The sequence below is a fragment of the Pseudomonas sp. DW-iso17 genome, from assembly GCF_058725345.1.
Genome location: NZ_JBZXEA010000046.1, coordinates 135,901 through 247,297, shown reverse-complemented (window position 1 = coordinate 247,297; position 111,397 = coordinate 135,901). Strand labels below are relative to the sequence as shown.

The window sequence follows — 111,397 nt, the reverse complement described above, 5'->3', positions numbered from 1 at the left end:
CGTGGCCTATGTGGGCAACTTGCTCGGTGAGCAGACGCGCACCGCTACCGTGCGGGTGACGGTCCCCAACCCTGACGACGCCTGGCGCCCGGGCTTGTTCGTGGCCGTGCAAGTGGCCACCGATACCTACCAGGCCAAGGTGACCGTGCCGCAAACCGCTATCCAGACCGTCGAGGACAAACCCTCGGTGTTTGTGCGCACGGCGGACGGCTTTATCACCCGCCATCTTGAACTGGGCGTCAGTGAAAACGGTTACGTCGAAGTGCGTAAAGGCCTGGAGGCCGGCGCGAAGGTGGCGACGGCTGGCAGCTTCATCCTCAAGTCCGAACTGGGCAAAGGCTCGGCCGAACACGCCCATTGATCCTGCGAGTGATTCCCCATGTTTGAGCGCCTTATCCAATTCGCCATCGAGCAGCGCATTATCGTGTTGCTGGCGGTGCTGTTGATGGCCGGTGTCGGCATCGCCAGCTATCAGAAACTGCCCATCGACGCGGTACCTGACATCACCAACGTACAGGTGCAGATCAACTCGGCGGCGGCCGGTTTTTCGCCGCTGGAAACCGAGCAGCGCATTACCTTTCCCATCGAGACGGCCATGGCCGGCCTGCCGGGCCTGCAGCAGACGCGTTCGCTGTCGCGTTCCGGTTTGTCCCAGGTCACGGTGATTTTCAAGGACGGCACCGACCTGTTCTTTGCCCGCCAACTGGTCAACGAGCGTCTGCAAGTGGCGCGCGAGCAATTGCCCGACGGCATCGAAACCGCGATGGGGCCGATTTCCACTGGCCTGGGGGAAATTTTCCTGTGGACCGTCGAAGCCGAGGACGGTGTGCGCAAAGAGGACGGTACGCCTTACACCCCCACCGACCTGCGGGTGATCCAGGATTGGATCATCAAACCGCAGCTGCGCAACGTGCCAGGCGTGGCCGAGATCAATACCATCGGCGGCTTCGCCAAGGAATACCAGATTGCGCCAGACCCCAAGCGCCTGGCCGCCTACAACCTGACGCTCAACGATCTGGTCACGGCGCTGGAGCGCAACAATGCCAACGTCGGCGCCGGTTACATCGAGCGCAGCGGCGAACAGTTGTTGATCCGCGCGCCGGGCCAGGTGGCGTCTATCGACGACATCGCCAACATTGTCATCACCACCTCGGACGGCACGCCGATCCGCGTGCGCAATGTGGCCCAGGTCGACATTGGCCGTGAGCTGCGTACCGGCGCCGCCACCGAAAACGGCCGTGAAGTGGTGCTGGGCACGGTGTTCATGTTGATCGGTGAGAACAGCCGCAGCGTGTCCCAGGCGGTGGCGAAAAAGCTGGAGGAGATCAACCGCTCGCTGCCCGAAGGTGTGGTGGCCGTCACCGTCTACGACCGCACCAACCTGGTGGAAAAAGCCATCGCCACGGTGAAGAAAAACCTCTTCGAAGGTGCGTTGCTGGTGGTGGCGGTGTTGTTCCTGTTCTTGGGTAATATCCGTGCAGCGCTGATCACGGCGATGGTGATTCCGCTGGCGATGCTGTTCACCTTCACCGGCATGTTCACCAACAAAGTTAGCGCCAACCTGATGAGCCTGGGCGCGCTGGACTTCGGCATTATCGTTGACGGTGCGGTGGTGATCGTCGAGAACGCCATCCGCCGTCTGGCTCATGCTCAACACCGTCATGGACGGTTGCTGACCCGCAGTGAACGCCTGCACGAAGTGTTCGCCGCGGCCAAGGAGGCGCGACGCGCGCTGATCTTCGGGCAGTTGATCATCATGGTGGTGTACCTGCCGATCTTCGCCCTCACGGGCGTGGCCGGGAAGATGTTCCACCCGATGGCCTTCACGGTGGTGATTGCCTTGCTCGGCGCGATGATTCTGTCGGTGACCTTCGTACCGGCGGCGATTGCGTTGTTTGTCACCGGCAAGGTCAAGGAAGAAGAAAACATTGTGATGCGCAGTGCACGCCGGGTGTATGACCCGGTGCTCAACTGGGTGATGGTGCGTCGGCCCTTGGTGTTCGGCCTGGCCGCACTCACCATCGTCGTCTCGGGTCTGGTTGCCAGCCGCATGGGCAGTGAATTTATCCCCAGCCTCAGCGAAGGCGACTTTGCCCAGCAGGCGCTGCGTGTGCCCGGCACCAGCCTGACCCAATCGGTGCAGATGCAGCAGCAACTGGAAAAAACCTTACTGGCCCAAGTGCCGGAAATCGAGCGGGTGTTTGCACGCACCGGTACGGCGGAAATCGCCTCCGACCCGATGCCGCCGAATATTTCCGACAGCTACGTGATGCTCAAACCCAAGGACCAATGGCCGAACCCGAAGAAGTCCCGCGAGGCAATTATCGCTGACATCCAACGGGCCAGCGCGATTGTGCCGGGCAGCGTGTATGAGCTGTCGCAGCCGATCCAGTTGCGTTTCAACGAGCTGATTTCCGGAGTGCGCAGCGATGTGGCGGTGAAGGTGTTTGGCGATGATATGGCGGTGCTCAACCAGACAGCTGGGGAAATCGCCGAGACCTTGCAGAAGCTCAACGGCGCCTCGGAAGTGAAGGTGGAACAGACCTCCGGCCTGCCGGTGCTGACCATCAATATCGACCGCGACAAGGCCGCTCGCTTTGGCCTGAATGTAGGTGATGTGCAGGACACCATCGCCGTCGCGGTCGGTGGGCGCCAGGCCGGTACGCTGTACGAGGGTGATCGGCGTTTTGATATGGTGGTGCGCTTGTCCGATACGTTGCGCACCGATATCGACGGCTTGTCACGCCTGCTGATCCCGGTGCCGGCGCTGGCGAGTAGTACCTCGGGGCAGTTGGGCTTTATCGCCTTGTCCCAGATTGCCAGCCTCGACCTGGTGCTGGGCCCCAACCAGATCAGCCGCGAGAACGGCAAGCGCCTGGTGATCGTCAGCGCCAACGTGCGCGGGCGCGATATCGGCTCGTTTGTCGAGGAGGCCGAAGCCGCCATCACCACCCAGGTGAAAGTCCCCGCCGGTTACTGGACCACCTGGGGCGGCCAGTTCGAACAGTTGAAGGAGGCTTCTGAACGCTTGCGCATCGTGGTGCCGGTGGCCTTGCTGTTGGTGTTCGGGTTGCTGTTCATGATGTTCAACAACCTCAAGGACGGCCTGCTGGTGTTTACCGGCATCCCATTCGCGCTCACCGGCGGGATCATGGCGCTGTGGCTGCGCGATATTCCGCTGTCGATTTCAGCGGGGGTGGGCTTTATCGCCTTGTCGGGCGTTGCGGTGCTTAATGGCCTGGTGATGATCGCCTTCATCCGAAACCTGCGCGAGGAAGGTCGCTCATTATCGGTGGCGATCCACGAAGGCGCGTTGACCCGTCTGCGCCCGGTGCTGATGACCGCGCTGGTGGCGTCCCTGGGGTTTATCCCCATGGCGCTCGCCACCGGCACCGGCGCCGAAGTGCAGCGCCCATTGGCGACAGTGGTGATTGGCGGGATTATTTCTTCGACCTTGCTGACCTTGCTGGTGCTGCCGGCGTTGTACCAATGGGCTCATCGCCGCGATGAAGAGACCGCCTGACAACCGTGAAAACGCCGCAACCCCCCTGGGGGAGCGGGCTTGCTCGCGAATGCGCCGGGTCAGTCGATACCTGTACTGACGGATACACCGCCTTCGCGGGCAAGCCCGCTCCCGCAGGGGGCCAACGGTGCTTCCAGAGCCTGGGGAAACACCAGGCTGAACCGCGTAAAACGCCCAGGCTGGCTGGTGACATGAGCATGCCCCTGATGCAAATGCATGATCGATTTCACGATGGCCAGCCCCAGCCCGGTGCCGCCCTCGGCACGGGTACGGCTGCTGTCGGCGCGGTAGAAACGTTCGAACAGGTGCGGCAGGTGGTGCGCTTCAATGCCTCGCCCCGGGTTGCCCACCGACAGCGATACGCTCTGCTCGTAGGTCTCCACCAACAGCAACACGGTAGAGGCCTCGGGTGTGTGGCGAATGGCATTGGAGAGCAAGTTGGAAATCGCCCGCTGGATCATCAGCCGATCGCCCGTCACCCAGGCATCGCCGCGCAGGCTCAGGGTGATGTGTTTGTCTTCGGCACTCAGGGCAAACAACTCCATCACCCGCTGGGCTTCCTGCGCCAGGGACACCTCGGTGAATGAGGCCCGGGCCGCGGGGTGGCTGACCTGCGCCAGAAACAGCATGTCGCTGACAATCCGCGCCAGGCGTTCGAGCTCTTCGGTGTTGGATTCCAGCACCGCCTTGTATTCCTGCGGCGGGCGCTGGCGCGACAGGGTCAACTGGGCCTTGCCCATCAGGTTGGTCAAGGGCGCGCGCAGTTCGTGGGCCAGGTCATCGGAGAATTGCGAGAGTTGCTGCACCCCGGCGTCCAGGCGGTCGAGCATCACGTTGATGCCGTGGGCCAGTTCACCCAGTTCGTGGGGCAGGTTGTCCACAGACAAGCGATGGGTGAGGTCTTGGGTGGTGACTTTCGCCGCCACCTGGCTGAACTGCTTCAACGGTGCCAGGCCCCGTTGCACCAGCCACCAGGCGCCCATGCCAATCAGTATCAGCAGTAGCGGCAGCGCAATCAGCGTGGCGCGCAGGTAGGCACTGAGCAATGCCTGGTCGTCCATGCGGTCCAGGGACAGCAGCACCCGCACGCGTTCACCGTTGGCCAGGCGCATCAAGCTGGAGGCACTGAGTATCTGGTTGCCGTAGCTGTCGACCCAATTGAGGTAGCCCAGGGTTTCCCGTGGCTTGAAGTCGGTGAGCAGTGGCTCCTGGGGCTTGCTGCCGACGTTCAGCAGCACGCTGTTATCGGGCGCGGTGCCGACGATGGTCAGGTGGAAATTGTCGTGGCCGATCACCAGGTCCATCAGCGAGTGCGGGCGGCCGCGAATGGCGTGGGCGTCCAGGCCCAGGGCCAGGCTGTGCTGGATCTGTTCCATTTTGCTTTCCAGGTTCTTGCGCGCGAGTTTTTCCAGCTCATGGGTGAGGGCCAGGTAGGCCAGGGTCGCTAGCAGCAAAACCAGGCCCGCGCCCATCAGGCTGACCGTCAGGCCCAGGCGCATCGACAGGCTGCCGGTCTTCATGGGCGCGCTTCCAGCACGTAGCCCACGCCGCGAATGGTGTGGATCAGCTTGACCTCGCTCTGGTCATCCACCTTGGCGCGCAGGCGGCTGATGGAGACTTCGACCACGTTGGTGTCGCAGTCGAAATTCATGTCCCAGACCAGGGAAATAATCTGTGTGCGGGTCAGCACTTCGCCGGCCTGGCGCATCAGCACTTGCAACAGGGCGAACTCCTTGGTGGTCAGGTCGATGCGCCGGGTGCCGCGATAAGCGCGGTGGCGGCGCGGGTCCAGTTCCAGGTCCGAGACGCGGAACACTTCCGGCTGTGGAATGTGCTCGCTGCGACGCATCAAGGTGCGCACGCGGGCCAGCAGTTCGGGAAACTCGAACGGCTTGACCAGGTAATCGTCGGCGCCCATGTCCAGGCCCTTGATCTTGTCAGCCAGCCGGCCACGGGCGGTGAGCATCATCACGCGCTGGGTGCCGTTGCGGCGCAATTCTTCCAGTACTTGCCAGCCATCCTTGCCCGGCAGGTTGACGTCCAGAATCACCAGTTCATAGGCGTGTTGCCCGGCCAGGTGCAGGCCGTCGACGCCATTGGCGGCGCAGTCGACCACGTAGCCACTTTCGTTCAAGCCCTGTTGCAGGTAGTCGGCGGTTTTCTGCTCGTCTTCAACCACAAGAATACGCATGGGGGTTACCTCTTGAATTAGGGGGAGAGAAGGCGCCCATGTCCCTATGGCGGCGGTTTCGGAAGTGGGAAAAGTCTGAAGGCTAAAGTAGCTTTAGGGTCAACTGCGACCGTCGGTCGCATGTGTCGCAGGCAAAAAAAACGCCCCAAGCGGGGCGTTAAAAATTCATCTCTTTCCAAAGGAGCTACACAAAAGCTTCAGAGATGAATGTGCTCGGGTGAATAAGTTGAAGCGAGTATAGAAAGTTCCACTTAACGAGAAGCTGAGGCCAATATTACAATTTTGATAACTGGCTATTTGTGAACAGATGTTAGTTAATCGCGAGCGAATGTAAGGGCTACAGCACGACCAATGGGTATTCGGCAATCAGACGAACTTCTTCCAGGTCTGACTCGAACGCACTGGAGCGCACGGTGGCCTGGCGCAAGCGCAGGGACAAATCTTTCAAACGCCCACTTTGCACCACGTACTTGGCCTCGATATCCCGTTCCCAGCGGCGTTGATCGGTCAAGGGGTTACCCGCTGCATCGCGGCGCATATACACGGCATTGGCGTTGCTATAGTCGGCGCCGGTGCCTTTGCCGTAGCGGGTCATGAACGACAGGCCGGGAATGCCGAACGCCTGCATGTCCAGGTCGTAGCGCAGCATCCATGAGCGCTCCTTGGGCGCATTGAAGTCGCTGTACTGGATGGAGTTGTTGAGGAAGATCGAGTCTGACTGGCGCAGGTAATCAAAATCATCGTCGCCGTTGTTGCGCTGGTGCGACACGGCCAGGCTGTGGGCACCGACCTTGACCCCGAGCCTGGCGCTCCAGATGTTGTTGTCGAACTCGCCGAGCCGTTTCTGGCCTTCGTCCACGGCCTTGTAGTAGTTGAAGTCGCCGAACAATGACACGTCGTCGGTCAATGCGTAATTGGCATTGCTGCCGAAGTAGTACTGATCCCAGGCGTCCTTCAAGCGGCTGCTGTACAGGCTAAAGCCCAGATGGCTGTTGAGCTGGTAGTCACCGCCGAAGTAGGCGATCCAGGGCGAGTCGACCTTGCCTGCATAGAAGGTGGCAAAGCCTTTGTTCATGCCGCTTTCACTGGGCTGGCTCATGCCGCTCAGGCGCCCGCCTTGCAGGCTCAAGCCTTCCAGGCTGGTGTTTTGCAGGGTGACGCCGCGAAAGCTCTCGGGCAACAGGCGAGAGTCGCCGTAGGCCACCACCGGGGTGAGTGGGAACACGTCGCCGGCCTTGATCACGGTGTCCAGCACGCGCAGTTTCGCCGCGCCGCCGATTTTGCTGTAGCTGTCTTCCGGCTGGTTGTCGCTGTTCACCGGCAGCACGCCGAACGAGCCTTTGCCGCCGCTGCGGCCGCTGCCCGAGTCAAGTGTGAGGCCGTACATGGCGAATGCGTCCAGGCCAAAACCCACGGTGCCCTGGGTAAAACCGGATTCGAATTTGCCGATAAAGCCCTGGGCCCAGGCTTCGGAGTAACCATTGCCAGTGGGGCTGGACTGGCCTTTGCGGTCATCGCGGTTGAAGTAGAAATTGCGTGCCAGCACGTTGATGCGACTGCCCTCGATAAAACCCTCGGGCTTGTCCTCCACCGCCATGGCGGCCATGGGCAGTGCAGCCATCAGTGAAAAGGGAAGGGTGTAATGACGAATGCTCATGATGCGCTCCTCGGTGATGGCAGTTATCGGCTTCTTATAGAGGCGGGCGTTTTTATTGATCTGGCCCTGGCTGATAGTTGCAAACGACGGATAACAGCTGCATGGCGCGAAGATTACAATTCTGGAAACTAACGGCCATCTAACAAATAAGTAATGTTCTGGTGAACCTGGCGTCAGGGTGGGTTGGTTAATCTCGACACTGAACTTTTCAGTCGAGGAAACCGCGATGAACTTTTATAAAGCAGGTTTGGCTGTATTAACGGCTGTGTTGTCATTCGGCGCACTGGCCGAAGGGGGTGGGGATCGCACCTTTGCCCTGATGATGGAGCGCAATGAGAAAGCCATGGCCGCCTACGCCATCAAAAAAGGCAAGCCGGTGCCCGAAGTCCAGGCGTACCGCTATGGCATGGACCTGGACATTGCCAAGGTCGTCAACGTGACGCCGCCGATCCGCTCGTGCAACGCCGTGCCGTCGCGCATGACCTATGAAGACTCCAGCGGCAAGCTCAATACCCTGGAATATCAGGTCATGGGCGTATGCCGTAACAATGGCGGTTGAAAATATAGTTCGGCCCAGGGCTCAAGCGCTCTTCAGAAAACCCCGGCAGCGCCGATGCAAGGGAGTACACCCACCTCACTTGCCTAACGGTGCCCCATGTTCAATACCCGCCTGAAGCAGGAGCTGACCGCTCTGCGCGAAGAATTGTCGAGCTTGCTTCAGGTGAAAGAGAGCCTGGAAAGCGAAATGCTCTGCCTGACGCTGGACCCTGAAGGCCGTGTGGAGTGGGCCAATGCCAACTTCCTGCAGGAGCTGGCTTACTCGCTGGGCGAGATTGTCGGGCGCGCGATCGAAGACTTGGTGCCGGCCCACGTGCGCCAGGACGAGTTCCAGCTGCGCTTCAAGCACGCGCTGGCCCGCGGCGAACACTTTGCCGGCGCCGTGCGCCTGATGCGCGGCAATGGCAAGGAAGCCTGGTTGCGCTCAATCGTGCAGCCGGTGCGCAGTTCTGAGGGGCGCATCAAGCAGTTTTCGATGTTCTCCAGCGACCTTACTCGCACCATCGAGAGTTCGCGTGAACATGAAAACCTGATCACCGCGCTGATGCGTTCTACCGCGTTGATCGAGTTCGATCTGGAGGGGCATGTACTCACCGCCAATGACCGCTTCCTCGGCGCCATGGGTTACAGTCTGGCGCAGATCGAAGGCAAACATCACCGTATGTTCTGTGAACCACAGGAATACAACAGTGCCGAATACCAACAGTTCTGGAAGCGCCTGAACGCCGGTGAGTTCGTCGCCGCGCGCTTCAAACGCGTGGACAGCCACGGCCGCCTGGTGTGGTTGGAGGCCACCTACAACCCGGTGCTGGACGCCAATGAGCGGTTGTACAAAGTGGTCAAGTTCGCCACGGTCATTACCGACCAGGTCAACCGCGAGCAGGCGGTGGCCGAGGCCGCCAATATTGCCTACAGCACCTCGTTGCAAACCGACGACAGCGCCCAGCGCGGTACCACTGTAGTCACCCAGGCCGTGGACGTGATGCGCGACCTGGCCCAGCACATGCAGCAGGCCGGCGAAGGTATCGAGGCGCTGAATGCCCAGTCCCAAGTGATCGGCAGCATCGTCAAGACCATCAGCGGCATTGCCGAGCAAACCAACCTTTTGGCGCTCAACGCCGCCATCGAAGCGGCGCGTGCCGGTGAACAGGGGCGGGGCTTTGCGGTGGTGGCCGATGAAGTGCGGCAATTGGCGTCACGCACCAGCAAAGCCACCGAGGAAATTGTCGGTGTGGTGCGCCAGAACCAGGACATGGCCCGCGACGCGGTGGCCTTGATGGCCGACGGTCGTGCGCAAGCCGAGCAGGGCCTGGCCCTGGCGGCGGAGGCGGGTACCGTGATCGTCGAGATTCAGGACGGTGCGCAAAAGGTGGTGAGTGCGGTCGGGCAGTTTGCCAATCAGCTGTCGAGCTGACCTGTCGGGCTTGTGCTTGAGGTATCGTAGGTCTTTTCTCGCTTGCAGAGCTGATCGACCATGAGCCCTACGTTCCGTCGCCCCGTACCACTGTCCAAGGCTTACCGTTTGCTCAACCACGGGCCGACCGTGTTGGTGAGTGCAGCCCACAACGGCCAGCGCAATATCATGGCCGCTGCCTGGGCCATGCCGCTGGATTTCGAACCACCGAAAGTCGCGGTGGTGCTCGACAAGGCCACCTGGACCCGCCAACTACTGGAAGGCGCCGGCACTTTTGTGCTGCAGGTGCCTTGTGTTGCGCAGGCTGATCTGGTGCAGACGGTGGGCAATACCCGCGGCGTTGAAACCGACAAATTCGCAGCCTATGGCCTGCACACTTTCAGCGGTGAGCACACCGAGGCGCCGATGCTGGAAGGCTGCGTGGCCTGGCTGGAATGCCGCTTGCTGCCCGAGCCGCATAATCAGCAGACCTATGACCTGTTCCTGGGCGAAGTGGTCGCGGCCTATGCTGATGAGCGGGTATTCAGCGAGGGCCGCTGGCATTTTGAGGGGCATGATGAACTGCGCACGTTGCACCATGTGGCGGGCGGAAACTTCCTGGCCATTGGTCAACCGGTTGTCGGGCGCCAGCTCTGACAGAGGCGCAAAGCCACGAAGATCAACTGTGGGAGCTGGCTTGCCTGCGATGGCATCATCTTGGTGTACCTGATGTACCGAGGTGTCTGCATCGCAGGCAAGCCAGCTCCCACATGGGGTTTATGGTGTCTTCAGGTTCGTGGCATGCACTCGAGGGTGCGGTTTACTACGGTCTTGGCCATCTCCAGCAAGTGCCATGCGGCATGGATTCGGGCGCGGTCGTGGGGTTGCAGGTGATCGCAACAGTCCCACACCGTGGCCGATGCGCTGTTGATCAGATGGGAAATATAGAGTTGAGCGTCTTCGAAGCTGAGTTCTTCATTGACGACTAGGCAATCCATGGGTGGATCGGGAAGTGCTTTGGTCATGGTGTAACTCCTGATTAAGGCAGAAGCCGGCCCAGTCGCGACTAAACGAAGGGTGGCGGCTGTACGCAGGTTAGTCGACCGGCTAATCAGGAAAATCCGGCGCACCCGAGGGTGCCCTGCGCACAGCCACCATAAACCTCATGGAGGACCATGCGCCTGATTAGAGTCCGGGCGACTAAACCCGATCACTGAAAAGGCAGTGACGGGCCGAAGACTAGCCATCGATTCCAACAGGCACAAGGCGGCAGGGATTGTCTCGGAAACGTCCTGCAATTTAAAGGGACGCAGCTTGCTGGCCCTTTACAAACCATGACCAAATGCCAGCAACGCCACCTCATCCAACTGTGGGAGCTGGCTTGCCTGCGATAGCGGTGTGCCTGATACACCTAGGTGTCTGCATCGCAGGCAAGCCAGCTCCCACAGTCCAACCCAGTACTCAGCGTCCGAGCATTTTCACCCAACGCGATGGCGGCATGCCGTAGGTGCTGCGAAATTGGCGGGTCATGTGGCTTTGGTCGGTAAAGCCCGCGGTCATCGCCGCATCCACCAACGATTGGCCCTGGGCCAACAAGTGGCGCACCAGGTCCAGTCGGCGCATGGTCAGGTAGCGGTAGGGGCTGGTGCCGAATAACAAACGAAAATCCCGCGATAACGCCCACCGGTCGCGGCCGGCGTGGTCGGCAATTTCATCCAGGGTGATGCTGCGGCCCAGGGCGCTGTGGATGAATTCACGGGCGCGTTCGGCCGCGATGTAGTCGAAGGATTTACGGCGGATGATGGCCCCTGACGCAGCGCTCAGCGCGTGGGCCAGGTCGAACATTGCGTCTTGCTCTTGCATCGGGTCTATCGGGCAATCCAGGCTCTGCAGCAACACTTCGCTGGCGCGGTGCAGCCGTGGGTCGGTGGACAAGCCGCCGGGGATAAACGGCAACGGCTGGCCACCGAGGATCTGCTGGATCAGCGCCGGCTCCACATAAATCATCCGATACTTGAAGCCTTCGTCGCTGCCGGCGCGACCGTCATGGGTTTCATCGGGGTGGATCACCATGGTGGTGCCAGGCAGGCTGTGGGTCGTGCCGCCGCGATAATGAAAACTCTGTACGCCGAACAACGTGCGCCCGATGGCGTAGGTGTCATGGCGATGAGGGTCGAAGGCAAAGCCGGCAAAGTACGCCTCGATACGGTCAAGGCCACTGGCGTGGGGCGCGCGGTGCAGCCAGTCGAGGGAGTGGATGGGGTTGCCCATGGTGACTTGTCACAAAAGGAGGTGGAAACACGTTAACTGAGTCTGCACCGGTTGTCTGCTGGGGTCTTGTACGATTGTGCAGGTATTGGGCAATGCACATCGGGTAGCGAATCGCTGACCACCCATGGTAAGAAGCCTTACTTTCAACAGTGAGGCCGGGTCATGAGCAAGGTGCGGGTAGGGATTATTTTTGGGGGGCGTTCGGCTGAGCATGAGGTCTCGCTGCAATCGGCGCGCAACATTGTCGATGCCCTTGATCGCTCACGCTTCGAGCCGGTTTTGATCGGTATCGACAAGGCCGGTCACTGGCACCTCAATGACACCTCGAACTTCCTGCTCAACCAGGAAAACCCGGCGCTCATCGCCCTCAACCAGTCCAACCGTGAATTGGCCGTGGTGCCCGGCAAGGCCAGCCAGCAAGTGGTAGAGACCTCTGGCCAGGGCGTGCTGGAACACATCGACGTGATCTTCCCGATTGTCCACGGCACCCTCGGTGAAGACGGTTGCCTGCAAGGCTTGCTGCGCATGGCGGACTTGCCCTTCGTCGGTTCCGACGTGCTCGGCTCGGCGGTGTGCATGGACAAAGACATCAGCAAGCGCTTGCTGCGCGACGTGGGCATTGCGGTCACGCCGTTCATCACCCTTACGCGAGCTAATGCGGCGCGCACCTCTTTTGAAACGGCCGCTGGCAAGCTCGGTGTGCCGATGTTCGTCAAGCCCGCCAACCAGGGTTCGTCGGTGGGGGTAAGCAAAGTCGGCAGCGAAGCCGAGTACCGCGCTGCCGTTGAACTGGCGTTGGGGTTTGATGAGAAGGTGCTGGTGGAGTCCGCCGTCCAGGGCCGTGAGATCGAATGCGCCGTGCTGGGCAATGACGAGCCCATCGCCAGCGGTTGTGGCGAGATCGTGGTGAGCAGTGGTTTCTATTCCTACGACAGCAAATACATCGATGGCCAGGCCGCCCAGGTGGTGGTGCCGGCGGCGATCAGTCATGACGCCAGCGAGCGGATCCGCAGCCTGGCCATTGAGGCGTTTGAAGTGTTGGGCTGCGCCGGGTTGGCGCGGGTGGATGTGTTCCTGACGCAGGACGGCGAAGTGCTGATCAACGAGATCAACTCACTGCCCGGTTTTACCCGCATCAGCATGTACCCCAAGCTGTGGCAGGCGGCAGGCATGAGCTACAGCGAGCTGGTGAGCCGGTTGATCGAGCTGGCGCTGGAGCGGCATGCGGGGCGCAAGGGCTTGAAGATCAACCGCCAGTGATTGGCCCGAAGCAGTAACGCGATCAGGCGTTACTGAGTACTTCGCGAAAAACGTCCGGCCTTATGGCCGCAATATGCAGTAGCGAACGTGCTGCTCCGGAAGGTGCGCGACGCCCTTGCTCCCATTCTTGAAGGGTTCTTACTGACACGCCCAGAAGCTCGGCAAATTTGGGTTGTGAGAGCCCTGTCTTGCTTCTTGCTTCGGCAGCCTGAGTGACCTCAACGTGCTGCACGGCACCGTAACGTCCCGCTTTGACATCCTGAATGGCTGTGAGTAGTTCTTCGCCTATATTGCGTTTGGCGTCACGTTCCTTCAGTTCTTTATCAGTGAGTGGCATGGTTCATTTCCTTTGCGATTTTGTACAGGATATGTGCCGGAATATTCTCCGTGGCGCTCTTGCCATAAATCAGTAGCGCGACGACTGCTCCGCACTCCAGTTGTGTGGTGTAGATGACCCGCACTGATCCACTTTTACCCCGGCCCTCCATGCTCCAGCGTATCTTTCGGCAACCTCCCGAGCGCGGAATGACATTTCCAGCATCAGGATGGCTGGCGAGAAACGCCATGAAGATACCTTTTTCATCTTCAGTCCAATAGTCAGGCCATTGCCTGCTGAAGAGAGGGGATTCTATGAGAGTGAACACGCGAAATTCTACGTCTTTGACGTAGCCTCTGGCAAGAAAGGGCGGGCCAGAAAATCGCAGGTGAGATGGGGCTGCTCAAGAAGGTTTTTATCGCAAAAGATGACATGGCACTTTGAGTTCTGGCGCTCCGCGTAGGATTTAAGGCGTAAGGGTGCAGGTCTTTTTTTATAAGCCTGTACGGATAGATCAACACCTTAATCACCCAACGCCTCACCTTCACGCCGAGGGTCCGCGCCACCACTGAGCGTCACCTTACCCTGGGCATCCCGTGTGCGCACGATGGCCTGCACGCCGCTGGTCATCTCGATCTCGCTCAGGGCGTGGCTCTTGTCCTTGAGCGCCTGTTTCAGCGCCGGACTGAACAGCCCAGCTTCCAACTCGGTAGCACCATTGCGACTGCCAAAGTTGGGCAGGCTGATGGCCGCCTGCGGGTCGAGCTTCCAGTCGAGCATGGCCACCAGGGATTTACTCACGTACTCGATGATCTGCGAGCCGCCGGGGGAGCCGACGGTAGCCAGCAGTTCGCCCGAGTTGCGGTCGAACACCAAGGTCGGCGCCATGGCCGAGCGTGGGCGTTTGCCCGGTTGTACGCGGTTGGCTACAGGCTGGCCGTTTTCTGCGGGGATGAACGAGAAGTCGGTCATCTGGTTGTTGAGCAAAAAGCCCTGGACCATCACATGAGAGCCGAATGCTGCTTCAACCGTGGTGGTCATCGACACGGCGCCGCCCTGGTCGTCCACTGCCACCACCTGTGAGGTGGAGATGCGCAGCGGCGAGCGGTCTGGCGCATACGCTACCTGAATACCGGCGGGTTGGCCGGGCTTGGCGATGCCCATGCTGCGTTCGCCGATCAGCGTGGCGCGCTGCGCCAGGTAACTCGGTGCGACGAGGCCGGCGACGGGTACGGGGGTGAAGTCTGCATCGGCCACGTACAGCGCGCGGTCAGCAAAGGCCAGGCGCCCGGCTTCGGCGAGCAGGTGCACGGCCTCGGGTGTCGGCTCAAGCCCGGCCGGCGAGGCACTCTTGACCGGTGTCATAGGGGCGATGGCCAGGCGCGGGGTGCGGGTTTCCAGCGCCTGCAGTGTCCCGAGGATCTGCGCCACGGCAATGCCGCCCGAGGACGGCGGTGGCATGCCGCAGACCTTCCATTGTTTGTAGTCGGTGCACAGCGGTGCGCGTTGCTTGGCGGTGTAGCTCTTGAGATCAGCCTGGGACAGGCTGCCGGCATTGCGATGGCCCTGCACCTTGCGTGCGATCTCATCGGCAATCGATCCTTGGTACAACGCATCCGGCCCTTCCTTGGCGATGCGCTTGAACACCGCGGCCAGAGCCGGGTTTTTCAACAGCGTGCCGGTGGCTTTTGGCGAGCCATCGGCATTCAGGAAGTACGCCGCCATGTCGGGCGATTGCGCGATAAAGCGGTCAGCCGCGATCAAACTGTGCAAGCGTGGGGAAATGGCGAAGCCTTGCTCCGACAGGCGAATCGCCGGTTCAAACAGCTTGGCCCATGGCAAGCGGCCGCTCTTTTGGTGCGCCATCTCCAGGGCGCGCAATACCCCTGGAGTGCCCACCGAGCGCCCGCCAATCTGCGCATCCGTGAACGCCATGGGCGTACCGTCGGCCTTCAGGAAAAGACGCTCCGTGGCCCCGGCCGGCGCAGTTTCGCGGCCGTCATAAGCCTGCACGTTGTGCCCATCCCACAGCATGATGAACGCACCGCCGCCGATGCCGGAAGACTGCGGTTCCACCAGGGTCAATACCGCTTGCATGGCAATCGCCGCATCAATGGCTGAACCGCCTTGACGCAGCATTTCACGCCCGGCTTCAGCGGCCAGCGGGTTGGCGGCGGCGGCCATATGGCGCTCGGCGTGGCGTGTGCTCAGGTCGGTGCGGTAGCCCGAGCCCAGCTCTGGCGCCGGAGGCTGTTCGTTGACGGGCGTGTGGCAGGCGGCGAGGGCCAGGGTTGCGGCGATGACTGTCAGACTGCGGCGGGAAATCAAAAACACGCGCTGAACTCCGTTCATGTTGAGAAGGTGCTGTGGTCCTTGGGCTACTGCGTTGTTTACAGGTAAATCGTGCCTTGCATGTACAGCACGGCCTTGCCGGAAATAATCACCCGGTCACCCAGCAGTTCACAGCGCAGCTGGCCCTTACGCTGGCCGCCTTGCTCGGCGCTCAATTGCGATTTGCCCAGGCGCTCGGCCCAGAAAGGTGCCAGCGACGTGTGCGCCGAGCCGGTAACCGGGTCTTCATTAACGCCCACATTCGGGCCGAACCAGCGCGAGACAAAATCAAACCGAGTGCTTTTAGCGGTCACCGCAACCCCGCGTTTAGGCAGGCCTTTGAGCCGCGCAAAGTCCGGTGTGAGAGCCGCCACCTGTGCTTCATCTTCCACCAGCACGATGTAGTCGTCGGTGCCAAACACCTCGGCGTTTTCAAGCCCCAGGGCGCTCAACATGCCGTGGGGCGGCTCGCAGCGTTCGGGTTTTTTGGCCGGAAAATCCATCGCCAGCTCATCGCCGTTGCGCGTTACCCGCAACTCGCCGCTACGGGTGGCAAAGCGCAGAACCTGCGGGGCGTCCGCCAACTTGTGGATCAATACCCACGCGGCTGCCAACGTGGCATGGCCGCACAGGTCCACCTCAACTTCCGGCGTGAGCCAACGCAACTCATAGAACTCGCCACGGGGTACAAAGAACGCGGTTTCCGAAAGATTATTCTCGGCTGCAATCTGCTGCAGTTGCTCGTCGGCCAGCCACTCAGTGAGTGGGCACACCGCTGCCGGGTTGCCGCCGAAGGGATGGTCGCTGAAAGCGTCGACTTGGTAGATGTCCAGTTGCATCGGGGCACTCCGTGTTTAGGGGAGGCAGGACACTAACAGTGGGGTTGGGGGGCGTCAAAATACAGTTGGGGAGTTTTTTTGCGCGCATAAAAAAACGGCCTACCTTCCGGTAAGCCGTTTTTAGTACTTGGTGGCTACACAGGGACTTGAACCCCGGACCCCAGCATTATGAATGCTATGCTCTAACCAACTGAGCTATGTAGCCAAGTGGCGCGCATTATTCGCTTGGAACGGCAATGCGTCAAGCGTTTTTGTTGAAAATTTTTCTACGCTTTCAACTGTTTAAGCCAAAGCGCTGATTTTGGCGACGGGCGGTGGCGAATGCACCGTGCATGAGGGGAGCGCAAGCGCTAAGCGTCTTCGAGGGTCTACTCACGGGCCCAGTCCGACAGTGTTGGGCAGATATCCCTGTCGCCCAACGCTTGACTGGCTAGTTCAACTTACTGATGCAGTGGGGTGTGGGTGACGCGCTTGAGCTGTTCGCGTGCCCGTGACAGGCGCGAGCGCACGGTGCCGATAGGAATGTCCAGTACGTCGGCGGTGTCCTGGTAACTGCCGTCGGTTTCCAGGGAGGCATACAGTGTTCTGCGCATCTCTGTGGGCAAGTGATCAATTGCGCTCAGGGTATTTTCCAGGCGTCGGTTGACCTCGAATTCCCAATCCAGGCTGTGGTTTTCTTCATGGCCATGCCACAGCGACTCGTCGAATTCGCAATGAGAGGGCTTGGCATACAGGCGCCGGAAGTGATTGCGGATCAGGTTCTGCGCGATACCGCACATCCAGGTGCTGAGCGTCGCGGTACCACTGAAGCGCTCGCGATTGCGCCAGGCCTCCAAGTAAGTCAGTTGCAATAGATCATCCGCGTCTTCCGGGTTGAGGACCCGTTTGTGAATGAAGCGCCGCAGTTTTTTCTGTTGATCGTCTGTCAGATGGAGCATGAATTGAGGCGAATTGCCACCAAGGTGAACTAAGGCTTCAATAGGGATATTCATGATTTTTTCCTTAAGGTAGACGCAGTCGAAAACGTATCGACAGGAACCCGATTGCACTGCGTGTGCCAAAGAGAAAAAATCGTTTAATAGCTTGATATACATAGATAAATATTTTGAATGGAGGTGTTTTTACGCAGACTTTTGCACGGGGGAACAGGTGCCTGTGCAAGTCTTTTCAAACCCGCCTCAGCCTCAAATTTCTATGGAACCGTATGGGTGGGCCTCGCCACACAGGGAAAACACTCTTCCTGAACTGGCCTGTCCATGAAAGTCGAATCTCGCAACGATGTGCAAACGGTCCAAAGCTCGGATCAACCTGTTATCAACACTGGCTCCGTGCCTGCACCTGCGAAGGGTGTCGACGAACTGGCCCATCTGTTCAATCAGGAAGTGGAGCTCAATAAGCTCCCGCTGGCCCATCGGCAAATGGGCGTGCGCGTGCCTGCGGCTGAAAAGCTGGTGGAGCTTTATGACCAGTTGGGTCACCCGGCCCAGGCGAGCATGGCTTCGGTTTCGCGCCGAATCAGGATGCAGTTGCTGCAAAGCGCCAGTCTCGAAAAATTGCTCGACCTCGCCGGAGGCGACCCGGCGCGTGCTTTCGTGGTGCTCAAGCATGTGGTGAGCGAGGCGGACGCTGAAGTCCGTAAATCCGAAGCGGCCCTGGCACACGCAGCCATCGCCAAGCTGGAGGCGCGTTTCAAGGGCGAAATCCAGGCCGGCCTGAACATCGCCTTAACACTGCAAGCCGCCAGCGTGGACCCCGAGGAGCGCCAGGCCCTACGTGCGCTCTACTACGCCAGCGTGGTCACGCGCCAATCCCTGGCAACAATGATGCAAGCCCTGCTGGGTGTATACGGCGGTGATGGGTTTCAAGAAGGGCTTAACGTGATGCGTAAAGCCCTGGCAGACGATATTGCCGCCTTGGTGTCCTCGGTGCCTACACCATTGCTGCGCTCCTTGCTGGTGGGGCTGCGAAGCTGCGGGCAGTTGAGCGCAGTGCTGGCCAGTTGCGTGACGTGCAAGCAGCGCCTGGAGATGGAGGATGAGGCCGTTACGCTGCTGCAGCGCCTGCTCGGATATGCCAGCAGCGGCATAGGCGCCGATGAAATTCTGCGGTTGGGGAATGAGATGGGGAGTGGTTCGCCTACCAGGCAATTGACAGCTCTCAACGCGCTTTACCCTCTGATCCGGCAGTTACCTTTGGCCTTGTGGCCTGACACCAGAGTCCGTGAGGAAACCTTGTTCAAGTTTGTAGCGGTGATGGACGAACTGAACCGGATCGATGGCGGAACCCAGCGTTCTCCTGAGCTGGCCGAGGCTATGACGTGACTCTGCTGTCGACCATCAATGGCTTACTGCTCAAAGTGGCACAGCGAGCTGAAGTGCTGGGCGCTGTGGTGGTCATGGCCATTATCTTTATCTTTATCGTTCCACTGCCGACCTGGCTGGTAGATATTCTGATTGCTCTCAATATCTGCATATCTTGCCTGTTGATCGTACTGGCGCTTTATCTACCGGGCCCTTTGGCGTTCTCGTCGTTCCCGTCGATCCTGTTGTTGACCACTATGTTTCGATTGGCGCTGTCGATCGCGACCACGCGCCTGATCTTGTTGGAACAGGACGCCGGTGACATCGTTGAGGCGTTCGGTAATTTTGTGGTGGGGGGAAACCTGGCGGTGGGGATGGTGATCTTCCTGATCCTGACCCTGGTCAACTTCCTGGTGATCACCAAGGGTTCGGAGCGGGTTGCCGAGGTCGCGGCGCGATTTAGCCTGGATGCAATGCCGGGTAAGCAGATGTCTATCGACAGCGATTTGCGTGCCGGGTTGATTGACGGTGTGCAGGCGCGCGACAAACGCGATCAGCTGTCGCGTGAAAGCCAGCTGTTTGGGGCCATGGATGGCGCCATGAAGTTCGTCAAAGGCGACGCCATCGCCGGTTTGATCATCGTCGTAGTCAACCTGTTGGGCGGCTTCTCCACGGGCATGTTCCAGCACGGGTTGAGCGCTGCCGATTCCATTTCGTTGTATTCGGTGCTGACGATTGGCGATGGCCTGATAGCACAGATTCCAGCGCTGCTGATCTCTCTGACTGCGGGCATGATCATCACCCGCGTGGCGCCGGATGGACGCAAAGGCGTCAGTAACATGGGCGTCGAAATTGCTCGGCAAATGACCAGCGAGCCCAAGAGCTGGGTGATTGCCTCGGTGGGAATGCTTGCGTTTGCCCTAGTGCCGGGCATGCCTACCCTGGTGTTTATTCTTATCGCGCTGATCACCGGCTGTGTGGGTTACTACCTGGTACGCCAGCGTCAACGACAGGCAGAGCCCGCCAACGAAGCCGCCGAGGTCGTTCGACCTGAAGAGAACGGTAAAGAGGACTTGCGCGGATTTGATCCGTCGCGCCCCTACCTGTTGCAGTTTTCCCCCGTGCTGCGCGGAACGCCTGAGGTGACGGACCTGATTCATGGGATTCGCCAGGCGCGAAACTCGCTGGTCGCCAATATCGGCCTGACATTGCCGCCGTTCGAAGTTGAACTCGATGATTCCCTGGCCGCCGATGAAATGCGCTTTTGCGTGCATGAGGTGCCCATGGTCAGGGCGTCAGTGGTCAACCATGTGGCTGTTGAGCGCAAGGCGCTGACGGTTGAGCCTGAGCACGCCATACCGGGGCTGGCTGAGCGGGATGAACAGGATTGGCTCTGGTTGCCTCCTGATGACCCGCTGCTGGAGGACCCAGAGCTGGAGCGCTTCACGGCTACGCACCTGATCCTGGAACGCATGAGGCAGGCAATGATGCTTAGCGGGCCGCAGTTCCTGGGGATTCAGGAGAGCAAGTCGATCTTGAGTTGGCTTGAGCATAACCAGCCGGAACTGGTGCAGGAACTGCAGCGCATCATGCCGCTCTCGCGTTTTTCGGCGGTGTTGCAACGCCTGGCCAGTGAAGGCGTACCGCTGCGAGCAGTGCGGCTGATTGTCGAGTCGCTGATCGAGTACGGGCAGCATGAGCGTGAGCCGGAAGCCCTGGCCGACTATGCGCGCATTGCCCTCAAGGCACAGATCTACCACCAGTACAGCGAGGCCGATGGCCTGCATGCCTGGCTGTTATCTCCGCAGAGCGAAAACATCCTGCGCGAGGCGCTGCGCCAGACCCAGACCGGCGTGTTTTTCGCGCTGGACGAGAACCACAGCGCGGCCTTTATCAGTTTGCTCAACCAAGCCTTTGTTCTAAGGGCCAAGAGCAAAAGTGTGATGTTGGTGGCGCAAGACTTGCGCAGCCCATTGCGGACCTTGCTGCTGGAAGAGTTCAACCATGTACCGGTGCTGTCTTTCGCTGAGTTGGGAAGCACATCCAAGGTCAAGGTCCTGGGGCGCATAGACCTGGGCCAGGAAGCCTTGATGCGGGGGGCGGCGGCATGAGCCTGCGGCCATGGTTAATACGAAGGAGGGCTCGATAATGTATGAGCTAAGGGTGCTTGATGGCCAGCGCCAGGGCGCTGCGTTGCCGTTGTTTGGCGAACAATGGAGCATTGGCGCCCAGGCAGATGCTGACTTGGTGCTGAACGATCCAGGGGTTGCCGAGCAGCATGCGTTGCTGCGCTTTTTTGAGGCTAACTGGTCGGTGCAGGCCCAGGCGGAACTGTTGTACGGGGCTGCTGGGCAAGCCATGGCGCAGATCCCGAATCTGGCATTGAACGTGCCCTTTCTGGTGGGCAGCGTAAGGTTGTGCGTCACCCTGGCGGATCAACCGTGGCCCGAGCCTGTGGCGCCGGCGGCCGCAGCGGTGCCATCGCCGGATGAACCCGCGCAGGCACTGATGTTGTCCGCCATTGCGCCCTCGCAGCAAAAGCGCTTGATCAGCCTGGTGCTGGTGATGGCGATCATCATCGCCGTAGTGGGCATGGTCTCGACAGGGGAGCATGAGGCCCAGGCTTCGCTGATGCCTGCGGTGGCTGGAAAACAGGAACTGGCCTCGCCGATTGATGTGCGCCAACAGTTGGTGAAGATGCTTGGCGAGCGTGAGTTGAACCCGCGCATCGGCTTGCAGGTGATCAACGGCCAAGTCGTGCTGAGCGGGGATGTTTCCCAGGAGGATGTGGAGTTGGTGTCGCGGATGCTCAGCCGTTTTGGTGAGCAATTCGACAGTGCGGTGCCGGTGATCAGTCGTGTCCGTGTGCGCGATGAGGCCTTGCCGTTCAGGATTGTGCAGATAGTGGGCGGACCGAACGGCCACGTGGTTCTGGAAGAGGGCAGCCGGCTTTTTCTGGGGGATCAGATAGACGGCCTGCGCCTGGTGCTGATCGACAACAGCAAGGTGGTTTTCGACGGTGCGCAGCGTTATGAGGTGCTTTGGTGAGTACGCAATTGCAAGCGCGTCTCGACGCCTGGCAACAGCGCCAGGCCCAGGCGCTGAGCAGCTTTGCGCCAGTGGCGATGCGTGGTCGCATCCAGCGCGTCAATGGCATGTTGCTGCAATGCCGATTGCCTCAGGCGCGCATCGGCGATTTGTGCCAAGTGGAAAAAGGGCCGGGCGATTTCATGCTCGCCGAAATCATCGGCTTTGATCAGCAGGATGCAGTACTCAGTGCCCTGGGTAATCTGGAAGGCGTACGAGTGGGCGCTGGCGTTGAGCGCCTGGGCGTTTCGCATCGTGTGCAGGTCAGCGAGGCGCTGTTGGGCCAAGTACTGGATGGTTTCGGGCGACCGATTACGGGGCAGGGCGCCAGTGCGTTTGTCGAAGCTGAACTGCCCGATACCAGTGCGGTGCTGTGTGAAGCGCCGTTACCCACCGAGCGCCCGCGGATCAACCGTGCCCTGGCCACTGGGGTGCGTTCCATTGATGGCTTGATGACGCTGGGTGAAGGCCAGCGCGTCGGTCTGTTCGCCGGGGCCGGTTGCGGCAAGACGACCTTGTTGGCCGAGATCGCCCGTAACGTCGAATGCGACGTCATCGTGTTCGGCCTGATCGGCGAGCGAGGCCGCGAGTTGCGTGAGTTTCTCGACCATGAGCTGGATGAGCAACTGCGCTCCAAAGCGGTACTGGTGTGTGCTACGTCTGATCGCTCCAGCATGGAGCGCGCTCGCGCTGCATTCACCGCCACGGCGTTGGCTGAAGGTTTCCGGCGCAAGGGTCAACGGGTGTTGTTGCTGATTGATTCCCTGACTCGTTTCGCCAGGGCCCAGCGCGAAATTGGCCTGGCTGCCGGTGAGCCCCTGGGACGCGGTGGTCTGCCGCCTTCGGTGTACAGCTTGCTGCCGCGTCTGGTGGAACGCGCCGGGTTGACCCGTGACGGTGTGATCACAGCGATCTACACGGTGCTGATCGAGCAGGACTCCATGAACGACCCGGTGGCCGACGAAGTGCGTTCGTTGCTTGACGGTCATATCGTGTTGTCGCGCAAATTGGCCGAGCGTGGGCACTATCCGGCGGTGGATGTGCTGGCGAGCCTTTCACGAATATTGAGCAACGTCGCAGAACCTGCGGATATCCAGGCGGGCACGGCGTTGCGGCGTTTGCTATCGGCGTACCAGCAGATTGAGTTGATGCTCAAGCTGGGCGAGTACCAGCCTGGCAGCGATGCCCTGACGGACCTGGCGGTGAACAGTCGCCAAGCGGTGGATGGTTTCCTGCGCCAGGATTTGCGTGAGCCGACACCGATGGCTGTCACGCTGGAGCAACTCAAGGAGCTGACCGCCCATGTCCCATTCTGACGTACTGCTCGGTGAGGTGGAGACGCTGCGGCGCCTGCGCAGGCACCGGGCCGATCGGGCCGAGCGTGCCCTGCGTGAGGCCAAGCGTGCACAGCAGGCCCTGCTTGCGCACATCCAGCAGGCCCAGGAAGCACTTGAACAGACTCGGCAGGAGGAAGCCCGGCAAAGTGCGCAGTTGCTCAGTCAGCATCAGGGCCAGACCCTGACCTTGAAGGGGCTGAAATCCTGGCGCGCCCAGGAACACTCCTTATCCGCCAGCACCCAGCGAGAAGAGGGGCAGCTTGAGGCGTTGCGCAGCCAACGGCCAGTAAAAGAAAGCCACGTTGGCAAAGCCCAGAGGCAAGCCACCGAATGCTTGCGACAGGTTGAAAAGTTACAGGAGTTATCACTTTTACTGGCACGGGAGCCGGCATGACTAAGGTTGCTAATAAACCCCCTCAAAGACCGCCCCTGCGTGAGCCACGGGAAGAACGTGAGCCGGGAACAGCGGGCGTGGTGCCCTGGGAGCAAGGGCGACTGTTTGCGCGGCTGTTTGCTGATGAGCGTGAGGGCACAGGGACGGGAGCCTCCTTATCGGGAAAAAAATCAGCATCCGGTATCGCCATGATCGAGGCGCTCGCCGAACAGCTGGCGCCGCGTGTATTGGCCGGTTCGCAATGGCCGTTGCAGGCAGTGTTGTACTTGCCACGTCTGGGACGGATCAATGCCAGCGTGCGCCGAGAACAGAGCGCCTGGACCATTGAGCTGGAAGCAGAACAGGGCGCCACGGCACGCTGGCTCAGTGGCGTACGACAGCAGTGTGAGGAACGTTTTGCGCAAGCGCTGGGGCGGCCAGTCAGCGTACTTGTGCCAAGCGTCGGCAACCTATGATCGTACCGCTACTGACATTCCCGTCGATCAAGAGCGACTTGGTTGCCGCACGCAACCGACTGGGGCGCGGCCTGTACCTGCCGTTCCATGTCGCGGGTCAGGCCGGTGAGCTGCGGCTTGAGCCTGGACGTGCGCCAGTTGGCAGTGAAGCGGTGTGCTTTGACACGCAGTGCGGCGTGCTGGCGCTCGCTAAGGCAGGGCCGTTGCTCAGCCTGATGGGCGAGTGTCCGGTGACCCTCGCTGGGGCCGACAACGAACCAGACTCCTGGTTCTGGGCGTTGTTCCAGTATTACCTGAGCCCCGAAGTGCGGTCGTTGTTGGGTTATGTGAGATTGCTGCACACCGAGCGACCAAGGGGGTTTGGCTGCCGCCTCACCGTGACCCTGGGGGCATCCTGGGCTGAGGGTTATGCCTGGTTGAGGCCCGAAAGCTTTTTGGCCTTGCACGAGGCGAGTTCCTGGCGGGCCACGGCTGCGCCACTGCCGTTGTCGTTTCAATTGGCAATTGCCGTGACCCTTGGGCGGTTGCGGTTACCGATTGTACAGGCCAGTAGCCTGCGGACCGGCGATGTGCTGGTGCTTGAACAGACCTTTTTCCAGGCCCTGGGCAGCGGCTATGTGCAGGTTGGCAGAGAGCGCCTGCACGGGGGCATTGACGATGACAACGGGCGCTTACGTTTCATTCTTACTTCTATCGAGGACATGTCCGTGGACGAAGATTTAGCTGTACCTCATTACTCGGGGCATGAAAACGATGAACCTGTCATGGACGTATTCGGCCCCGAGCCGTTCGATGAGTTGAGCATGACGCTGAACGTACGCTGCGGAACACTGAACCTTACCCTGGGGGAGCTGCGTAACCTCGTGCCCGGCTCGGTATTGGGCATTGCCGGTTTCGCCCCGGGCACGGCGGGACTGTATTACGGTGATCGACCCATCGGCCAGGGACAGTTGGTGGAAGTTGACGGGCGTCTGGGGTTGCAGTTGTCCCGAGTGGTGTTCGGTCGATGATTCTTCAGGGGCTGGACCCGGTAGTTCTGGCGGTATTTCTGGGGGCGTTGTCGTTGATGCCCATGCTGTTGGTTGTCTGCACAGCCTTCTTGAAAATCGTGATTGTGCTGATGATTACCCGCAATGCCATCGGCGTACAACAGGTGCCTCCAAGCATGGCCATCAACGGAATCGCCCTGGCTGCCACCTTGTTCATCATGGCACCGGTGGGGTATGAGATCGCCGAGAACCTCAAGGCTTCGCCTCTGGACATGACCAACGTGCAAACGTTTCTGAGTACCGGCAATGAGGCCATCAACCCCTTGCGTGCCTTCATGCTGCGTAATGTGGACCCGGATGTGCTGACCCATCTATTGGAAAATACCGCACGTCTGTGGCCAGCGAAAATGGCGCAGGAGGTGCAGCGTGAGGATCTTATCCTGCTGATTCCGGCCTTTGTGCTTTCGCAATTGCAGGCGGGGTTCGAGATCGGGTTCCTGATATATATCCCCTTCATCGTGATCGACCTTATTGTTTCCAACCTGCTGCTGGCGCTGGGTATGCAGATGGTCTCGCCGATGACCATTTCCCTGCCGCTCAAGCTGCTGCTGTTCGTGCTGGTGTCTGGCTGGTCGCGGTTGCTCGACAGCCTGTTCCTTTCTTATCTCTGAGTGGCGTATGGAACCTATCGTGCTGTTCAAGCAGGGCATGTTGCTGGTGGTTGTACTGTCGGCGCCGCCGCTGATCGTGGCGGTGGTGGTGGGGGTACTGACTTCCCTGGTACAAGCACTGATGCAGATCCAGGACCAGACATTACCCTTTGGTATCAAGCTAGTGGCGGTGGGTGTCACATTGATCCTGACGGGCCGCTGGATTGGCGTTGAGTTGATCCAGCTGATCAACCTGACGTTTGAAATGATCGGCCGTTCGGCCCTGAACTGAGGCGTTGCCTGTGCTGCTTTATCTTGACTACCTGCCCAGCCTGGTGATTGGCATGGCGCGTATTTACCCCTGTGGCATTTTGGTGGCGGCGTTTTGTTTTCAGCACGTGCGAGGCCTGCCTCGGCACACCATCGTGATGGTCCTGGCGCTGCTGCCCGCGCCGGGTATTCACGCAGCTTTGGCAGGGCAGGACCCTTCAGCAATCATGCTCGGTGCGCTGATGATCAAGGAAGTGGTCCTGGGGTTGCTGCTCGGGGTGTTGCTGGCGATGCCGTTCTGGATGTTCGAGTCGGTCGGGGCGCTGCTGGACAACCAGCGTGGAGCCTTGGCAGGTGGCCAACTTAACCCGTCACTGGGGCCGGACGCGACACCGATCGGGCACATGTTCAAGCAACTGGCGATTTACCTGTTGATGGCCGTTCTGGGGTTGGGCACGCTGACCCAGGTGATCTGGGACAGTTATCTGATCTGGCCACCCACCGTGTGGTTTCCGTTTCCAGCGGCTGATGGCATGAGCGTATTTGTCGGGATGCTGAGTGACACGTTCATGCACATGATGCTTTACGCTGCGCCCTTTATTGCCGTGTTGTTGCTGTTGGAGTTTGGCATCGCGTTGCTGGGCGTCTACAGCCAGCAATTGCAAGTGAGTACCTTGGAGCCACCGGTTAAATGCCTGGCGGGAATCGGTATTTTGTTGCTGTACTTTGCATTGTTGCAGGATCTTATTGTCGGGCGTATGAGCCAGCTGGGTGACCTTAAGCACTATCTGGGGCTTTTGTTCTCGGTCTCGGCACCGTGAGTGATTCGGGGGAAAAAAAGCACCCGGCGTCCGCCAAGAAACTGCGTGACCAACGCAAGAAAGGTCAGGTCGCGCAGAGCCAGGATGTGAGCAAGCTGTTGGCACTGACGGCTATCAGTGAAGTCGCCTTGTTCACTGCCGAGACCAGTTTGCAGCGCTTTCAGCAACTGATGGTGTTCCCGATGTCGCGCTTGAGCCAGCCGTTTGTGCGAGTGCTGGAAGAAGTACTGGTGGAGGGCCTGGTCATGTTTTTCTCGTTCTCTCTGCTGATGGCCGGGCTTGCAATTGCTGCGAAGCTGATTGGCAGCTGGATGCAGTTCGGCTTGTTGTTCGCCCCGCAAACGCTCAAGCTGGATTTCAATCGCCTCAACCCTATCAGCCAGATCAAGCAGATGTTTTCTGCCCAGTCTTTGATGAATCTGTTGATGAGCATAGCCAAGGCGTTCCTCCTGGGCCTGATTGTGTACGTGGTGGTTTGGCCCTCTTTGGGGGCGTTGATCAATCTTGCCAACAGCGATCTGCAGAGTTACCTACTGGCGCTGATCGCGTTGTTCCGTCACTTGCTGCATGCCTGCCTGGGGCTGTTGCTGGTGTTGGCGTTGATCGATCTGACGTTGCAGAAGCACTTCTTCGCCAAGCGTATGCGTATGACACAGGTTGAGGTCGTCAAAGAATACAAAGACATGGAAGGCGACCCTCATGTGAAGGGGCAGCGCCGTCAGTTGGCGCAGCAATTGGCCCAGGAGGAACCGAAGGTCAAACTGCCCAAGCTGGAAGAGGCAGACATGCTGGTAGTCAACCCGACGCACTTTGCGGTCGCCCTGTATTACCGTCCTGGCAAGACGCCTCTGCCCCTGCTGATCAGTAAAGGCACGGACGACGAGGCGCGAAAACTGATCGCGCGCGCGAAGGCCGCCGAGGTGCCCGTGATTCAGTGTGTGTGGTTGGCGCGTACGATCTACACCAAAAAGTTGGGAGCCAGCATTCCTCGCGAAACCCTGCAGGCCGTGGCGTTGATCTATCGCACCTTGCGCGAGCTGGACGATGACGCCAAACGCGAGACGCTGGAGCTCCCGGAGCTTGACCAGCGCTGATCAGCGAATGGATCGTGGGTCCAGGACACTGAGACCTGCCAGCGAGAGCATCCGGCTCAGCGTCCTGTCCAGATTGCCGGGCGGTGTTGGCAGCGCGTGCCAGATCACCATGGCGCCCTGGGCATCGAGGTAGACAAAGCACCCCTCGAAGACCAGGGCCTGCTCAAAGCGGCGCTGTAATATCCGTTGCAATTGCCCGGCTTGCAACGCTTCGCGAGCGACATGCAGAGCCAGCCCCGGGCGATTGCCGGCCTGCAACGTGCACACTTTGATACCGGGCGCGAGGGACTGGTGAGCGGCAGCGCCGCTCACCAGGTCGTTCAGCGCTACCTGGGGTTGGTTGCCGGGCATTTGCGTCGTGCTCATCGCTCCAGCGATACCGTCTGGTAGTCCGCGCGCTCCCCGGACGGTCCAGGCTGGACGCGCATGTGCGATGGCCACCAGATCACCATCTTCTGCGCGGTCGACTGCGGGCGTGAGCAGGAGTCGCCTTTGCATGTTGGGGTACAAGCGCTGACGAGCAGCGCCGCACCGATCAGGGTGACGCACAACAATTGATGCTTCATGGTCGGGCCTTTTTGACAGGAGTAATCAAGGTAGGGCGCGGTACGCTGAGGTGTTCATCCTTCTTCACCGGGCGCATGGCGATAAAGACTTCGGCTTCTTCTCCCGGCTTCAACCAGGCGCGTGGCCACACGGTGACGGCCAAAGTCTGCGAGTTACTGCATTCTTTTTCATCGATGCGCACATTGCGGTTGAACTGGTTGCGCATCACCACGACGGCGACGTTGTACTCGGGGCCTGCGTACCATTGGCTGCGCTCGGTGTTCAGCGCCAGCAAGTCGCGGGGGCTGCACAGCGTGTTCAATCCCAGGGGCATGGGCGCCAACTTGAAGGCCTTGGGCACTTCTCCCGTTACCAGATGCGCCAACGTGCTGATGATGTCGCTACGCTTGATCTCGGGCTGGTGAGGGGCGTTGCGCCTGGCCAGTGGTGCAAGGGCCGTCTGCAACTCGGCCTGGTCTGCCTGAGGCAAGTAGCGGGACGGATCGGCCTGGTCGCCGATGACGCGTGGGGTGATGATGAACAGGCGTTCACGCCGATTGTTCTGCCGTTCGCTTGAAGAGAACAACGCCTTGCCCAGCAGTGGGATATCGCCCAGCAGCGGCACCTTGTTGTGCTTGTCGGTGCTTTCCGTGACATGGAATCCGCCCACCACCATTGAGCGTTTTTCCGCCATGACCGCCTGGGTACTGACGTTACCGCGGCGCACATCCAAGTTATTGAGGTCACGATTGGGGTTGGACTCATCGAACGTACCGTCCTCGATATCCACCACCAAGTGAATCTGATGGCTGCCTCGGCTGGTGATGACGCGGGGCACGACCTGCACGCTGGTACCCACGGTGACCGGCAGGATGGTTGCGTTCTGACGACCGGGTGTCAGGTACTGAGTGCGGTTGAAGTCGATCACCGCCGGTTGGTTTTCCAGGGTGAGCACGGAGGGGTTGGACACCATGGTCGCCAGCCCCTTGGCTTCCAGGGCGCGTATGTCAGCATAGAAACGGTCGCGATTCTCGATCGACAACTGCTGCGATGTGCCGGGCGCCATATTTGCACCACCACGGAAACGGCTGTTCTGAAACCCCCAGTTCACGCCGAATTCACGCAATTGGGTGCGCTCGATATCCAGAATGATCGTATCGATTTCCACCAACTTGCGCGCCACATCGAGTTGAGCGATCAACTCGCGGTACATGGCCTGGCGCTCTGGCAGGTCATAAATGAGCACCGCGTTATTGCGCATATCGGCTTCGACGCGAATGCGACTGGTGGGTGCCGGCGCCCGCGGGGTGAGTGTGGCGCCAATATCCATTGGCATGGGAGTGCTGTTTGTAGCGAGCATCTGCCCCAGCAACGGGTTGCTCAAGCGGGGAACGTTGGGTACGAGAGGGGCGGGCTGTGAGGCGGGGCGCTGGGCTAACGCAGGGGGTGTCGCGTTGGAGCGTGGCTCCAGTAAGCCCCGCACAATGCTGGAAACACCGGCAATGGTGATCTTCTGGCCGCGATAATCCACGTGGCGATCCGCTGCATTGGCAAACTTCAGCGGGAAACTCAGCACGCTCTGTTTTTCGTCCACCGAGCGGCGTTGGCTGCTGAACTGTTTGACTTGCTCGATATAGCGCCGAGGCCCTGAGACCAACACGATGCCATCGTCGGGCAACTCACCCCAACCGAAGCGGCTGTCGAGCAGGCCGATATCAGTGAGGGCTTGCTTGAGGTCGGCAATGGTCTCGGAGGAGACCTCCAGGCGCGCTGACTCTTGCTGGTCCAGAGTACTGACGTAGAGCGTGTTGTTGTACAGGTACCATTGGAAGCGATGCTCTACCCCCAGGCGGTCGAGCAATGACTGCGGGGTGTTAGCGCGTATCTTGCCATTGACGATGCCTTCCAGCAGGCCCTCGATCTGCAGCTGTGTACCGAAGGTCTGGGCGAAATCTTCGAGTACCTCGCGCACCGGCTTATGCTCGGCTTCATAAGCGTAGGCGGTGTTTTTCCATTCCGAAGGGATGGCGGCCAGCGCGCTTTGTGCTGAAACCAGCAACCAGGAAAACAAAAACACATTCCGCCAGTGGGTTCTTTTGGCTGTAACGGCAGGCGAGCCAAGGTACGAGCGATTGCCCTTATGGGTCTTGTTAGACATAGACAGTTCTCTGATTAGTACGAACGTGAACTTAGCGGGGTGGGTTTGAGGTTTTGAACTGGGCGAGCAAGTCGTGCATTGATTGCGCGCCATGTGTCGCGTTGGTTGAGCAGGGCTTCAAGGCAGCCAAGCAGGCCGGCTTCTCCACGGTCGGCGCGCAGGCTGTTAATCACCCATAGCGCTCCCGTGTCGGCTTTTTGAGCCAATGCACCTTGAAAATGATTCAAGCTGGCCGCGCCCAGGCGCAGCCAGCCTTGCAAGGCTGAGTTATCGGGTAGAGAAGAGGTCAGTTGAGCCCCCAATAAAACGGTGTCTCCCTGACGTTGCAGGGTGACTTCGTCGTCGCCCTCAAATAGAGCGATTTTTTCCTTTCCGCTGCTCAACCAGTCACTCACGAGCGCCTTCATCTACTGGAAGCTTTCAATAGTTGTTTTAAGCATTTGGTTGACGGTTTTACCGTGCTCGTTATAAAGCGCAAAGGTGACCTCTCTACGCGTTACCAAGTTGTGAAAGAGTTCGCTGTCTTCGGCGGCCAGGCTTTCTTCGAAGCCGGCTTTGAACTCCTTGTATGTCGATGTTTTATTTCGGGCAATCGAATGAGTCAGTTCTTTGAAAAAAATCCATGATTTTTCCTCGGTTTTCTATTGTCGATGGATGAATTTAAACAGTCAGCTCTGAGTGATTAACATAAAGAAAGTCTCTATGTTCGTAGGATTAAATCTCGATCAAGTACTCTTTATCCTGCTTGAAAAAAGTGTCGAGCATGGCGTTCCAGCTGATACGGAAGTCGCCCTCATCTGTTTTCAGTACGAGGGTCTGAAGATGAACTGTGTCGTCGGCGCTTAACTTCCAGGCGTTGCTCTTGTGGCGTGCAAGGCTCTGCCTTATTTCCTCAAGATCAAGGGGATGACAGAGCAGCGTCGCGCTGACTTCCTGAACTTGGCTCTCCAGCAAGTGCTTTAACAGTGCTGCGAGCCTTTGCGGGGCAGTCGTCTCGCCGAGCAAGCAGCGAATGGCCTGGTTGGTTATGGAGGTCGCATAGTGTTCAAGGTTGTCGCGCATCGTTTGACGGTCGCGTTCCCATTGCTTGAGTTGTGCATCTGCGCGTTGCCAGATTTCCAATGAGGCTTGTTCAAGCATGGCCTCGCATTTTTTCTCGGCCATACTTATCAATTCGTCGGCCTGGGCCTTGGCGTGGCTCAAGAGGTGGTTGGCGTGTTCCCAATGGGCAAGCTCTTCGCGCTTGATAAGGCTTCCTCGTGCGCCGGATGCGTCATTGCGTAACTCAATAGTATGTCGGCATAACATTACTGTTTTCCTCACCTGTGCGAGACAGGGGCGTGTTGCCGCTCGCCATGGTCGTGACGCGCCAGACGACGGCCTGCCAGAGAGTGTTCAATCGGCCGCTTGCATGTTCGAGTGGGGCGTTTGCTATTTCAGCCTCGCTCACACGTGTACGGGGAAAGCGCAATCGAAGACGCTGCCAGATAGCCGGTTCAACCCAGCTATGAAGCAGTCGCAGTGGATCGGAATGTGGGGGCAGCATGGAGGGGTGCAGCGCCATGGAGAGGCGCATGCACCACTGGTGATGACTTTCACTCAATGGTGATGGCGCTTCGGGATTGAATATGTGCGTGACCAATGCCAGCCCCAGGTTCAGTTGATCCGTCGTGGCCAGGGCCAACCGAAGCACGGTAGCGTGAGGCGCAGCAGGCAAGCAGGCTTTAAAACCCGTCAGGTTGTCGGGCACTGACCGGCCGTTGTAAAAAAGCCTTTCAATCGCACGATACTCCTCACCTCGCCAGTCTTCGTGGGCCTGCTTCCAGGGAAAAGCCCACCACTGAGCCCAGGCCAGTTGTTCACGCATGAGGGGGTCGGGTCTAGGTGCCATGCGTTGACCCCGCTGAGTCGCCTTTAATGGCCGGCTCCTGGGAGTGACGCTTGCGCCGCGCTTGGAGGAAGATCATGGCGGCCACGGCCGAAACCAGAGCGAGCAGCACAATCATTATGCTGGTTCGCCAGAAGCCGAGATCGTCGCCAGGCACCAGGAAGGGGCCGAAATACACCAGGCGTTGCTGTTCCTGATAAGTGGAGGCAGGTACAAACACCACAGTGAGTTTTTGCGGGTTATCCACCGCTGTGGTCATCCCGGGAATACTGCTTGCCACCATTCTGCGGACCCGCGCACGGATGTTGTCGGGATCCAGGCGTGGATCATGCTTGATAAACACGGAGGCAGATGCAGGTTGGACCGGCTCTCCTGGCGCAATGCGCTCGGGCAACACTACATGCACGCGTGCGACAATAACGCCATCGATCTTGGACAAGGTGGTTTCAAGCTCTTGGGATAAGGCATAGATGTAGCGGGCACGCTCTTCCAGGGGGGTGGAAATGACCCCTTCCTTGCGAAATGTATCCCCCATGGTGGTCCGGGCAAGTCGAGGAAGGCCTGCCGCTTCCAAGGTACGTACGGCGCGCCCGATGTCGTTTGTATTGACCGTTACGACGACGCCATCTTTGGCCGGGGTCTTTTGCGCACGAATATGTTTATCAGCCAATTCGGCGACGACCTCATTGGCTTCTTGCTCGGACAATTGGCGATGAAGTTCCACTCGGTCACCGCATCCGCTCAGTATAAAAGCCATGATCAAAACTAAAACGACACGCAGAGAGTTATTCATGCTCAGGACTGCATGTTACTGATCTTGTCGATGCACTGTGTTGTCTTGGCCAGACATTTCACCATGAGTTGTGATGTGAGTTGTGCGCTATATAACTCTCGTGGGTAAGTACTGATGGCCTCAACATCTATACCTTTTTTAGTTGAGCGGATTATTTTTGCGAAGCCATCTCTTGAGTGACTGAGGTGCTTTGAGGCCTCTGTCAAAAGGAGCGAGACTTCAGGCTTGGCAGAAGTCGTGTTGGTGGGGCGTTCAAGCATCGATGTGAAAAAACTGGCATCCATACCGTCTGGCGACTGTTCCTGGGCTGCACGGGTATGTTCCGTACTGCTGCCTTTCTGTGAGAAAGGGTCGTTTGCTATTCGCATGGCGGTTTACTCGATCAAAGTGGGCGCAGCTTTACAGGCGTACACACTGGCCTGTCGGGAGGGGGGATGATTACCTTTCGGACTAGAGAGCCTGAAAGGTAATCGATCACCCGATAATTATTGACCGGACCCCGACCGGATCAACCCTTGAATGTTTTTCACTTCAGCGCTTCTCCAGCCGTTTTTTATGGCATCAGCCTTCATCTTTTCGAAGATGCCTTCGGCGCCATCTTCGCCACCTCCAGCAAATCCGTCTCCTGTGCCTCCGTTAAATTTAGTGAATGGGTTAGACGTGTTTGCCAACGCTTGTGAATAGATCGAACCTGAGGTAATAGTTGACATATAAGGGTCCTTTGTGAATTAAGAATTGTATTCGCTGCCCGTAACATCATCATAGATATGACGCTGTTGACATATTTTGCAGCTATAATTGTGTGGCCTATAAAACGGATGCGTTCCAAAAGTTTTGAGCGGAGGTGTAACGAAATATGATCCTCAATATTTGAGAAACTATCAGCTCTTCATGTGCTGGCTCGTATCATTGAGGTTTTGACTATAAGATTTTTGAACCGGGCGTGATCAAGCTTATGCCAATGATATGTTCAATTGTTTCATTCTGTAATACAGCGTGCGCTTCGCAACCCCCAGCTCAATGGCTACGGTATCCACACAGTGTTGGTGACGGTACATCGACTCTTCAATCAACGCTTTTTCAATTTGTTGAAGGCGTGCCTTCAGGTCCGTCTGAGGGGGCGGCTGACGGCAGGCGGGCGCTGAGAGCGGCGGGAGGCCCAGGACGAACCGTTTCGCCGCCGAGCGTAGCTCGCGAACATTACCCAGCCAGGGGTGGCAGAGCAGTTCATGCAACAGGCCGTCAGAAGGCGATGGAGGTGTGCAATTGAACTGGTCTGCTTCTTCCTGAATCATCTGCAGAAACAACGGGATGATGCGCTCGCGCCGATCGCGCAGGGCGGGCAGTTCGATGTTCACGACATTCAGCCGAAAGTAGAGATCACGCCTGAAGGCGCCCTGGTCGACCATGATTTGCAGGGATTGCTGGGCCGATGCAATGACGCGCATGTCCACGGAAATGAACCGAGTCGAACCCAGGCGCTCCACCCCGCGGCACTCCAGCACACGCAGTAGCTTGGCTTGCAGGCTCAAGGGCATGCTGTCGATCTCATCAAGGTACAGAGTACCCAAGTGGGCGGCTTCGACAAATCCAGCCCTTGATTGCACTGCCCCGGTGTAGGCGCCGCTGTTGACACCGAACAGCTGGCTTTCCGCCAGGCTTTCAGGGATGGCCGCACAGTTCACGGCGACAAAATTACCTCGTCGACCCGATAAGCGATGAATCCGTTGTGCAAGCGTATCTTTGCCGGTACCCGTTTCTCCCAACAGCAGGATGTCAACGTTAAGCGCGGCGGTGTTGTTAAGTGTGGTTTCAATTTCCTGACCATCGATGAGTGAAACGTCTGTTGTATTATCCTTCTGGACGTAGGCCGACATCGATGTGTACTCCCTGTTCGCTAGTACTTCACTGTGGAAGGACGGTGTGCAAGCGCCAACTCAGTAGAACGCAGAATATAAAAGTTGTCACCCGGCGAAGAGGTAGTTATGTGCCGGAATAATGTAGGAAAATGACTGTAAGTTTAAGTTTTTAATGTGCTCGGCTTTAGTTTGGTTAAAGCGTCGAAAAAGGTAAGTAGGAAGATTCTGAGATAGTTGAGTATTTGGATATGTGTTTTTATTTGTAAGCTTAAATACCGGCCACAAAAAAGCCGATGCAATGCATCGGCTTTTTGTTCGCAGTCAATACTGCGGTGGTGCTTACACGTTAAAGCGGAAGTGCATCACATCGCCATCTTTAACAATGTAGTCCTTGCCTTCCAGGCGCCATTTACCGGCTTCCTTGGCACCGGCTTCACCCTTGAACTGGATGAAGTCGTTGTAGGCGATCACTTCGGCGCGGATGAAGCCTTTCTCAAAGTCGGTGTGGATCACGCCAGCAGCCTGTGGCGCGGTAGCACCGACCTTGACGGTCCAGGCGCGGACTTCTTCGACACCGGCGGTGAAGTAGGTCTGCAGGTTGAGCATTTCGTAGCCTGCGCGGATCACGCGGTTCAAGCCAGGCTCTTCCAGGCCCAGGGCCTCGAGGAACATGTCCTTTTCTTCGCCGTCATCGAGCTCGGCGATTTCCGCTTCGATCTTGTTGCACACCGGAACAACGATGGCGCCTTCTTCGTCGGCAATAGCCTTGACCACGTCGAGCAGCGGGTTGTTCTCGAAGCCGTCTTCGGCAACGTTGGCAATGTACATCACAGGCTTGGTGGTCAGCAGGTGGAAGCCCTTGATCACGGCCTTCTCATCGGCCCCCATGTTCTTCATCAGGCTGCGCGCAGGCTTGCCTTCGGTGAAGTGCGCGATCAGCTGCTCCAGCAGGCCCTTCTGGACCACTGCATCCTTGTCGCCGCCCTTGGCGTTACGCGCGACTTTCTGCAGTTGCTTTTCACAGCTGTCGAGGTCGGCGAAGATCAGTTCCAGGTCGATGATCTCGATGTCGCGCTTGGGGTCGACGCTGTTGGAGACGTGAATCACGTTCTCGTCTTCAAAGCAGCGGACCACGTGGGCGATAGCATCGGTTTCGCGGATGTTGGCCAGGAACTTGTTGCCCAGGCCTTCACCTTTCGAGGCGCCGGCGACGAGGCCCGCGATGTCGACGAACTCCATGGTGGTCGGCAGGATGCGCTTGGGATTGACGATGGCCGCCAGTGCGTCAAGACGCGGGTCCGGCATCGGCACGATGCCGCTGTTGGGTTCGATGGTGCAGAAGGGGAAGTTCTCCGCCGCAATACCGGACTTGGTCAGGGCGTTGAACAGGGTGGACTTGCCGACGTTGGGCAGGCCGACGATGCCGCAATTGAATCCCATGGTGTTTCCCCTCGGATAAGAGTCAGGCCTTCTGGCTGTGCAGGTTTTTCATCGCGCGGTTCCATTCACCGGCGAAGATATCCGGCAGCACGCCGAGGGCAAAATCGATGCTGGCATCGAGTTTTTCCTGTTCGGCGCGTGGCGCACGACCCAGGACGAAATTTGAAACCATACTGGCAACGCCTGGGTGGCCAATGCCGAGCCGCAGACGGTAAAAATTATTCTGATTGCCCAACTGCGCGATGATGTCACGCAGGCCATTGTGCCCACCATGCCCGCCGCCGAGCTTGAGCTTGGCTACGCCGGGTGGCAGGTCCAGTTCGTCATGGGCCACCAGGATTTCTTCGGGTTTGATCCGGAAGAAGCCCGCAAGCGCCGCGACAGCCTGGCCGCTGCGGTTCATATAGGTGGTGGGAATCAGTAGACGAACATCCTGACCCTGGTGCGAGAAGCGCCCGGTCAGGCCAAAATATTTGCGATCGGCCACCAGGTTGACGCCTTGGGCGTGGGCGATGCGCTCAACAAAAAGGGCCCCCGCGTTATGCCGGGTCTGTTCGTATTCGGCGCCTGGATTTCCCAGGCCAACGATCAGTTTAATGGCAGTCACGACAGGAGCCCTTCCTTTGGAGTTGTGGATAACATCGCCGTACCCAGGTGCGGCGAAAGTGGACGACACTACATCATTTACTCAAGAGTAAACGCCGCGTTATCGCCCGCTTTCTCGCTACGTTTCGGTCCGCGATGTTCCCTCAAGCTCCGGCAATACAGAGTGAATTACTCTGCAGCGCCTTCTTCAGCTTCTTCTGGAGCAACGCGTGGAGCGTGAACGTTGGCAACAGCTTTGTCATCACCGTGAGCCAGTGCGACAAACTCAACGCCTTTAGGGGCCTTGAGGTCGGACAGGTGAACGATGGCGCCGATTTCCAGAGCCGACAGGTCGACTTCGATGAACTCAGGCAGGTCTTTCGGCAGGCAGGTCACTTCGATTTCGTTCAGGACGTGAGAGATCTCGCCGCCTTTCTTGACCGGAGCTTCTTCACCCACAAAGTGCACAGGCACGATGGCGGTCAGTTTCTGGCCAGCTACAACGCGAACGAAGTCAGCGTGCATGATGAACTGCTTGGAAGGGTGACGCTGCATCGCTTTAACGATGACGTTCTGCTTGGCGCCGTCGACGTTCAGCTCGATAACGTGGCTGTAGGCAGCTTCGTTTTCGAACAGCTTGGCGATTTCCTTGGCCAGGATGGTCACGGATTCAGCAGGCTTGTTACCACCGTAGACAACGGCTGGGATGTTGGCGGCGTGACGCAGGCGGCGGCTCGCACCTTTCCCCAGGTCAGTACGCGCTTGGGCGTTCAGAGTAAATTCGTTCATGTTGTATCTCCAAAATAGCCATCATCGAGGGGCGTTTGCGACCAGCGCCGAACTCGATATGGGCAAAAAAGCCCCGCCCCAGCGGAATGCTGGGGCGGGGCGCTTTTCGTCAGTGAGGTGATCCGTTGGTTTGACCCTTAACGGAACATCGCGCTGATCGATTCTTCATTGCTGATGCGGCGAACCGCTTCGGCAACGACCGGTGCAATATCCAGTTGGCGGATACGTGCACAGGCTTGAGCTGCGGCGGACAACGGGATGGTGTTAGTCACCACCAGTTCGTCCAGCACGGAGTTCTCGATGTTTTCGATCGCTCGGCCCGACAGCACAGGGTGTGTGCAGTAGGCGAAGACTTTTGCTGCACCGTGCTCTTTCAAGGCTTTCGCCGCGTGGCACAGCGTGCCGGCGGTGTCGACCATGTCATCAACCAGAATACAGGTGCGCCCTTCGACATCACCGATGATATGCATCACTTCAGAGTGATTGGCTTTCTCACGGCGTTTGTCGATGATCCCGAGGTCCACGCCCAGGGATTTGGCAACAGCCCGTGCACGCACGACGCCACCAATGTCCGGGGACACGATCATCAGGTTTTCAAAGCGCTGGTCTTCGATGTCATCCACCAGGACGGGGGAGCCGTAGATGTTATCTACCGGAATATCGAAGAACCCCTGGATTTGGTCAGCGTGCAGGTCAACCGTGAGCACACGGTCGATACCTACCACGGTCAGCATGTCAGCAACGACTTTCGCGCTGATAGCTACACGTGCGGAGCGCGGACGGCGATCCTGACGGGCATAACCAAAGTAAGGGATTACAGCTGTGATTCGAGTCGCTGAGGAGCGGCGGAAGGCATCAGCCATCACGACGAGTTCCATCAGGTTATCGTTGGTCGGAGCGCAGGTCGGCTGAATAATGAAGACGTCTTTACCGCGGACATTTTCATTGATCTCGGCTGTAATTTCGCCGTCGGAGAATTTACCGACAGAGATGTCACCGAGAGGGATATGCAGCTGACGTACGACACGTCGAGCCAGATCGGGGTTGGCATTCCCCGTAAAGACCATCATCTTGGACACGCGCAGTACCTAGAGGCTGAGGGTAACCTGGATGAGTATTAGAAAATGGCAGGGGCGGCTGGATTCGAACCAACGCATGGCAGGATCAAAACCTGCTGCCTTACCGCTTGGCGACGCCCCTGTATCTGTTGCAACGAGTGCCTAACACTCGGTTCCTTTTAGAGCAGACTTTGCAGCTTGCGATGCAACATCGAAACGTTGCTTCCTTTTGCTACAAACCCTGTAAGGGTCTCTGTAAGAAGGGCCGAGACTTTATCAGCTTCAGCTTTGCTTGGGAAGCCCCCAAACACACAACTTCCAGTGCCGGTTAATTTTGCTTCGGTAAATTTACCTAACAAATTCAAAGCGTTACGTACCTCTGGATAACGCCTTGCTACAACCGGTAAGCAGTCATTTCGACTGTTTCCCTTGGGAACGGGGCGCACTTTAATGGGAGAAGAGTTACGTGTCAACAACGGATCTGAAAAAATTTCTGCTGTACTTACAGATACTTGCGGCACCAGCACGACATACCAAGGTTCTTCGGGCTCTACAGGGGTGAGTTTCTCCCCAACGCCTTCAGCAAATGCGGCGTGCCCCCGCACGAAAACCGGGACGTCGGCGCCCAGTGTGAGGCCCAGCGCAGCAAGGCGATCGTGGTCCCAGCCCAGTTGCCATAAGTGATTGAGGCCCAACAAAGTGGTCGCGGCATTGGAGCTGCCGCCACCGATACCCCCGCCCATGGGCAGGATTTTGTCGATCCAGATATCAATGCCAAGTGGGCAGCCGGATTGTGCCTGAAGTTTTTTGGCTGCCCGCACAATCAGATTGCTGTCGTGGGGCACGCCGTCGAATTCGGTGTGCAGTTGGATTACGCCATCCTCACGCACGGCAAAGGTCAGCTCATCGCCGTAGTCGAGAAACTGAAACAGCGTCTGCAACTCGTGGTAGCCATCTTCACGACGGCCAAGGATGTGCAGCATCAGGTTGAGCTTGGCCGGGGAGGGCAGGGTCAATTTTTGTGCGGACACGTTATTGCCCCAGTTTGCGCGGTTGCCAGTCCTTGATCACCAGCGTGACATCAAGGTCGGTGCCATGCAGCTTGATACGTTCGGGAAGCCAATAGCCGCTTTGCTCCACGTAGCTCAAATATTCGACCTGCCAGCCATCCTGCTCCAGGGTGGCGAGGCGGCTGTCGCCATTGAGGCTCAGCCGGCTCTTGCTGTCAGGTGCCGGCAGGCCGCGGACCCACCAGACCAGATGAGAGACGGGCAGCTTCCAGCCAATCTGCTGCTCCAGCAGTTCTTCCGGAGAGGTTGCCTCGTAGCGGCCCTGATTGGCCACTTCCAGGCTTACTTGCCCTGGCCTGCCAGTCAGGCGGGCTGCGCCACGACCCAGGGGGCCCGAGAGGCGAATGTCGTAGTAGTCCTGGCGTTGCAGCCAGAACAGGGTGCCGCTGCCGGAGTCTTTCGGCGCACGCACCCCGACCTTGCCCTCGATCTGCCAGCCATCGATGCTGCTGAGCTGGTCCTTGTGTTGTTTCCATTGTGCCGGGTTGCCCTGGCCTTCAACGGATTCACGGCTGCCGATGCCCGCGCAACCGGCGAGCAGGGCGATGAAACTGAAAACGATAATGTGGCGCAAGAACATAAGCTTAAAGGGTCTCGGATCCGGTCAGGCGCTTGATGGTGCTGCGCAGGATAGGGCTGTCGGGTTGTTCCTTGAGGAATTTTTCCCAGATTTGTCGGGCTTCGCGCTGCTTGCCATTGGCCCAGAGCACTTCGCCCAGGTGTGCGGCAACTTCCTGGTCCGGGAAACGCTCCAGCGCCTGGCGCAGTAAGCGCTCGGCCTCGTCGAGGTTGCCCAGGCGGTAATTCACCCAGCCCAGGCTGTCGAGTACGGCCGGGTCTTCCGGGTTGAGCGCGTGGGCCTGTTCGATCAGCACCTTGGCTTCGGCGTAGCGCGTGGTGCGATCGGACAAGGTGTAGCCCAGGGCGTTAAGGGCCATGGCGTTGTCCGGGTCACGCTTGATGATCAGGCGCAGGTCTTTCTCCAACTGCGCCAGGTCATTGCGTTTTTCCGCCTGCATGGCGCGGGTGTACAGCAGGTTCAAATCGTCGGGGTATTGCAGCAACGCCTGTTGCAATAACTTCCAGGCGCGTTCGCCCTGCTTGTTGGCCGATAAGGTCTCGGCCTGGATCAGGTACAGCTGGATCGCATAGTCCGGCTCGGCATCGCGGGCCGCGGCCAGGCGTTTTTCCGCTTCGTCGGTGCGGCCGTTGCTCATCAGGATGTCGGCTTGGCGCAACTGCGCTGGCAGATAATCATTGCCGGGGCCGACTTGGGCGTATTCAAGCAGGGCCGCCTGCGGGTCGTTGCGCTCTTCAGCGATGCGGCCCAGGTTCAAGTGCGCCGAATCCACGTGGCTGTCACGTTCGATCAGCTCTTGCAGGTAGCCCTTGGCCTCGTCCCAGGCCTTGGCTTCCAGGCACACCAATGCCAGGGAATAACGCAGTTCGTCGTCGTCCGGGTATTGCTGGACCAGGTTGGCGAACTGCACTTTGGCGTCTTCCATACGGTCCTGCTCAACCAGCATGCGTGCATAGGTCAGGAGCAGGCGCTTGTCGCCGGGGTATTTCTTGATGCTTTTTTCCAGCAGCGGAATCGCTTCCTTGCCGCGGTTAAGGCTTTGCAGCAGGCGTGCACGCAACAGGATCGGCGCGATTTCGCCTTCTTCCGGCGGGTTCTGTTCCAAGAGGTTGAGCGCGGCGTCGGCTTCATCGTCCTGTTGCAGCAGCAGGGCCTTGCCGAAAATCAACTGGCTGTTCTTCGGATGCTTTTGCAGCAGGCGATCGAAACTCTTCATCAGGCCGTTGCGCGTGTCCTGGTCGGTGTCGGCGGCCGATAGCGCAAGAAAGTCAAAATGTGTGTCGCCCTTGCCCTGCAGAACCTTCTCCATATAGACCATGGAGTCGTCATAGCGCCCGGCACGCGCCAGTTGCACCGCCGCGGCGCGTTGGGCTTCCAGATCATCCGGCGCGTTTTTGGCCCAGATCAGCGAGGTGTCCAGCGCTGCCTGGTCGGCGCCCAGGTATTCGGCGATGCGAAACGCTCGCTCGGAAATCCCCGGATCCTGGGTGTTGATGGCCTGGGTCACGTAATTATCCAGCGCAATATCGAAGCGATTGCGCTGGCCGGCCAGTTCAGCGGTCAGCAGGCTGTAGATCGTTTCTTCACTGAACGAGGAATAAACCTTGGGTTTTTCAGGGGCGGGAGTGCTGTCTTCCACCGGCGACGTAGCGTCCGGCGACACGGGTGCCATGGCCTGGCAGCCGCTGAGGAAGACAAAAGCGAGGAGCAACGCGGAAGATCTATTCATATAGGAAGAGGACGACTAACCTGCGGTCGGATCATCATGACACAAGCCTTCGGCCAAACATAACCGGGGCACTCGGAATACGACTATTGCTGCCTTTTGCCTTTCCTTTGTAGAAGCGAGCTTGCTCGCTCCTACAAAAGTGCATTGATAGGCATAAGATATAGGGACAATAGACGACGGTGGTTGTTCTGGATCTTTCGAAGTAGGACAATTGTCGGCTTCCCGACATCATCAGCGATATTGAATGGCCTTCCTCGCACTCGGTATTAACCACAAGACTGCCTCCGTAGACGTGCGCGAGCGCGTGGCGTTTACGCCAGAGCAGTTGGTTGAGGCCCTGCAGCAGCTCTGCCGGCTTACCGACAGCCGCGAAGCTGCGATTCTTTCGACCTGCAATCGCAGCGAGCTCTATATAGAGCAGGAACATCTCTCGGCGGATGTGGTGCTGCGCTGGCTGGCCGATTATCACCATTTGAGCCTCGATGACCTGCGTGCCAGCGCTTATGTGCATGAAGAGGATGCGGCAGTTCGTCACATGATGCGCGTGGCGGCCGGTCTCGACTCGCTGGTGTTGGGTGAACCGCAGATTCTCGGCCAGATGAAGTCTGCCTACGCCGTGGCCCGTGAGGCCGGCACTGTCGGCCCATTGCTGGGCCGCCTGTTCCAGGCCACCTTCAATTCCGCCAAGCAAGTGCGTACCGATACGGCCATCGGCGAAAACCCGGTGTCCGTGGCCTTTGCCGCTGTGAGCCTGGCCAAGCAGATTTTCAGCGACTTGCAGCGCAGCCAGGCCCTGCTGATCGGCGCTGGTGAAACCATCACCTTGGTGGCCCGTCACCTGCACGATCTTGGCGTGAAGCGCATCGTGGTCGCCAACCGCACCCTGGAGCGCGCCAGCATTCTGGCCGAGCAGTTCGGTGCGCATGCGGTGCTGCTGTCGGACATTCCCGCTGAACTGGTACGCAGTGATATCGTCATCAGTTCCACCGCCAGCCAATTGCCGATTCTGGGCAAGGGCGCGGTCGAGAGCGCGTTGAAGCTGCGCAAGCACAAGCCGATCTTCATGGTGGATATCGCCGTTCCCCGGGATATCGAGCCCGAAGTCGGCGAGTTGGACGACGTTTACCTTTATAGCGTCGATGATCTGCATGAAGTGGTCGCTGAAAACCTCAAGAGCCGGCAGGGTGCCGCCCAGGCCGCCGAGGAAATGGTCAGCACCGGTGCCGAAGATTTCATGGTGCGCCTGCGTGAACTGGCGGCAGTGGATGTGCTCAAGGCGTATCGTCAGCAGGGTGAACGCCTGCGTGATGAAGAGTTGCTCAAGGCCCAGCGCATGCTGGCCAATGGCAGTGGCGCCGAAGAGGTGCTGATGCAATTGGCCCGTGGCCTGACCAACAAACTGCTTCACGCGCCTAGCGTCCAGTTGAAAAAGCTTACCGCCGAAGGCCGCCTCGATGCGCTGGCCATGGCCCAGGAACTCTTTGCCCTCGGTGAGGGCGCGTCAGACAGCTCTTCGGATAAAAAACCGCAATGAAAGCGTCACTGCTCAATAAACTGGACGTGCTCCAGGACCGTTTCGAAGAACTGACCGCCTTGCTCGGCGATGGCGAGTTCATTTCCGATCAGACCAAATTCCGTGCCTATTCCAAGGAATACGCCGAAGTTGAGCCCATTGTGGCCACCTATAAAAACCTGCTGAAAGTCCAGGCCGACCTCGAAGGTGCCCAGGCCCTGCTCAAGGACAGCGACCCGGACATGCGTGAAATGGCCGTGGAAGAAGTCCGCGAAGCCAAGGACAAACTCGCTGAGCTTGAGGGTGACTTGCAACGCATGTTGCTGCCCAAGGACCCTAACGACGGACGCAACGTGTTCCTCGAAATCCGCGCCGGCACCGGTGGCGACGAGGCGGCGATTTTCTCCGGCGACCTGTTCCGCATGTATTCGCGTTATGCCGAGCGTCGTGGCTGGCGGGTGGAGATCCTCTCCGAGAACGAGGGCGAGCACGGCGGCTATAAAGAAGTCATCGCCCGGGTTGAAGGCGACAACGTCTATGGCAAGCTGAAGTTCGAGTCCGGTGCGCACCGCGTACAGCGGGTGCCGGCCACCGAGTCCCAAGGCCGTATCCACACCTCGGCGTGCACCGTCGCGGTGTTGCCTGAGCCGGACGAACAGGAAGCCATCGAGATCAACCCGGCGGACTTGCGCGTCGACACCTACCGCTCATCCGGCGCGGGTGGCCAGCACGTTAACAAGACCGACTCGGCGATCCGTATCACTCACTTGCCGTCGGGCATTGTGGTGGAGTGCCAGGAAGAACGTTCCCAGCACAAGAACCGTGCACGGGCCATGTCCTGGTTGTCGGCCAAGTTGAACGACCAGCAGACCAGCGCCGCGGCCAACGCAATTGCCAGCGAACGCAAGCTGCTGGTGGGCTCCGGCGACCGCTCCGAGCGTATCCGCACCTACAACTTTGCCCAAGGCCGGGTTACCGACCATCGGGTCAACCTCACCCTGTACTCCCTCGACGAAATTCTCGCCGGTGGCGTGGATGCGGTGATCGAGCCGTTGCTCGCCGAATACCAGGCCGACCAACTGGCGGCGATAGGTGACTGAATGACCATCATTGCCAGCCTGCTGCGCGCCGCTGACCTGCCCGACTCGCCGACGGCGCGCCTGGACGTGGAGTTGCTGTTGGCCGCTGCCCTGGGCAAATCGCGCAGTTACCTGCATACCTGGCCGGAAAAGATCGTCAGCAGCGAAGACGCCCTGACCTTTGCCGGCTACCTGCAGCGCCGCCGCAGCGGCGAGCCGGTGGCCTATATCCTCGGCCAGCAAGGCTTCTGGAAACTCGACCTGGAAGTAGCACCGCACACTTTGATCCCCCGCCCGGAAACTGAGTTGCTGGTGGAAGCTGCCCTGGAATTGCTGCCCGCCACGCCCGCCCAGATCCTGGACCTGGGCACCGGCAGCGGTGCCATCGCCTTGGCCCTGGCCAGCGAACGGCCGGCCTGGCAGGTCACGGCGGTCGACCGCGTGCTGGAGGCCGTGGCCCTGGCCGAGCGCAATCGTCAACGTCTGCACCTCAATAACGCTACGGTGCTCAACAGCCATTGGTTCAGCGCCCTGCAAGGCCACCGCTTCGACCTGATCATCAGCAACCCGCCCTACATTGCCGACAATGACCCGCACCTGGCGGCCGGCGATGTGCGCTTCGAACCGGCCAGTGCGCTGGTGGCGGGGCACGATGGTCTGGACGACTTGCGCCTGATCACCCAAGAGTCTCCTGACCACCTGAACGACGGAGGCTGGCTGTTGCTCGAGCACGGTTACGACCAGGCCCAGGCCGTGCGCGAATTGTTGCTGAACCAGGGGTTCGAAGGCGTACATAGCCGCATCGACCTCGGCGGTCACGAACGCATCACCTTGGGGCGCCGCCCGTGCTGACCGATCAGGAGCTGTTGCGCTATAGCCGGCAGATTCTGTTGCAGCCTGTCGACATCGACGGCCAATTACGCCTGAAGCGAAGCCGCGCGTTGATTGTCGGCCTGGGTGGCCTGGGCGCTCCGGTGGCGCTTTACCTGGCCGCTGCCGGGGTGGGCGAATTGCACCTGGCGGATTTCGATACAGTCGATTTGACCAACCTGCAACGCCAGATCATCCATGACACCGACAGCGTGGGGCAGACCAAGGTCGATTCGGCCATGGGGCGCCTGAGGGCGATCAACCCTGAAGTCACCCTGGTCGCCTATCGTGCTGCGCTGGATGCCGACTCGCTGGCCGCTGCGGTCAACGCAGTGGACCTGGTGCTCGATTGCAGCGACAACTTCTCTACCCGCGAGGCGGTCAACGCGGCCTGCGTCGCCGCCGGTAAACCGCTGGTCAGTGGCGCGGCCATTCGCCTTGAGGGGCAGTTGTCGGTATTCGACCCCCGTCGCGCCGACAGCCCCTGTTACCACTGTTTGTACGGGCACGGCAGCGACACGGAACTGACCTGCAGCGAAGCCGGCGTCGTCGGGCCGTTGGTGGGGGTGGTTGGCAGCCTGCAAGCGCTGGAAGCCTTGAAGCTGCTGGCCGATTTTGGTGAGCCGTTGGTGGGGCGCCTGTTGTTGATCGATGCGCTGACCACGCGTTTTCGCGAGTTGCGCGTCAAGCGTGACCCAGGCTGCAGCGTCTGCGGGACACAGCATGGTTAAGGGCGCGCCTATTGGTGTGTTCGATTCCGGCATCGGCGGCCTCACGGTGCTGGAAGAAATCCAGCAGTTGTTGCCCCACGAGTCACTGTTGTACGTGGCTGACTGCGGGCACATTCCTTATGGCGAGAAAACGCCGGCGTTCATTCTTGAGCGTTCTCGCTCGGTCGCTGAGTTTTTCCGCGAGCGGGGCGCCAAGGCCTTTGTGATTGCCTGTAATACGGCGACTGTCGCCGCCGTGGCCGATTTACGCCAGGATTACCCTGACTGGCCATTGGTCGGTATGGAGCCTGCGGTGAAACCTGCGGCCGCAGCCACGCGCAGTGGCGTGGTGGGTGTGCTCGCCACCACCGGTACCCTGCAAAGCGCCAAGTTCGCCGCCTTGCTCGACCGCTTCGCCACCGATGTACGGGTGATTACCCAGCCGTGTCCAGGCCTGGTGGAGCTGATTGAAGCCGGCGACCTCAACAGCCCGGCCTTGCGCGCCCTGCTGCAAGGCTATGTAGAGCCGCTGCTCAGCGCCGGTTGCGACACCATCATCCTGGGTTGCACTCATTACCCCTTCCTCAAGCCACTCCTGGCGCAGATGCTGCCCCCCAGCATCATCCTCATTGATACCGGCGCCGCTGTGGCGCGCCAGCTCAAGCGCTTGCTGGGTGAGCGCGACCTGCTGGCCGCTGGCGAACCTGAAGCTACACAGTTCTGGACCAGCGGCGATCTGTGTCACCTAAGAAATATCCTACCGACACTTTGGAAACATCCTGGAGTTGTGCGAAGCTTTGGCTCGTGAAAATTTCGTGAAATAACACTGAAAAAAGCTGAACTTCTGGCTATGCGTCGGCTTCTATAGCCCGTTAGCCTGTACATAACCCAATTATTCCGTTTGCAAAGGACGTTTCACATGAAGCGCTTGTTCTGTTTGGCTGCGATTGCGGCCGCTATGTTGGGACACTCTGTTTCAGCCCAGGCCGCCGGCCTGGAGTTCGGCTTGGGGAGCACCAGCGATTCGACGCTGACCTACCGCCTGGGCCTGACCTCCGATTGGGACAAAAGCTGGATGCAGAGCAATGTCGGCCGACTGACCGGCTACTGGAGCGGCGCCTATACCTATTGGGAAGGGGACGACCGTGCAGGCGCCAGCAGCCTGTCGTTCTCGCCGGTATTTGTGTATGAGTTTGCCGGCGAGTCGGTCAAGCCCTACATCGAAGCCGGTATCGGCGTGGCGTTGTTCTCCCGCACTCGGCTGGAAGACAACAACATCGGCCAGTCCTTCCAGTTCGAAGACCGCTTGGGTTTCGGCCTGCGGTTCAACGGCGGGCATGAAGTGGGCATTCGTGCCACGCATTATTCCAATGCCGGCATCAGCAGCAATAACGATGGGGTAGAGAGCTACTCGCTGCACTACACCATGCCGCTCTAATCTCAAGAACACTTGGCCCCCCTGTGGGAGCGGGCTTGCTCGCGAAAGCGGTGTATCAGCTAGCACATACTTAGACTGACCCACCGCATTCGCGAGCAAGCCCGCTCCCACACAAGCCCGTGATCGTCACGAAGTTCGGGGTCAGCGATAGGCCGTGGTAATACCTTCGCGCTCTTCAAGGCATTCCGGCGCCCCCATCTCGAACTCCCGGCAAATCAACGGCCGAAGCTCATAGATCGTGCACATCATCGTGTCGCGGTCCAGCGCTGCGCACCAGCCGTCGTCCAGGCGCAGCATCACCTCACCTCCCCAATCGTCGGTATCGATAAAGCGTTGCGGCACGCCGGTGTCGGTGATCAGCATGACTTCCAGCTGGCAGCAACAGGCCGCGCACGTCGAGCAGGTGACGGGTTCGGTGATTTGAATGTGAGGGATGTTGGTCATAGGCGCGCAGTGTAAGGCAAGTGCGCTAGACGCGTATGAATGCTCGGACGGGCGTCAGTATTCCAGCCTCTGTGCAACCCCGTGCAACAGCGGAAAGAGCATGGCCCATAACAGCGCCAGGCCGATCAGTGTCGGGGTGGTGCCGTACGCAAAACTCACGCCTGCCAATTGGCTGCCGGCGTAATAAGACAACGGCCCGCCCACCGCGCCTAGCAGGCTGGCCAGCCACCAGGGCCGTGCGCTCCAGGCCAGGCAATGGCGCAAGGTGGTGGCCAGCAAGGCCCATAACAGTATCAGCCACAGCGGAATCAGTGGTCCCGGCGTATTGAACTCAAACACGCCGAGCCCGCGCAGTGCTGTATCGACCAGCGTTCCCAGCACCGTCACGGCCAGAATCACTTGCCCCTCTCTGGCCCAAGAACTTATCCACAGCAGGTGTGCGCCCAGCGCTGCGATACCAATCAGCAGCCAACGGCTATCGCCGCCGAGCACGCAGGCAAACCAGCCGCACTGAAACAGCACGGCATTGGCCAGGGGTTTAAGCACTGAAACGCCCGAGCAGCGGCGGATTGATGGCCGCTGGTTTGGCCAGCAGCAACTGTGCGGTGCCGATGGTGCGCTCCATGAAGCCGCCTTCGCAGTAGCACAGGTAAAACTCCCACAGGCGCAGGAAGTATTCGTCATAACCGAGTTCCGCAAGACGGCCATGGGCGCGGCGAAAGTTTTCATGCCACAGGCGCAGGGTGCGAGCGTAGTGCAGGCCGAAGTCTTCCATGTGCAGCAGGTTCATGTCGGTGTCGCGGCTGACGATCTGCAGCATGTTTTGTACACAGGGCAGCGCGCCACCAGGGAAGATGTAGCGCTGGATAAAGTCGACGCTGCGCTTGGCTTGCTCAAAGCGCTGTTCACGAATGGTGATGGCTTGCAGCAGCATCAGGCCGTCGGGCTTGAGCAACTGGGCACATTGTTTGAAATAGGTGGGCAGGAAACGATGGCCCACCGCTTCAATCATTTCGATCGACACCAGCTTGTCGTACTCACCGGTGAGGTCGCGGTAATCGCTCAGCAGTACGGTCACTTGATCTTGCAGGCCCAGCGCCTCGATACGCTGGGCGGTGTAGGCGAACTGCTCCTTGGACAAGGTCGTGGTGGTGACCCGGCAACCATAATGCTGCGCCGCATACAACGCCATGCTGCCCCAGCCGGTACCGATTTCCAGCAGATGGTCGCTGGGCTTGAGCGCCAGTTTCTGGCAAATCCGCGCCAGCTTGTTCAGCTGTGCCTGCTCCAGGGTGTCATCAGGCGTCAGGAACTGCGCCGCCGAGTACATCATGGTGGGGTCGAGAAATTCTTCGAACAGGTCGTTGCCCAGGTCGTAATGGGCGGCGATGTTTTTTTGCGAGCCTTTGCGTGTGTTGCGGTTGAGCCAGTGCAGGCCCTGAGTGAACGGCCGGGCCAGGCGTGCCAGCCCGCCTTCCATGGCGTCGAGCACCTCCAGGTTGCTGACCATCACCCGCACGACGGCGGTGAGGTCGGGGCTGGTCCAGTAACCATGGATAAACGCTTCGCCAGCGCCGATCGATCCATTGGCCGCTACCAGCCCCCATACCGCCGCGTCGAGAATCTGGATCTCGCCCAGCAGGTGCGCTTCCCGTGCGCCGAAGACTTGCCGCTCGCCATCCTCGATGATCACCAACTGGCCGTGGCGCAATTGGCTGAGCTGGCGCAACACGCCTTTGCGCAACAGCGCAGCGGTCATGCCGTTGACGTTCAGGCGGTTAGCCTTGACCGATAAGCTAGGGGATTTCATGGTGGCGATCCTTGGTATACCCGACTGCGGTGCGAGAGGCGCCATCGGCGGCCTGGTGGGAAAAAATCGGTGTGCGTTTGAGCAGCAGGCGCAAGGCTTGCCAGTAGATCGCAAGGCCGGTCTTGGCGGTCATCCAGGGGAAGCGCCACAGATAGCGATGCAGGCTGGCGCGGCTCAGTGCCTGTTTTTCCAGGCTCAAGGTGGCGTCGAAGACTTTTTGCGTGCCCTGCCAATCGGCCATATGCACGCCGAGCCTGGCTGCGGGCGGGCTGAAACTCATGCGGTATTCCAGCTCGCGAGGCAAAAACGGCGACACATGGAAGGCCTTGGCCACGGCGAAATGCTGGTGCTCATCGGCGCCCAGTGCCTGGGCAGGCAGCACGTAGTGATAGCGCTCGCGCCATGGGGTGTTGGTCACTTCACACAGGATCGCGGCCAGTCGCCCGTCAGCCTCGAAGCAGTAGAAGAAACTCACCGGGTTAAAAGCCAGGCCCCAACTGCGGGCCTGGGTCAGCAGGCAGATAGCGCCCTGGGGCGTATGCCCCAGGGCCTTGCCGACTTCGTCGCGCACAGCATCGCTCAAGCTCATGCCGTGGCGCGTGAATTCACGCAGGTAATCCTGCTGGCGGAAACCGAAAGGCACCAGGCGACTCGTGCCAGCCAGCGGCGAGAGCCCCAGTACTTCGTCCTCTTCGCTGAGGTCCAGGTACAGCAGGCCGATGCGGTAGCGAAAGGCGTGGGCCTTGGGCGTAAACCGCCGATGGGCGATCCAGCCGCTGTACAGGGCGCTGTTCACAGGGTTTCCCCAAACGCCTGGGCCACGCGCAGAGCGCTGACCACGCCGTCTTCGTGAAAGCCGTTGGCCCAGTAGGCCCCGCAGTAGAAGGTATTGCGCACGCCGTTCAATTCTTCCCAGCGTGCCTGTGCGGCGACTGCGGCCAGGCTGTATTGCGGATGGGCGTAGGTGTAGCGCGCCAGGATCTTCAGCGGGTTGATCATCGGCGTCTGGTTGAGGCTGACGCAAAAGGTAGTGGCGCTGTCGATGCCTTGCAGGATGTTCATGTCATAGGTGACGGCGGCCTGTTGTTGCACGTTGCCCGTCAGCCGATAGTTCCAGCTGGCCCAGGCCAGTTTGCGGTCGGGCAGCAGGCGTGTGTCGGTGTGCAGCACCACGTCGTTGTCGGCGTAGGGCAGGGCACCGAGGATCTGCTGTTCGGCCTGGCTGGGGTCATCGAGCAAGGCCAGGGCCTGATCGCTGTGGCAGGCGAACACCACGCGGTCGAAGGTTTCGCTGCCGGCCGGGCTGTGGATAACCACACCCTCGTCGCTGCGTTGCACCTTATGCACAGGGCAGTTGAGCCGTATCTGTTCGCGAAAGCTGCGGGTCAGCGGCTCGATATAACAGCTGGAGCCGCCTTCGATCACGCACCATTGCGGGCGGTTGCTCACCGAAAGCAAGCCGTGATTCTTGAAGAAGCGCACAAAAAACTGCAGCGGAAACTTGAGCATATCGGCCAGGGACATCGACCAGATGGCCGCGCCCATCGGCACGATGTAATGCCGGATAAACCTGGGGCCATAGCCGCCAGCGGTGAGGTAATCGCCCAGGGTCATGTCGGCGCTGATGCGCTGCTCTTGCAAGTCCAGGGGCGCCTGGCGATTGAAGCGCAGGATATCGCGCAACATGCCCCAGAACCCCGGCGACAGGATGTTGCGGCGCTGGGCAAACAGGCTGTTGAGGTTGTTGCCGTTGTACTCAAAGCCAGTGCTTTGGTCACACACCGAAAAGCTCATCTCGGTGGGTTTGAACCTGACCCCGATCTGCTCCAGCAGACGGATGAAGTTGGGGTAGGTCCAGTCGTTGAACACAATGAAGCCCGTGTCCACCGCATAGCTTTTGCCGTCGACCGTCACCTTGGCCGTGTGGGTATGCCCGCCAATGCAGTCACTGGCCTCGAACAGCGTAATGTCGTGGCGACGGCTGAGCAGGTAGGCGCTGGTCAGCCCGGCGATGCCGCTGCCGATAATGGCGATCTTCACAGGTCGTCCTTCTTCGGTGGCGGGCTGCGCAGCATGCGTTTGCCGATGATCAGTTGCGCGCGGTTGGGCAGCTTCGACAGCGGCCACAAGGTGGCAATGAACAGGGCCGGAAAGGCGATTTCCAGCGGGCGTTTTTCCAGCTTGGCGAAGATGTGTTTCGCGGCTTTGTCGGCCGGCCAGCTCAGGGGCATCGGGAAATCATTGCGCTCGGTCAGCGGCGTGTCGACGAAGCCTGGGCTGATCACCGTGACATCGATGTTTTCTGGCGACAGGCCGATACGCAGGGATTCGAACAAGTAACGCAGGCCGGCCTTGGACGCGCCGTAGGCTTCGGCGCGAGGCATGGGCAGGTAGGTCACGGCACTGGCCACGCCCACCAGATGCGGGGTACGCCCGGCGCGCAACAGCGGCAGCGCGGCCTCGATGCAATAACTGCTCGCCAGCAGGTTGGTACGCACCACGTGCTCGATGATCGAGGCGTCAAATTGCCGGGCGTCGACGTATTCACAAGTGCCGGCGTTGAGGATCACCGTGTCCAGCGAACCCCAGACCTCGCTGATACGCTCACCGATCTCGCGCACGGTCTGGCTGTTGGTCAGGTCGCCGGCCACCACCAGCACCTGGCCTGGATATCGAACGGCGAGGGCATCCAGCGGGCCTTGGGTGCGGGAACTCAGGGCCACTTGGGCGCCGCTCTCGAGCAACTCCACGGCCAGCGCCGCACCGATACCACTGCTGGCGCCGGTCAGCCAATAACGACGGGGCGGTGTAAGGCTCATCCCATTCTCCTTTTCAGCCAACGAATAACGCGACCCAGTAGGGGGACATGTTCATAGAGCAGGGCGCCGGCATCGAAGTAGTCGCGATGGCGGTAAACCTTGTCGTGCCACATCAAATGGGAACAGCCTGGCACCTCGATCACCTGGCCGCCGGCCAGGCGTGGGTGACGAAAACGCATAGTCCAGCGCAGGTAGCCCTCGCCTTCGGCCACGGTATCGAAGCCGTGGAAGTCAAAGTTCAGCTCGCTGACGTTGCTGTACAAGTCGGCAAAGTAACGCTGCAACGCTGGCAGGCCCTGAACTTCATGCAGGGGGTCGGCGAAGGCGACGTCCTCGCTGTACAGGCGGCCGAGCAGGTGCAGGTTGTGCTTGTCCAGCGTGGCGAAGGTGGGGGCGAACTGGCGCAGGAAGTCACTCATGTTCGGCCATCTCCTGACGCGAAGGCAGCCGGCGAAATGCGGCCAAGGCACGCTCGCGAGACTGTTTCAAATCGACGATGGCACGCGGATAATCCGCCACGCCGAACAGGCCGCCAGCCGCTTCGGGGTTGTGCACTTGTTTTTTATTCAGCGCGGCCAGTTCCGGGAGCCAGCGTTTGATGAACACGCCGTCGCCGTCGAATTTTTCCGATTGGCTCAGCGGGCTGAATATCCGGAAATACGGCGCCGAGTCGGTGCCGGTGGACGAACTCCACTGCCAGCCGCCGTTGTTGGCCGCCAGATCACCGTCGATCAGGTGGCGCATGAAGAAGCGCTCGCCTTCGCGCCAGTCGATCAGCAGGTTTTTGGTCAGGAACATCGCCACCACCATGCGCAGGCGATTGTGCATCCAGCCGGTTTCCAGCAATTGGCGCATGGCCGCGTCGATGATCGGCAAGCCGGTGCGCGCCTGTTGCCAGGCGGCCAGGTCTTCGGGCGCCTTGCGCCAGGCCAGCGCTTCGGTTTCCGGGCGAAACGCGCGGTGGCGGGAAACCCGTGGGTAGCCGACCAGGATGTGCTTGTAGAACTCGCGCCACAGCAGCTCGTTGATCCAGGTGATGGCGCCGATGTCGCCGCTTTCGAACTCGCCCTGGTTGGTTTGCAGCGCGGCGTGCAAGCACTGGCGCGGCGAAACCACTCCGGCGGCCAGGTAGGCAGAAAGCTGACTGGTGCCGGGCTTGGCCGGGAAGTCGCGTTCGTCCTTGTAATAGCTGATCTGCTGATCAGCGAAGGCATCGAGGCGACGGCGCGCTTCGTCTTCGCCAGCGGGCCAGAGGGCACGCAAGGTTTCGCTGGGTGTCTGGAACCCTTCGACTGCCGTCGGCACAGGGTCGCTTTTCACGCCAGGCTCGGCCTGGGCCTTTGGCGTCGGCACCACGCGGGGCAGGGCGCTGTGCAGGCGGCTGTAGCAGACCTTGCGGAACTGGCTGAACACCTGGAAGTAGGTGCCGGTCTTGGTCAGCACACTACCCGGCTGGAAAAACAGTTGGTCCAGGTAGCTGTGGAAGGTCACGCCGTCAGCTTCCAGGGCCTGGGCCACGGCGCGGTCGCGGCGGCTCTCGTGAACGCCATATTCCTCGTTGACGTGTACCGACTCCACCGACAGCTCGCGGCACAGTTGGCTCAGTACCGTCGGCGCCTGGTCCCAGGTCGCGGCGTGGCGGATTAACAGGGGGATGTTGAGGTTGTCCAGTGCCTGGCTCAGGTGCTGCAAGTTGCGCAGCCAGAAATCGACTTTGCACGGCGCGTCATCATGCGCCTGCCATTGCTCGGGTGTGATCAGGTAAACAGCCGCGACGGGGCCGCGCTGGCTCGCGGCCGCCAGGGCAGTGTTGTCGTGCAGGCGCAAGTCGGTGCGCAACCAGATCAGATGCATTCAGACAATTCCACGCTGGATCAATAATTGATGGGCCGACAACAGGTCCTCGGCCACGGACAACTCAGGGATGTCCTGGGTTAATACGCCCAACTCGGCGTGGTGGATGCACACCGTTGGTCCGGCAATCACGGTTGGGCAACGGATGCCGCCCAGCAGTTTGCTGAGGGCCGGCACCTGCAACGCCTTGCTCGAATACAGCAGCACCGCACGCGGTTGCAGGTGTTCCACCGCCAGGGCGAGTTCGCCCATCGGCAGCGGCCAATCGAACACTTCCACCGGGCAATCGGCACTGCTGGCCAGCCAGGCGCTGAGCCACAGGTGGGGTTCCAGGGGCAGGTCGGAATGATTGACCAGCAACAGCGGCGCGCCGTGGAGTTGACGATTGTTGTGATAGATCCGTGCGCCAAACTTGCTGCGCAGCCAGGACAGGAAGAACACCCGCTCCATCTGCGCGCCGAACTGGCCCTGCCAGCGTTGTTCCAGCTCGTTGAGCAGCGGCAGCATCAGTTGCTCGCACAAGGTGCGTGGTGGGTACAGCGCCATGGCCTGGTTGAAGGCGTCATCGACCCGGCGCTCGGCCAGTTCACTGATGGCACTCACCAAATGCTGGCGCAGGCTCTGCCACTCGTTTTCCATCGGCTCCGGGCTACCTTGGGCGGAGTCGATCAGCCCTTTGACCTGGCTGACCGGCACGCCGCGATTGAGCCAGGTGAGGATGGCCTGGATGCGTTGTACGTGTTCGGCGCTGAACAACCGATGCCCTTTGGGCGTGCGCTGGGGCACGATGAGGCCGTAGCGGCGCTCCCACGCGCGCAGCGTCACCGCATTCACGCCGGTCTGGCGCGCCACCTCGCGGATCGGCAGCCAGCCGTTTTCCAGGGCCAGGGCGATGTCTTCGCCGGGTTCGTCGAGCAGGGCAGGTTTCATGGGTTAGATCGCATTACGCAGGCTGAGGTTTTCCGGGTGCGGTTGCAGGTAGGCCTGCTGCGCGATGTAGCGGTCCGGATGTTGGCGAAAGTGGTGCTTGAGCAGGGTCAGCGGCACCACCAGTGGCACGATGCCGTGGCGGTATTGGCCGATGACGGTTTGCATTTCCTGTTTGTCATCGGCGCTGATGGCCTGCTTGAGGTAGCCACTGATGTGTTGCAGCACATTGGTATGGGTACCGCGAGTCGCGCATTTTTTCAGGCCCGCCATCAGTTCGCTGAAATAGCCGTCGGCCAAAGCTTGCAGGTCAATGCCCTTGCCCATGCTGCCGAGCAAGTGGCCCAGGCTTTTGTAATGCGCCGGGCTGTGGGCCATCAGCAGGTACTTGTAGCGCGAGTGAAACGTCAGCAAGCGGTGACGGGTAAGGCCGTCGGCCAACAGTTGCTGCCAACTGGCGTACACGAATACGCGGGTGAGGAAGTTTTCTCGAAGCACCGGGTCGTTCAGGCGACCGTCCTCTTCCACCGGCAGGTTGGGGTGGCGGGCACAAAACGCCTGGGCGTAAATACCGCGCCCGCCACCGTCGACGGGCGTGCCGTTGTCGCGGTACACCTTGACCCGCTCCAGCCCACAAGACGGTGACTTTTGCATGAAAATGTAGCCGCACAGGTCGGTATGTTCCCGGGCCATTTGCTGGCCGTAATCGTCCAGTGGCTGAGTGACATTGAGCGCAGGGTTTACGCTGCCCACAGCCTGCGGTTGGTTGGGATCGCCGACCAGGCGGATCGCTTGCCGAGGAATGCCCAGGCCGATGGCAACTTCAGGGCACAACGGGACAAAATCGAAGTAGTCACTCAGGGTCTGGCTGCATAGCAGGGACTGTTTATGACCGCCATTGAAGCGCACGTTCTCACCCAGAAGGCAGGCGCTGATGGCGATCTTCGGTTTCACATGGCTGGACATAAGCAAACCTCTGCAAGAATCCTGTACAAGCTAAAAATCTTGTACAACTAAATCTCATCATAGGCTCGATGTTGTACAAGTCAAATAATTTGTACAGGTTTGTGCCGCCGCTTTATTTCCAGCCGATTTTCCAGTCTTCAGCGTTTTTCAGGGTCTGCCAGGGCAGGCGTTCGGCGCGCCGAGTCAGGATGGCCTGCAGTTCGATGTCCAGCACCGTGCCCTCGTCGTCACGGAACAACTCGGTGACCAGGAAGTGTTTTTCCTTGTGGCGAGGATGAGCTGCCGTCCATTTTGACAGCAGCAGTTTGGCGGGGTTGATGCGGTTCATTGCAGGTGCTCGATCAAGCGTCGCGCCGCTTCCTGGCCACTCAACCAGGCACCTTCCACCCGACCGGACAGGCACCAGTCGCCGCAAACGAACAAGCCCAGGTCGGCGTCGGCCAGCACACCGAACTCATGGCTGCTGGAGGGGCGTGCGTAGAGCCAGCGATGCGCCAGGCTGAACGACGGCGCGGGCATGGCGCTGTGCAGCAATTCGGCAAAGGCGCCGTGCAGGTGTTCGATCACCGCTTCCTTGGGCAGGTCTAGGTGGGCCTTGCTCCAGGCGCTGGTGGCGTGCAGCACCCAGGTGTCGAGGGTGGTGTCGCGCCCAGGCTTGCTGCGGTTGCGCGCCAGCCAGTCGAGGGGGCTGTCTTGCACGAAGCAGCCCTCCATCGGCGTATCCAGGGGCTTGTCGAACGCCAGGGCGATGGCCCAGGTCGGGTCCATTTTCACCCCGGCGGCGGCGCTCGCCAGCTTGGGCGCGGCGGCCAGCAGGGCGGTGGCTTGGGGCGCCGGCGTGGCAATGATCACGTGACTGAAAGGGCCGTGATTGCCGCCGTCCGCGTCGAGCAGGTTCCAGTGCTGCGTGCCCTGGAAGACTTCGGTGATGCGGCAACCGAACTCCACCGGCAAGTCGTCGAGCAGGGCGCGGGTGATGGCGCTCATGCGCGGTGTGCCCACCCAGCGGATCTGCTCATCGGGGGAGGGCGTCAATTGCCCGGACTTGAAGTTATACAGCTGGGGCTTCCACTGCTCGGCCCAGCCGTTGCTTTGCCAGCGCTGCACTTCGTTGACGAAGCGCCGGTCGCGGGCGGTGAAATATTGCGCGCCCATGTCCAGCGCGCCGGCGTCGCTGCGCTTACTGGACATGCGGCCACCGCTGCCGCGGCTTTTATCGAAGAGTTGTACTGCGTGCCCGGCGTCTTGTAACGCTCGGGCGGCGGAGAGACCGGCGATGCCGGTACCAATGATCGCGATGGGAACAGTCATGGGAGGCCTCGTTTTACCGTTGGGTACAGACTACGCCGACACCAATAGCTGTACAATATTGTTTTTTGGTATAAGTTTTGGCGTGCCTGATTGTGTGGCGTGACCTATGGTTAAGCTAAGGCTTGAACCCCCGTCACGCTCAATTATCAAATTGATCCCTGCTTATAAAATAGACCAGTGAGCGGCGGCGAACGTTACATGAGGAGAGTCCCATGCATATTTTGCTGACCGGCGGTACCGGCTTGATCGGTCGCCAACTCTGCAAGCACTGGCTCGCGCAAGGCCATCGCCTGACGGTGTGGAGCCGGCAACCGGAAACGGTCGCCCAGGTGTGTGGTGCGCAGGTGCTCGGGGTGGCTCGTCTACAAGAGGTGATTGGCGCGGTGGACGCGGTGGTCAACCTGGCAGGCGCGCCTATCGCCGACCGGCCTTGGACCCACAAGCGCAAGGCATTGCTGTGGAACAGTCGCATTCACCTCACCGAAACCTTGCTGGCCTGGATGGAAAGCCTGGAGCAAAAACCGGCGGTGCTGATCTCCGGTTCTGCGGTGGGTTGGTACGGCGACGGCGGCGAGCGCGAACTGACCGAAGCCAGCGGCCCGGTGCTGGATGACTTCCCCAGCCAGTTGTGTATCGCCTGGGAGGAAACCGCCCAGCGTGCCGAAGCCTTGGGCATTCGCGTGGTGCTGGTGCGTACGGGGTTGGTGCTGTCTGCCGAGGGCGGCTTTTTGTCGCGCCTGCTGCTGCCGTTCAAACTGGCGCTGGGCGGGCCGATTGGCAGTGGACGGCAGTGGATGCCCTGGGTGCATATCAAGGATCAAATCGCCCTGATTGATTTTCTTCTGCACAAGCAAGACGCCAACGGTCCTTATAATGCCTGCGCGCCACACCCGGTGCGCAACCGCGAATTTGCCAAGACCTTGGGCCAGGTGCTGCACCGCCCGGCGTTCATGCCGATGCCGGCATTTGCGTTGAAGGTTGGCCTGGGTGAGTTGTCCGGCTTGTTGCTGGGCGGGCAAAAGGCTTTGCCTGAACGGCTGCAGGCCGCAGGTTTCACTTTCCAGTTCACTGAGTTGCGTGCGGCTCTGGACGACTTGTCCAGCCGCCTCTAAAGATAGGATGTTGCATGACCGATCACGCGTTGTTACTGGTCAACCTGGGTTCGCCAAAGTCCACTTCAGTGGCCGATGTGCGCAGCTACCTCAATCAGTTCCTGATGGACCCTTATGTGATCGACTTGCCGTGGCCGGTGCGGCGCTTGCTGGTGTCGCTGATCCTGATCAAGCGCCCCGAGCAATCGGCCCATGCCTATGCGTCGATCTGGTGGGACGAAGGTTCGCCGCTGGTGGTGCTGAGCCGCCGCCTGCAACAGCAGATGACCGCGCAGTGGACCCAAGGCCCGGTGGAACTGGCGATGCGTTACGGCGAACCGTCCCTGGAAACGGTCCTGACGCGCCTGGCCGCCCAGGGTATTCAAAAAATCACACTGGCGCCGTTGTACCCTCAATTTGCCGACAGCACCGTCACAACGGTGATAGAGGAAGCCAAGCGAGTGGTGCGCGACAAGCAACTGAATGTGCAGTTTTCGATCCTGCAACCGTTCTACGATCAGCCTGAGTACCTCGATGCGCTGGCGGCGAGTGTGCGCGCTTATGTGGAGCAGGATTACGATCACTTGCTGCTCAGTTTCCATGGTTTGCCTGAGCGTCACCTGACCAAGCTCGACCCTACCGGCCAGCACTGCTTCAAGGACGCCGACTGCTGCAAGAACGCATCCCCTGAAGTGCTTGCCACCTGTTACCGCGCGCAGTGCTTCAGCGTGGCGCGGGATGTGGCCGAGCGGCTGGGTTTGCCGGAGGGTAAATGGTCGGTGGCGTTCCAGTCCCGCCTGGGCCGGGCCAAGTGGATCGAACCCTACACCGAGGCGCGCCTTGAGGCATTGGCCCAGCAAGGGGTGAAGAAGCTGCTGGTGATGTGCCCGGCGTTCGTCGCCGACTGTATTGAGACGTTGGAGGAAATTGGCGATCGCGGTCGCGAGCAATTTCGTGAAGCGGGGGGCGAGGAGTTGGTGTTGGTGCCTTGCCTGAATGACGAGCCGCAGTGGGCGGCGGCGCTTAATACCCTGTGCGAACGGGCGCCGGTTGCCTTGTAATCGAGCCCTGCGGTGATCCAATTGTGGGAGCTGGCTTGCCTGCGATGGCGGCCTAACCGCGACGCTTCCCTACTTGACCCCCCGCGGACCAACTGTGGGAGCGGGCTTGCTCGCGAAGGCGGCATGGCAGTCAACACAGTTGGATTGTGTACATATCCATTGCTGCGGTAACGGCCACCTAGGGTTCCGCTCTGACAGCGGGTCACTTTTGGAAGGACCCAAAAGTAACCAAAAGGTCCTCGCCCCACCACTCGGCACCTCGCCTAGGCTCGGTGTGCCCGAACGCAGGCTTGAATCCGTGGGCCGCCGCCACGCGCCATCCATGGCGCGGGGCGGCTAACCCGGCGTCCTGCCGGGTTACCCACGAATTCAAGCCTGCGTTCGGCCAGCGTGGTTTGACGGGGCGCCTGAGATCAAAAGCAGATCAAGATCAAGAGCGGCTCGCTTCGCATCGTGGTTACCTATGGCTATCGCAGGCAAGCCAGCTCTCACAATTTGACTGTATTTACAGATTAAGGGTCAGGCTAACCGTGAAGTTGCGCGGCTCGCCGGGGTTGACCCAATAGTTGCTGTAGGACCGCTCGTAGTACTTTTCATTGAATAGGTTGTTAAGGTTCAGCCCCACCGTCACATTCTGCGTGGCCTTGTAATGGGCCAGCAAATCTACGGTGTGGTAGGCGGGCAGTTCGAAGCCTGTGCCGGCTTCGCCTGAGCGGTCACCTACATAGGTGAACGCTGCGCCCAGGTCTGAGCCACGCAACGCGCCGTCCTGGAACTCATACACGCCCAACACACTGCCACTGCGCTTGGCCACGCCGAGAATGCGGCTGCCCGTGGGGATGGTTTTGTCGCCCTTGGTCACTTCGGCGTCGATGTAGGCCAAGGCGCCGATCACGCGGACTGCGTCGGTCACTTGCCCGGTTACTTGCAGGTCGAAGCCCTGGCTGCGGGCCTTGCCCATGGCGCGGTTGAGGTTGGTCGCCGGGTCCAGGGTCAGCACGTTTTCCTTCTCGATATGAAAGGCCGCCAGGGTGGCGCTGAGGCGGTCGTCAAACAGCTCGCTCTTGATTCCCACCTCATAACCCACGCCTTCTTCGGGCTTGAAGGACTTGCCGCCGGCATCCAGGCCGCTATTGGGCTTGAACGACGTGGAGGCGTTGGCAAACACGCCGACTTCTGGCGTGAGCTGGTAGAGCAGGCCGGCGCGCTGAGTGAAGGCGTCGTGGGTTTGGCGGCTCTTGGCGTGGTTGCGGGTGAAGTCGTCGGTGCTTTGTTCGAAATGCTCGAAGCGCGCACCGATCATGCCGCGCAGGCGGTCGGTGAAGATGATCTGGTCTTGCAGGTTCAGTGCGTGGCTTTTGGTTTGTTCGAAGAAGTCGGTGCCGGAGCGTATGCCGTTGGGTTTGGGCTGGCCGTACACCGGTTTGTAGATGTCGATGGGATAGTCGCCAGCGATCGCCGTCACGCGCTCCTTCTTGCGGTAATCCTCGTATTCGGTACCGATCAACAGTTCATGTTGCCAACTGCCGATATCGAACACCCCGCGTAGTTCCAGCTGGGTGATGCTGTCATGCCAACCGGTGGAGCGTTCACGGTAGCGGCGATTGACGCTGTGGCCGTCTGCGTTCAATGCTCGGCTTTCCGAAGCATCGCCCCACAGGCTGCCTTGCTTGTAATGGCTGGCCAGGCGCAGTTTCCAGGCGTCGTTGAGGTGGTGTTCCAACGCCGCCTGAATGCGGTTGTTGTGGTTGCGGATATTGCCGTCGTTGGGCTCGCCGAGGAAGGTGGAATGGGACATGCCGGTGTTGGCGACGATGCCCCGGTCGAAGGTGGAGCTGTGGCGCACGAATTCGCTTTCCACCAGCAGCGTGGTGTCCGGGTCCAGTTGCCAACTGAAGGAGGGCGCGACGAACACGCGCTTGGCGTCGACGTGATCGCGAAAGCTGTGGTTGTCTTCAACCGCCAGGTTCACTCGCGTCAGCACGCGCCCCTCGCTGTCCAGCGGCGTATTCACATCCAGCGCGGTGCGGTAACGGTCCCAACTGCCGGCGCTGGTCTGCAGCGTGGTGAAGGCCTCGGGCTGGGGTTTCTTGGTGACGATATTCACCGTGCCGCCGGGATCGCCACGCCCATAGAGGCTGGCGGCGGGGCCCTTGAGCACTTCGATGCGCTCGATATTCGCTGCGTCCGGGGTGCTGGGGTAACCACGGTTGGCGCTGAAACCATCCTGGTAGAACTCGGACGTGGTGAAGCCGCGCACGCTGTATTCGTAGAGGGTCAGGCCGCCGAAGTTGTTTTGCTTGGACACACCGCCGGCGAATTCCAGGGCGCGTTCAACGCTGGTACTGCCCAGGTCTTTGAGTACCGTGGCCGGAATCACGCTGATCGACTGCGGGATGTCGCGCAAGGCCGTGTCGGTCTTGGTCGCACTGGCAGAGCGGGTGGCACGGTAGCCGTCGACCGGACCGGTGGCGGATTCATAGGCGTCGGAAGTGACGCTGATGGTGTCCAGCTCCAGGGTGTTTTCTTCGGCGTAGGCAGGGTCGAGCAGCAAACCCAGGGCCAGGCCGGCCAGGGGCACAAACTTTCGAGACGACATGATAGAGCGTTCCAATAGCGATATTGAAACAATATAACATGCCTAATGAGAATGAATCGCTAAGAAATATAGCCTTACAAGCGCCCGCGAACGGGCGCGTGGGTCGCGACGGTTATTGCTCTTCTTTCACTGGCGCGGTCGCCGGTGGTGGGCGCAGGCCGATTTCCGCCGACAGTTTGATCTCCTTGCCGTTGCGCATCACCAGGATCGCCACCTTGTCGGTCGGCTTGATCCGCGCCACCTGGTTCATGGACTTGCGGCCATCACCCGCCGGCGCGCCGTCGATGCTGAGGATCACATCGCCCAGTTGCAGGCCGGCTTTCTGCGCCGGGCCGTCGCGGAAGATCCCCGCTACCACGATGCCTGGACGCCCGGTCAGGCCAAATGACTCGGCCAGTTCCTTGGTCAAAGGCTGTACTTCAATGCCCAGCCAGCCGCGAATCACCTGGCCGTGCTCAATGATCGACTTCATCACTTCCATCGCCAGCTTTACCGGGATGGCAAAACCAATGCCCTGTGAACCGCCAGACTTGGAAAAAATCGCGGTGTTGATGCCAGTCAGGTTGCCATTGGCGTCCACCAGCGCACCGCCCGAGTTGCCGGGGTTGATCGCCGCGTCGGTCTGGATGAAATCTTCGTAGCTGTTAAGGCCCAACTGGTTACGCCCGGTGGCGCTGATGATGCCCATGGTCACCGTTTGCCCCACTCCGAACGGGTTGCCGATGGCCAGCGCCACATCGCCCACGCGCAAACCGTCGGAGCGGCCGAGGGTGATGGCCGGCAGGTTCTTCAGATCAATCTTGAGTACCGCCAGATCCGTTTCCGGGTCGCTGCCCACCACACGGGCCAGGGTTTCGCGGCCGTCACGCAGGGCCACCACGATCTGGTCGGCGCCCGTGGTCACGTGGTTGTTGGTGAGGATGTAGCCTTCGGGGCTCATGATCACGCCGGAGCCGAGGCTGGATTCCATGCGGCGCTGCTTGGGGCCGTTGTCACCGAAATAGCGGCGAAATTGCGGGTCTTCAAACAACGGATGCGCAGGTTTGTTGATGACCTTGGTGGTGTACAGGTTGACCACCGCCGGAGCGGCGATGACCACGGCATCGGCATAGGTCACCGGCCCTTGCACCACTGTGTTGGTCTGCGGCGCCTGTTGCAGGTTCACATCCAGTGTGGGCAGGCCCACCCACTGGGGATAACGCTGGATAATCAGCATCGCGATCAGCACGCCAGCCAACAATGGCCATCCAAAAAAACGCAGTGCCTTGAGCATCAAGTAAGTCCTGACAGGTTGCAGGGGGCGGGAGAGCGCCCATAATGTCGCGCATTATACGAGGCTGTGACGCCTGCGAACGGGATATTTAGGAGTCTTTTATGGCCGTGCCCCTTACTACCCTCGTCGAGGAAGCCGACCGCTACCTCGGCAGCGCCAAAATTGCCGATTACTGCCCCAATGGCCTGCAGGTCGAGGGCCGGCCCCAAGTGATGCGCATCGTCAGCGGCGTGACCGCCAGCCAAGCCCTGCTGGACGCCGCCGTCGAAGCCAAGGCCGACCTGGTGCTGGTGCACCACGGTTACTTCTGGAAGGGCGAAAACCCATGCATTACCGGCATGAAGCAGCGCCGCCTCAAAACCCTGCTCAAGCATGACATCAGCCTGCTGGCCTACCACTTACCCCTGGACCTGCACGCCGATGTCGGCAACAACGTGCAACTGGCTCGCCACCTGGACATCACCGTCGAAGGCCCGCTGGACCCCGGCAACCCAAAAATCGTCGGCCTGGTCGGCTCCCTGGCCGAGCCCTTGTCACCCCGCGACTTCGCCCGCCGCGTGCAGGAAGTGATGGGCCGCGAACCGCTGCTGATCGAAGGCAGCGAGATGATTCGCCGCGTCGGCTGGTGTACCGGTGGCGGCCAGGGCTACATCGACCAGGCGATTGCCGCGGGTGTCGATTTGTACCTGAGCGGTGAAGCGTCCGAACAGACCTTCCACAGCGCCCGGGAAAACGACATCAGCTTCATCGCCGCCGGCCATCACGCCACCGAACGCTATGGCGTGCAGGCGCTAGGCGACTATCTGGCGCGGCGCTTTGCCCTGGAGCATCTGTTCATCGACTGCCCCAATCCGATCTAAAGCACAGCATGAACACCGTGGGCGCTGGCTTGCCTGCGATGGCATCACCTCGGTCAGCCTGAAGGAGCACGGCGCCTGTATCGCAGGCAAGCCAGATCCCACATTGAGCGAGTTGGGCGCCAAACTCGGCGGCATATTCATATACCGTTTCGGTCTAGCTGGCTCCCTAAATAGAAGAAGTTGCTGTGCTAGCATGCCTCGCTCGAACACGGCCCGCTGGCCGTCCATAAGATCGTTTTTCCGTGAGTAACCATGGTCGACAAACTGACGCATCTGAAACAGCTGGAGGCGGAAAGCATCCACATCATCCGCGAGGTCGCCGCCGAGTTCGATAACCCGGTGATGCTCTACTCGATCGGTAAAGACTCCGCCGTGATGCTGCACCTGGCACGCAAGGCCTTCTTCCCGGGCAAACTGCCATTTCCGGTGATGCACGTCGACACTCGCTGGAAATTCCAGGAGATGTACAAGTTCCGCGACAAGATGGTCGAGGAATTGGGGCTGGACCTCATCACCCACATCAACCCCGATGGCGTGGCGCAGAACATCAACCCGTTCACCCACGGCAGTGCCAAGCACACCGATATCATGAAGACCGAGGGCCTCAAGCAGGCGCTGGACAAGCATGGTTTCGACGCAGCATTCGGCGGTGCCCGTCGCGATGAAGAGAAATCCCGTGCCAAAGAGCGCGTGTACTCGTTCCGCGACAGCAAGCACCGTTGGGACCCGAAGAACCAACGCCCGGAGCTGTGGAACGTCTACAACGGCAACGTCAACAAGGGCGAGTCGATCCGCGTGTTCCCGCTGTCCAACTGGACCGAGCTTGACATCTGGCAGTACATCTACCTGGAAGGCATTCCGATCGTGCCGCTGTACTTCGCCGCCGAGCGCGAGGTGATCGAGAAGAACGGCACGTTGATCATGATCGACGACGACCGCATCCTCGAGCACCTGTCCGACGAAGACAAAGCCCGTATCGTCAAAAAGAAAGTACGTTTCCGCACCCTTGGCTGCTACCCGTTGACGGGTGCGGTGGAGTCCGAAGCCGAGACGCTGACGGACATCATTCAGGAAATGCTCCTGACGCGAACTTCCGAGCGCCAGGGCCGTGTCATCGACCACGATGGTGCAGGCTCGATGGAAGATAAAAAACGGCAGGGGTACTTCTAAGCTTCGAGTTACAAGCGGCAAGCTGCAAGTTAAGAGCGGTATGCGTAATTTTGTAGCTTGGTGCTTGCAGCCGGTTGTTGCGAGCCGCGTTGAGTGACTCGTAATGGATTTCGAGAAGTTGGTTGTTTGGCAAAGAAGCAAGTGTTTAGCGGTGGGAATCTATCGAGAGTTTGCGCAGTGCCGGGATCTGGGTTTCAAGGACCAGATTACCCGCTCAGCGCTTTCAGTGCCCTCCAACATTGCTGAAGGCATGGAGCGTTGCAGTGCCAAAGAAAAGATCCGTTTTCTTTGGATTGCGAAGGCTTCTTGTGGAGAGTTGCGTACGCAGATTCTCATCGGTAGTGACATTGCCTACATCGCCCAGCCGCTGGCTGATAACTGGATTACAGAAACTCGCGAGCTCTCAAAAATGCTCTGCGGCCTGATCAACAAAATTTCTGACTAGCTGTACGCCGACAAGCTTGCCGCTTGAAGCTTACAGCTCGGAGCTTAAACACAATGAGCCATCAATCTGATTTGATCAGCGAGGACATCCTCGCCTACCTGGGCCAGCACGAGCGCAAAGAGATGTTGCGCTTCCTGACCTGCGGCAACGTCGATGACGGCAAGAGCACCCTGATCGGGCGCCTGCTGCACGACTCCAAGATGATCTACGAAGATCACCTGGAAGCCATTACCCGCGACTCGAAGAAGTCCGGCACCACCGGTGACGATATCGACCTGGCGTTGCTGGTCGATGGCCTGCAGGCCGAGCGTGAGCAGGGCATCACCATCGATGTTGCCTACCGCTATTTCTCCACCGCCAAGCGCAAATTCATCATCGCCGATACCCCCGGCCATGAGCAGTACACCCGCAACATGGCCACCGGTGCGTCTACCTGTGACCTGGCGATCATCCTGATCGACGCCCGCTACGGCGTGCAGACCCAGACCCGTCGTCACAGCTACATCGCCTCGTTGCTGGGCATCAAACACATCGTGGTGGCCATCAACAAGATGGACATCAACGGCTTTGACCAAAGCGTATTCGAGTCGATCAAGGCCGATTACCTGAAGTTCGCCGAAGGTATCGCATTCAAGCCGAGCACCCTGGCCTTCGTGCCGATGTCGGCGCTCAAGGGCGACAACGTGGTGAACAAGAGCGAGCGTTCGCCCTGGTACACCGGCCAGTCGCTGATGGAGATCTTGGAGACTGTCGAGATCGCCAACGACCGCAACTACACCGACCTGCGTTTCCCGGTGCAATACGTCAACCGCCCGAACCTGAACTTCCGTGGGTTTGCCGGCACCCTGGCGAGCGGCATCGTGCACAAGGGTGACGAAGTGGTGGTATTGCCGTCGGGCAAGAGCAGCCGCGTCAAATCCATCGTCACCTTTGAAGGTGAGCTGGAACACGCAGGCCCAGGCCAGGCCGTGACCTTGACCATGGAAGATGAGATCGACATCTCCCGTGGCGACCTGTTGGTGCATGCCGACAACGTGCCGCAAGTGACCGACGCCTTCGACGCCATGCTGGTGTGGATGGCTGAAGAACCGATGCTGCCGGGCAAGAAATACGACATCAAACGCGCCACCAGCTACGTGCCGGGTTCCATCACCAGCATCGTGCACCGCGTGGACGTAAACACCCTGGCCGAAGGCCCGGCGAGTTCGCTGCAGCTCAACGAAATTGGTCGGGTCAAGGTCAGCCTGGACGCCGCCATCGCCCTGGACGGTTACGACAGCAACCGCACCACCGGCGCGTTCATCGTGATCGATCGCTTGACCAACGGCACGGTCGCCGCGGGCATGATCATCGCGCCACCGGTGGGTCATGGCGGCGCTGCGCAGCACGGCAGCCTGGCGCATGTCGCCACCGAAGAGCGCGCCCTGCGTTTCGGCCAGCAGCCGGCCACGGTGTTGTTCAGCGGCTTGTCGGGCGCAGGCAAGAGCACTCTGGCCTATGCGGTCGAGCGCAAGCTGTTCGACATGGGCCGTGCGGTGTTCGTACTGGACGGCCAGAACCTGCGTCACGACCTGAACAAAGGGTTGCCGCAGGACCGTGCCGGGCGTACCGAGAACTGGCGTCGTGCCGCTCATGTGGCGCGTCAGTTCAATGAAGCCGGCCTGTTGACTCTGGCAGCCTTCGTTGCGCCGGATGCCGAAGGCCGTGAACAGGCCAAGGCGCTGATTGGTGCGGACCGACTGCTGACCGTCTACGTGCAGGCATCGCCGTTGGTGTGCGCCGAGCGTGACCCGCAAGGTTTGTACGCGGCCGGTGGGGATAACATCCCTGGCGAATCCTTCCCGTATGACGTGCCGCTGAATGCCGACCTTGTGATCGACACCCAGGCGTTGTCGCTGGAAGACAGCGTCAAGCAAGTGCTGGAACTGTTACGTCAGCGCGGCGCGATCTAAGCTTTAATTGCCGCACAAAAAAGCCCGCCACCGGTTACCCGGTGGCGGGCTTTTTACATATTCTCAAATATGGACTCGGTCAATGTGGGAGCTGGCTTGCCTGCGATAGCAGACTGTCAGTTTATTGATCCTTAGCTGATCCACCGCTATCGCAGGCAAGCCAGCCCCCACATTAAATTGCATCCACATGTTGATCAGCGGCTGGCCGGAAAGTCTTTGTGCAGCTGTTCCAACAATGCATCCTTGTCTTGCCACAACTGGTTGATCCAGCCCTGGAACGCCAGTCGATATTCCCCATCCTGCTCATAATTCTTGCCGATGAATTCGGCCGGTATCTGCACCTCTTCAAAGTGCACCACCACGTCCTTCACGTTACCGCACAGCAAATCCCAATAACCTGGGCGCCCGGCGGGGTAGTGGATGGTCACATTGATCAGTGACTTGAGCTGCTCGCCCATGGCATCCAACACAAACGCAATGCCGCCCGCCTTGGGTTTAAGCAGGTAGCGAAACGGTGACTGCTGCTGCGCATGCTTGCCCGGCGTAAAGCGTGTGCCTTCGGCAAAGTTGAAAATCCCCACGGGATTGTCGCGAAACTTCGCACAGGTCTTGCGCGTGGTTTCCAGGTCTTTGCCTTTCTTCTCCGGGTGCTTCTCCAAATAAGCCTTGCTGTAGCGCTTCATGAAGGGGAAGCCCAGCGCCCACCACGCCAGACCAATCACCGGTACCCAGATCAGCTCTTGCTTGAGGAAGAACTTCAGGGGGCGAATGCGCCGATTGAGCACGTACTGCAACACCATGATGTCGACCCAGCTCTGATGGTTGCTGGTCACCAGGTACGAGTGCTGGTAGTCCAGGCCCTCAAGGCCAGTCAGGTGCCAGCGCGTACGGCGCACCAGGTTCATCCAACCCTTGTTGTTGGTGACCCAGGCTTCATGGGTGTGGTTCATCAGCCATTCGCTCAGGCGCTTGGCGAACGGCAGCGCCTTGAACAGCGCCACGATAAACAGGAACGAACACAGCAGGATCGTGTTCAGCGCCAGCAACAGCGAAGCGATCACCCCGCGCACGGCGGCAGGTAGAAAATCCAGCATTTAGATATCCATGGGTCGGTTGGCGGCTTGGATCGCCGTCAGGGCGATGGTGTACACGATGTCGTCCACCTGGGCGCCTCGTGGCAGGTCATTGACCGGTTTGCGCAGGCCCTGGAGCATCGGCCCCAGGCTCACGCAATCGGCGCTGCGTTGTACGGCTTTGTGGGTGGTGTTGCCGGTGTTCAGGTCCGGGAATACAAAGACGGTGGCCTTGCCTGCCACCTGGCTGTTGGGCGCCAGTTGTCGGGCGACGTTTTCGTTGGCGGCAGCGTCGTATTGCAACGGGCCGTCGATCAGCAGCGAGCTTTGTTGTTCGTGGGCGAGCAGGGTGGCTTCGCGGACTTTTTCCACCTCCTCGCCGCTGGCCGAGTCACCGCTGGAATAGCTGATCATCGCCACCCGTGGCGTGATGCCGAACGCGGCCGCCGAGTCGGCGCTTTGCAGGGCGATTTCCGCCAGTTCCGCAGCGCTTGGGTGCGGGTTCATCACGCAGTCGCCGTACACCAGTACCTGCTCGGGGAACAGCATAAAGAACACCGACGACACCAAGGTGCAGCCCGGCGCGGTCTTGATCAGTTGCAGGGCAGGGCGAATGGTATTGGCGGTGGAGTGAATAACGCCGGAGACCAGGCCATCCACTTCGTCGAGAGCGAGCATCATGGTGGCGATCACCACGGTGTCTTCCAGTTGTTGCTCGGCCATGGGCGCGTTGAGGCTTTTGCTCTTGCGCAAGGCGACCATTGGCTCCACGTAGCGTTGGCGAATCAGGTCGGGGTCGAGAATCTCCAGGCCTTCGGGCAGGTCGATACCCTGGGCGCGGGCGACTGCCTCCACATCCGCAGGCTTGGCCAGCAGCACGCAACGGGCAATGCCGCGGGCCTGGCAGATTGCGGCGGCCTGTACGGTCAGCGGCTCGCTGCCTTCGGGCAACACGATGCGTTTGTTGGCGGCCTGGGCGCGTTGGATCAACTGGTAACGGAACACCGCCGGCGACAGGCGCATCTCCCGCGGCGTGCCGCAACGCTGGTGCAGCCAGCGCGCATCGAGGTGGCTGGCGACGAAGTCGGTGATGATTTCCGCACGCTCGCGGTCATCGATAGGGATTTCCTTGTTGAGGCTATTGAGCTGGTTGGCGGTGTCATAGGAGCCGGTGCTCACCGACAACACCGGCAACCCGGCCTGGAAGGCGCCCCGGCACAGATCCATGATGCGTGGGTCGGGCAGGGTGTCGCTGGTCAGCAGCAGCCCGGCCAGCGGCACGCCATTGATGGCGGCCAGGCTGACGGCGAGGATGATGTCATCGCGATCTCCCGGGGTCACCACCAACACGCCGGGTTTGAGCAGCTCGACGGTGTTACGCATGGTGCGTGCGCAAATGATGATCTTGGTCATGCGCCGGCTTTCGTAGTCGCCGGCGTTGAGGATCTGCGCGCCCATCAGGTCGGCCACGTCGCGGGTGCGCGGGGCATTCAGCTCGGGTTGGTAGGGGATGCAGCCGAGCAGCCGGAAATCGCCGCTGCGCAACAGCGGCGAATGCTCTTTGAGGCGCGCCGAGAAGGCTTCCATGCTTTCGTCGGTGCGTACCTTGTTGAGGATTACGCCCAGCACTTTCGGGTCTTTGGGACCGCCAAACAGTTGGGCCTGCAATTCCACACGGCCGGAAAGCTCGGTGAGCACTTCATTTTCCGGCGCCGAGACCAGGATCACTTCGGCGTCCAGGCTCTTGGCCAGGTGCAGGTTGACCCGTGCCGCGTAGCTGGCGCTGCGGGTCGGCACCATGCCTTCGACGATCAGCACGTCTTTGCCTACGGCTGCCTGTTGGTAAAGGGTGATGATCTCTTCGAGCAGCTCATCGAGCTGGCCGTCGCCGAGCATGCGCTCCACGTGAGCCAGGCCCAGGGGCTGCGGCGGTTTCAGGCCGTGGGTGCGCGCCACCAGCTCGGTGGAGCGTTCCGGCCCGGTATCGCCAGGGTGTGGCTGGGCGATGGGTTTGAAAAAACCGACTTTCAGGCCGGCCCGTTCCAGGGTGCGCACCAGCCCAAGGCTGATGGAGGTCAGACCCACACCAAAATCGGTGGGCGCGATAAAAAAAGTCTGCATGCGAATTCTCTGGAGGTGCATGGCTTGGGTGGCGCTCTATGGGTGAGTGCCTACCGCGAATCAGGCGCCAAGGTTATCGTTATTCGTGCCCTTGCGCACACCAGCCGCACGCAAAGGCCTGGCCTATTTTTTCAAGGCGTTGCGCGGGGTCGAGCACCCAGGGGCGCGACTGCCAGGGCGGTTGGTGGCGCAGGTGCTGGGTGTGGCCGCAGGACAGCTCGGCCACCCAGTGGCCATCGTCGTCCTGATGAAAACCTGTGATCGTGACCGTTGATCGGCCCCGTCCGTCCGGGTTCCGTTCGCTTTCGGGCAAATCCTTGTTTAGACTTGTCCGTTCTTCATTCTTTTGCAAAAGGTCTCGCCCCATGACGATCGCCGCTAACAAGGCTGTCTCCATCGACTATACCCTGACCAACGACGCTGGTGAGGTCATCGACAGCTCCGCCGGCGGCGCGCCGCTGGTTTACCTGCAAGGCGCAGGTAACATCATCCCGGGCCTGGAAAAGGCTCTGGAAGGCAAGAACGTCGGTGACGAACTGACCGTCGCCGTAGAACCTGAAGATGCCTACGGCGAATACTCCGCCGAACTGGTCAGCACCTTGAGCCGCAGCATGTTCGAAGGTGTTGATGAGCTGGAAGTGGGCATGCAGTTCCACGCTTCCTCGCCGGACGGCCAAATGCAGATCGTCACCATCCGCGACCTGGACGGCGACGACGTTACCGTTGACGGCAACCACCCTCTGGCGGGCCAGCGCCTGAACTTCCAAGTGAAGATCGTGGCCATCCGCGACGCTTCCCAGGAAGAAGTGGCTCACGGCCACGTCCACGGTGAAGGCGGTCATCACCATTGATTGTGGTTTGATCAATCGGTATCAAAAACGCCCCGACTGGTTCGGGGCGTTTTTTTGCCTTGAGAATATTCCCGGTCAACTTTCTGTAGGCGCGAGCGTGCTCGCGAAAAACCTGAGAACCCCTCGGGCACCAGGCTTCCCGCGTCATCGTTAACGATCTTCGCGAGCAAGCTCGCTCCTACAGTTTTCAGGGGGCAAACAAAAATGCCCCGGACCTTTCGGTACGGGGCATTTCTTAACTGTTACGCAACCTGGGCTACGTGGCAGTTGTTACCACTTAGGCTGCAGCAGGAACGCTCAGAGCCTTGATGTGGCCATTCAGGCGGCTCTTATGGCGAGCGGCCTTGTTCTTGTGGATGATGCCTTTATCGGCCATACGGTCGATAACAGGCACAGCCAGAACGTAAGCTGCTTGAGCTTTTTCAGCGTCTTTGGTGTCGATGGCTTTGACTACATTCTTGATGTAGGTGCGAACCATGGAACGCAGGCTGGCGTTGTGGCTGCGACGCTTCTCAGCCTGTTTTGCACGTTTTTTGGCGGAAGGTGTGTTGGCCACCGTCGAGCTCCTCGAAAGACTTTTTAGGAAATAGCAAACAAAATAGGCCGCGAATCATGCCGATGACTTGACGGGTTGTCAAGGGCGGCTGATGCGAACTGCTGAGTGGTCGATCTGAAGAGGCGGGTGATTTATTTCCGGCGCTTGACCTGTAAACTCGCGAGCTTTGGCTCTGTGCTGTTGCAGGCGCGCAGTATCGCATAAGTGGGCGCGTAGTTCGCCTGCTCTTTATCTATAGGCGCAAACTCTTTCAATGAATCTGCTCAAATCGTTGGCTGCCGTCAGCTCTATCACGATGATTTCCAGGGTGTTGGGGTTCGTGCGTGACACCCTGCTGGCCCGCATCTTTGGCGCCAGCATGGCCACGGATGCGTTCTTTATTGCCTTTAAACTGCCCAACCTGTTGCGGCGGATCTTTGCCGAAGGCGCGTTTTCCCAGGCGTTCGTGCCGATTCTGGCCGAGTACAAGACCCAGCATGGCGAGGAGGCGACCCGTACGTTTATCGCCTACGTCTCAGGTTTGCTGACGCTGGTGCTGATGCTGGTAACCATCGTCGGGATGCTCGCCGCGCCCTGGGTGATCTGGGCCACGGCGCCCGGTTTTGCCAATACGCCGGAAAAGTTCGCGCTGACCACTGATCTGCTGCGGGTGACCTTTCCTTATATATTGCTGATTTCCCTGTCTTCGCTCGCCGGGGCGATCCTCAATACCTGGAATCGTTTCTCGGTACCGGCCTTTGTGCCGACCTTGCTGAACGTCAGCATGATTATTTTTGCGTTGTTCCTTACGCCGTATTTCGATCCGCCCGTCATGGCCCTGGGCTGGGCGGTCCTGGCCGGCGGCCTGGCACAGTTGCTGTACCAGCTGCCGCACCTGAAAAAAATCGGCATGCTTGTACTGCCGCGCTTGAACCTCAAGGATTCCGGCGTCTGGCGCGTGATGCGCAACATGCTGCCGGCGATCCTCGGGGTGTCGGTCAGTCAGATTTCCCTGATCATCAACACCGCGTTCGCCTCGTTGCTGGTATCCGGCTCGGTGTCGTGGATGTACTACGCCGACCGCCTGATGGAATTGCCATCCGGTGTGCTGGGCGTGGCGTTGGGCACCATCCTGCTGCCGACCCTGGCGCGTACCTACGCCAGCAAGGATCGCCAGGAATACTCACGCATACTCGATTGGGGCCTGCGCCTATGCTTTCTGCTGGTGTTGCCGTGCGCCCTGGCCCTGGGCATCCTCGCCGAACCGTTGACGGTCTCGCTGTTTCAATACGGGCAGTTCGACGCCCATGACGCCTTGATGACCCAGCATGCGCTGGTCGCCTACTCCGTCGGTCTGCTCGGCATTATCGTGATCAAAGTGCTGGCGCCCGGCTTCTACGCTCAGCAAAACATCCGTACCCCGGTGAAAATCGCGATTTTCACCCTAGTTGTTACTCAACTGCTCAACCTGGTGTTTATCGGCCCGCTGGCCCACGCCGGCCTGGCTTTGGCGATCAGCGCGGGGGCATGTATAAACGCAGGCCTGCTGTTTTACCAATTGCGTAAACAGCAGATGTACCAACCACAGCCCGGCTGGGGCGTGTTTGCGCTCAAGCTGCTGGTGGCGGTCGCCGCGATGTCGGTTGTGCTCTTTGCCCTGATGCACCTCATGCCGGCCTGGGACCAAGGTAATATGCTGGAGCGCTTCATGCGCCTGGGTGTATTGGTGGTCGCGGGCGTGGCGGTGTACTTCGGGATGTTGCTGTTGCAGGGTTTCCGCCTGCGTGATTTCAATCGCAAGTCGTTGGGATAGAGACTTTGCCGCGATAAAACGGTTGTTTTATCGATTCGACCCATTTGGCCTGCGCAGTTGCCTGTCGTCCGGGGCTGGGTGTGGTTATAATCGACCACTTTATGAGCAAGAAGCGCGTTATGCAGCTGGTTCGAGGTCTCCACAACCTGCGCCCCGAGCATCGGGGCTGCGTCGCCACTATTGGCAACTTTGACGGTGTTCACCGTGGCCACCAGGCTATCCTGGCTCGGCTGCGCGAGCGTGCGGTCGAGTTGGGCGTGCCCAGCTGCGTGGTGATTTTTGAGCCACAACCGCGGGAGTTCTTTACCCCCGAAACCGCGCCGGCCCGCTTGGCGCGCTTGCGGGACAAGCTGCAACTGTTGGCGGAGGAGGGCGTGGACCGTGTCCTCTGCCTGGCATTCAACCAGCGTTTGCGCAGCCTCAGCGCCGCCGAGTTCGTCGACCGCATCCTGGTGGACGGCTTGGGTGTACAGCACCTGGAGGTCGGCGACGACTTCCATTTCGGTTGTGACCGGGTCGGGGATTTCGATTTCCTGCAACATGCCGGCGTCAATCAGGGTTTCACTGTCGAAGCCGCGCAAACCGTCGAACTGGACGGCCTGCGCGTGAGCAGCACCCAGGTGCGTAACGCCCTGGCCGCCGCCGACTTCGACCTGGCCGAGCGTTTGCTCGGTCGCCCGTTCCGCATTGCCGGACGGGTATTGCACGGCCAGAAGCTGGCGCGCCAATTGGGCACGCCAACCGCCAACGTGCAACTCAAGCGCCGTCGTGTGCCGCTGACCGGGGTTTACCTGGTAAGCGTCGACATCGACGGCCAATCGTGGCCAGGAGTCGCCAATATAGGCGTCAGGCCCACGGTTGCAGGTGATGGCAAGGCCCACCTGGAAGTTCACCTTTTGGATTTTGCCGGTGATTTATACGACCGGCGTTTGACGGTGGTTTTCCACCAGAAGCTGCGTGAAGAGCAGCGTTTCGCCTCCCTGGAGGCGTTGAAAACGGCGATCAATGCGGATGTCGCCGCCGCCCGTGCACTAGCCGCACCTAGCGCCCATCGCTAACCGAAGAGCCTTAAATGACCGACTATAAAGCCACGCTAAACCTTCCGGACACCGCCTTCCCAATGAAGGCCGGCCTGCCACAGCGCGAACCGCAGATCTTGCAGCGCTGGGACAGTATTGGCCTGTACGGAAAGTTGCGCGAAATTGGCAAGGATCGTCCGAAATTCGTCCTGCACGACGGCCCTCCTTATGCCAACGGCACGATTCATATCGGTCATGCGCTGAACAAGATTCTCAAGGACATGATCCTGCGCTCCAAAACCCTGTCGGGCTTTGACGCGCCCTACGTTCCGGGCTGGGACTGCCATGGCCTGCCGATCGAGCATAAAGTTGAAGTGACCTACGGCAAGAACCTGGGCGCGGACAAGACCCGCGAACTGTGCCGTGCCTACGCCACTGAGCAGATCGAAGGCCAGAAGTCCGAATTCATCCGCCTGGGCGTGCTGGGCGAGTGGGACAACCCCTACAAGACCATGAACTTCAAGAACGAGGCCGGTGAAATCCGCGCCTTGGCTGAAATCGTCAAGGGCGGTTTCGTGTTCAAGGGCCTCAAGCCCGTGAACTGGTGCTTCGACTGCGGTTCGGCCCTGGCCGAAGCGGAAGTGGAGTACGAAGACAAGAAGTCCTCGACCATCGACGTGGCCTTCCCGATCGCCGACGACGCCAAGCTGGCCGAGGCCTTTGGCCTGGCAAGCCTGAGCAAGCCAGCGGCCATCGTGATCTGGACCACTACCCCGTGGACCATCCCGGCCAACCAGGCGCTGAACGTGCACCCGGAATTCACCTACGCCCTGGTGGACGTCGGTGATCGCCTGCTGGTGCTGGCCGAAGAAATGGTCGAGTCGTGCCTGGCGCGTTACGAACTAAAAGGTTCGGTGATCGCCACCACCACTGGTTCTGCGCTGGAGCTGATTAACTTCCGTCACCCGTTCTATGACCGTCTGTCGCCGGTGTACCTGGCTGACTACGTCGAGTTGGGTTCGGGTACCGGCATTGTCCACTGCTCGCCTGCCTATGGGGTGGACGACTTCGTGATCTGCAAGAAGTACGGCATGGTCAACGATGACATCATCAACCCGGTGCAGAGCAATGGCGTCTACGTGCCTTCGCTCGAGTTCTTCGGTGGCCAGTTCATCTTCAAGGCTGACCAGCCGATCATCGAAAAGCTGCGTGAAGTCGGTGCGTTGATGCAAACCGCCACCATCCAGCACAGCTACATGCATTGCTGGCGTCACAAGACCCCGCTGATCTACCGCGCTACGGCGCAGTGGTTTATCGGCATGGACAAAGAGCCGACCAGCGGCGACACCCTGCGTGTACGCTCGCTCAAAGCCATCGAAGACACCAAGTTCGTCCCGGCCTGGGGCCAGGCGCGCCTGCACTCGATGATCGCCAACCGTCCTGACTGGTGCATCTCCCGCCAGCGTAACTGGGGCGTGCCGATCCCGTTTTTCCTGAACAAGGAAAGCGGTGAGCTGCACCCGCGCACCGTCGAGCTGATGGAAGTCGTGGCCCAGCGCGTTGAACAGGAAGGCATCGAAGCCTGGTTCAAGCTGGACGCCGCCGAGCTGTTGGGCGATGAAGCGCCGCTGTACGACAAGATCAGCGACACCCTCGACGTGTGGTTCGATTCGGGCACCACTCATTGGCACGTGCTGCGCGGTTCGCACCCTATGGGCCACGAGACCGGCCCGCGTGCCGACCTGTACCTGGAAGGTTCGGACCAGCACCGTGGCTGGTTCCACTCGTCGCTGCTGACCGGTTGCGCCATCGACAACCACGCGCCGTACCGCGAGCTGCTGACCCACGGCTTCACCGTCGACGAGACGGGCCGCAAGATGTCCAAATCGCTGAAGAACGTGATCGAACCGAAAAAGATCAACGATACGTTGGGCGCCGACATCATGCGTCTGTGGGTGGCTTCCACCGATTATTCGGGTGAAATCGCCGTGTCGGACCAGATCCTGGCCCGCAGCGCCGACGCCTACCGTCGTATCCGCAATACCGCGCGCTTCATGCTGTCGAACCTGACCGGTTTCAACCCGGCCACCGACCTGCTGCCGGCCGAAGACATGCTCGCGCTGGACCGTTGGGCCGTGGACCGTACCCTGTTGTTGCAGCGCGAGTTGCAGGAACACTACGGCGAATACCGCTTCTGGAACGTCTACTCCAAGATCCACAACTTCTGCGTGCAGGAGTTGGGCGGTTTCTACCTCGATATCATCAAGGACCGCCAGTACACCACCGGCGCCAACAGCAAGGCTCGCCGTTCGGCGCAGACCGCGCTGTACCACATCAGCGAAGCGCTGGTGCGCTGGATCGCGCCGATCCTGGCGTTCACCGCCGACGAGCTGTGGGAATACCTGCCGGGCGAGCGTAACGAGTCGGTCATGCTCAACACCTGGTACGAAGGCCTGACCGAACTGCCGGCCGACTTCGAACTGGGCCGCGAGTACTGGGAAGGCGTCATGGCTGTCAAGGTTGCGGTGAACAAGGAGCTGGAAGTTCAGCGTGCGGCCAAGGCCGTGGGCGGCAACCTGCAAGCCGAAGTCACCTTGTTTGCCGAGGACGGCCTGACTGCCGACCTGGCCAAGCTGAGCAACGAACTGCGCTTCGTACTGATCACCTCCACCGCGAGCCTGGCACCTTTCGCCCAGGCCCCGGCAGATGCCGTGGTCACCGAGGTGCCGGGCCTGAAGCTCAAGGTGGTGAAGTCGGCCTTCCCTAAATGCGCCCGTTGCTGGCACTGCCGTGAAGATGTCGGCGTGAACCCTGAGCACCCGGAAATCTGTGGTCGTTGTGTCGACAACATCAGCGGTGAAGGCGAGGTTCGTCACTATGCCTAATACAGCCAGTCGTTTCGGACGTCTGGGCTGGCTCGTACTGAGCCTGCTGGTGCTGGTCATTGACCAGGTCAGCAAGGCTCACTTCGAGGGCTCCCTGGAAATGTTCCAGCAAATCGTGGTGATCCCGGATTACTTCAGCTGGACCCTGGCCTATAACACGGGTGCCGCCTTCAGCTTCCTCGCTGATGGCGGTGGCTGGCAGCGCTGGCTGTTCGCGCTGATCGCCGTGGTGGTCAGCGCCGTGCTGGTGGTGTGGCTCAAGCGCCTGGGCCGCGACGACACCTGGCTGGCTATCGCGCTGGCCCTGGTGTTGGGCGGCGCGCTGGGTAACCTGTATGACCGCATCGCCCTGGGCCATGTGATCGACTTCATCCTGGTGCATTGGCAGAACCGCCACTACTTCCCGGCGTTCAACTTTGCCGACAGCGCCATCACCGTTGGTGCAATCATGCTGGCGCTGGATATGTTCAAGAGCAAGAAAACCGGAGAAACCGTCAATGACTGATCAGGTATTGGCTGAGCAACGCATCGGCCAGAACACGGAAGTCACTTTGCATTTCGCATTGCGCCTGGAAAATGGCGACACGGTCGACAGCACCTTCGACAAAGCCCCGGCGACCTTCAAGGTTGGCGACGGTAACCTGCTGCCTGGTTTTGAAGCGGCATTGTTCGGGTTCAAGGCGGGCGACAAGCGCAACCTGCAGATCCTGCCGGAAAACGCTTTCGGCCAACCCAACCCGCAAAACGTGCAGATCATCCCGCGTTCGCAGTTCGAAGGTATGGACCTGTCGGAAGGTTTGCTGGTGATCTTCAATGATGCGGCCAATACCGAATTGCCCGGTGTGGTTAAAGCCTTCGATGATGCGCAAGTGACCATCGATTTCAACCATCCGTTGGCCGGTAAAACCTTGACGTTTGATGTTGAAATCATCGACGTTAAAGCGCTCTAACTGACGAAACCGGTTCCTGTGGGGCTGGCTTGTGTGGGAGCTGGCTTGCCTGCGATAGCATCACCTAGGTGTATCTGATACATCGAGTCGTTTGCATCGCGGGCAAGCCCGCTCCCACAGATGCTTATTCTATAGAGCTGAGTTGATCCAATTTCTTGGCCTGCAAGGCACGAGGCACAGCATGCAAATCAAACTCGCCAACCCCCGTGGCTTCTGCGCTGGCGTGGACCGGGCGATCGAAATCGTCAACCGCGCCCTGGAGGTCTTCGGGCCGCCGATTTATGTGCGCCACGAAGTCGTGCATAACAAGTTCGTGGTCGAAGACCTGCGCGCACGCGGTGCGATCTTTGTCGAAGAACTCGATCAGGTACCCGACGACGTTATCGTCATCTTCAGTGCCCATGGCGTGTCCCAGGCCGTGCGTACCGAAGCGGCTGGCCGTGGCCTTAAAGTGTTCGATGCCACCTGCCCGCTGGTGACCAAGGTGCACATCGAGGTGGCCCGTTATAGCCGCGACGGTCGCGAATGCATCCTGATCGGCCATGCCGGTCACCCGGAGGTCGAAGGCACCATGGGCCAGTACGACGCCAGCAACGGCGGCGCCATCTACCTGGTGGAAGACGAAAAAGACGTTGCCAACTTGCAGGTACACAACCCTGATCGTCTGGCTTTCGTCACCCAGACCACCTTGTCCATGGACGATACCAGCCGCGTCATCGACGCCCTGCGCACGCGGTTTCCTGCTATTGGCGGCCCCCGCAAGGATGACATCTGCTACGCCACGCAAAACCGCCAGGATGCGGTCAAGCAACTGGCGGACGAATGCGATGTAGTGCTGGTGGTCGGCAGCCCTAACAGTTCCAACTCCAACCGCCTGCGCGAGCTGGCCGAGCGCATGGCCACACCGGCGTACCTGATCGACGGCGCCGAAGACATGCAGCGCAGCTGGTTCGACGGTGTCGAGCGTATCGGCATCACGGCGGGCGCCTCCGCTCCGGAAGTACTGGTGCGCGGTGTGATCCAACAGTTGCAAGCCTGGGGTGCCACCGGCGCCGATGAGCTGGCGGGCCGTGAAGAAAACATCACGTTCTCCATGCCCAAGGAACTGCGGGTCCGCTCGCTGCTCTGACGGCCAGGGTGCTGGAATAGCCTCGGCATAATGCCTGTTCGGTCTTGTCACTGCGCAGGCTGATGCGCCCGCTGGGGGCCAGCACGATCTGATACAGGCTCTGTGCCTGGTCCTTGTCACACACATGTACGGTGCCGGCACGAAATCCCCCGCCGGCAAACACCGGCTCCCCCAGGCCGTTGAAGCGCACCTGGCTCGTAACCGGGCCATTCCCGGCCACCGACACGCGCCCATTGCCCTCGCGCTCCAGCAATACTGGATTGTCGTCATCCAGGTGGCCGCGCCCACTCACATCCAGTATCACGCGCCATCCCAGGCTCCAGTCCTCGTCCTTTGCATGAATGACCACCGCCCGGTTGCGCGCGATGGCCTCGGTGCGTGCGTAGCGCAGCCCGGAGGCGAGTGCTTGGGCCGCGTTTTGTCGTTGTTGCGATTCAAGCAAGCCCTTGAAACCGGGTACGGCCAGTTGCGCGAGAAAACTGGTGACGATCAGCCCCAGCAGCTTTTCAATCAGGGTGAATCCTTTTTGTTTCATGTGCGTTCCCTCCATGGGCACGAGTGGGTTTTCTAGGTATAGCGCTTGGTCCTTGGCGCTGGATGATGGCCTTTATGTCCAAAGTATTTCCCTTTGTTCCGGGAGCAGCGCCGCTCGAAAACCGACGCTAGTCTTGGGTCGCACAGCAGGCCTTGCCTGCTTTTTTCTCCGGCCTTCGACATGGATGACGACGCAAATGCCTGCCTGCCAGAACCGATTCCTGCGCGTTGCGCACTTGCGCCAATCCGGCATGACACTGGTCGAGGTGCTGGTCGCGCTGTTGATTTTGGCGATCGGCCTGATGGGCGCTGCGGTGCTGCAACTCAACGCGCTCAAGTACACCAACAGCGCCAGGATGACCAGCCAAGCCAGTTTTATTGCCTACGACATGCTCGACCGCATTCGCAGCAATGCTGGCGCCGATTACACATGGGGCCGGGCGGAGCTGGCGCCACCCAGCACTGCCACCGCCAGCGTACGTGACCTGGACCTGCACGATTTCGAAGCCAATATCATGGGTTTTGCCGGCGAGGATGCCAAAGGATCAGTGGTGGTGAACGGGCACGAGGTCACCATCAGCATCAGTTGGGCGGATGCTCGGGCAGCAAATCGCCCTGGGGCGCGGGAAACCTTCACCCTGACCAGTCGCATCAGCAATGAACAGGGAGTGTCGCAATGAAGCGTCTTGGGCGAGGTTTCAGCCTGGTGGAAGTGTTGCTGGCGCTCGCCATCGGGTTGGTCATGATACTGGGGGCAAGCCAGATACTGATCAGCTCGCGGTTGACCCATGCCAGCCAGCAGGCCGCCATGGTGCTGCAGGATGATGCGCGCTTTGTGCTGAGCAAGATCACCCAGGATATTCGCCAGGCGGGCATGCTGGGGTGTTTGGCCGTGGCCGCTATCGACAATGCTCCGGCTGCCTTTGATCGGCCGATAAGCTGGGAAGCGGCGGGGAGTGCGAAGTCACTGACGCTGGTGACCGCGAATGTCGGCGATGGCGTCGGCAGGCCTGACTGGACAGTGTTGTCCGACTGCAAGGAGGCGGCCAGGGCTTATGCAGGCACGCCACCCGGCGCCGAGCCCGGCCAACTTCGCTTTGGCATACGCCAACTTACCTACACCTACGAATCGGGCCAGTTGAAGATCAGTACCCCGGCGGCGCCGGCCAGGGCGGTATTGATGGATAACGTAAGGGCGTTCGACGTCAGCTTCGGCATGGCAGCCACCTCGGCATCAACAGTTGTGGAGCGCTATGACAGCCATCCCGCCGATGAGTCGCTGATACGTAGCGTGCGCATCCTCATGACCCTTCAAGACCCCGCTGGGCGGGTGAAGGACCAGACCTACAGTGTCGTGGCGGCACTGCGAAATCGGCTGGGGTAGGGGCAATGATCATGCATGGCGGCATTCATGTACGGCAGACCGGGATGGTGCTGCTGATCAGTCTGGTGTTCCTGTTGGTGCTGTCGCAGGTGGGACTGTCATCAATACAGGCTGCGGTCTCCCAGCAAAAAGTCGCGAGCAGCCTGTGGCATCGCAATCAATCGCTTCAATCTGCCGAAAGCGGCCTGAGATTGGGGGAGTCGACCGTGCAAAAGGTTGGCCAGGCGATGCCTGTCTGCCACTCGATCATCCGTTGTGCGCCGCCTGCTGAAGCGTCTTCCTTGACGGCGGCCGGGACGAACCCGGTCTCGGCGGTCACCTGGCTCGCCTTGAAGGATGGGTTTTATGGCATTCAATCTCTTGGGGAAGGTGCAGGGCTTGCTCATTTACCCCCCCAAACCTTAGGCACACTTTTTCGTGTCACCTCGGTCGGGCTTGCGGGGCAAACGCGCACGGTGCTGGAGACGGTCTATGCACGGGTGGAGGAGGGCGGCCGCGTCAAGTTTCGACGGGTCTTATGGCGGCAACTTCAATAAGGAGCAATCGGATGGGCAAGGAGAGCCAGGGTTTTACCCTGATTGAGTTACTGATCGTCGTGGCGATCATCGCGTTGCTGGCCGGGATTGCGTATCCCGGGTACCTCAGCCAGGTGAAGAAGGTGTATCGGGCGCAGATCGTCGCGTTGTTGAGCGAACAGGCCCAGCACCTGGAGCGTTCTTATACGAGGAATGGCACTTTTATTGATGCAGGCGACGTCAGCGCGGGCAATGATCATTATAGAATCAGTGCCGTCCTCAACCCTCAGGATTTTGACCTGCTCGCCACTCCCGCTGCGGACTCGGTCATGGCGAACGACGCATGCGCAGCATTCAGCTTGACCAGCACCGGTATGCGCGGCAACCCGGGAGCAGGGCCTGAAATGTCGCCCAAGGTCTGCTGGGGGCAAGGATGAGCGTACTTGAAGCGTGGGCGCCGGGCGCGCCTTTCCCTGTTTATCGGCTGGATCAAATGATGGCTAAGCAACAGCAAGTGGTGATTGTCGGCGGCGGAGTAATCGGGCTGTTGACGGCGTACAACCTCGCCAGTGAGGGCCAGGCGGTCACGCTGCTGGAGCGCGGTGGGCTTGGGCAAGAGTCTTCCTGGGCGGGCGGTGGGATTGTCTCGCCGTTGTACCCGTGGCGCTATAGCCAGGCGGTCACTGCCTTGGCCCATTGGTCCCAGGATTTTTACCCGCAACTGGCGCAACGGCTGTTTGCAGCGACCGGCGTCGATCCAGAGGTACATACCACGGGGTTGTATTGGCTCGACCTGGATGACGAAGCGCAAGCACTGGCCTGGGCTGCCCGTGAAGGGAGACCGTTGAGCAAGGTGGACGTATCTGCGGCCCATGACGCGGTGCCGGTGTTGGGGGGTGGCTATTCTCAGGCGATCTACATGGCCGATGTGGCCAACGTACGCAACCCGCGCCTGGTCAAATCACTGAAGGCGGCCCTGCTGGCGTTGCCGAACGTGACGATTTGCGAGCAATGCGATGTGTCGGGTTTTGTGCTCGGCGACGGCAGGGTGGTGGGTGTGAATACCGCTACGGGCCAGGTTTTGGGGGATCAGGTGGTGCTCGCGGCCGGCGCCTGGAGCGGACAATTGTTGGGTACGCTGGGCTTGGGGCTACCCGTGGAGCCGGTCAAAGGCCAAATGATCCTGTACAAATGCGCGTCCGACTTTTTATCCAGCATGGTCCTGGCCAAGGGGCGTTATGCGATTCCCCGGCGGGATGGGCACATCCTGATCGGCAGCACGTTGGAGCATGAAGGATTCGACAAGACGCCAACCGACACCGCGCTGGAAAGCCTCAAGGCGTCTGCGCTGGAACTGATTCCCGCCTTGGCGGACGCCGAGGTGGTCGGGCATTGGGCCGGTTTACGGCCTGGCTCCCCCGAAGGTATACCGTTTATCGGTGAGGTCCCTGGCTTCAAGGGGTTGTGGCTCAATTGCGGGCATTACCGCAATGGTCTGGTACTCGCACCGGCATCTTGCCAGTTGTTCACCGACTTGCTGCTGGCGCGGGCTCCGATCATCGATCCAGCGCCTTACGCCCCCGCAGGTCGCCTCAACGCTGAATAGACTTTGGCCCTTGTTCCAGATGCGCCTGGGTGCAGTACCATTCCTGGCGTGAACTCAGTGCGCGGTCCTGCGGCAGGTGCACGCCACAGTGGGCGCAACGCACCATCAGGGCCGCATCCGGTTCGGCAGGCCGTTGCTGATGGGAGGCATTTTTTTTGAATTTGCGCCAGAACCATACCGCGGCAGCAATGACGGCAATCCAGAACAGTAGACGAAGCATGATGGGCAGTTTCTCGACAAGGAATGCGCCAGTTTAGCCAAGGTGGTCACGGGCGCACAGGGCAATAAATACTCGCTCATAAAAAAGGGAGCTCCTTCAGAGCTCCCTTTTGCGTTGCGTCGAACAATCAGTCGAACACACCGAAGGTCATGTAGCTGAACCACGAGCGGTCCTGGTTGTTGCCCAGGGCTTGCGGCTCTTCTTCTTCGATCACATCACCGTTCTCGTCGTGCGGCTTGAGATCCGAAGGAATAGCGTCCTTGGCGTCCTGGTACATCTTGATCACGTCCTGATTGGCGCGAGTTTCACCCGGCGGCAGTGGTGGACGGGACTCGATCAGGCCCAGGGTGTACTTGCTCAGCCACGAACGGTTGTCCGCTTCGGCAACCTGAGGCACGAACTGGCCGTCTTTCAGGCTAGGGTGGTCGGGGTAGTTGAGCTTCAGGGTTTCCAGGCTGGTCGTCGCCAGTGTGTCCAGGTGCAGACGCTGGTAAGCCTCGGTCATCACGGCCAGGCCGTCACCCACGGACGGGGTTTCCTGGAAGTTTTCCACCACGTAGCGGCCACGGTTGGCGGCGGCCACATAAGCCTGACGGGTCAGGTAGTAGTGGGCCACGTGGATCTCGTACGAAGCCAGCAGGTTGCGCAAGTAGATCATGCGCTGCTTGGCGTCCGGCGCGTAGCGGCTGTTGGGGTAGCGGCTGGTCAGCTGGGCGAACTCGTTATAGGAGTCACGGGCAGCACCCGGGTCGCGCTTGGTCATGTCCAGCGGCAGGAAGCGCGCCAGCAGGCCAACATCCTGGTCGAACGAGGTCAGGCCCTTCATGTAGTAGGCGTAGTCCACGTTCGGGTGCTGCGGGTGCAGGCGGATGAAACGCTCGGCAGCGGACTTGGCAGCTTCCGGCTCGGCGTTCTTGTAGTTGGCGTAGATCAGCTCAAGCTGGGCCTGGTCGGCATAGCGGCCGAACGGGTAACGCGACTCCAATGCCTTCAGCTTCGCTGTGGCGCTGGTGAAGCTATTATTGTCCAAGTCTGTCTGAGCTTGCTGGTACAGCTCGACTTCGCTCAGGTTTTCGTCGACGACGTCCTTTGTTGACGAGCAAGCAGCAGTCATGGCGAGGATGGCGATCAGCAGCAGGTGTTTCACTTGCATGGCGGCTTGCGTCCCTATGACGGCCGCTGTCTTGGGCGGGGCCGTCCTGTTATGATGAGCGCCCCGTTGAAAGCCTCGGGGCAAAAGACGCCGTATTTAACCACAAGCGCGCAGCCGAAACCAAAGGCTACGCCACGCCTAGTCTGAGCATGTCCGATAAAATTGAACTTCGCGCAGAGGTGCCGTCCGAATTGGGCGGCCAACGCCTCGATCAAGTCGCCGCACAATTATTCGCTGAGCACTCGCGCTCGCGCCTTTCCGCCTGGATCAAAGACGGCCGCCTGACTGTGGATGGAGCGGTTATCCGCCCGCGAGACATAGTCCATGGCGGTGCGATTCTTGAGCTGACTGCCGAGCAGGAAGCCCAGGGAGAATGGGTTGCCCAGGACATCGAGCTGGATATCGTCTATGAAGACGACGACATCCTGGTCATCAACAAACCCGCAGGCCTGGTGGTTCACCCGGCCGCCGGGCACGCTGATGGCACCTTGCTCAATGCCCTGTTGCACCACGTGCCGGACATCATCAATGTGCCGCGCTGCGGCATTGTTCACCGTCTGGACAAGGACACCACCGGCCTTATGGTGGTGGCCAAGACCATTCAGGCGCAGACGCAACTGGTTACGCAATTGCAGAGCCGGAGCGTCAGCCGCATCTATGAGTGCATTGTGATCGGCGTCGTTGTGGCCGGTGGCAAAATCAACGCACCCATTGGTCGTCACGGCCAGCAGCGCCAGCGTATGGCGGTGATGGAAGGTGGCAAGCAGGCCGTCAGCCACTACCGTGTGCTGGAGCGTTTCCGTTCCCACACCCATGTGCGGGTCAAGCTGGAAACCGGGCGTACCCACCAGATTCGCGTGCACATGGCGCACATCAACTTCCCGTTGGTCGGCGACCCGGCCTACGGTGGCCGCTTCCGTATTCCGCCGGCGGCCAGCCAGACCATGGTTGAGTCGCTCAAGACGTTCCCGCGCCAGGCACTGCATGCACGCTTCCTGGAACTGGATCATCCGACGAGCGGTAAGCGCATGAGCTGGGAATCGCCACTGCCAGACGATCTGGTCTGGCTGCTGTCGCTGCTCAAGCAAGATCGCGAGGCGTTTGTCGGATGAGTGACTGGCTGATACCTGACTGGCCCGCGCCGGCTCGGGTAAAAGCCTGCGTCACCACCCGTGCGGGCGGCGTCAGCCTGGCGCCGTTCGACAGCCTCAACCTGGGTGATCATGTCGAGGACAGCCTCGAGGCCGTCCTTGAGAATCGCCGTCGCCTGAGTGAGGCCTTCGATATCCAGCCTGCCTGGTTGCGTCAAGTCCATGGTACTCGCGTGGTTGAGGCCGATCCGGGCCGTACTGTCGAGGCTGACGGTAGTTGGACCAGCACCGCTGGCATCGCCTGCACAGCCATGACCGCTGATTGCCTGCCTGCGCTGTTCTGTGATCGAGCGGGCACCCGGGTTGCCGCAGCCCATGCCGGTTGGCGTGGTTTGGCGGCCGGCGTGCTGGAGGCCGCTTTCGAAAGCCTGGATAGCGCACCCGAAGACGTTCTGGTCTGGCTCGGCCCTGCCATAGGCCCACAAGCCTTTGAGGTCGGCCCGGAAGTGCGTGAAGTGTTCATGCAGCAACTGCGTGCCACCGCTGAGGCCTTTGTTCCCAGCCACAACCCTGGCAAGTACCTGGCCGACATTTACCAACTGGCGCGCCTGCGTCTGGCCGCGCGCGGTGTTAGCGCTGTGTATGGTGGCGGTTTGTGCACTGTGACCGACCCGCGTTTCTTTTCTTATCGCCGAAGCCCACGTACGGGCCGATTCGCCTCCCTTATCTGGCTTGAACGCTAGACTGTCCTGATCTGTATCAACCGTCCGCCGCTTGAAACGCCCAGAATCCACCCCATCTATAAGGGTATCTGGCAGGTTTCTTCATTCAGGATGTGTTTGTTCATAGCTCCGGCCTGCTCAAAAGGAAGGTGACTAATGCGTATTGATCGTTTAACCAGCAAATTACAGTTGGCCTTGTCCGACTCTCAATCCTTGGCGGTGGGCCTCGACCACCCGGCCATTGAGCCTGCACACTTGATGCAGGCACTCCTGGAACAGCAGGGTGGCTCTATCAAACCCTTGCTGATGCAGGTGGGCTTTGACGTCAACAGCCTGCGCAAGGAGTTGAGCAAAGAGCTCGACCAACTGCCGAAAATCCAGAATCCCACCGGGGACGTGAATATGTCCCAGGATCTGGCGCGCCTGCTCAACCAGGCCGACCGCCTGGCCCAGCAGAAAGGTGACCAGTTCATCTCCAGTGAATTGGTGTTGCTCGCCGCCATGGACGACAACAGCAAGCTCGGCAAGTTGTTGCTGGGCCAGGGCGTGAGCAAGAAAGCCCTGGAAAACGCCATCAACAACCTGCGTGGCGGCGAGGCGGTGAACGACCCTAACCATGAGGAGTCGCGCCAGGCCTTGGACAAGTACACCGTAGACCTGACCAAGCGTGCCGAAGAAGGCAAGCTGGACCCGGTGATCGGCCGTGACGACGAAATTCGTCGCACCATCCAGGTGTTGCAACGTCGCACCAAGAACAACCCCGTGTTGATCGGTGAACCTGGCGTGGGTAAAACCGCGATTGCCGAGGGCCTGGCCCAGCGCATCATTAATGGTGAAGTGCCAGACGGCCTCAAAGGCAAGCGCCTGCTGTCTCTGGATATGGGCTCGCTGATTGCCGGTGCCAAGTTCCGGGGTGAGTTCGAAGAGCGCCTCAAATCCTTGCTTAACGAATTGTCGAAGCAGGAAGGGCAGATCATTCTGTTTATCGACGAATTGCACACCATGGTCGGCGCCGGTAAGGGCGAAGGCTCCATGGACGCCGGCAACATGCTCAAGCCCGCCTTGGCGCGGGGTGAGTTGCACTGCGTCGGCGCTACTACGCTCAACGAGTACCGTCAGTACATCGAAAAGGACGCAGCCCTTGAGCGTCGCTTCCAGAAAGTACTGGTGGAAGAACCGAGCGAAGAAGACACTATCGCGATCCTGCGTGGCCTGAAAGAGCGCTATGAAGTCCACCATAAGGTGGCGATCACCGACGGTGCGATTATTGCGGCGGCCAAATTGAGCCACCGCTATATCACCGATCGCCAGTTGCCGGACAAGGCTATCGACCTGATCGACGAAGCGGCAAGCCGCATCCGTATGGAGATCGATTCCAAGCCGGAAGTGCTTGATCGCCTGGATCGGCGCCTGATTCAACTGAAAGTCGAATCCCAGGCGCTGAAGAAAGAAGAAGACGAAGCGGCCAAGAAGCGTCTGGAAAAACTCCAGGAAGAAATTGTTCGCCTGGAACGCGAGTATTCGGACCTCGAAGAAATCTGGACCTCGGAAAAAGCCGAAGTACAGGGTTCGGCGCAGATCCAGCAAAAGATCGAGCAGTCCCGTCAGGAACTCGAAGCGGCGCGCCGTAAAGGCGACCTGAACCGCATGGCCGAGTTGCAGTACGGGGTGATCCCGGACCTGGAGCGCAGCCTGCAGATGGTCGACCAGCACGGCAAGCCTGAGAACCAGTTGCTGCGCAGCAAGGTGACCGAGGAAGAAATTGCCGAAGTGGTCTCCAAGTGGACCGGTATTCCCGTGTCGAAGATGCTCGAAGGCGAGCGCGACAAGTTGCTGAAGATGGAAAGCCTGTTGCATCAGCGCGTCATCGGCCAGGAAGAGGCAGTGGTGGCGGTGTCCAACGCGGTTCGGCGTTCCCGGGCAGGTTTGTCCGACCCGAACCGTCCAAGCGGCTCGTTCATGTTCCTCGGCCCAACCGGTGTGGGTAAGACCGAGTTGTGCAAGGCCCTGGCCGAGTTCCTCTTTGATACTGAAGAGGCCATGGTGCGGATCGATATGTCCGAATTCATGGAGAAACACTCGGTGGCTCGTCTGATCGGTGCGCCACCAGGCTATGTGGGTTACGAAGAGGGCGGTTATCTGACCGAAGCCGTACGGCGCAAGCCTTACTCGGTGATCCTGCTGGATGAGGTCGAGAAGGCGCACCCGGATGTGTTCAACATCTTGCTGCAGGTGCTGGAAGATGGTCGCTTGACGGACAGCCACGGGCGCACGGTGGACTTCCGCAATACGGTGATCGTGATGACCTCCAACCTGGGCTCGGCTCAGATCCAGGAATTGGTGGGTGATCGTGAAGCCCAGCGTGCGGCGGTGATGGATGCGTTGACCACGCACTTCCGTCCGGAATTCATCAACCGGGTCGACGAAGTGGTGATCTTCGAGCCTCTGGCGCGGGATCAGATCGCGGGCATTACCGAAATTCAGTTGGGCCGCCTGCGTAGCCGTCTGGCTGAGCGCGAGTTGGACCTGGAGTTGAGCAGCGAAGCGTTGGACAAGCTGATCGCGGTCGGTTACGACCCAGTGTATGGCGCACGGCCACTCAAACGTGCGATCCAGCGCTGGATCGAGAACCCACTGGCGCAGCTGATCCTGTCGGGCAGCTTTATGCCTGGCACCCGCGTCACGGCGACGGTGAAAGACGACGAAATCGTCTTCCATTAAGGCCTGCGCTTGGCGCAACCAGAGAAGGCCCCGCATTGCGGGGCCTTTTTTTTCGATAGGGCGTTGAACTGTAAGGCAAAGGCTTGTAAAGTGCGCCCCGCAGCAACGTCAGCCCACGGGTTTCTTCTCCCCAAGAAGAAATCAGAAAGAAGCGCAAATCATTGTCTTAAAAGCAATTTAAAGGGTTGACAGGGGTTTTTAAGATTGTAGAATAGCGCGCCTCAGAGACGCTAACGTAGCGATACGGACAGGGTCGAAGAGGAAGCAACACAGCAGTAACTTTGAAATATGTAGTTCCGTGATAGCTCAGTCGGTAGAGCAAATGACTGTTAATCATTGGGTCCCAGGTTCGAGTCCTGGTCACGGAGCCAATTTCAAACCGGGGTATAGCGCAGTCCGGTAGCGCGCCTGCTTTGGGAGCAGGATGTCGGGAGTTCGAATCCCCCTACCCCGACCATATTTGGGTCGTTAGCTCAGTTGGTAGAGCAGTTGGCTTTTAACCAATTGGTCGTAGGTTCGAATCCCACACGACCCACCATTTTTGAGACCAGTTGACGCTGGAATCAAATCTTAGAATCAGAGGTTCTAGCTCTGATAGAGGCGGTTTTACGGTTTTGGAAAGTGTTACAGCACTTAGATATCGCCGTAGACATGCAGCCGTCTGAGGCGAACAGTAGTTTCGGTTCGTCATGATGTCAATGTGCATAGGCTTTGCGATGCGCATTCCGGGGTATAGCGCAGTCCGGTAGCGCGCCTGCTTTGGGAGCAGGATGTCGGGAGTTCGAATCCCCCTACCCCGACCATATTTAATGAAAAAGGCGTCTTTATGACGCCTTTTTTTGTGCCTTGAGCAAAGTCGTACCGTTCGTCTGGAAAAAATCCGGATTTCGACCTGGTTCTTTATTCCGGGCATGCGAAAGCCTCTGGCCAACCAGAATTCCCTATAGCCAGTGCGCTTTGATTATGAGCGTACTAGGGCGATGCTCTGGAAAATGATGAGCTTCGCATTGAATGCTCAGTTGAGGTGCGTTTCCTGAATGTGCCGACACCAAGCCCGCTCGCCATTAGCGTCAATAGTAGACTCTGCTCTACTTGATCTACTGGTGGGTCCATAGAGCATGTCATTGACTCGCGATGCAGTTGCGCAGATGCGAGCTCGAGAGCCTTCTGTAGCGCGCTTCGGCCAGTCGACTTGGTCCGCCGATCAATACTGACCTCTGTGCTGCTAGATTGTTGTGGAGCTGGCAGCTTCTTGGGCTCTGGTTGAGCGGTTTCCTGTGAATGCACACCTATTTTGGCGGGTAAGGGGGCAGAGGGTTTGCCACTTGGATCAACCCGTGTCACTCGGCTCAGAGCGCCCTGAGCCCGACTCCGCTCATGTAGAACAGCACGCATATGGTCGTAGTCCGCCTCTATGTAATTCATCGTTGTCGCTAGATTCGAATGATTCAGCAGGCTTTTCGTGAGATGAATGTTTCGCTCAGGCTGCTTCATCAAGTCTGTTGCTAATGTGTGCCTGAAGCGGTGAGGGGTCATGCGCACGCCGATCTTATCGGTGAGCTTGCCGTACATTGACTCCACCAGGTCGATGTTCATTTCCTTGCCATGGAAGTGACGAGAGAATCTGTTGACGTTGAACAGCTGATCGTCTGGTGAAAAACCGATTTTCTCGGCCTCCCCCAAGATCCTGGATAAGTGTGGAGCGAGTCCTTCCATAATGGGGAGGAAAAACTCCCGATGGGTCTTCTCTGTTTCACCGCGGACCAAGATCATCTGGCTGTCCCAGTCGATATCTTTGTAACGCAGGCACAGCAGGGCATTCAGACGTATGCCTGTGTAATAAAACATCTCGAAGACGCTGAGCCAGAACCAGGCAGGTGTGATCTGGCTACGTTCATGCGTACAACGTTCTTGGCCTACAAGGGATATGAGCCAGTTGCGTGCTCGTTGGATGGCGTCTCCATTGATTGTCTTGCTGGCTCGCTTTGGTGGGATAACGCTGGTTTTCTTGAATGGGTTGATCGTGGTATGGGTCATCAGGCCGTGTTCTATGGCGTAGCCCCAAACAGTTCGAAGGTGATTTGAATAGGTGTTCCAGCTGCGTTTGGATAATCCGTTCTCAAGGACTTTTTTTCGCCATGTCAGAACCGCACGATGATCGATCTCCTCAACTGAGGCCGTTCGGAAATGCTTGAGTAGTGCTTTGGTCGAGGCGCGATAGATCTTTGCACTGGCAGGCCGCAGATCATGGGCAAAGATGTATTCCTCCGTCAGATTCGAGGGCGTCGTCATTGTGGCGGCTCCGTTGCTTCTGACTTCAAGGACAGGCTGATATTGTCGAAAGGGACCTCAGAGAAGATTGTTCGCGGGTCTAGTAGTAAGTACCCCTTGAGCTGCTTGGATTTTCGAGGTCCAACAACGTCACAGGTCCAAATATTCAAACTCTTATGCGTTTTTCGATGAAGTTTCTGTTTCTCGAAACTACGTTGAACCAGCTGCCAGGCGCTGACTTGCTGTACTTTGGCTTGCTGTTCGATATGGGGGAATTCAAGGACGTAGCGTTTGAAAATTCCAGGCGTTACCAGCATAGCGGTCCCTGCTACGGTATGAACCAGCGCTTTGGTATCGTTGATAATGATGGTCCGGGATGCGATGCCTTTCTTAAGCCATTCAACAAATCCCTGACCGATCTCGGTGTTATTGCTAGGCATCGGAGTGACTTCTTCGATTATTGCTAAAGGCGCACCTCCTTGATTGGAGGTTTGGGAAGGCTGGATTTCATCCAGTTTCGGAGGCGCGGTATGTGCCGCTGAGACCGCTTTGTTTTTGGTGTCTTCTGATGGCTCATTGATGTTACCAAGGAGCGCCAGTAGCTCGTCAAATTCATCTGTACTGCTCGAGGAATGCTGAGGTAGTTCGAACGGTGATGGCTGTGCCGGTGCTAAAGGCGCCGGCACAGGGCTGGATTGAATTTCCGAAGGCAACTTTTTGGCCGGTGTGGCGACGGTATTTTCAGCTGCAGAGTCTTCTACCGGGTTGCCAGCTTCTACCTCAAGAGTCCCAGCGTAAGCTGTGGGCCGATCACTTGGATCATTCCAGATCAGTGCCGGTGAGAGCTTCAGCAGGGTGAAGGTGTTTCGCCAGCCACGACCATTGTCTATCGTGGCTTTCCAGATTGCCTTGTCTTGGGCATTGGTTTGGATTACCCCCTGATCTTGCAGCATGTTGAAGAAAGGCGCATTCGTACTGGGTACACCTTCAACGCCTTTGGTCAGCAAATAGGCTCGCAATTGATCAGCAATAGGCTTGCTAACCAGCCAAAGAGCATCCTGTGTCAGCCATCCATCTGACGGTCCATCGGGTTGATTCAGTTTGAATGTATCTCGGACCAGGTGACGCAACCCATCTGCTAATTGACGCTGCAAAGACTGTTTGGGCGCGGACAGCGCGCGGGCTGGATTTCCACCGAGCTCCTGTGCGACGGACGCCTGATCGGCCTTGACCACGATCTCTCCCAAAATGCCGGCATGTTCGTACTGACCAGCCAAAATGAAGATTAACTGCGACCACACTTCGGGGAAATTACTGAGCCAATCTAAGATTTCTGAGGAGAGGATCTGCGCGTAGATCAGTGCGGCAGCGGCTCCGTGAAGTTGGTAGTTGCGTCCTTTCACGTAACGGAATCGATAGGGACGATCGATTGGGCCGTGCCACGGGTGCCAGGTTTTACCTCCTGCCAGCTCGACGTGCACGTCGACGGCGATCTTGCCGAGGTCGTGTATCAGAGCGCCGTAAGCCGCGGCGGCAGTCCAGGCCTCAGCCTGTGCTGATTGAGACTCCGGCGGTGCGCCTATAGGAAGCAGGTAGCTCTGTCGAATTTTCAAGGCATAGGCGACGATTTCAAGCCCGTGATCCAGCATGCCGCCAGGGTGTGCATGATGGTGGTTTTGCGAAGCAGGGAGCTGCTGGACCAACTCCGCGTAGCGCTCAAGTGGACGCCTATAGAGCTCGACAAACTGTGAGCGAGATAACGATGCGCGCTGCCAAATGTTCTCCAGTAGTTTCTGACGGCGCGGCGATGCCAGTAGTGCTTGGCTAGAGGCCGGCTGTATAAAACCGTTAGGGGAGGGGCTTTGGGCGGGTAGCGCTTTATTGCGGCGGAAAATAGAGAACATCGCCTGCTCCGTAAATGATTCATGGGGCAGGCTTTTCTCCTATCAAAGGGGGGGCGAGCAAGGGGAAAGGATCACTGGTTGCCTCGGGTATTTCTTTTGGCGAAGAGCCATCTTTCTATGGTGGTGACGGAGAAAGGAATGCAGAATTATCGTCGTTTCGGTCTAAGGGCACGGGGCCGCAGATCGACTATGTGAGGAAAAAATGATGGTTTCACTTCGCTACGCTACGAAATCAACCTCAGATAATGTTTGGGCACTTTGTGATTTGATACGTGACAATAAGTGTGATGAGATCATTCTTTTTGCTAGTGTAGGGAATGATCTTGATGATGAGGAAGCAAGGTGGGACAACAACCTTCCTCTGGTTGTCGCCTTAGCTAAATATATTATTCCTCACGTTGATAGCGTCTTGGTCATTTTTGATGGAGTGTTTCTAACCGCTGCGCGTTCCGCTCGTTATGGTGAAGTACGTGAACTGCTGGATGTAGCTATTGCGTCTGACAAGGTTTATTACTCTGGGCAGAGAGCCCCACTTACTAGCGAAATGACTCCTGACGAGGCTGTTTCAACTCTTATTAATTTAGGTTCTATCCAACCGTTGACGGTTGAGTCCAGAGCTGAATACTTTTCTTTGCTTAGTAATTTTACAGAAGACGAGTTAGTTGAAGTTTATTCGACTCGCGAGATGCGTTGATGAGATTGGACCTTTTTCCCGCTGAAAGCGGCCCTTTCGGGTAAGGCTTTTACCCTTGTGAACCATTCCATTCGCTTCTACAAAACCTTTTACCTTTTGGGCCATTTTTGTTGTGAAAGGGGGGCATCTGGTGCTGAAGGCAAAGGCCGTTTGTCTCATGATCTTGCAGCATAGAAAAATCGGTATTATAAGTAATGTCAAATCGCCCCTAGACCGGGTAAGAAGGAGACGCACCATGACCGCACAGACCTCTCAGGGAGTAGCAAGTCGCTTAGGCTATGGCCTGGGTCAGGCTGCGCGCCTCGTTTGGTGCAGTCAGAACCGTACCCTGCGTTGGGTCAAGCGTCTGGTTGTGGCTGCCGTACTCCTATATTTTTCTGCAGACATTTTCAGCGGGATTATCAGCGTTGCAGTATTTACCTTGGTTTTGGGTGGAGGGCTCTGGGCGTTGAATCACAGACCTACGCCTCGCAGAAACCAGATAGAGTATGGTCAATGCTATGGCCCCGATGGCTATGGGTACTATGTTGCTGGTCAACGTGTAGACGACGATGATTAAGGGTCTCATATCAATGATATGAGACCCTTACGTTACATAACGCTACGTTTGACAGTATTCACCCCTTCCTGACCTGCCTTTTGAACATCTTTTGTTCCGCTGGTAAGGCCTTCCAATGCTTTTCCTGCGCTCACCCCTGCCCATCCCAGCGCGCCCATCCAAAACACTGGCAGGATGATGAACATCGAGCCCATCACGAAGTTTAAGATTGCGTCCTGGGTGGCAGTGTTCAAACCCATCACAGGATCAAATGATAAATGCGGAGAACCGGCTCCATATAAAGCGTCCAATATCGTGGTATCGACCCATCTAGCCAGTTGAAACCAAAAGTCCACGAATATCAGAGCGAAAAAAACAACGGACATAGTCATGGCCACTTTTAGTTGGTAAGCCCCGACGATTAGCACCAAGGGAATGCAAATCACCATCGCCATTTTCAAGAACGCCATGACCATCGGTAGCGCCTGGCGAACCATGTCCATCGCTGGAAAATAGGCCATAGATCCTAATGCAACCCCGAGAGTCCCCGCTGCCCGGGCTGCACCATTCCACACAGTTCCGTCGATTTGTCCCCCGTAGTCCGTATAAACATCCCCTTTCACCTGGTTCGACGGCGAGACCAGTTGCCGGACAAGCGAGTCAGTGACTTCGTCCGGGGACAACCACTTTGCCCAGCCGAGCATTTTGGTCATGAGGTCCGGCGACACTTGAGCCTTGATACGGTCCCGCAGTCCCACTCCGCTATCTGACCACCATTGTTTGCAAGTTGGATAGCCCCCACCTCCACCCACTTGTGGTAAACCCACATCACGAGATGCGTTATAGGGCCATGATGCCCTTGGAGTTTTGGAGTAGTCCGTGTCGTAATAACCCGAGGTGTTCAATAAATAGTGCGAACCAATCCAGCTGAGTTCCTGCGCAAAACGAGGGTCATTCCCTTGCGCTCCCAATTCGGGTTGGCGCATGAATAATCTGGCACGGGAGGGTCCATAGCAATCGTGCGTAAAGTCGCCAATTTCCTGAGCCAATAGCGGGTTGTTGATCTTGGTGTTGCTAACTTCCATGCGTACTTGCCGTAAATCAGTCCCGCAGGGAATTGCTGCTACAGCGCCATTGGTTAATCCCTTTGATAATGCATGCATTAATGCCCACCACATGGGCATCTGGGCACTCTTTCCTGCCAGTGAGCTGAATGTTGTGTTCCAGCCTGTGTCTGTGGGTTTAGGTAAGTTGTATTGACATTGCTGAGCTCTACTCTGGTCAAATGCCAAGGTATCAAAACTCACATTGACGGCTGGTACAGCGAAGAATGCGACTACGATGTAGCCAACGTAGATATTGGTTTCGATACGTGCCAGTGAGAGAACGCCTTTGTTGCCCTCATCGGCCCCCTCACCACGGACTTTCAGCCACTCTCGAATAACGATGATGCAGAAGGGGAGGGCGAATAGACCGGTATCTGAAATCATCGCCCAGATACCATTGTTGATGATCCAACCGACCAACGTCAGGTAGTACTCTAAATAGTCATTGGTGTAGAGCGTCACAGAACACCCCCTGCCTGATACAGCACCTTGCTCAGTTCAACCATCAGAAATAATAAGATCACCATTATCTCGATCTTCAACAGGCCTTTGCGCCGTTTCGAGCGTTCTGAGTTCGATAACCGTACCTTGAATTTGAACCAGGCAACGGTCAGTGCGATATAAAGCATTAGGCGCCAGGTAAAGAGCGGCCAATAGTGGTCGGTGCGCCAGGCTTGCCATTGCTCGGCGCTGTCGAACATGTTCATCAGGACAGCGCTGAGTAGGACTACGAGGGCGGCAGTCGCGAGCAAAACACCCAGAACAAGCAGAATGCTCCTCCCGGTTCGTCGAACCAGCGAACGGTTGGGAGCGGCGACAGGCTCCTGTATTTCGGTCATGGCCTTTCTCACTGTTTGTTCTGGGCGGGTGACTGCAACTGGTCCAATCGATTCGTTTCTGGGGCTCCCGGGGACACGCCACGAGAGTCTTCTGCCCGTGCTTTGCTGCGTTCAATGATGGTCAGAGGCGAGTTCTTCGCGAGCTGCTGACGCATGTCCAGTTCCATTTTGAGGTTGCCGATCTCCTGTTGCAGCGAGGAGCTCTGCTGGCCGACTGCCTGGACGGCGAGGTCATTAGCCGCGACGTTCGGTTCCCGACTGCCTGCCATCAAGGTGCGCTGTAGGGTCAGAGCTTTCTCCAACACATCGGACAACGCGACTTCGGAGGCAAGCCGGCGAGCGAGTACGTCCTGGTCGCGCTCATCCTTGAGTGCTGCTACAACGCCTCGGGTGATGGGTAACGAGTTGCTGCTCGCTGCTTCCAGGTTTTCTAGCGACAGCGTTTTGCTTCCGCTCAGCAGTTCCTGCAGGGCCTTCAGCTTGGTGTCGTACGTTTCCTGGATCAGCGGCGTGAGGCCGACGCCTGCGGCTGTCACCGTTTTAGGGCAACTGTCACAGGTCTGCTGTTGTTGTTCACCCAGGACACGATTGGCAAAGGTGGTGGCTTCCTGGGGCGATGACCAGACATTGCACACCATGCCGTTGTTGCAGTTCGCTTTACTGATGGATGCGGTGTCGCCGGCCGCGCGCTTGTTCAGAAGGTTGTAGCCCGCCTTGGTGACGTCGCCTACGATACGAATTGGCTTCTGACCGGAACCACCTGCTCTATCACCACCAACCCAAGTGACGCCATCGTTTCCACCTTTCTTTTCGACTTGTTCCACCGCCGACACTGCGTCTGTGTTGGATGTTAGCGCCTGACTCATAGCCTGACCTTCAGCAAGCTTGCCCCAGCCCATTTGGTTACCGGCGATATCCGCCATCTTTTCGCCAATGGCGCGGCAGGTGCCTTTGGAGCGGTCGAAGTCCAGGCGGGCCTGCAAAATGCCGTTGGTGATGAGGTTGTATAGCGCCGGGTTCGCACGTTGAAGAATCAGTGCCGGCAGCGAAGCCACGGCGCTGGTGGCGCTCTGTACCACCGAGCTCATGATGTTTTTGAAGCCGGAAGTGGCACCATTCAATTGGTTTTCAAGGGTTGTGCTCAGGCTCATGTTTCCGCAGATTAGATTGGTATTCCAACCGCCTCCCACAGAAATACTATCCATGTTGCCTGCGCTCCCCATGGTGACTGCGTTGCCGCCGCCAATGCTATACAGCACGTTGTCCCCAATGACGCTTCCGGAGGAGGAGACGTTGATTGGATCAGCAGAGAGCGCTATTGCACTGCTGAGGCTGCAGGCGAGCCCTATCGCCAAGGTAGTGAGTTTCATGCTTTGCTCCGATCGCTGTTTCATTGGAAGTCCGTACTGCCGAGGAAGGTCTGTCCTCGACGCTGGCAACACGAATAAGGGCGCCAGAGTGCCCAGGCGTAGCCGCCATCCTGCGCATCGATGTTCGGATCGATGGTGGGAAAGGTTGCGCAAGTCGGGTTGAGGACTGGGGTGAGCTCTTGCCACTTACCAGTGGAGGCGTCACCTTCGCGTAGCGGCCCTGCGGGCCAGTAACCGGGGTAGGGAAGGGCGAGCATCGGCAAGTAGACATGGACCTGGCCTGGGCGGGTAACCACGTCGCCGGCACGCTGCGCAATAACTGCGCCCGTTTTGTAGTCGTCAGTCTGGTTAAGGAAGCCGCTACGCGGGTAGACGTTCCCCCAGCTGCTTGCTGAGAGCAGGCTACCGACTTCGCGCATGCCCGGAATGAGTGCTTCGGGGTATACGGATTCCGGGACGCCGTATCGCCAAGCAATGGGGTCAAGGGTGCTCAGAAAGTAAGGCACAAGCGGTAAGGTTGCGCCTTTGCATACATAGCCCGAGGCGCTGGCAAACTGACTCAACGCCGCACCACCTGGATGGCCGATGACATCGGCTTCCTTAAATTTGATGATGTTGTTCTCTGCAACGTGATTGGTAGTGCCGTCGTTGCCCGCTTGGGCCATCGGATTCGGGGTGCCAAGAGGTGACATCTCTATCCAAGGGTTCATCCCGGTATTCGCATATGCAGACACCACAGCGTCCGGTACGTAGTGACGAACCTTGGTCGAGGTTTTGACTTTGCATCCGAATGGCGTGCAGAGCAGCCAATAGCAGATGCCGACCACTTTGTACTCCAGGCAGGTTGGTGACAGGGTCGAGGCAATAATCGCTGCCGAGTTGATCGCAGCCGATGCACTGAATGACAGGCTGAAAGTGATAGCCAGCGACAAAGGCCGGATCGCAAAACGTGAGCGTCTCATCGTGACAGGCTCCGTGCTCGTTCAATCAACGCGACGGCTTTAGCTGCGTCAGGCTCGCCGTACACGACGTAGCGACGATCTACGACCACGGCTGGGAGTTTTTCGACTCGCAGGCTCCAGGCGTCTATGACGCCCTGCTGGGCTTGGGCCAACTCGTTTTGCAGATGCTTCCCTGCAGGGCTGACAAGGTAGCGTTGAATGGCCGCTTCTGCCTGGCGTGGATCGGCGGGTAGTTGGTTGGAAAGTTGTTCTTCAAGGCGCTGCTGATCATCCAGGAAGATGACGCGAGCGCCAGAAGGTGCGGATACTGGATGTGCTCGGTTTGTAATGACCCACGTCTCCGCGTGGGACGCAGTTGACAAGAACAGTAGCAGTGAAAACAGCCAGCGCCGCGTTTCGCTAATGTGGGTAAGGATCTGGAGCATGGCACCGTACCTGATATGGATTCAGGTACAGAAGACCGGATGGCTGTCTTGAGCGCAGTAAGAAATAGGAATTTGGAAGCTTTGGGTATTTGAGAGCGACGAATTCGTGTGGGTTGGATTAGAGATGGCACTTGGTCGGCTCAAATTGACGACGCAGTGAGTACGCAGTTAACTGGCTATCCACACAGCAAGAGTTCAAGCCAAGTTTATGAGGCGACCCTTCTTGGCCCCATCGCCGCCGATGGTCCACAGTACGCCAGTCGGACGAGTCTCGCCACCGCCCCACGACATAACGAAAAATCACTTCTATTGAAGCTTCGGGCGACATCAACGGCAAAATGCTCGCCCTGCCGATATCGTCAGCGGGTTTGGTCGTGCTGGAGAAAACAACCTCAAGATTCGAAGGCTTTATCTTTATCCTTGGGCAGGCAGTAGTTTGTGCTGTCCTGCTTGAGATCCTTCACGATCAAATGTTGCAAACGGAGCGCCTGCTGCACAGCTTCAATGTCATCTTCGATGACGTTAAGGATAAGATAAAAACCTATCCTCCGAGACCGTATTGCTGTTAAAGACCATCCTGCCGATTGCGTTTTCGGTGCTCTACGTAGTGCCTAATTTCCGCAGCCCATGAGGCTTTTGTGACACGTTCGTAGTCTCATTTAGCTACGCCCAAACGATTCATCCGCCTGTAGCGGTCAAAGCCGCTTTTCATAATAGGAAGATATGCATTTTTATAAAAAATCTCTAGATGCTCCAGGTGGGATACGAGTTGATTTCTGATGGTCGTATGATGCATTCAGCGTGCTCTGCCAATAAAGCTAAACTTTAAATAGTTGAACTCACGAGCTCTACGAGAGGCCTTACAGATATGTAATATTCGCGGCAGCTTCCTGAAAGGCATCACTGGTTATCCTCTAGTCAGAAGTAAGTGAGCACTAGGAGAAAATCATGAAATTATTAAAAGTTGTTTTTGCCGCTTCCATCTTGACCATGTCTTCTTTGGCCATGGCTGAAGGAGGTGGTGACCGTGTTTATGGTCGAATGATGCAAGAGAACCAGAAGGCGATGGAGCAGTACGCCTTAGAAAACGGAAAGGCGACACCTGAAGTTGTTCATTATGAATACGGAATGAACCTCGATGTCCAGAAGGTAATCAGTACCACTCAAGCCAATAAAACCTGTGGCGTAGCCCCTTCGCGCATGACCTATGAAGATTCGGCGGGCAAGCTCAACACCTTGGAATACAAGGTTATGGGTACTAACTGCCCTCACGGAAGTTAATTAGCGTTAGCCCTGACTGCGCAAGGTTGTTCGGTATGTTTTGAGCCTGCTTGCTGTTCGCTGACACAGAAGTAATTTTCAGGTCACGCTGGAGTTATCTATTGTATGAAATTATGTCTGCCGGCACGTAGGAGAAATCCTCACGTGCTGGTGGCTTTTATAATTATAAAAAATATTTCATAAAGAAACTCTGCCAAGCTAAAGCCTGGAGTGTTAAATGAACAATAAAAGCATTTATGGTCTTTCTCTCATTTCCCTTGGCATGAGCATGGGGCAAGTTGCAGTAGCTGTGGAGCAAAAGCCTGAAGGGTTCATTGAGGGGAGCACCTTTAGTATTCTCAATCGGAATCTCTATCTCAATCGTGATTATCGAAAGGGTCAATCAAGCCCCACGGGCAATGGTTACTCAGCCGAATGGGCTCATGGCATCATTGGCCGATTCGAATCAGGCTTTACTCAAGGTACCGTAGGCTTCGGCATTGATGCGTTTGCAATGGAAGGCCTCAAGCTCGATTCAGGTGATGGTCGCTCGGGAGCCCGTAGCTCAGTCGATGTCTTGCCGCACAATAGCAAAGGCCAACCTGAAGACTCCTACTCAAAAGTAGGCGGGGCCGCAAAAGTGCGTTTCCTGGATACAGTCGTCAAGGTAGGCGACGTATTTCCATCGACGCCTGTCGTTGCCTATGGGGATTCCCGACTTCTCCCGGAGAGTTTCCGGGGTGCAACGTTCACTAATACCAGCATCAAAGGCCTGACCCTTCAGGGGGGCCGGCTGCATGCGATGAGCCAACCCAATTCCAGTAGCATGCGTGACGGCTTTTCAACTTTTTACGCCGGTGTAGTAGATGCTCCATGGATCGCTTATCTAGGGGGCGATTACACGGTCAATGAACACGTAGGTGTGAGTCTTTACACCAGCCAATTCAAGGATGTGTGGAACCAATACTACGCGGGCACCACATTGAGCTATCCACTCTCAGAAAGCGTATCGCTAATTGGCGGCTTTAATTACTACCGAGCGGTTGATGAGGGTGAAAAACTTCTGGGAAGCTTCGATAACAAGATCTGGAGCGGCAAGACCGGGGTCAAATTCGGAGCGCACGCCGTGACCGTTGGTTACCAGCGCAATAATGGTAACGACGACTTTGACTACCTTCGCCAGTCCGACTCAATTTTTTTGGATAACTCCATTCAGTACAGCGATTTCAACTCACCGAAAGAGCAATCCTTGCAGCTGCGCTACGATCTAGATATGCAGGCTTTCGGCATCCCCGGTCTGAGCTTCATGACCCGCTACGCTAAGGGTTGGGATGCGGACTATTCCAACGCAAACAGCGTGTACATGCGTCGCGGAGCGGACGGTGCCCCATTGCAGGACCAAAAGCGTTGGGAGCGAGACATCGAGGCTAAGTATGTCATCCAGTCAGGCTCACTGAAGGACATGTCTTTACGTGTCCGCCAAGCAACGACACGAGCTACCGATTTCGAATCTGATTTGGACGAGGTCAGACTGATTGTTGAATATCCACTGCAACTCCTTTAACGGGCATTAGCCATCGGCATCAACTGTCCGGTATCCCCGATACACCCCGTCTCCTTGTTTCTCCTTTGGTTTGGAGACGGCTTAGGCGCCCTAGTGGCGCCTTTTTTTGTGGATTGAAGAAACTGTTGGTATATCCATCCCGGCGGCGAGCGTCCCTGGGGTTGTATGGCTGATTGGAACGTGTGAACATACTCTCAATATAGGTAGGGGGGGTATGGTATGGGTCATATGAGATCAAGCAAAGACAATCTTCTTAAGCGTGTAAAGCGAATCGCTGGGCAAGTCCAGGCGATTGAGCGAGCACTCGACTCTGATGATGACTGCTCGAAAACCCTGCTTTTGGTCGCTTCTGCCCGTGGCGCTATCAATGGGCTGATGGATGAAATTATCGAAGACCACGCTCGTGAACACGTTGCGAATCCGACACTCAGCAACGAAGAAAGAGCGAAAGGCGTCGATGAGCTTCTCGAAGCCATTCGCCGCTATTCCAAATAGGATTTGCCCAGATGAGTAATTCGTACACCGACTATTCCCACGACCATATGTTCCTGGGGAAATCACATGAAGAAAACGCCAAGCGAACCTTGTGGGTAGTGGCTCTGACCGTCGTAATGATGGTTGCTGAAATCACCGCAGGTTATCTCACTGGCTCAATGGCGTTGCTTGCTGATGGATTTCACATGGCAACACACGCTGGAGCACTTGGCATAGCCGCAGCTGCTTACGGTTACGCAAAAAGACATGCCTCAAATGCTCGCTACAGTTTTGGAACTGGCAAGGTTGGAGACTTGGGTGGCTTCGCATCTGCTCTGATTTTGGGACTGGTCTCTTTGGGAATTGCCGGAGAGTCGCTATTTCGTCTCTTTCAACCGACTCAAGTGCAATTCGGGACAGCGACTCTTATCGCAATTGTCGGATTAGCAGTGAATGTGGTGAGCGCGCTTTTGCTGTCTGGCGGTCATAATCATCACCATGGGCATGACCACGGCCAAGATGAATCTCACCATGCACATGGTCATGACAATAATCTGCGCTCTGCTTATATTCACGTCATTGCAGATGCACTGACTTCGGTTCTGGCCATCGCAGCACTGCTTGCTGGTCGTTACCTTGGTTGGGTCTGGCTCGACCCTGCAATGGGGATTGTGGGTGCAGTTGTCATCGCACGCTGGGCTTGGTCGTTGATGCGGGTGACTGCGAGTGTATTGCTAGACCAGACAGATGATCATGTCGCTGAAGAGATTCGTGAACTGGTTGAGCGACAGGGAGATGCTTCGATCATAGATCTTCATGTCTGGCAGGTAGGGCCGCAAGCCCGCGCCGCTATTGTGAGTGTTCTAGGCAGCCCAGCAGTGAATGCACAAAACATACGAGAACGGCTTGCGACAGTTCATGAGATCACTCATCTGACAGTTGAGTACCGCACGAAGCCGGGCGCTGTTTCACCCGATCAGGTCGCCGTTCAGGCTTAGCAATGAGCCCGTAGTTCGCATAAGTTCGCCGAGGAATTGACCAATGGCCAAGGACATCGAGAATCCGTGTACTTCTGTCTGCCAGTTGAACAGCGAACTGTGCGTCAGCTGCGGTCGCACCAAGGAAGACATCAGAAAATGGAAACGAATGAAGCGTCCAGAAAAAATGGCCGCTGTACAACGCGCGACCCTGCGTCTGAAAAGCCTGCAAAAAAAGAACTCTCAAACCACTGTAATTTAACTTTTCTACGCTTTCAGCCGAGACAGATGTCCAGATTCGGAAAGGCAAGCTGAGTGGCAACGCCACCCGAACTTAGCACTATCGTGGTCAGATGCGCAGTGCTTGTCAGCAGACGGAGCATGGCGTCATCTCAAATTGTTATTGAGGACAGCGGTACGGGGTTATCCGATTCGGCGCAGGCGCGCCTTTACAGCTTGTTGCTGATCGTCCTTTGCGTATTGCTTGAGAATGAAATCAACATAGCATGTCCCGCTGCATGGCCATGAGCTGGGACCATGCTGTGGCCGAATGGATGAGGTGGGATTAGTTTGCGGGGTATTCAGCAATGACCTGATCTACGCCGGCTTTGGTCAGGCCGATTATTTGGTAGGTCTCATGTACTCCGTCGACTTCCATTCCTGGAGAACCTGCTGGCATTCCAGGAGCAGCGATCCCGAGAAGGTCGTCACGCTTACTCATCGCAATTATTTGCTCAACTGGCACATGACCTTCAACAAACTTCCCGTTGATCATCGCAGTGTGACAAGACGAGAGTCGTGGAGCGACACCTAGATCTTGTTTGACAGCACTCATGTTGGTTTCTACATGATCAATGACGGTGAAGCCATTGGCCTCAAGATGCTGAATCCATTTTTTGCAGCATCCGCAGTTTGCATCTCGATGCACATCGATGGTCAGGGCCTGCGCCGCTTGAGCCGTTGAGCCGATGAACAGCGCAGCGAATGTTGCAATACGCAGAAATCGACTTGAAAGTCGGAAGCTACCTGTCATGAATATTTCCTTTTCCCTTGGAGACGGCGAGATGTTCTACGAAGCAATAGAACCCCACTCAAGCGTTCATGCCGCTGCAAAGGTTACATTGAAGGATCTACTTTAGAGTCGGGGAGCCAACTCCCCGATCATTTGAATTCGTAGGGCTAGTGCTCAAATCGCTCAGAACCACATCCGAATACCAGCTACAAACCGGGCCTCGTTTGTCTTTTCCCCTTCATCGCTGGCTAGGTCAGCCGTCTTACCATATGAGCGATTCCAGCTAACACCAATGTAGGGTGCGAATTGACGAGTAATTTCGTAGCGCAACCGCAGGCCTAGTTCGGTGTTGGCCAATCCAGATCCTATGCCGCGCTGAGGATCATTTTTCCCGTACAAGTTTACTTCGGCGGTCGGCTGCAAGATCAGGCGATTGGTCAACAGGATGTCGTAATCGCCTTCAAACCGAGCTGCGGTTTGACCGTTCTCACCAATATAAGCAGTCGCTTCAGCTTCAAAGTTATAGAGGGCCATGCCCTGAATACCGAGCGCTCCCCATGTTTGAGGTGACCCAGGTTTGAAGTCTTGTCGAATGCCGGTGACGACATCCCACCAAGGACCGATGGCGTGTCCCCACAGAGCCTGAAGTTCAGCGTTCTCGGTTACGCCATTGGTACGTTCGCCTTCCGAACGCAACCATAGGCGATCGACGTCACCGCCGATCCACCCTTTTGCATCCCAAGCCAGCGCACTACCGTTGTCAGCGTCTTGGTACTCAAATTTATCCAGGAGGATGAACGAGTTAATTTTTTTATCGTGCACACCATGGCCTGGTAAGTCTGGAAAAGCGGCGGCCCGGTCAGCGTCGGTAAGTACGGGGATTGGGGTTCGGCTTGTGGTAGTCGCCCCTCCATCCATGCTTTCCATACCGTCCATTTGCCCGTTATCGCTGTGATCCATAGCCCCCATCTTGCTATGGTCCATGGCTCCCATTGAGCCGTGGTCCATCTTGGAGTGATCCATCGCGGCATCTTTCGGTTTGGCGGGTTTGGATTTTTGTGCAGTTGAAGACTTTGCGTCCGCACTTGATGGCATCGCCATCGACGGATCCATCTCTTCAGCGGCTTGAGCCATGAAAAAGAATGCTGGACCGGTAGAGACTGCAAGTGCCATCAGCGTTGGGCGTAAAAACTTACTGGTCATGATCTCAATCTGCCTTTTTGGTTTTTTGGTCATGATCCATCGACTCATGGCTCATCTGGCTATGGTCCATCGCCCCGTGATCTAGCTTCGAATCGTTTGCCGTTGCTGGCTTGTCCGTTGCTGTAACAGGAACAGTGGTTGAATGGTCGCTGCCATTTTCCTCTGCCAGCACCGTGGACGAGAGTCCACCCAGCAGGACAGCGGCAAAGAGGCAACCCACGAGGGAATTACGATTTCGGTATGTGCTCACAGATCGTCTCCTTTACTCATCAACCCGTACTTCACGGAACATGCCCATTTCCATATGGAAAAGCAGGTGACAGTGATATGCCCAACGGCCTAAGGCATCAGCGGTGACTCGATAGCTGCGTTTGGTACCTGGTGGCATATCGATCGTGTGCTTGCGCACCATGAACTTGCCGTTCTCGTCCTCAAGGTCACTCCACATGCCGTGAAGGTGGATGGGGTGTGTCATCATGGTGTCGTTCACCAAGGTGATGCGCAGACGCTCGCCATACTTCAGGCGCAGCGGTTCGGCGTCAGAGAATTTGATGCCGTTGAACGACCACGAAAACTTCTCCATGTGACCGGTCAAATGAAGCTCGATGGTACGATTTGGCTCGCGGCCGTCAGGGTCTTGGAAAGTGCTTTTCAAGTCGGAGTAAGTGAGCACTCGACGACCATTGTTCCGCAAGCCTATGCCCGGATCACTTAGCTTTGGCGTTGGATTCATGGCTTGCATATCAACCAGGGGATTGTTGGTTTCAGAGGCAGGGTGTGTCTGCATTTCTCCACCCATACCACCCATGCCAGCCATCCCTGACATATCACCATTGCCCATCCCAGCCATCTTGCTGTGATCCATGCCCGCCATGTTAGTCATGTCACCGCTGTCCATGCCGGTCATCCCGGTCATGTCACTTTGGTCCATACCGGTCATCTTGCTGTGGTCCATGCCCGCCATGCCCGCCATGCCGGACATGTCACCTGGTGTCTTCTCTGCGCCGCCCATACCAGCCATGCTGCCATGGTCCATACCAGCCATACCGCCCATCCCCATGTCATCCATAGTGACGATTGGACGTGGATCTATAGCAGGTACCTGAGCAACTAGCCCTTCACGAAGAGCGAGGGTTCCGCGTGCATAACCCGTCCGATCCATAGACTGGGCGAAGATGGTGTAAGCCTCTTCACTGGCAGGCTCTACGATCACGTCATACGTTTCAGCTACGGCGATGCGGAATTCGTCAACACTCACTGGGTTGACGTGTTGGCCGTCGGCGGCCACAACGGTCATTTTCAAACCAGGAATGCGGACGTCGAAATAGCTCATCGCCGAGCCGTTGATAAAGCGTAGTCGTAGCTTCTCACCCGGCTTGAAAATACCGGTCCAGTTACCGTTTGGCGCCTGGCCATTCATGAGATAGGTGTAAGTATCTGCGCTGACGTCTCCAAGGTCGGTTGGGCTCATGTTCATTTCAGCCCACATCTTCCTGTCAGCTACTGTAGCTGACCAACCTTGCTTACTGACATCGTCGATAAAATCACCAACGGTGCGTTTATGGTGGTTGTAGTAGCCCGACTGTTTCTTAAGCTTGGCCATGACGCGACTAGGATCTTCATCGGTCCAATCAGTCAACATCACCACATAGTCGCGGTTGTATTGAAAAGGTTCAGGCTCTTTCGAGTCGATAACGATTGGCCCGTAAACCCCTGCCTGCTCCTGTAAGCCCGAGTGGCTGTGGTACCAGTACGTACCATTCTGATGAACCTTGAACTTGTACTCGTACATGCCGTCGGGTGCGATGCCATGGAAACTCAAGCCAGGTACACCGTCCATATTGGCCGGCAGAATGATCCCGTGCCAATGGATTGAGGTGTCTTGGTCCAGGCGGTTTTTTACACGCAGGGTGACTGTCTCTCCTTCGCGCCAACGCAGCAAAGGTCCTGGCAATGATCCATTGATGGTCATGGCTGTTCGCGGCGAGCCGGTAATGTTTACAGGTGTTTCACCAATAAACAGATCAAATTCATTGCCGGTGAGTACGCTCGGCAGACCTGGACTTGTCACCGCCCATACTGGAGTGCGCCAAAGGCCAAAGCCGCCGAGAATGCCACCAGCGGCCAAGCCTTTTACGAATGTCCGTCTAGAGGTTTTGGAATGCATGCCGTTTATTTCCAATCAGTCAAAAGGGAAGCCGTGCGAAACAACCGATCATGAGTTGCCCGGATCAGCTTTGCCCACCGTCACAAAAGACAAACTCTTACGGCAAGCGAGCTCAGAAATTGCCACATTTAAACCACCGCAGTGATTACATTTCTGTCAGCTTGGAGGGCTAGCTATTTAGCAATTCTTGTGATCCATCGCCTTGGCTTTGCTTTCAGCGACGGGATGTTGGGCATTTTGCGTTTGAGCTACTCGGTACGATTCCATCGAATTATTCCTGGCCACTTCCATGCGTGCGAAAGTCCGGTCACCACCCCCTTCAGCCATAGCCAAAGAAGAGACGGTCAGAGCCGCGATGACGAACAAGGTTTTGATAGGGTTCATTTGGGGGGCCTCGGATGATTATTGGTGACCCCTGAATCCACATCAGTCGTTGACTCTAGGGGGTGAGCTTGAGGCTCAATAGGACTATAAGACTCATCCCCTGTCAGGAAGCTTAGGCCAATATTACAGTTGTGTCAGGTTGCGATATTTCTCTTGAGATGCAGAGTGATTAGTCCGTAAGGTCTAAGCTATCCAACGACACATAACCTCCATCCACCATCTAAAATTTACCTGTGCGGCGTTGTAAGTTTCCGGTCACTGCACGATGGCGTGGCGTTTTTTGAGTTTTTCGCTGAAATCATACATCGGCTCGGACGCACTACGTTAAGCACTTGAGTGTTCGATAGGTGGGAATTAAATGGCAGCGTAACTAAAGGTGGCCACCGGTGAGTATTAATTTTGACAAAGCGCTTGGCTCCGCAGAAAGAGCATTACGTTTTCGCAGCCAACGAGCTGAGGTACTTAGCAATAATATCGCTAATGCCGACACTCCTAACTTTAAGGCCAGGGACTTGGACTTTTCTGCTGTACTGGCTAGCCAAACAAAAGGAGGTTTGGCTACTCCGTTCTCTTTAAAAACAACAAACCCAAAACATATTGCCGTAAACGAATTAGTAAGTGATATTCACGGCGGTGCTTTGCTTTACAGTACGCCGAACCAACCTTCCATTGATCAAAATACTGTGGATCAACAGGTCGAGGTCGCAAAGTATACGGAAAATGAAATTCATTTCGAAACCGCCTTTACTAGATTAAATGGAGCATTTAAGGGGCTACTTAAAGCTCTGCGAGGTGAATAATAAACTTTACCCAGCGAGGGAATCAGCGCCTCAGGCGCTGATTTGGGAAGGGAAACCGAGTGCTTCGACAGTTTTACGGACTTGCTCTGGGTTTTCACTGCTTTCAACGCTTACCTTACCTGCTGCGCGATCCACGGAAATCATAGCCTCGCTGTCCAGTGACTGAATTGCTTTGGTGATTTTGCTGACGCAGCTACCGCAACCAATGCCTGATACGTTTAAGACGAACATGGTTATTCCTCTTGTGCTGAGCAGTCTATTTTCACCGCAACAACAAGATCAACGTTGACACCACGGTAAGGTCAAGAGTTATGTATAGCGGGCTGTGAGCATCGGTTACGCTCATTCAATTCGGGTATTCCTCAGCCTCAAAGCATTGAAAACTACAGACGCAGAACTGACGCTCATGGCTAACGCAGCAATCATTGGAGACAGAAGGTGCCCCGTCAGTGGATAGAGCAGGCCTGCGGCGAGGGGAATACCCATTGAGTTGTAAAGGAAGGCGAACCCCAAGTTTTGCCGCATGTTTTTTACCGTTGCAACCGAAAGTGCCCGTGCCCGTAAAATCCCCATCAGGTCGCCTTTTACCAGCGTGAGCTGCGCGCTATTCATCGCGACGTCAGTCCCTGTACCCATGGCAATGCCCACATCTGCTCGCGCCAAGGCCGGTGCGTCGTTGATACCGTCGCCGGCCATGGCAAC

Annotated in this window: 113 protein-coding genes, 6 tRNA genes and 1 pseudogene (2 of these 120 running past the window's edge); 57 read left to right on the top strand and 63 right to left on the bottom strand. The window is 58.4% G+C overall.

Annotated elements, in window-relative coordinates; translation table 11 throughout:
• Window positions 1-361, top strand: the final stretch of a protein-coding gene (locus AC4PS6_RS26250; RefSeq protein ID WP_336827498.1) for an efflux RND transporter periplasmic adaptor subunit. 746 nt of this gene lie to the left of the window's left edge; only the last 361 of its 1,107 coding nucleotides appear in the window; its start codon lies beyond the left edge, outside the window; its stop codon occupies window positions 359-361.
• An 18-nt stretch (window positions 362-379) separates the two neighbouring features.
• Window positions 380-3,523, top strand: coding sequence for a CusA/CzcA family heavy metal efflux RND transporter (locus tag AC4PS6_RS26245; protein ID WP_336827499.1), 3,144 nt, complete (start codon window positions 380-382; stop codon window positions 3,521-3,523).
• Between the two features lie 59 nt (window positions 3,524-3,582).
• Here the strand turns inward: AC4PS6_RS26245 and AC4PS6_RS26240 are convergent, their stop codons facing one another.
• From AC4PS6_RS26240 to AC4PS6_RS26230, 3 genes are all read right to left on the bottom strand, one after another.
• Window positions 3,583-5,043, bottom strand: a complete 1,461-nt coding sequence (locus AC4PS6_RS26240) for a heavy metal sensor histidine kinase (protein ID WP_014716796.1) — start codon at window positions 5,041-5,043, stop codon at window positions 3,583-3,585.
• Window positions 5,040-5,714, bottom strand: a complete 675-nt coding sequence (locus AC4PS6_RS26235; RefSeq protein ID WP_014716797.1) for a heavy metal response regulator transcription factor — start codon at window positions 5,712-5,714, stop codon at window positions 5,040-5,042. Before AC4PS6_RS26235 ends, AC4PS6_RS26240 begins: the two co-directional genes overlap by 4 nt.
• A 337-nt stretch (window positions 5,715-6,051) precedes the next feature.
• A complete protein-coding gene (locus AC4PS6_RS26230; RefSeq protein ID WP_122299623.1) occupies window positions 6,052-7,371 on the bottom strand; it encodes an OprD family porin in 1,320 nt (439 codons plus the stop codon).
• A gap of 226 nt (window positions 7,372-7,597) precedes the next feature.
• On the opposite strand from AC4PS6_RS26230, the gene AC4PS6_RS26225 reads away from it, so the two are divergent.
• From AC4PS6_RS26225 to AC4PS6_RS26210, 4 genes and pseudogenes are all read left to right on the top strand, one after another.
• The gene (locus tag AC4PS6_RS26225; RefSeq protein ID WP_014716799.1) at window positions 7,598-7,930 is read left to right on the top strand and encodes a DUF2790 domain-containing protein; all 333 of its coding nucleotides are present in this window, start codon (window positions 7,598-7,600) and stop codon (window positions 7,928-7,930) included.
• A gap of 96 nt (window positions 7,931-8,026) precedes the next feature.
• A pseudogene (locus tag AC4PS6_RS26220) lies at window positions 8,027-8,803 on the top strand (PAS domain-containing protein); the annotation flags it as partial.
• Window positions 8,804-8,911: 108 nt separating this feature from the next.
• Entirely contained in the window at window positions 8,912-9,343 is a 432-nt protein-coding gene (locus AC4PS6_RS26215; protein ID WP_370712620.1) for a methyl-accepting chemotaxis protein, read from the top strand.
• Window positions 9,344-9,403: 60 nt separating this feature from the next.
• Entirely contained in the window at window positions 9,404-9,979 is a 576-nt protein-coding gene (locus AC4PS6_RS26210; protein ID WP_236466029.1) for a flavin reductase family protein, read from the top strand.
• A gap of 131 nt (window positions 9,980-10,110) precedes the next feature.
• Here the strand turns inward: AC4PS6_RS26210 and AC4PS6_RS26205 are convergent, their stop codons facing one another.
• A complete protein-coding gene (locus AC4PS6_RS26205) occupies window positions 10,111-10,347 on the bottom strand; it encodes a hypothetical protein (RefSeq protein WP_050587211.1) in 237 nt (78 codons plus the stop codon).
• A 436-nt stretch (window positions 10,348-10,783) separates the two neighbouring features.
• Entirely contained in the window at window positions 10,784-11,593 is an 810-nt protein-coding gene (locus AC4PS6_RS26200) for an AraC family transcriptional regulator (protein ID WP_014716803.1), read from the bottom strand.
• Between the two features lie 162 nt (window positions 11,594-11,755).
• On the opposite strand from AC4PS6_RS26200, the gene ddlA reads away from it, so the two are divergent.
• The gene (gene ddlA / locus AC4PS6_RS26195) at window positions 11,756-12,853 is read left to right on the top strand and encodes a D-alanine--D-alanine ligase (RefSeq protein ID WP_336827500.1); all 1,098 of its coding nucleotides are present in this window, start codon (window positions 11,756-11,758) and stop codon (window positions 12,851-12,853) included.
• Between the two features lie 22 nt (window positions 12,854-12,875).
• On the opposite strand, the gene AC4PS6_RS26190 is transcribed toward ddlA, so the two are convergent.
• From AC4PS6_RS26190 to AC4PS6_RS26165, 6 genes are all read right to left on the bottom strand, one after another.
• Window positions 12,876-13,190 (bottom strand): helix-turn-helix domain-containing protein, encoded by a 315-nt coding sequence (locus tag AC4PS6_RS26190; protein WP_019817027.1) that lies wholly within the window; start codon window positions 13,188-13,190, stop codon window positions 12,876-12,878.
• Window positions 13,177-13,419, bottom strand: coding sequence for a hypothetical protein (locus AC4PS6_RS26185; RefSeq protein WP_197986766.1), 243 nt, complete (start codon window positions 13,417-13,419; stop codon window positions 13,177-13,179). The genes AC4PS6_RS26190 and AC4PS6_RS26185 overlap by 14 nt, the downstream gene beginning before the upstream one ends.
• A gap of 272 nt (window positions 13,420-13,691) precedes the next feature.
• Complete coding sequence (gene ggt / locus AC4PS6_RS26180; protein WP_336827377.1) at window positions 13,692-15,521, bottom strand: gamma-glutamyltransferase; 1,830 nt, start codon at window positions 15,519-15,521, stop codon at window positions 13,692-13,694.
• A gap of 38 nt (window positions 15,522-15,559) precedes the next feature.
• Entirely contained in the window at window positions 15,560-16,339 is a 780-nt protein-coding gene (locus AC4PS6_RS26175) for a PhzF family phenazine biosynthesis protein (RefSeq protein WP_336827376.1), read from the bottom strand.
• Window positions 16,340-16,467: 128 nt separating this feature from the next.
• Window positions 16,468-16,544, bottom strand: a tRNA-Met gene (locus AC4PS6_RS26170).
• 235 nt (window positions 16,545-16,779) lie between these two features.
• Window positions 16,780-17,331, bottom strand: coding sequence for an RNA polymerase sigma factor (locus tag AC4PS6_RS26165; RefSeq protein ID WP_014716807.1), 552 nt, complete (start codon window positions 17,329-17,331; stop codon window positions 16,780-16,782).
• Window positions 17,332-17,595: 264 nt separating this feature from the next.
• Here AC4PS6_RS26165 and AC4PS6_RS26160 point away from each other — a divergent pair, with 264 nt between their 5' ends.
• The 11 genes from AC4PS6_RS26160 to sctU are packed head-to-tail and all read left to right on the top strand — an operon-like array spanning window position 17,596 to window position 27,736.
• On the top strand, window positions 17,596-18,660 hold the full coding sequence (locus AC4PS6_RS26160; RefSeq protein WP_014716808.1) for a TyeA family type III secretion system gatekeeper subunit: 1,065 nt from the start codon (window positions 17,596-17,598) through the stop codon (window positions 18,658-18,660).
• A complete protein-coding gene (gene sctV, locus AC4PS6_RS26155) occupies window positions 18,657-20,750 on the top strand; it encodes a type III secretion system export apparatus subunit SctV (RefSeq protein WP_014716809.1) in 2,094 nt (697 codons plus the stop codon). Before AC4PS6_RS26160 ends, sctV begins: the two co-directional genes overlap by 4 nt.
• Window positions 20,751-20,787: 37 nt before the next feature.
• Window positions 20,788-21,687: an FHA domain-containing protein gene (locus AC4PS6_RS26150; protein ID WP_020301449.1), complete on the top strand. Its 900-nt coding sequence runs from the start codon at window positions 20,788-20,790 to the stop codon at window positions 21,685-21,687.
• Entirely contained in the window at window positions 21,684-23,042 is a 1,359-nt protein-coding gene (locus tag AC4PS6_RS26145; RefSeq protein ID WP_014716811.1) for a FliI/YscN family ATPase, read from the top strand. The genes AC4PS6_RS26150 and AC4PS6_RS26145 overlap by 4 nt, the downstream gene beginning before the upstream one ends.
• A complete protein-coding gene (sctO, locus tag AC4PS6_RS26140; RefSeq protein WP_014716812.1) occupies window positions 23,029-23,457 on the top strand; it encodes a type III secretion system stalk subunit SctO in 429 nt (142 codons plus the stop codon). The genes AC4PS6_RS26145 and sctO overlap by 14 nt, the downstream gene beginning before the upstream one ends.
• Window positions 23,454-23,912, top strand: coding sequence for a type III secretion system HrpP C-terminal domain-containing protein (locus AC4PS6_RS26135; RefSeq protein ID WP_014716813.1), 459 nt, complete (start codon window positions 23,454-23,456; stop codon window positions 23,910-23,912). The genes sctO and AC4PS6_RS26135 overlap by 4 nt, the downstream gene beginning before the upstream one ends.
• Window positions 23,909-24,922 carry a FliM/FliN family flagellar motor switch protein gene (locus AC4PS6_RS26130; RefSeq protein WP_020301450.1) on the top strand — a complete coding sequence of 338 codons (1,014 nt, stop codon included), beginning with the start codon at window positions 23,909-23,911 and terminating at the stop codon, window positions 24,920-24,922. Before AC4PS6_RS26135 ends, AC4PS6_RS26130 begins: the two co-directional genes overlap by 4 nt.
• Window positions 24,919-25,572 carry a type III secretion system export apparatus subunit SctR gene (gene sctR / locus AC4PS6_RS26125; protein WP_014716815.1) on the top strand — a complete coding sequence of 218 codons (654 nt, stop codon included), beginning with the start codon at window positions 24,919-24,921 and terminating at the stop codon, window positions 25,570-25,572. The genes AC4PS6_RS26130 and sctR overlap by 4 nt, the downstream gene beginning before the upstream one ends.
• Window positions 25,573-25,579: 7 nt before the next feature.
• A complete protein-coding gene (sctS, locus tag AC4PS6_RS26120) occupies window positions 25,580-25,843 on the top strand; it encodes a type III secretion system export apparatus subunit SctS (protein ID WP_014716816.1) in 264 nt (87 codons plus the stop codon).
• Window positions 25,844-25,853: 10 nt separating this feature from the next.
• A complete protein-coding gene (sctT, locus tag AC4PS6_RS26115; protein WP_492181062.1) occupies window positions 25,854-26,642 on the top strand; it encodes a type III secretion system export apparatus subunit SctT in 789 nt (262 codons plus the stop codon).
• On the top strand, window positions 26,639-27,736 hold the full coding sequence (gene sctU / locus AC4PS6_RS26110) for a type III secretion system export apparatus subunit SctU (protein WP_020301452.1): 1,098 nt from the start codon (window positions 26,639-26,641) through the stop codon (window positions 27,734-27,736). Before sctT ends, sctU begins: the two co-directional genes overlap by 4 nt.
• On the opposite strand, the gene AC4PS6_RS26105 is transcribed toward sctU, so the two are convergent.
• The 17 genes from AC4PS6_RS26105 to AC4PS6_RS26025 all read right to left on the bottom strand — a co-directional run bounded on the left by AC4PS6_RS26105 (window position 27,737) and on the right by AC4PS6_RS26025 (window position 42,231).
• Window positions 27,737-28,102: a transcriptional regulator gene (locus tag AC4PS6_RS26105; RefSeq protein ID WP_336827365.1), complete on the bottom strand. Its 366-nt coding sequence runs from the start codon at window positions 28,100-28,102 to the stop codon at window positions 27,737-27,739.
• Complete coding sequence (hrpT, locus tag AC4PS6_RS26100) at window positions 28,099-28,302, bottom strand: HrpT family type III secretion system protein (RefSeq protein WP_014716820.1); 204 nt, start codon at window positions 28,300-28,302, stop codon at window positions 28,099-28,101. The genes AC4PS6_RS26105 and hrpT overlap by 4 nt, the downstream gene beginning before the upstream one ends.
• On the bottom strand, window positions 28,299-30,440 hold the full coding sequence (sctC, locus tag AC4PS6_RS26095; RefSeq protein ID WP_014716821.1) for a type III secretion system outer membrane ring subunit SctC: 2,142 nt from the start codon (window positions 30,438-30,440) through the stop codon (window positions 28,299-28,301). Before sctC ends, hrpT begins: the two co-directional genes overlap by 4 nt.
• Window positions 30,441-30,454: 14 nt before the next feature.
• The gene (locus AC4PS6_RS26090) at window positions 30,455-30,847 is read right to left on the bottom strand and encodes a hypothetical protein (RefSeq protein WP_014716822.1); all 393 of its coding nucleotides are present in this window, start codon (window positions 30,845-30,847) and stop codon (window positions 30,455-30,457) included.
• 307 nt (window positions 30,848-31,154) lie between these two features.
• Window positions 31,155-31,748 carry a type III secretion system stator protein SctL gene (gene sctL / locus AC4PS6_RS26085; RefSeq protein ID WP_014716824.1) on the bottom strand — a complete coding sequence of 198 codons (594 nt, stop codon included), beginning with the start codon at window positions 31,746-31,748 and terminating at the stop codon, window positions 31,155-31,157.
• The gene (locus tag AC4PS6_RS26080) at window positions 31,726-32,307 is read right to left on the bottom strand and encodes a type III secretion protein (protein ID WP_224796991.1); all 582 of its coding nucleotides are present in this window, start codon (window positions 32,305-32,307) and stop codon (window positions 31,726-31,728) included. The genes sctL and AC4PS6_RS26080 overlap by 23 nt, the downstream gene beginning before the upstream one ends.
• Before the next feature lie 13 nt (window positions 32,308-32,320).
• Entirely contained in the window at window positions 32,321-33,121 is an 801-nt protein-coding gene (gene sctJ / locus AC4PS6_RS26075) for a type III secretion system inner membrane ring lipoprotein SctJ (RefSeq protein WP_014716826.1), read from the bottom strand.
• Window positions 33,122-33,606: 485 nt separating this feature from the next.
• Window positions 33,607-33,831, bottom strand: a complete 225-nt coding sequence (locus AC4PS6_RS26070) for a hypothetical protein (RefSeq protein ID WP_014716828.1) — start codon at window positions 33,829-33,831, stop codon at window positions 33,607-33,609.
• A gap of 243 nt (window positions 33,832-34,074) precedes the next feature.
• Complete coding sequence (locus AC4PS6_RS26065; protein WP_014716829.1) at window positions 34,075-34,998, bottom strand: sigma 54-interacting transcriptional regulator; 924 nt, start codon at window positions 34,996-34,998, stop codon at window positions 34,075-34,077.
• Window positions 34,999-35,319: 321 nt separating this feature from the next.
• Window positions 35,320-36,420, bottom strand: coding sequence for a redox-regulated ATPase YchF (ychF, locus tag AC4PS6_RS26060; protein ID WP_014716830.1), 1,101 nt, complete (start codon window positions 36,418-36,420; stop codon window positions 35,320-35,322).
• 22 nt (window positions 36,421-36,442) lie between these two features.
• Window positions 36,443-37,027, bottom strand: a complete 585-nt coding sequence (pth, locus tag AC4PS6_RS26055) for an aminoacyl-tRNA hydrolase (protein WP_010213318.1) — start codon at window positions 37,025-37,027, stop codon at window positions 36,443-36,445.
• 167 nt (window positions 37,028-37,194) lie between these two features.
• Window positions 37,195-37,794 (bottom strand): 50S ribosomal protein L25/general stress protein Ctc, encoded by a 600-nt coding sequence (locus AC4PS6_RS26050; protein ID WP_003188351.1) that lies wholly within the window; start codon window positions 37,792-37,794, stop codon window positions 37,195-37,197.
• A 137-nt stretch (window positions 37,795-37,931) separates the two neighbouring features.
• Window positions 37,932-38,873 carry a ribose-phosphate pyrophosphokinase gene (locus AC4PS6_RS26045; RefSeq protein ID WP_003171603.1) on the bottom strand — a complete coding sequence of 314 codons (942 nt, stop codon included), beginning with the start codon at window positions 38,871-38,873 and terminating at the stop codon, window positions 37,932-37,934.
• Between the two features lie 46 nt (window positions 38,874-38,919).
• Window positions 38,920-38,994, bottom strand: a tRNA-Gln gene (locus AC4PS6_RS26040).
• Window positions 38,995-39,031: 37 nt separating this feature from the next.
• Complete coding sequence (ispE, locus tag AC4PS6_RS26035; RefSeq protein ID WP_178114207.1) at window positions 39,032-39,835, bottom strand: 4-(cytidine 5'-diphospho)-2-C-methyl-D-erythritol kinase; 804 nt, start codon at window positions 39,833-39,835, stop codon at window positions 39,032-39,034.
• A 49-nt stretch (window positions 39,836-39,884) separates the two neighbouring features.
• Window positions 39,885-40,502, bottom strand: a complete 618-nt coding sequence (gene lolB, locus AC4PS6_RS26030) for a lipoprotein insertase outer membrane protein LolB (RefSeq protein WP_003188354.1) — start codon at window positions 40,500-40,502, stop codon at window positions 39,885-39,887.
• Between the two features lie 4 nt (window positions 40,503-40,506).
• Window positions 40,507-42,231 carry a tetratricopeptide repeat protein gene (locus AC4PS6_RS26025; RefSeq protein ID WP_014716833.1) on the bottom strand — a complete coding sequence of 575 codons (1,725 nt, stop codon included), beginning with the start codon at window positions 42,229-42,231 and terminating at the stop codon, window positions 40,507-40,509.
• A 244-nt stretch (window positions 42,232-42,475) separates the two neighbouring features.
• Between AC4PS6_RS26025 and hemA the strand changes: the two genes are divergently transcribed.
• The 6 genes from hemA (at window position 42,476) to AC4PS6_RS25995 (ending at window position 47,841) form a co-directional block, all read left to right on the top strand.
• Window positions 42,476-43,765: a glutamyl-tRNA reductase gene (gene hemA, locus AC4PS6_RS26020; RefSeq protein ID WP_003188356.1), complete on the top strand. Its 1,290-nt coding sequence runs from the start codon at window positions 42,476-42,478 to the stop codon at window positions 43,763-43,765.
• Window positions 43,762-44,844 (top strand): peptide chain release factor 1, encoded by a 1,083-nt coding sequence (gene prfA / locus AC4PS6_RS26015; RefSeq protein ID WP_492181061.1) that lies wholly within the window; start codon window positions 43,762-43,764, stop codon window positions 44,842-44,844. The genes hemA and prfA overlap by 4 nt, the downstream gene beginning before the upstream one ends.
• Window positions 44,845-45,675: a peptide chain release factor N(5)-glutamine methyltransferase gene (prmC, locus tag AC4PS6_RS26010; protein ID WP_103451384.1), complete on the top strand. Its 831-nt coding sequence runs from the start codon at window positions 44,845-44,847 to the stop codon at window positions 45,673-45,675.
• Window positions 45,669-46,424, top strand: coding sequence for a molybdopterin-synthase adenylyltransferase MoeB (locus AC4PS6_RS26005; protein WP_336827363.1), 756 nt, complete (start codon window positions 45,669-45,671; stop codon window positions 46,422-46,424). The genes prmC and AC4PS6_RS26005 overlap by 7 nt, the downstream gene beginning before the upstream one ends.
• On the top strand, window positions 46,417-47,211 hold the full coding sequence (murI, locus tag AC4PS6_RS26000; RefSeq protein ID WP_014716837.1) for a glutamate racemase: 795 nt from the start codon (window positions 46,417-46,419) through the stop codon (window positions 47,209-47,211). Before AC4PS6_RS26005 ends, murI begins: the two co-directional genes overlap by 8 nt.
• Before the next feature lie 111 nt (window positions 47,212-47,322).
• Window positions 47,323-47,841, top strand: a complete 519-nt coding sequence (locus tag AC4PS6_RS25995) for an acyloxyacyl hydrolase (RefSeq protein ID WP_014716838.1) — start codon at window positions 47,323-47,325, stop codon at window positions 47,839-47,841.
• Between the two features lie 141 nt (window positions 47,842-47,982).
• Here AC4PS6_RS25995 and AC4PS6_RS25990 read toward each other — a convergent pair whose 3' ends face one another.
• The 12 genes from AC4PS6_RS25990 to AC4PS6_RS25935 all read right to left on the bottom strand — a co-directional run bounded on the left by AC4PS6_RS25990 (window position 47,983) and on the right by AC4PS6_RS25935 (window position 57,972).
• Complete coding sequence (locus tag AC4PS6_RS25990; protein ID WP_003188364.1) at window positions 47,983-48,285, bottom strand: YkgJ family cysteine cluster protein; 303 nt, start codon at window positions 48,283-48,285, stop codon at window positions 47,983-47,985.
• A 54-nt stretch (window positions 48,286-48,339) separates the two neighbouring features.
• Window positions 48,340-48,831 carry a DUF2878 domain-containing protein gene (locus tag AC4PS6_RS25985; protein WP_032903978.1) on the bottom strand — a complete coding sequence of 164 codons (492 nt, stop codon included), beginning with the start codon at window positions 48,829-48,831 and terminating at the stop codon, window positions 48,340-48,342.
• The gene (locus AC4PS6_RS25980; RefSeq protein ID WP_020302482.1) at window positions 48,824-50,095 is read right to left on the bottom strand and encodes an SAM-dependent methyltransferase; all 1,272 of its coding nucleotides are present in this window, start codon (window positions 50,093-50,095) and stop codon (window positions 48,824-48,826) included. Before AC4PS6_RS25980 ends, AC4PS6_RS25985 begins: the two co-directional genes overlap by 8 nt.
• Window positions 50,082-50,891, bottom strand: coding sequence for a DUF1365 domain-containing protein (locus AC4PS6_RS25975; RefSeq protein ID WP_038448810.1), 810 nt, complete (start codon window positions 50,889-50,891; stop codon window positions 50,082-50,084). Before AC4PS6_RS25975 ends, AC4PS6_RS25980 begins: the two co-directional genes overlap by 14 nt.
• The gene (locus AC4PS6_RS25970) at window positions 50,888-52,135 is read right to left on the bottom strand and encodes an NAD(P)/FAD-dependent oxidoreductase (protein ID WP_020302483.1); all 1,248 of its coding nucleotides are present in this window, start codon (window positions 52,133-52,135) and stop codon (window positions 50,888-50,890) included. The genes AC4PS6_RS25975 and AC4PS6_RS25970 overlap by 4 nt, the downstream gene beginning before the upstream one ends.
• A complete protein-coding gene (locus AC4PS6_RS25965; protein WP_014716843.1) occupies window positions 52,132-52,914 on the bottom strand; it encodes an SDR family NAD(P)-dependent oxidoreductase in 783 nt (260 codons plus the stop codon). Before AC4PS6_RS25965 ends, AC4PS6_RS25970 begins: the two co-directional genes overlap by 4 nt.
• Complete coding sequence (locus tag AC4PS6_RS25960) at window positions 52,911-53,333, bottom strand: nuclear transport factor 2 family protein (RefSeq protein ID WP_014716844.1); 423 nt, start codon at window positions 53,331-53,333, stop codon at window positions 52,911-52,913. Before AC4PS6_RS25960 ends, AC4PS6_RS25965 begins: the two co-directional genes overlap by 4 nt.
• A complete protein-coding gene (gene phrB / locus AC4PS6_RS25955; RefSeq protein ID WP_336827362.1) occupies window positions 53,326-54,768 on the bottom strand; it encodes a deoxyribodipyrimidine photo-lyase in 1,443 nt (480 codons plus the stop codon). The genes AC4PS6_RS25960 and phrB overlap by 8 nt, the downstream gene beginning before the upstream one ends.
• Entirely contained in the window at window positions 54,769-55,698 is a 930-nt protein-coding gene (locus tag AC4PS6_RS25950; protein WP_014716846.1) for a MerR family transcriptional regulator, read from the bottom strand.
• Between the two features lie 3 nt (window positions 55,699-55,701).
• Window positions 55,702-56,661 carry a YbgA family protein gene (locus AC4PS6_RS25945; RefSeq protein ID WP_014716847.1) on the bottom strand — a complete coding sequence of 320 codons (960 nt, stop codon included), beginning with the start codon at window positions 56,659-56,661 and terminating at the stop codon, window positions 55,702-55,704.
• A gap of 112 nt (window positions 56,662-56,773) precedes the next feature.
• A complete protein-coding gene (locus AC4PS6_RS25940) occupies window positions 56,774-56,989 on the bottom strand; it encodes a TIGR02450 family Trp-rich protein (protein WP_014716848.1) in 216 nt (71 codons plus the stop codon).
• Window positions 56,986-57,972, bottom strand: coding sequence for an NAD(P)/FAD-dependent oxidoreductase (locus AC4PS6_RS25935; protein WP_014716849.1), 987 nt, complete (start codon window positions 57,970-57,972; stop codon window positions 56,986-56,988). Before AC4PS6_RS25935 ends, AC4PS6_RS25940 begins: the two co-directional genes overlap by 4 nt.
• Window positions 57,973-58,184: 212 nt before the next feature.
• On the opposite strand from AC4PS6_RS25935, the gene AC4PS6_RS25930 reads away from it, so the two are divergent.
• Window positions 58,185-59,084, top strand: a complete 900-nt coding sequence (locus AC4PS6_RS25930; RefSeq protein WP_038448815.1) for a TIGR01777 family oxidoreductase — start codon at window positions 58,185-58,187, stop codon at window positions 59,082-59,084.
• A 14-nt stretch (window positions 59,085-59,098) separates the two neighbouring features.
• Window positions 59,099-60,124 (top strand): ferrochelatase, encoded by a 1,026-nt coding sequence (hemH, locus tag AC4PS6_RS25925; protein WP_014716851.1) that lies wholly within the window; start codon window positions 59,099-59,101, stop codon window positions 60,122-60,124.
• A 505-nt stretch (window positions 60,125-60,629) separates the two neighbouring features.
• Here the strand turns inward: hemH and AC4PS6_RS25920 are convergent.
• On the bottom strand, window positions 60,630-62,723 hold the full coding sequence (locus AC4PS6_RS25920) for a TonB-dependent siderophore receptor (protein WP_336827359.1): 2,094 nt from the start codon (window positions 62,721-62,723) through the stop codon (window positions 60,630-60,632).
• A gap of 112 nt (window positions 62,724-62,835) precedes the next feature.
• Window positions 62,836-63,996, bottom strand: coding sequence for a Do family serine endopeptidase AlgW (gene algW / locus AC4PS6_RS25915; protein WP_003188388.1), 1,161 nt, complete (start codon window positions 63,994-63,996; stop codon window positions 62,836-62,838).
• 101 nt (window positions 63,997-64,097) lie between these two features.
• Between algW and AC4PS6_RS25910 the strand changes: the two genes are divergently transcribed.
• From AC4PS6_RS25910 to cysN, 4 genes are all read left to right on the top strand, one after another.
• Window positions 64,098-64,856, top strand: a complete 759-nt coding sequence (locus AC4PS6_RS25910) for a Nif3-like dinuclear metal center hexameric protein (RefSeq protein WP_014716853.1) — start codon at window positions 64,098-64,100, stop codon at window positions 64,854-64,856.
• 252 nt (window positions 64,857-65,108) lie between these two features.
• Window positions 65,109-66,026: a sulfate adenylyltransferase subunit CysD gene (gene cysD, locus AC4PS6_RS25905; protein ID WP_016971196.1), complete on the top strand. Its 918-nt coding sequence runs from the start codon at window positions 65,109-65,111 to the stop codon at window positions 66,024-66,026.
• Window positions 66,027-66,129: 103 nt separating this feature from the next.
• Entirely contained in the window at window positions 66,130-66,471 is a 342-nt protein-coding gene (locus tag AC4PS6_RS25900; protein WP_034128063.1) for a four helix bundle protein, read from the top strand.
• Window positions 66,472-66,524: 53 nt separating this feature from the next.
• The gene (gene cysN / locus AC4PS6_RS25895; RefSeq protein WP_003188392.1) at window positions 66,525-68,423 is read left to right on the top strand and encodes a sulfate adenylyltransferase subunit CysN; all 1,899 of its coding nucleotides are present in this window, start codon (window positions 66,525-66,527) and stop codon (window positions 68,421-68,423) included.
• A gap of 194 nt (window positions 68,424-68,617) precedes the next feature.
• On the opposite strand, the gene yihG is transcribed toward cysN, so the two are convergent.
• The 3 genes from yihG to AC4PS6_RS25880 all read right to left on the bottom strand — a co-directional run bounded on the left by yihG (window position 68,618) and on the right by AC4PS6_RS25880 (window position 71,984).
• Window positions 68,618-69,517, bottom strand: coding sequence for a 1-acylglycerol-3-phosphate O-acyltransferase, YihG family (gene yihG, locus AC4PS6_RS25890; protein ID WP_014716856.1), 900 nt, complete (start codon window positions 69,515-69,517; stop codon window positions 68,618-68,620).
• On the bottom strand, window positions 69,518-71,617 hold the full coding sequence (gene pta / locus AC4PS6_RS25885) for a phosphate acetyltransferase (protein WP_003188396.1): 2,100 nt from the start codon (window positions 71,615-71,617) through the stop codon (window positions 69,518-69,520). It abuts the gene before it with no gap.
• Window positions 71,618-71,696: 79 nt separating this feature from the next.
• Window positions 71,697-71,984 (bottom strand): DUF3565 domain-containing protein, encoded by a 288-nt coding sequence (locus AC4PS6_RS25880; RefSeq protein ID WP_072434156.1) that lies wholly within the window; start codon window positions 71,982-71,984, stop codon window positions 71,697-71,699.
• Here AC4PS6_RS25880 and AC4PS6_RS25875 point away from each other — a divergent pair.
• Window positions 71,983-72,468: an FKBP-type peptidyl-prolyl cis-trans isomerase gene (locus AC4PS6_RS25875; protein WP_492181060.1), complete on the top strand. Its 486-nt coding sequence runs from the start codon at window positions 71,983-71,985 to the stop codon at window positions 72,466-72,468. The two genes, AC4PS6_RS25880 and AC4PS6_RS25875, sit on opposite strands and share 2 nt — an antisense overlap.
• A 277-nt stretch (window positions 72,469-72,745) precedes the next feature.
• Here the strand turns inward: AC4PS6_RS25875 and rpsT are convergent, their stop codons facing one another.
• Window positions 72,746-73,024 carry a 30S ribosomal protein S20 gene (rpsT, locus tag AC4PS6_RS25870; protein ID WP_003188401.1) on the bottom strand — a complete coding sequence of 93 codons (279 nt, stop codon included), beginning with the start codon at window positions 73,022-73,024 and terminating at the stop codon, window positions 72,746-72,748.
• A gap of 253 nt (window positions 73,025-73,277) precedes the next feature.
• Between rpsT and murJ the strand changes: the two genes are divergently transcribed.
• The 6 genes from murJ (at window position 73,278) to ispH (ending at window position 80,799) form a co-directional block, all read left to right on the top strand.
• A complete protein-coding gene (gene murJ, locus AC4PS6_RS25865; RefSeq protein WP_014716857.1) occupies window positions 73,278-74,816 on the top strand; it encodes a murein biosynthesis integral membrane protein MurJ in 1,539 nt (512 codons plus the stop codon).
• A gap of 119 nt (window positions 74,817-74,935) precedes the next feature.
• Window positions 74,936-75,874, top strand: a complete 939-nt coding sequence (ribF, locus tag AC4PS6_RS25860; protein WP_003188404.1) for a bifunctional riboflavin kinase/FAD synthetase — start codon at window positions 74,936-74,938, stop codon at window positions 75,872-75,874.
• A 14-nt stretch (window positions 75,875-75,888) separates the two neighbouring features.
• Window positions 75,889-78,720, top strand: coding sequence for an isoleucine--tRNA ligase (ileS, locus tag AC4PS6_RS25855; RefSeq protein WP_019817502.1), 2,832 nt, complete (start codon window positions 75,889-75,891; stop codon window positions 78,718-78,720).
• On the top strand, window positions 78,713-79,225 hold the full coding sequence (gene lspA / locus AC4PS6_RS25850) for a signal peptidase II (RefSeq protein WP_014716859.1): 513 nt from the start codon (window positions 78,713-78,715) through the stop codon (window positions 79,223-79,225). Before ileS ends, lspA begins: the two co-directional genes overlap by 8 nt.
• Before the next feature lie 7 nt (window positions 79,226-79,232).
• Complete coding sequence (locus tag AC4PS6_RS25845) at window positions 79,233-79,670, top strand: FKBP-type peptidyl-prolyl cis-trans isomerase (protein ID WP_169855857.1); 438 nt, start codon at window positions 79,233-79,235, stop codon at window positions 79,668-79,670.
• Window positions 79,671-79,851: 181 nt separating this feature from the next.
• Window positions 79,852-80,799, top strand: a complete 948-nt coding sequence (gene ispH / locus AC4PS6_RS25840; protein ID WP_003188409.1) for a 4-hydroxy-3-methylbut-2-enyl diphosphate reductase — start codon at window positions 79,852-79,854, stop codon at window positions 80,797-80,799.
• Here the strand turns inward: ispH and AC4PS6_RS25835 are convergent.
• Entirely contained in the window at window positions 80,753-81,334 is a 582-nt protein-coding gene (locus AC4PS6_RS25835; RefSeq protein WP_336827358.1) for a GspH/FimT family pseudopilin, read from the bottom strand. The genes ispH and AC4PS6_RS25835 overlap by 47 nt on opposite strands.
• A gap of 196 nt (window positions 81,335-81,530) precedes the next feature.
• Here AC4PS6_RS25835 and pilV point away from each other — a divergent pair, with 196 nt between their 5' ends.
• The 5 genes from pilV to thiO are packed head-to-tail and all read left to right on the top strand — an operon-like array spanning window position 81,531 to window position 84,838.
• Window positions 81,531-82,013, top strand: coding sequence for a type IV pilus modification protein PilV (gene pilV / locus AC4PS6_RS25830; protein ID WP_014716861.1), 483 nt, complete (start codon window positions 81,531-81,533; stop codon window positions 82,011-82,013).
• Window positions 82,010-82,717, top strand: a complete 708-nt coding sequence (locus AC4PS6_RS25825; RefSeq protein WP_020302964.1) for a PilW family protein — start codon at window positions 82,010-82,012, stop codon at window positions 82,715-82,717. Before pilV ends, AC4PS6_RS25825 begins: the two co-directional genes overlap by 4 nt.
• A 5-nt stretch (window positions 82,718-82,722) precedes the next feature.
• Window positions 82,723-83,253 carry a pilus assembly PilX family protein gene (locus AC4PS6_RS25820; RefSeq protein ID WP_336827357.1) on the top strand — a complete coding sequence of 177 codons (531 nt, stop codon included), beginning with the start codon at window positions 82,723-82,725 and terminating at the stop codon, window positions 83,251-83,253.
• 11 nt (window positions 83,254-83,264) lie between these two features.
• Complete coding sequence (locus tag AC4PS6_RS25815; protein ID WP_020302966.1) at window positions 83,265-83,669, top strand: type IV pilin protein; 405 nt, start codon at window positions 83,265-83,267, stop codon at window positions 83,667-83,669.
• A gap of 59 nt (window positions 83,670-83,728) precedes the next feature.
• The gene (gene thiO, locus AC4PS6_RS25810; protein ID WP_014716864.1) at window positions 83,729-84,838 is read left to right on the top strand and encodes a glycine oxidase ThiO; all 1,110 of its coding nucleotides are present in this window, start codon (window positions 83,729-83,731) and stop codon (window positions 84,836-84,838) included.
• Here the strand turns inward: thiO and AC4PS6_RS25805 are convergent.
• A complete protein-coding gene (locus AC4PS6_RS25805) occupies window positions 84,825-85,058 on the bottom strand; it encodes a PP0621 family protein (RefSeq protein WP_014716865.1) in 234 nt (77 codons plus the stop codon). The two genes, thiO and AC4PS6_RS25805, sit on opposite strands and share 14 nt — an antisense overlap.
• A gap of 127 nt (window positions 85,059-85,185) precedes the next feature.
• Window positions 85,186-86,211 carry an outer membrane protein assembly factor BamD gene (locus AC4PS6_RS25800; RefSeq protein WP_003188421.1) on the bottom strand — a complete coding sequence of 342 codons (1,026 nt, stop codon included), beginning with the start codon at window positions 86,209-86,211 and terminating at the stop codon, window positions 85,186-85,188.
• A gap of 149 nt (window positions 86,212-86,360) precedes the next feature.
• Between AC4PS6_RS25800 and rluD the strand changes: the two genes are divergently transcribed.
• The 7 genes from rluD (at window position 86,361) to AC4PS6_RS25765 (ending at window position 91,548) form a co-directional block, all read left to right on the top strand.
• Window positions 86,361-87,323: a 23S rRNA pseudouridine(1911/1915/1917) synthase RluD gene (gene rluD / locus AC4PS6_RS25795; RefSeq protein ID WP_003188422.1), complete on the top strand. Its 963-nt coding sequence runs from the start codon at window positions 86,361-86,363 to the stop codon at window positions 87,321-87,323.
• Window positions 87,320-88,045 (top strand): peptidoglycan editing factor PgeF, encoded by a 726-nt coding sequence (gene pgeF / locus AC4PS6_RS25790; RefSeq protein ID WP_019817499.1) that lies wholly within the window; start codon window positions 87,320-87,322, stop codon window positions 88,043-88,045. The genes rluD and pgeF overlap by 4 nt, the downstream gene beginning before the upstream one ends.
• A 135-nt stretch (window positions 88,046-88,180) precedes the next feature.
• A complete protein-coding gene (gene clpB, locus AC4PS6_RS25785) occupies window positions 88,181-90,745 on the top strand; it encodes an ATP-dependent chaperone ClpB (RefSeq protein WP_014716867.1) in 2,565 nt (854 codons plus the stop codon).
• A gap of 295 nt (window positions 90,746-91,040) precedes the next feature.
• A tRNA-Asn gene (locus AC4PS6_RS25780) sits at window positions 91,041-91,116 on the top strand.
• Window positions 91,117-91,125: 9 nt separating this feature from the next.
• A tRNA-Pro gene (locus AC4PS6_RS25775) sits at window positions 91,126-91,202 on the top strand.
• Window positions 91,203-91,207: 5 nt separating this feature from the next.
• Window positions 91,208-91,283, top strand: a tRNA-Lys gene (locus AC4PS6_RS25770).
• 188 nt (window positions 91,284-91,471) lie between these two features.
• A tRNA-Pro gene (locus AC4PS6_RS25765) sits at window positions 91,472-91,548 on the top strand.
• A 169-nt stretch (window positions 91,549-91,717) separates the two neighbouring features.
• Here AC4PS6_RS25765 and AC4PS6_RS25760 read toward each other — a convergent pair.
• Together AC4PS6_RS25760 and mobH are read right to left on the bottom strand one after the other, a co-directional pair.
• Window positions 91,718-93,037: a site-specific integrase gene (locus AC4PS6_RS25760; protein WP_492181059.1), complete on the bottom strand. Its 1,320-nt coding sequence runs from the start codon at window positions 93,035-93,037 to the stop codon at window positions 91,718-91,720.
• Entirely contained in the window at window positions 93,034-94,920 is a 1,887-nt protein-coding gene (gene mobH / locus AC4PS6_RS25755) for a MobH family relaxase (protein WP_008432854.1), read from the bottom strand. The genes AC4PS6_RS25760 and mobH overlap by 4 nt, the downstream gene beginning before the upstream one ends.
• Window positions 94,921-95,125: 205 nt before the next feature.
• Here mobH and AC4PS6_RS25750 point away from each other — a divergent pair, with 205 nt between their 5' ends.
• The gene (locus tag AC4PS6_RS25750) at window positions 95,126-95,614 is read left to right on the top strand and encodes a hypothetical protein (protein ID WP_019821334.1); all 489 of its coding nucleotides are present in this window, start codon (window positions 95,126-95,128) and stop codon (window positions 95,612-95,614) included.
• A 235-nt stretch (window positions 95,615-95,849) separates the two neighbouring features.
• Entirely contained in the window at window positions 95,850-96,173 is a 324-nt protein-coding gene (locus AC4PS6_RS25745; protein WP_008432855.1) for an Ac45/VOA1 transmembrane domain-containing protein, read from the top strand.
• 32 nt (window positions 96,174-96,205) lie between these two features.
• Here the strand turns inward: AC4PS6_RS25745 and AC4PS6_RS25740 are convergent, their stop codons facing one another.
• The 5 genes from AC4PS6_RS25740 to AC4PS6_RS25720 are packed head-to-tail and all read right to left on the bottom strand — an operon-like array spanning window position 96,206 to window position 100,854.
• Window positions 96,206-97,720 carry a conjugal transfer protein TraG N-terminal domain-containing protein gene (locus AC4PS6_RS25740; RefSeq protein WP_008432856.1) on the bottom strand — a complete coding sequence of 505 codons (1,515 nt, stop codon included), beginning with the start codon at window positions 97,718-97,720 and terminating at the stop codon, window positions 96,206-96,208.
• On the bottom strand, window positions 97,717-98,097 hold the full coding sequence (locus AC4PS6_RS25735; RefSeq protein ID WP_008432858.1) for a hypothetical protein: 381 nt from the start codon (window positions 98,095-98,097) through the stop codon (window positions 97,717-97,719). The genes AC4PS6_RS25740 and AC4PS6_RS25735 overlap by 4 nt, the downstream gene beginning before the upstream one ends.
• A gap of 8 nt (window positions 98,098-98,105) precedes the next feature.
• Window positions 98,106-99,467 (bottom strand): integrating conjugative element protein, encoded by a 1,362-nt coding sequence (locus AC4PS6_RS25730; protein WP_024073345.1) that lies wholly within the window; start codon window positions 99,465-99,467, stop codon window positions 98,106-98,108.
• 20 nt (window positions 99,468-99,487) lie between these two features.
• Window positions 99,488-100,429 carry a TIGR03756 family integrating conjugative element protein gene (locus AC4PS6_RS25725; protein ID WP_008432863.1) on the bottom strand — a complete coding sequence of 314 codons (942 nt, stop codon included), beginning with the start codon at window positions 100,427-100,429 and terminating at the stop codon, window positions 99,488-99,490.
• Complete coding sequence (locus AC4PS6_RS25720; protein WP_008432865.1) at window positions 100,426-100,854, bottom strand: TIGR03757 family integrating conjugative element protein; 429 nt, start codon at window positions 100,852-100,854, stop codon at window positions 100,426-100,428. The genes AC4PS6_RS25725 and AC4PS6_RS25720 overlap by 4 nt, the downstream gene beginning before the upstream one ends.
• Before the next feature lie 948 nt (window positions 100,855-101,802).
• Here AC4PS6_RS25720 and AC4PS6_RS25715 point away from each other — a divergent pair.
• The 5 genes from AC4PS6_RS25715 (at window position 101,803) to AC4PS6_RS25695 (ending at window position 105,391) form a co-directional block, all read left to right on the top strand.
• On the top strand, window positions 101,803-102,135 hold the full coding sequence (locus tag AC4PS6_RS25715; protein WP_008432869.1) for a DUF2790 domain-containing protein: 333 nt from the start codon (window positions 101,803-101,805) through the stop codon (window positions 102,133-102,135).
• Window positions 102,136-102,352: 217 nt separating this feature from the next.
• Window positions 102,353-103,678, top strand: coding sequence for an OprD family porin (locus AC4PS6_RS25710; protein ID WP_008432871.1), 1,326 nt, complete (start codon window positions 102,353-102,355; stop codon window positions 103,676-103,678).
• A gap of 219 nt (window positions 103,679-103,897) precedes the next feature.
• Complete coding sequence (locus AC4PS6_RS25705; RefSeq protein ID WP_024073346.1) at window positions 103,898-104,173, top strand: metal/formaldehyde-sensitive transcriptional repressor; 276 nt, start codon at window positions 103,898-103,900, stop codon at window positions 104,171-104,173.
• Between the two features lie 11 nt (window positions 104,174-104,184).
• Complete coding sequence (gene dmeF / locus AC4PS6_RS25700; RefSeq protein WP_008437453.1) at window positions 104,185-105,150, top strand: CDF family Co(II)/Ni(II) efflux transporter DmeF; 966 nt, start codon at window positions 104,185-104,187, stop codon at window positions 105,148-105,150.
• A 43-nt stretch (window positions 105,151-105,193) separates the two neighbouring features.
• Window positions 105,194-105,391, top strand: a complete 198-nt coding sequence (locus AC4PS6_RS25695; protein ID WP_008437450.1) for a DUF1289 domain-containing protein — start codon at window positions 105,194-105,196, stop codon at window positions 105,389-105,391.
• Between the two features lie 303 nt (window positions 105,392-105,694).
• Here AC4PS6_RS25695 and AC4PS6_RS25690 read toward each other — a convergent pair whose 3' ends face one another.
• The 5 genes from AC4PS6_RS25690 to AC4PS6_RS25670 all read right to left on the bottom strand — a co-directional run bounded on the left by AC4PS6_RS25690 (window position 105,695) and on the right by AC4PS6_RS25670 (window position 109,895).
• On the bottom strand, window positions 105,695-106,162 hold the full coding sequence (locus AC4PS6_RS25690; RefSeq protein ID WP_008437448.1) for a DUF411 domain-containing protein: 468 nt from the start codon (window positions 106,160-106,162) through the stop codon (window positions 105,695-105,697).
• Window positions 106,163-106,324: 162 nt separating this feature from the next.
• Window positions 106,325-107,377, bottom strand: a complete 1,053-nt coding sequence (locus AC4PS6_RS25685; RefSeq protein WP_008437443.1) for a copper resistance protein B — start codon at window positions 107,375-107,377, stop codon at window positions 106,325-106,327.
• Window positions 107,349-107,594: a hypothetical protein gene (locus AC4PS6_RS25680; protein WP_024073347.1), complete on the bottom strand. Its 246-nt coding sequence runs from the start codon at window positions 107,592-107,594 to the stop codon at window positions 107,349-107,351. Before AC4PS6_RS25680 ends, AC4PS6_RS25685 begins: the two co-directional genes overlap by 29 nt.
• Before the next feature lie 12 nt (window positions 107,595-107,606).
• A complete protein-coding gene (locus tag AC4PS6_RS25675) occupies window positions 107,607-109,511 on the bottom strand; it encodes a copper resistance system multicopper oxidase (protein ID WP_008437439.1) in 1,905 nt (634 codons plus the stop codon).
• 177 nt (window positions 109,512-109,688) lie between these two features.
• Window positions 109,689-109,895 (bottom strand): co-regulatory protein PtrA N-terminal domain-containing protein, encoded by a 207-nt coding sequence (locus AC4PS6_RS25670; protein ID WP_019821302.1) that lies wholly within the window; start codon window positions 109,893-109,895, stop codon window positions 109,689-109,691.
• A 386-nt stretch (window positions 109,896-110,281) separates the two neighbouring features.
• Between AC4PS6_RS25670 and flgB the strand changes: the two genes are divergently transcribed.
• A complete protein-coding gene (flgB, locus tag AC4PS6_RS25665) occupies window positions 110,282-110,695 on the top strand; it encodes a flagellar basal body rod protein FlgB (RefSeq protein ID WP_008437437.1) in 414 nt (137 codons plus the stop codon).
• Window positions 110,696-110,725: 30 nt separating this feature from the next.
• Here flgB and AC4PS6_RS25660 read toward each other — a convergent pair whose 3' ends face one another.
• Both AC4PS6_RS25660 and AC4PS6_RS25655 read right to left on the bottom strand, forming a co-directional pair.
• Window positions 110,726-110,926: a heavy-metal-associated domain-containing protein gene (locus AC4PS6_RS25660; RefSeq protein ID WP_008437435.1), complete on the bottom strand. Its 201-nt coding sequence runs from the start codon at window positions 110,924-110,926 to the stop codon at window positions 110,726-110,728.
• Window positions 110,927-111,037: 111 nt separating this feature from the next.
• A protein-coding gene (locus tag AC4PS6_RS25655) for a heavy metal translocating P-type ATPase (protein ID WP_024073349.1) crosses the window boundary here: on the bottom strand, window positions 111,038-111,397 show its final stretch. Its footprint extends 1,998 nt past the window's final position; 360 of the gene's 2,358 nt are visible here — the last part of the coding sequence; the start codon falls outside the window, past its right edge — the gene reads right to left on this strand; the stop codon is at window positions 111,038-111,040.

Coding starts and splice junctions, on each gene's coding strand:
- AC4PS6_RS25715 (WP_008432869.1), top strand. CDS start 101,803: ATGAAATTATTAAAAGTTGTTTTTGCCGCTTCCATCTTGACCATGTCT.
- sctJ (WP_014716826.1), bottom strand. CDS start 33,121: ATGAATAACTCTCTGCGTGTCGTTTTAGTTTTGATCATGGCTTTTATA.
- cysN (WP_003188392.1), top strand. CDS start 66,525: ATGAGCCATCAATCTGATTTGATCAGCGAGGACATCCTCGCCTACCTG.
- AC4PS6_RS26215 (WP_370712620.1), top strand. CDS start 8,912: ATGCGCGACCTGGCCCAGCACATGCAGCAGGCCGGCGAAGGTATCGAG.
- AC4PS6_RS26065 (WP_014716829.1), bottom strand. CDS start 34,998: ATGTCGGCCTACGTCCAGAAGGATAATACAACAGACGTTTCACTCATC.
- AC4PS6_RS25835 (WP_336827358.1), bottom strand. CDS start 81,334: ATGAAACAAAAAGGATTCACCCTGATTGAAAAGCTGCTGGGGCTGATC.
- AC4PS6_RS25990 (WP_003188364.1), bottom strand. CDS start 48,285: ATGACCAACATCCCTCACATTCAAATCACCGAACCCGTCACCTGCTCG.
- AC4PS6_RS26135 (WP_014716813.1), top strand. CDS start 23,454: ATGACTAAGGTTGCTAATAAACCCCCTCAAAGACCGCCCCTGCGTGAG.
- AC4PS6_RS26105 (WP_336827365.1), bottom strand. CDS start 28,102: ATGAGCACGACGCAAATGCCCGGCAACCAACCCCAGGTAGCGCTGAAC.
- prmC (WP_103451384.1), top strand. CDS start 44,845: ATGACCATCATTGCCAGCCTGCTGCGCGCCGCTGACCTGCCCGACTCG.
- AC4PS6_RS25735 (WP_008432858.1), bottom strand. CDS start 98,097: ATGACCGAAATACAGGAGCCTGTCGCCGCTCCCAACCGTTCGCTGGTT.
- AC4PS6_RS25900 (WP_034128063.1), top strand. CDS start 66,130: ATGGATTTCGAGAAGTTGGTTGTTTGGCAAAGAAGCAAGTGTTTAGCG.
- phrB (WP_336827362.1), bottom strand. CDS start 54,768: ATGCATCTGATCTGGTTGCGCACCGACTTGCGCCTGCACGACAACACT.
- thiO (WP_014716864.1), top strand. CDS start 83,729: ATGGCTAAGCAACAGCAAGTGGTGATTGTCGGCGGCGGAGTAATCGGG.
- AC4PS6_RS25825 (WP_020302964.1), top strand. CDS start 82,010: ATGAAGCGTCTTGGGCGAGGTTTCAGCCTGGTGGAAGTGTTGCTGGCG.
- dmeF (WP_008437453.1), top strand. CDS start 104,185: ATGAGTAATTCGTACACCGACTATTCCCACGACCATATGTTCCTGGGG.
- AC4PS6_RS25980 (WP_020302482.1), bottom strand. CDS start 50,095: ATGAAATCCCCTAGCTTATCGGTCAAGGCTAACCGCCTGAACGTCAAC.
- AC4PS6_RS25750 (WP_019821334.1), top strand. CDS start 95,126: ATGGTTTCACTTCGCTACGCTACGAAATCAACCTCAGATAATGTTTGG.
- AC4PS6_RS25950 (WP_014716846.1), bottom strand. CDS start 55,698: ATGAAACCTGCCCTGCTCGACGAACCCGGCGAAGACATCGCCCTGGCC.
- AC4PS6_RS26080 (WP_224796991.1), bottom strand. CDS start 32,307: ATGCGTGAACAACTGGCCTGGGCTCAGTGGTGGGCTTTTCCCTGGAAG.
- AC4PS6_RS25725 (WP_008432863.1), bottom strand. CDS start 100,429: ATGAGACGCTCACGTTTTGCGATCCGGCCTTTGTCGCTGGCTATCACT.
- ggt (WP_336827377.1), bottom strand. CDS start 15,521: ATGAACGGAGTTCAGCGCGTGTTTTTGATTTCCCGCCGCAGTCTGACA.
- AC4PS6_RS25730 (WP_024073345.1), bottom strand. CDS start 99,467: ATGAAACTCACTACCTTGGCGATAGGGCTCGCCTGCAGCCTCAGCAGT.
- AC4PS6_RS26165 (WP_014716807.1), bottom strand. CDS start 17,331: ATGAATATCCCTATTGAAGCCTTAGTTCACCTTGGTGGCAATTCGCCT.
- AC4PS6_RS26225 (WP_014716799.1), top strand. CDS start 7,598: ATGAACTTTTATAAAGCAGGTTTGGCTGTATTAACGGCTGTGTTGTCA.
- AC4PS6_RS26070 (WP_014716828.1), bottom strand. CDS start 33,831: ATGTCAACTATTACCTCAGGTTCGATCTATTCACAAGCGTTGGCAAAC.
- AC4PS6_RS25745 (WP_008432855.1), top strand. CDS start 95,850: ATGACCGCACAGACCTCTCAGGGAGTAGCAAGTCGCTTAGGCTATGGC.
- hemH (WP_014716851.1), top strand. CDS start 59,099: ATGACCGATCACGCGTTGTTACTGGTCAACCTGGGTTCGCCAAAGTCC.
- pilV (WP_014716861.1), top strand. CDS start 81,531: ATGCCTGCCTGCCAGAACCGATTCCTGCGCGTTGCGCACTTGCGCCAA.
- AC4PS6_RS25800 (WP_003188421.1), bottom strand. CDS start 86,211: ATGCAAGTGAAACACCTGCTGCTGATCGCCATCCTCGCCATGACTGCT.
- mobH (WP_008432854.1), bottom strand. CDS start 94,920: ATGTTCTCTATTTTCCGCCGCAATAAAGCGCTACCCGCCCAAAGCCCC.
- AC4PS6_RS26175 (WP_336827376.1), bottom strand. CDS start 16,339: ATGCAACTGGACATCTACCAAGTCGACGCTTTCAGCGACCATCCCTTC.
- AC4PS6_RS26150 (WP_020301449.1), top strand. CDS start 20,788: ATGTATGAGCTAAGGGTGCTTGATGGCCAGCGCCAGGGCGCTGCGTTG.
- AC4PS6_RS25820 (WP_336827357.1), top strand. CDS start 82,723: ATGATCATGCATGGCGGCATTCATGTACGGCAGACCGGGATGGTGCTG.
- sctR (WP_014716815.1), top strand. CDS start 24,919: ATGATTCTTCAGGGGCTGGACCCGGTAGTTCTGGCGGTATTTCTGGGG.
- pta (WP_003188396.1), bottom strand. CDS start 71,617: ATGCAGACTTTTTTTATCGCGCCCACCGATTTTGGTGTGGGTCTGACC.
- AC4PS6_RS25920 (WP_336827359.1), bottom strand. CDS start 62,723: ATGTCGTCTCGAAAGTTTGTGCCCCTGGCCGGCCTGGCCCTGGGTTTG.
- yihG (WP_014716856.1), bottom strand. CDS start 69,517: ATGCTGGATTTTCTACCTGCCGCCGTGCGCGGGGTGATCGCTTCGCTG.
- murJ (WP_014716857.1), top strand. CDS start 73,278: ATGAATCTGCTCAAATCGTTGGCTGCCGTCAGCTCTATCACGATGATT.
- hemA (WP_003188356.1), top strand. CDS start 42,476: ATGGCCTTCCTCGCACTCGGTATTAACCACAAGACTGCCTCCGTAGAC.
- AC4PS6_RS25690 (WP_008437448.1), bottom strand. CDS start 106,162: ATGACAGGTAGCTTCCGACTTTCAAGTCGATTTCTGCGTATTGCAACA.
- ispE (WP_178114207.1), bottom strand. CDS start 39,835: ATGCTGCACATCCTTGGCCGTCGTGAAGATGGCTACCACGAGTTGCAG.
- AC4PS6_RS25945 (WP_014716847.1), bottom strand. CDS start 56,661: ATGTCCAGCCATGTGAAACCGAAGATCGCCATCAGCGCCTGCCTTCTG.
- AC4PS6_RS26245 (WP_336827499.1), top strand. CDS start 380: ATGTTTGAGCGCCTTATCCAATTCGCCATCGAGCAGCGCATTATCGTG.
- AC4PS6_RS26130 (WP_020301450.1), top strand. CDS start 23,909: ATGATCGTACCGCTACTGACATTCCCGTCGATCAAGAGCGACTTGGTT.
- AC4PS6_RS25760 (WP_492181059.1), bottom strand. CDS start 93,037: ATGACGACGCCCTCGAATCTGACGGAGGAATACATCTTTGCCCATGAT.
- pgeF (WP_019817499.1), top strand. CDS start 87,320: ATGAGTGACTGGCTGATACCTGACTGGCCCGCGCCGGCTCGGGTAAAA.
- lolB (WP_003188354.1), bottom strand. CDS start 40,502: ATGTTCTTGCGCCACATTATCGTTTTCAGTTTCATCGCCCTGCTCGCC.
- lspA (WP_014716859.1), top strand. CDS start 78,713: ATGCCTAATACAGCCAGTCGTTTCGGACGTCTGGGCTGGCTCGTACTG.
- AC4PS6_RS25685 (WP_008437443.1), bottom strand. CDS start 107,377: ATGACCAAAAAACCAAAAAGGCAGATTGAGATCATGACCAGTAAGTTT.
- AC4PS6_RS26090 (WP_014716822.1), bottom strand. CDS start 30,847: ATGAAGGCGCTCGTGAGTGACTGGTTGAGCAGCGGAAAGGAAAAAATC.
- ispH (WP_003188409.1), top strand. CDS start 79,852: ATGCAAATCAAACTCGCCAACCCCCGTGGCTTCTGCGCTGGCGTGGAC.
- AC4PS6_RS25995 (WP_014716838.1), top strand. CDS start 47,323: ATGAAGCGCTTGTTCTGTTTGGCTGCGATTGCGGCCGCTATGTTGGGA.
- sctC (WP_014716821.1), bottom strand. CDS start 30,440: ATGTCTAACAAGACCCATAAGGGCAATCGCTCGTACCTTGGCTCGCCT.
- AC4PS6_RS26235 (WP_014716797.1), bottom strand. CDS start 5,714: ATGCGTATTCTTGTGGTTGAAGACGAGCAGAAAACCGCCGACTACCTG.
- AC4PS6_RS26200 (WP_014716803.1), bottom strand. CDS start 11,593: ATGGGCAACCCCATCCACTCCCTCGACTGGCTGCACCGCGCGCCCCAC.
- sctO (WP_014716812.1), top strand. CDS start 23,029: ATGTCCCATTCTGACGTACTGCTCGGTGAGGTGGAGACGCTGCGGCGC.
- AC4PS6_RS25815 (WP_020302966.1), top strand. CDS start 83,265: ATGGGCAAGGAGAGCCAGGGTTTTACCCTGATTGAGTTACTGATCGTC.
- ychF (WP_014716830.1), bottom strand. CDS start 36,420: ATGGGATTCAATTGCGGCATCGTCGGCCTGCCCAACGTCGGCAAGTCC.
- AC4PS6_RS25960 (WP_014716844.1), bottom strand. CDS start 53,333: ATGAGTGACTTCCTGCGCCAGTTCGCCCCCACCTTCGCCACGCTGGAC.
- AC4PS6_RS25965 (WP_014716843.1), bottom strand. CDS start 52,914: ATGAGCCTTACACCGCCCCGTCGTTATTGGCTGACCGGCGCCAGCAGT.
- AC4PS6_RS25875 (WP_492181060.1), top strand. CDS start 71,983: ATGACGATCGCCGCTAACAAGGCTGTCTCCATCGACTATACCCTGACC.
- AC4PS6_RS26190 (WP_019817027.1), bottom strand. CDS start 13,190: ATGCCACTCACTGATAAAGAACTGAAGGAACGTGACGCCAAACGCAAT.
- AC4PS6_RS26160 (WP_014716808.1), top strand. CDS start 17,596: ATGAAAGTCGAATCTCGCAACGATGTGCAAACGGTCCAAAGCTCGGAT.
- clpB (WP_014716867.1), top strand. CDS start 88,181: ATGCGTATTGATCGTTTAACCAGCAAATTACAGTTGGCCTTGTCCGAC.
- algW (WP_003188388.1), bottom strand. CDS start 63,996: ATGCTCAAGGCACTGCGTTTTTTTGGATGGCCATTGTTGGCTGGCGTG.
- AC4PS6_RS26185 (WP_197986766.1), bottom strand. CDS start 13,419: ATGGCGTTTCTCGCCAGCCATCCTGATGCTGGAAATGTCATTCCGCGC.
- AC4PS6_RS25935 (WP_014716849.1), bottom strand. CDS start 57,972: ATGACTGTTCCCATCGCGATCATTGGTACCGGCATCGCCGGTCTCTCC.
- sctS (WP_014716816.1), top strand. CDS start 25,580: ATGGAACCTATCGTGCTGTTCAAGCAGGGCATGTTGCTGGTGGTTGTA.
- ribF (WP_003188404.1), top strand. CDS start 74,936: ATGCAGCTGGTTCGAGGTCTCCACAACCTGCGCCCCGAGCATCGGGGC.
- AC4PS6_RS26050 (WP_003188351.1), bottom strand. CDS start 37,794: ATGAACGAATTTACTCTGAACGCCCAAGCGCGTACTGACCTGGGGAAA.
- cysD (WP_016971196.1), top strand. CDS start 65,109: ATGGTCGACAAACTGACGCATCTGAAACAGCTGGAGGCGGAAAGCATC.
- ileS (WP_019817502.1), top strand. CDS start 75,889: ATGACCGACTATAAAGCCACGCTAAACCTTCCGGACACCGCCTTCCCA.
- sctL (WP_014716824.1), bottom strand. CDS start 31,748: ATGTTATGCCGACATACTATTGAGTTACGCAATGACGCATCCGGCGCA.
- hrpT (WP_014716820.1), bottom strand. CDS start 28,302: ATGAAGCATCAATTGTTGTGCGTCACCCTGATCGGTGCGGCGCTGCTC.
- AC4PS6_RS25695 (WP_008437450.1), top strand. CDS start 105,194: ATGGCCAAGGACATCGAGAATCCGTGTACTTCTGTCTGCCAGTTGAAC.
- rluD (WP_003188422.1), top strand. CDS start 86,361: ATGTCCGATAAAATTGAACTTCGCGCAGAGGTGCCGTCCGAATTGGGC.
- AC4PS6_RS25720 (WP_008432865.1), bottom strand. CDS start 100,854: ATGCTCCAGATCCTTACCCACATTAGCGAAACGCGGCGCTGGCTGTTT.
- AC4PS6_RS26205 (WP_050587211.1), bottom strand. CDS start 10,347: ATGACCAAAGCACTTCCCGATCCACCCATGGATTGCCTAGTCGTCAAT.
- ddlA (WP_336827500.1), top strand. CDS start 11,756: ATGAGCAAGGTGCGGGTAGGGATTATTTTTGGGGGGCGTTCGGCTGAG.
- AC4PS6_RS26025 (WP_014716833.1), bottom strand. CDS start 42,231: ATGAATAGATCTTCCGCGTTGCTCCTCGCTTTTGTCTTCCTCAGCGGC.
- AC4PS6_RS26230 (WP_122299623.1), bottom strand. CDS start 7,371: ATGAGCATTCGTCATTACACCCTTCCCTTTTCACTGATGGCTGCACTG.
- AC4PS6_RS25930 (WP_038448815.1), top strand. CDS start 58,185: ATGCATATTTTGCTGACCGGCGGTACCGGCTTGATCGGTCGCCAACTC.
- prfA (WP_492181061.1), top strand. CDS start 43,762: ATGAAAGCGTCACTGCTCAATAAACTGGACGTGCTCCAGGACCGTTTC.
- AC4PS6_RS25910 (WP_014716853.1), top strand. CDS start 64,098: ATGGCCGTGCCCCTTACTACCCTCGTCGAGGAAGCCGACCGCTACCTC.
- AC4PS6_RS25880 (WP_072434156.1), bottom strand. CDS start 71,984: ATGGGGCGAGACCTTTTGCAAAAGAATGAAGAACGGACAAGTCTAAAC.
- AC4PS6_RS25670 (WP_019821302.1), bottom strand. CDS start 109,895: ATGAACCCTATCAAAACCTTGTTCGTCATCGCGGCTCTGACCGTCTCT.
- AC4PS6_RS25805 (WP_014716865.1), bottom strand. CDS start 85,058: ATGCTTCGTCTACTGTTCTGGATTGCCGTCATTGCTGCCGCGGTATGG.
- AC4PS6_RS25940 (WP_014716848.1), bottom strand. CDS start 56,989: ATGAACCGCATCAACCCCGCCAAACTGCTGCTGTCAAAATGGACGGCA.
- murI (WP_014716837.1), top strand. CDS start 46,417: ATGGTTAAGGGCGCGCCTATTGGTGTGTTCGATTCCGGCATCGGCGGC.
- AC4PS6_RS25660 (WP_008437435.1), bottom strand. CDS start 110,926: ATGTTCGTCTTAAACGTATCAGGCATTGGTTGCGGTAGCTGCGTCAGC.
- AC4PS6_RS25710 (WP_008432871.1), top strand. CDS start 102,353: ATGAACAATAAAAGCATTTATGGTCTTTCTCTCATTTCCCTTGGCATG.
- AC4PS6_RS26210 (WP_236466029.1), top strand. CDS start 9,404: ATGAGCCCTACGTTCCGTCGCCCCGTACCACTGTCCAAGGCTTACCGT.
- AC4PS6_RS26240 (WP_014716796.1), bottom strand. CDS start 5,043: ATGAAGACCGGCAGCCTGTCGATGCGCCTGGGCCTGACGGTCAGCCTG.
- AC4PS6_RS25675 (WP_008437439.1), bottom strand. CDS start 109,511: ATGCATTCCAAAACCTCTAGACGGACATTCGTAAAAGGCTTGGCCGCT.
- AC4PS6_RS25705 (WP_024073346.1), top strand. CDS start 103,898: ATGGGTCATATGAGATCAAGCAAAGACAATCTTCTTAAGCGTGTAAAG.